Here is a 115,343-nt window from a genome sequence, read left to right on the forward strand (position 1 = left end):
GACAGCTAAGAATATGATATCAAGTAGTTTATTGACAACTTTCCCCTGCTGGCGAGGGTCATCAATTGATTCGAAATATTTAAATAGTTGAATCTCAGGCATGGGGGCTCCTTAAAAAGGAGTATAAGATCATACTTTTAAGTCAAGATAAAGTTCGTGATCTTACCCTGAGACCTGACCCCATTATTTTTTACTCTACTGAATATATGGAGGTAACTTCAACTTTATTATCTTTCAAATGAATATTAGCTTTCCACAATTGAGAATTTATATAAACTTTTATAGAGTATGCATTCTTTTCAAATAAGCCTGTTACTACTGGACTCATTGAAACAGCGCCAGGAATACTGGTGAATTTATTTAATTGACTGTCAAAAAACCAGTCAAACATATTCACCCTTTTTTTAATGGCGTTCTCTTTGTTATTTCTCAACTCTTCCATAAACCTCCAGATAACCCCATAATCTTCTATAGCAACGGTAGGCTCTAAACGGATGGCTCCATCAAAGTTACAACTTTGATTAGTCACAGCGACTTCCAATGTGGCAACATAGGGCTCAACTTTATATCCGCCAACCACGCCATAATGTTTTTTGTAGCAAATGCCATCAGTATTCGAAGGCTCTTCTACAAATATTGTATCACCACATTTAAAATGGAATTTGCCCCTTGCGCCATTTAATTTCTTCATTACCATTAGCTTATGCTGGTTATTTAGAACGCTTTCTCCACAGCTAACATGCAAATTACTAGTACTAACAACACTTGCAATAGCTAGAATCGTCGGACCTATCGCGACCACCATGATTTCTCCTCTGGTTTATAACTATCGGGGTCATATAACTATCGGGGTCAGATCTTGTTTTTTGCCACTAATTACATAAAGACAAAAAGAAAGACCTGACCCTATTCACTTTGTTACTAAAGGGTGACTCTATTTACTTTTCTGTTAGTTTAATCATCAGGCAAGGTAAGTAAATCATCAACTATTCCTAACTTACTAAGCAATGAAATGAATCTTGACTTTTTTTTATCTATCACATATTGCGCATCCATAACTACCGAAAAAACAACGTACTCAATGCCTTTTTCAAAATTCAATCTATCTCTTTTTATTAGCGTAGTGTAAGTTTTGACTTCAAGAGGTTTAAATATTACATCTCCTTCAAGTGGCGAAAACTCTACATTTTTAAACGATAATGGGTTGTCAAACGGGTTACTCGTTGCATACACGTCTTTTGCTCTATAAAACTTAAAAGCATGCTCAGTAAAATGAGTTTCATCGAAATAATTTGAAATTACTTTAATTTCAAATGCCGTATTATTTCTTAAAACAACACTCGTATTGCAATATACCAAATCGCAAATAGTATATACTACGGCTTCAATAGCTTTAGGTGGTTTTTCAATCGCATTTGAAAAGCATACCTGTGAATTAACTATTAAAAATAATAAAGTTAAAAATCTATATTTTGACATTATATTTCCTTGATGCACTATCGAAAAATTTGTGCCTTTCCTATTTTACTTTACGAGCACTTACTTCCCTCTAAAAAACTTTCCGAATATTTTATATATACAATCAGCAGTATAACTAAAAAGTGTAAGGAAGAAATAAAACAATAACGACAATGGTACTATTATTGTCAACAACCCCCAATCATTTGAACTATAAGAGATTTGGCAAATTGTCAATGCAACTATTGAAAACACACATAGTAAAGTAAATGCATTTTCTTTTACATCTTCAAAAAGAAAGCTCAAAGAAAAGAAATTGGATTTAGAACGAAAAATATAAAAAACACAAGTGGTTAACGCTATGGCTATCCCATAGTGGTGATTTAAACTAATCACCAATAAAAATTGAAATATAATAAAAATAAAAATTACTTTTTTAATCATTTTTATTCCTTATTGATTCTAAAACTATTTACAAAACGCGACATAACTAGAGTATGTTTTCTTTGTTCCTTGCATATACATTACCCCATATCCAACTTCGTAAGAAGCTCCGAGTGCATCTATAGAAAATGAATCTAGACGATGCTCAATTGCATACGCAGCTCCGTGTACCTTTGCGCTGTACTTCTTAAACCCTCTCAAAAATGCAGCTCCTATTGTTTCAATTTCCGAAGTAGACCAACCTCGGATACCATCAATATCATAAAAAACTGTGCAATTACTATTTAAAGTCGTATTAAATTAAAGAGTTATGGTTTATTTATAGTTAAATCAGATACAGGAACAATCAGACTAAAAGATGATTAAATGAATGAAATATGAATATACGCTCAAATTAAATGACTACTTAAACGTAACTTTGCCGCCGATCATTTTATACGCGGGTGCGCCTCGGATAATTGCTTCTCGAGCAAAAGGGCGTGAGCAGTTGGGGCATACGCAAGGAATAGTGGTGAAATCTTGACTGATCCGTTCGATAAAACATTTAACCAATGCCCCTTTGCCGCCTTTACGATATTTGAATAGGGGAGCTTTACATTGACTACAAAAAATATCGACCGTTTTAGTAGGGCCTTTTTTATTCGGTTTTGCCATTATTTTGTTACTTTTACTACAAACACGCGAATAGATTAACAGCTTATGGCCAAAGTCCAAAGATTAAGCCCATTAAAGTAAACTGTAAAATATGGTAACCGCTATTGATTAAAAACAGCTTTAGTGGTCGTTGTTCATAAATATAGCTCATCCCTAAGGCACTGCTTACCCAACATAGTCCAACCGCAAAGCCAACGCCTACCGCAACCCCTAAATGTGGATGTGGTCCTAAAAACAGTGATAAGCCAAAAGCGATAAATAAAGATAAAACAAAACCGCCACCAAATACCCATTTTGGATTTGTTGCTTTTAAATCCAGCTCCGTTAATCCACAGCCTTCTAACCAGGCTCGTTGAAACAACCAAGGTGAATACCAAACGCCTCCTAACATAAAAGAAGACATGGCAGCTAATAATACGGCTACAAAATCCAGTTGTGATAAATCCATAATGACTACTTATGCTGATTGCAAAAAATACAATGATATTTTTACTGTAGTTAATGAACGCCATTGCAGCAACTATCTAAACTGCAAAACTATCTATGATGCGTGGCTGGTGCCCAAATATAAATGCACTAAAGTAATCTGAGCTCCATTTAAAGTGACTACAGGCGACTGTATTACTTAGTTGACCGGGTAAAACTTATTGCCTAAAAGGCAACAATAAACTTACTGAGCATTACTAAACCGGAAACCGTGATCCGAAATAACGCTCACTATTGCGCTAGGATTTACTGCTGAACTGGTTTTTTTTGTAGCTTACGCTGTAAAGTTCGCCGATGCATATTAAGTTGCCGAGCAGTTGCTGAAATATTGCCTTGATTGGTATGCAGCACTTGCTGAATATGTTCCCACTCAAGACGCTCTGGCGACATAGTTACAATATCATCTGCAATTAACTCAGTAGTTGGCTCGCATGTGCCTGTTAAGGCTCGTAATAACGTGAGCATATCAACGGGTTTTGTTAAATAATCATTTGCACCTAGGCGCATAGCCTCTACCGCTGTGGCAATACTGGCATAGCCTGTTAATAATACAATATGTGCGTCTGTTAGTAAGGCTCTCAGTGGTGCGATAAGAGCTAAACCGTTATCGTCAGCTAATTTCATATCTAACAGAATATGTGTCGGTGCGAAGTTTTTAGCTATGCCAATAGCCTCGGCTTTATCATGTGCCAGCTGACATGCAAAACCGTGTTTGGTTAAGCGCCGCGCTAACGTATTGGCAAGATTAATATCATCTTCAATAATTAATAGCTTCATACAGGCTCGACTTGTGGCTCATCAATGGTTAATTGTACTTTGGCAACCGCGCCACCTTGTGGGTGATTAAATAATGTTAAAGAGCCTTGTAAACGCTCAAATGTTACATTTGAAAGCATAACTGCTAGCCCCATCCCCGTTTCACTAGGCATTAACTGACCCCCTAACTCTGCCAATTGTGCTGCGCTAAATCCTTTACCAAAATCACGTATAACTAAACTCACTGTTTTAGGGTTATCTGGAGTCTGTTGCCAGTTCAATTCCAGTGTTTGTTGCTGTGCCTGTTGATTGGCAAAAGCAGCATTTTGCAACAAGTTTAATATCGCTGGCAGTAACATAGCATCATTAGTAACCGAGCTAGCAGGCGCTGCATTTAGCCAATTAAGCTGTTGATCGGGATACTGTAATAGCATTGTATCGCTAATTTGTTGAGCTAATGCGTTTAACGATACAGTCGCTGCAACCGTTTGTGTGCGTAGTTCAGATGACAGGGTACGAAACTGTTTTAACTGCTGTGCGCATTGCAACAAGGGCTGCTGCATGTCTTTCACAATCTCATTATCGGGCTGCTCTTCAAGAAGCTCTTCATACAATAATTGTAAATTGGCGATTGGGCTGGCTAATTGATGAGTAATTTGTGCCGCAGCACCATCAAGCGTGACTAACTGCTCTGCTCGTAATTGTTTTTCTCGCACAGTTGCAATTGTGCGCTCTCGCGAATGCAGTGCACGGTTCATAGTGCCGATAACGAATGCTATAACGCTAGCACTGATCACAAAGTTAACCCACATACCCACAAAGTGACTGGTCATTTGCATATGATGCATGCTGTGCTGAGGCATTTTAAATAGCAGCACGCTATAGGCGGTGATCGCTAATACAGCAATATAAGCTAAGCCGCGAGCACTGACACTCACCGCAGCAATCATTATTGGTAACAACAGTAACGACACAAATGCATTGGTCGCACCACCACTCAAAGACAGCAATACCGATAAAAAAAGCACATCGGCCGTAAGCTGCATTAACATCCCAAGTTCTTTCGCTTTACTGACATTACGATAAGCAATCACGCTTAAAATTTGGAATACGGCTTCAAGGGAGATCACTACCAGTAGAGGCAATAAAGGGATTTGGTGCTCAAGTAAAAAATAGACTGCTACAACGGCCAATAGTTGAATTGCAATTGCACCACTGCGTAACATCAGTAAACGGCTAATCGCAGGATCAGTGCGCATTAAAAACGCCATACATAATTACCTAACAAAAAAATACCTAATAAAAAATGCCTAATTAAAGAAGGTTAACCTAATCATCAGCCATAGAGATACTAAACACAGCACACGGCGTTCCTTGATGAAACACCATTTTCCACTGGCCTTCGGTTAATCGCCACAGCGACATCCGTAACGAATAGTTAAACTCAGCGCGCGCAGAGCGCCGATATGCCGCTTGATAACTTAGTTGGGCAATATCATCACTAAGCATTCGGCCTTTAAAATGCTGATTGTAAAACTGCGGCACGACTTCGGTAGGTAACCGCGTTAATACTTGATATTTATTAAATACAGTACCATTAGCGGCAATTTCAATAAAATCATCATCGAGCAAAGCATCCAATGCCTGCTCAGATTGACGGATCTCAGGATCTAATAATTGGCGCTCAGCGTCAATCAAATGATTAAACAATGATGCCTTGATTTTGCTGCCCATACTGTATCCTAAAATTGGTGTTTATATATTTGCCCTGCTTTCATCACAAATTGTACATTTTGCAATGTCGTTATATCATCAAGAGGAGAGTCATTAACGCTGATGATATCTGCTTGTTTACCAACACTCAACTGCCCTAGTCGGTCTTGTTGGCCGAGTAACTTAGCGGCATTAACTGTTGCTGACATAATAGCCTGTTTTTCAGTCATGCCATATTTAACTAACCATAAAAACTCATCAGCATTATTACCATGGCGTGATACGCCAGAATCTGTACCAAAAGCAATATTAACATTGTTTTTTAATGCCAGTTTAAATGAAGCTGCAACATTTGGTACAACGGTGCGTACTTTATCAGCAATAGCTGTTGGCATATTTGGGTTACTGAGAACTTCTTGACTGACCGTTTGGCCTGCCAATAACGTGGGCACTAAATAAGCGTTGTATTGCTTAAATAACTTTACAGTCTCTTTGTCTAGGTAAGAGCCATGTTCAATTGAATCAACACCTGCACGTAATGCCGCTTTGATCCCTGATGTACCATGAGCATGGGCTGTTACGCTGCGCCCTAAGTTATGTGCAGTATCAACAATCGCCATCAACTCTTGATCTGTGAACTGCTGATTGACACCCGCTGCGGTATTACTTAACACCCCACCCGTTGCGGTAATTTTAATTACATCAGCACCTGATTTAATTACTTCACGAACCGCGCGGCGACAATCATCAGCACCATCACACACCCCTAACCCTCCACTTATCACATCACTAATATCTTTACGGTAACCGTGCAGATCAGCATGCCCGCCTGTTGGGGTAATTGTATCTCCTGCAGCAAAAATACGTGGCCCTTGAATATCTCCACGCTCAACGGCACGCTGTAGTGGAAAGATCACTTTATAGCTACTACCTAAATCACGCACGGAGGTAAAACCCGCAGCAAGAGTGCGCTGCAAATATTTAACTGAGCGCAGCGCATAATCAGCCTCATATTCTGTTAGCCAGCGATGTGGATTAGCACTTGCGTCACGCTCAAAAGTAACATGTACGTGCATATCAATTAATCCAGGCATAACAAATTGATTTTTTAAATCAATGATCTTTGCATCGGGCAATGCTAGATCGGTAACACTCATATAGCCTTTTTCGATGCGCGTGATGATAGCGTCTTCTATAACAATAGTGCGTTGCTTTTCTAGTGTTTGTTCAGCACCTGCTAACATTGATCCTGCGTAAATAACCTGAGTTTGTGTTGCAAAACTCGCCGCAGAATATACCGTCGTACCCAATGCAGCCAAGATAGTAATTAATTTTTGTTTCATGTTTACCTCATTTTTCTACTACCATTAGCCTAAATTACGTTTAATTACCACTATTTACGACGTAAGCTAAGTTATAAACTAGTCTTAGAACTGGATTTTTGGTATAAATCAAACATAGATGACACATGTCTGACCACTTAAAGAGAGCACACTATGACCTACGCACACATAACGGGTTGGGGTAAATGTATCCCACCAGCGCGTATTAGCAACGATGAAATTAGCCAATTAGTTGATACCAATGATGAATGGATCACATCCCGCACTGGTATAAAAGCCCGTAGAGTAAGCCACGTTAGTACTGCAGAGCTTGCCACTGTAGCAGCTAAACATGCAATAGCCTGTGCTGGCATTAATGCTAAAGACATCGACTTAGTGTTATTAGCAACATGTACGCCCTCTACTATGGTGGCAAACACAGCTTCGTTAGTACAAAAAAACATTGGTGCAGTTGGCGCTGCCGCTATGGACACCAATGCAGCTTGCTCTGGTTTTTTATATGCAATACAAGCAGCGACTGCACAAATTCAAGCCGGTATGATCAAAAAAGCTGTAGTAATTGCTGCTGAACGTATGACCTGGTATGTAAACTGGGATCGCCGTGACAGTGCGGTGTTATTTGGTGATGGCGCCGGTGCCGTAGTACTTGAAGCAGCAGACACGCCAGCGGGTTTACTCGCGACAAAAACAGGCTGTGATAGCGAAGACCGTGATATCTTGCATATCACTAACTTTGGTAGTGACTTAAATAAATATGTGCCTATTGGGCCATCTGATTTATTATTTGAAGGTCGCGAAATCTTTAAGCGCGCAGTAAAGGGCATGAGTGAAGCCTGTGACGATGTGCTCACACAAGCAAATTTGAGCCTTGATGATATCGATGTACTTGTGCCACACCAAGCAAATTTACGTATCATTCAAGCCATTCAACATCGCTTAAAAGTGCCAGATGAAAAAGTAATGGTTAACATTGGCGAATACGGCAATACATCGGCAGCAACTATTGCAATCGCATTATGCGAAGCTGTTGAGCAAGGATTAATTAAACCACATGCTAATATCATGTCTGCAGCATTTGGTGCCGGATTAACTTGGGCTGCTAGTTACATAAAATGGGGCGAACGCGTCACGCCAATCAGCGTTAGCGATGCAGCACTACCACCGTGTGATAAAACCGGTTTAGAGTTAGTGGCCCCCGCAGTAGCAGCTTGCAAAGGCAGTGATCAATAACATACTCAATATGGCGCAGCTATACTGCGCCATTTACCACAGATAGCTAAAAATGATGCAATTGCTAGGAATTCACCACGCTGCAATTATATGCAGCGATTACACCCGCTCAAAACATTTTTATCATCAGATCTTACAGCTGCCGATAATTGCAGAGCATTTTCGCCAACATCGCCACTCATACAAATTAGATTTAGCCTTGCCTGATGGTAGCCAAATAGAGCTATTTTCATTTGATAATGCACCAAAGCGACCTAGTTACCCAGAAGCACAAGGTTTACGACATTTAGCATTTAAAGTGGCCAATATTGAGCAAAGTAAAGTGTATTTGCAAAGCCAAGGTGTGGCAGTAGAAGAGATTCGAACGGATGAATACACAGGTAAACAATTTACCTTTTTTGCAGATCCTGATGGGTTACCGCTTGAGCTTTATGAGGCATAACCTCACAAAGCTCAATAAATTTATTTAAAACGACTTTGTAAGTAGTTAAATACGGCACGAATACCGAGTGCTTCACCACCGACTGGACGACCAGGTAATGAGCGGATATTCCATGCCATTACATCAAAATGTACCCATGGTGTGGTTGGCTCTACAAATTCTTTTAAATAAAGTGCGGCAGTAATTGCGCCGCCGAATGGGGTACTTGCACAGTTAGCCATATCAGCAACATCACTTTTTAATAAACTTTTATATTGCTCAAAAAGCGGTAATTGCCAAACGGGATCGCTTACTGCAATACCGGCGTCAATAATGCCATTGGCAACATCACGCTCAGTTGAGAAAAACCCTGGTAACTCAGTGCCTAACGCAATACGACAAGCACCGGTTAAGGTTGCAAAATCAATGATCAACTCAGGATTGTCATTTTGTGCTTCCGTGAGTGCATCACATAACACTAAACGCCCCTCTGCGTCGGTGTTATCGATTTCGACCATAATGCCTTTACGTGTTTTAATTACATCGCCAGGGCGAAATGCATTGCGCGATACCGCATTCTCAACAGCGGGTACCAACACGCGTAAACGAATTGGTAAATTTGCCGCCATAATTAACTGCGCTAAACCAATTACATGAGCTGCGCCGCCCATGTCTTTTTTCATATTGCGCATACCTGAGCTTGGTTTAAGATCTAAACCACCAGAGTCAAAACAAACACCTTTACCGACTAAGGTGATCAAAGGAGCGTCTGCAGCGCCCCAGTGTAAATCAAGTAAACGCGGTTTATTTTCACTGGCGCGGCCTACCATGTGGATAGTTGGATAGTTTTGTTCTAATAATTCATCCCCTATCCATTCATTGAATTGACCATTGTAAGTGTGTGCTAAATCAGCCATCACTTGTGATAAGTGCTGTGGCATCATGTCTGCGGCAGGCGTATTAACTAGATCTCTAACTAAGTTAATCGCATTTGCTTGGCGTGTAATACGCGCAAACAATGCTTCATCGGCTATTGCTAATTGTGCTTTTACAGCACCTTTGGCTTTATATTCGCTAAATTCATAACCACCAAGTATAAAACCCAGAGCAATCTGTTCTAATTGTTGTTCACACTCTTGAACTTGGTAAATTCCTGCTGGCAGTTTGCTGGCTAATTCACCCGCGAGCCAAAAGTCATCAACGCTATTAACTAAACAATACACCTGACTTAGCGCTCCACTTTGTGGATTGACCACCAAGGCTAAACCTTGTTTTGCAAAATCACAGCTATTTAGCCAGTTTTGTAAAAAAATTGGCTGCTGTGCTTGCCATGTAGCTAAGTCATTTTTAACAATAAAAGATAAAGGAATACCCGTAGAACTATGACGAATTAATGTACTCATTAAATGACTCGTTTAAAATTATATGATGATCAAGCATATCAATAACTCAGCATAAAAGGTATAGCACAAAGACTATCCTTTAAACTGCATGGCATTATTTTTTTACAGGTGGTTTTACGTCTGACTTTGCCGTTTTTTCAGCGTGGTGGTGTTGCAGCTCTTCATCAGCGATCTGCTGGTCAATATCTTTAAGTGATTTATTGATGTTAAATGAACTTGGCAGTACATCAACCCCAACCCATTGACCCAACTTAACAACCAGTGGAATAGTCACAGGTGCAAAAGGTAAAACAGCAAAAACACCTAAACCCAATCCTTTGAGAATATCAACAAACTGGGCATTCGCTTTTTGCAGATCCTCTTTACTCACATCTCCTTGGGTGTAGCGACGATAAATTGTGAGCATTTCTTTGGTTTCTTGCTTTTCCTGCGCCAGTGCAATTTTAAGTGCTACCATAGCGCGCTTGAAACGCAACTGTTGGCGTTTTGTAGTAATTTTTGCCACTCGAATTGGGGCACGATGAATAACTTTATATAGTCGCATAACGCTATTCTCACATAGCCTTAACACTTCACAAAGCATAATTTAATACAATCACCGATTAACAGATCCAGATTATTTCTCAGCTAGTAAAAAAGCCATGATTAAGTATAATCACTGGCCAATAAACGGCCCATATTATTAAACCTATAAGTAATGAATAAAATACCGCAAAACACAGCCGATATAGCAAACCGAGTTGATGACACAAAACCAACCAGACCGGCTGCTGATCAGTGCTGCGGTGGTGGCAGTTGTTGCCCATGTGTTTGGGATGAATACCGAGAAGCGTTAAAAGCTTGGCGACAACAAAATCCTGAACAAACTGATAACCTATAATTACCATTGAACTTTACTGAACAGTTTCCAGTCTAAAAACTTCTATTTACAAAATTATTATTTTTTTTCTGATTTATTTTACAATAAAAATTACATTAAATGCTTAATTTCTAATCCCCGCCTTAAAAATATCATTATTTTTCATGTAGGTAAGTAAATCTCGAATTTCCTCTATAGAAAACATAAAAAAAACCAAACTATTTAACACCTTGCACAATTATTTAACAAGTTGTATAACTTTAATAGACTATTTGGCTTTTTAAAAATCATATAGTTACGAAATTACAATAATTCTAACTGGGGAAATTAGAATGAAATTTAAAAATAATTTATTAAATCATGCCGTTAAACTTGCATTAACGACAACTACCGCAGGCTTATTTATTTCAGGAACTGCCTTAGCTGCAGATGAGCAAGCTGAAGTCACTAAAGTAAATAAAAATGTAGAAAAAATTGCCGTAGTGGGAACTCGCTCTGCACCGCGTTCTATTGGTGATTCACCAGTACCTATCGATATCATCGGTGGTGAAGAACTTGGTAAATCAGGTAATACGGATATGCTCGAGCTATTAAAAGGCGCAATTCCATCATTAAACGTGCATTCAATGCCTATTAGTGATGCGGCATCTTTAGTTCGCCCTGCGAACTTACGTGGCCTACCTTCTGACAGTACATTGATATTACTCAATGGTAAACGTCGTCATCGTGCCTCTGTTATTGCCTTTTTAGGTGGCGGCATAAATGATGGTGCGCAAGGCGCAGACATTTCAGTTATTCCAAGTATCGCCCTAAAACAAGTTGAAGTACTTAGAGATGGCGCAGCCGCTCAGTACGGCTCAGATGCGATTGCTGGGGTTATCAACTTTGTACTTAAAGATGCCTCAGAAGGCGGCAGTTTCGAAGTACGCCAAGGTCAGTACTATGAAGGCGACGGTGATACAACACAGATTTCCGGTAACATTGGTCTACCATTTACCGACAATGGCTTCGCAAATTTAAGTTTCCAATACAAAACGGCTGACGCTACTAGCCGCTCAGTACAACGTGCCGATGCTACGGCCCTTATCGCAGCTGGTGTTCCTGACATTGCTCCGATCACACAGGTATGGGGCGCACCAGAAGTTGATGACGATATCTCTATTTTTGGTAATGTCGGCCTTGAGCTGACTAAAAACTCCGAATTTTATATGTTTGGTAACTATTCAGAGCGTGATGTACGCGGTGGTTTTTATTATCGTAATCCTCACACTCGCCCTGGGGCCTATTCAAACGATGGTGGTGAAACATTATTAGTTGGCGATTTAACTGGCGATATGAGTGGTAACTGCCCTACTAACATCATGATTGATGACAACGTATTAGATAATCCAGTTTACATCAACCAAGTAGCTAATAATCCAGACTGTTTTGCCTTCAATGAAATTTTACCTGGTGGTTTTACACCTAATTTTGGCGGTAACATCACAGATACCTCGCTTACGATAGGAACTAAAGGCGAGTTCACTGGTGGTATGTTAGAAGGTGCATACTACGATTTAAGTGGTACGGTCGGCTTTAATGAATCTCGTTACTTTATCTACGACACTATTAATGCGTCATTAGGCCCTGATAGTCCGCGTGATTTTAGCCCAGGTAAATACTCACAATTAGAGAAAAACTTTAATTTTGATTTATCAAAAGGCTTTGATTTTGATCTAGCATACGATGTGAACATAGCCGGTGGCCTTGAATGGCACGAGGAAACATTTACAGTTACCTCTGGTGATGTAGCATCATTTACAGCAGGCCCACTAACGGAGCAAGGCTTTGGTATTGGTTCAAATGGTTTCCCAGGCTTTAAACCATCTGACGCTGGTGAATATACTCGTCGTAACTACGCCGCTTATGTCGATATTGAAGCCCCATTTACCGAAGAGTTTTTAATGGGTCTAGCGCTGCGTTATGAAGATTATGATACCTTTGGCTCTACGGTTAATTATAAATTAATGGCTCAATATCACTTAACCGATGATTTAAACGTGCGTGGTTCAATCAGCTCCGGCTTTCGCGCACCGACTGTTGGTCAAGCCAACGTCAGTAACGTACAAACTAATCTAAGCAGTGGTGTACTGGTTGACTCCGCTTTACTACCACCGACCAATCCAATTGCAGTACAGTTAGGCGGTACAGAGCTTGAGCCTGAAGAGTCGCAAAGTTATACCTTTGGCGCGGTATACACCATCGGTGAAGTATTCCTAACTATTGATTATTATAATATTCAAGTTGATGACCGTATTAGTCAATCTGAAAAAATCGAGCTGAGCCAAGCTGATAAAGATACGCTTGAAGCCGCTGGTGTGCCAAACGTGCAAAGCTTAGCGCAAGTAAGCTTCTTTACTAATGACTTTGATACCACAACTCAAGGTATAGACTTTGTAGCAAACTATGCCACAGATTTACTCGGCGGTAGCTCAACATTTAGTTTAGCCTACAACTGGAATGAAACTGAGGTTACCCGTTCAACTGATATTACTGGGCCGTTTAAAGTAAGCCGTTTAGAGAACGACTTACCAAACCACCGTGGTACGCTTAGTTGGTCACAACAATGGGAAAGTTTCTCAATGTTTACTCGTGCAAATTATTTTGGTGAATACCAAGGTGTGCATGTAGATTATGACGAAACAGCAAAAACAGCAGATGCGGCAATTACGCTAGACGCTGAAGTAACTTACTTTTTGAATGATTCGATTAGTTTCTCAGTCGGCGCACAAAACCTGCTCGACCAAGAAGCAGAGAAACTTGATTTTACCGTGGCACCTAATAATAACTGGGGTGGTAAATACTATGAAACTTCGCCATATGGTATTAACGGCGGCTTCTATTATGTCAAAGCAACTTATACGTTTTGATCATAATTAAGCGTTGAAAAGATAGGCGAAATGCTCAAGACATTTCGCCTTTTTCGTGCTATACCCAAATAATAAATCTAGTAACTAAAAAATAAAAAAAGTGATGCATGTTGCTAAAAAAAGCTAACCAACTACTTGCCGAAAACAAACTCCAAGAAGCGGAGTTTCACTATAAAACCTTGCTTGAAAGTGATCCCCAAAATGGCGAGGCACTATTTGGTTTGGGCCGTATTGCCCTGCGCTTAGAGCGCTTTGATGCTGCGGTTTATTTATTACAAAGAAGCTGTGAACGTCTGCCTAATATGTTGGAGCCACTGCACGCGTTAGCGGATGCATTTAATGGCGTTAATTCGCCAAATGATGCATTAACCGTACTGGAGTATGCAAAAAGCATTGCTAGTCATAACCCAGAGCCACACTATTATCTCGCACAACATTATTTAACCCATGGCGAATTAGATAAAGCACACACCACCTTTGCACAAGCACTAAGTATTGGTTTATATCCTGTCACTGCTTATATTTTATTTGAACTGGTACAACTTGGCCGCTTTGATCAACAGCATAACTACATCAGTAACTTGCATCATTTACTCACACAAACCAATAATTTACGTTTAAAAATGGTTTGTTATTACGCCTTGGCAAAAAGTTATGATCAACTCAATGATATAGAACAAGCTGTAAATTATTATAAACTAGCCAATAAATTGCAGCTGCAATTGAGTAGCTTCAACACTGAACAATTAACGCCGTTTTATCAAAGTATTATGCGTTATAATCCAAAAAGTTTATTTGCCACTATCAAGCCTGGATTTACTGGTACTGTTACGCCCGTTTTTATTATTGGCATGCCACGCAGTGGCTCAACATTATTAGAACAAATGTTAGCTTCACATAGTGAATTTGCAAGCCTTGGGGAAGATCGCTGTATTAGCTCGCAAATTGTTGCATTCATAGAGCAACAAACCAAGTTGCCCTACCCTGAATGTATTAGCGCACTAACACCGCAACTGATTGAGCAAGCGCGGGCTCTTTATACCGCACGGTTAAAACAAGCTAAACCTATTCGCGCGTTTATGATCAACAAATTGCCCGCGAATTATCAATCGTTAGGGCTTATCTATTTATTGTTTCCAAATGCTAAGTTTATTAACTTGCAGCGCGATTTTAATGCCACAGCTTGGTCCGTTTATAGTAATTACTTTGCAGAAAATGAACCTTATTTTTGCTCATTACCTGAATTTAAACGTTACTATGATTTATACCAAGGTTTGATGACGCATTGGCAACAAGCAATACCTTCGGCTATCTTAGATGTTCATTATGAGCAACTGATCAGCGAGCCGCGCGATACGTTAAAAAGCGTATTTACATTTTTAGGTACCGCATTTGAAGCACAATGTTTAGACTTTTATAAATCAAAAAAACCAGTTACCACGCTTAGCAAAGCCGCAGTACGAAAACCGCTACATAACCGTGCAATAGAACACTGGAAACGTTTTGAAACGCCACTCAGGGCGTTGCTGAATGACGCTCAAACCACGTCACTAGATCCTTAAATTGATCTGCTTTAGCACTAGCGTGCGTTAACATATTAATATGATCGTAATCATATTGATGGCCGTGTTTTTTCCCGTACATTTGCAGGTGTTGAATACCAGTACCTGACTCGGCAATAAATTTTTCAATATCAATTTGTTGTGCAAGCGCTTTGTCTTTCACCCCCCCTATGTGTAAGGTCGGTGGCAAACTTAAGCCAGCCACAGCTTGCGCGTAATCAAACCCGTCGTCGCTATCTAACCATGGTTTACGTTTAGCCCATTGCATACTTTGATAATGCGACTTTTTAGTTTCATCATCACTGCCCCACTTGAGTCTTTTGGCGGGTAAATAACCATGTTTTTTAGCCAGTATTGGCGCTAAAAAATACCAAATCAAATTTCCTTGAAGGTATTTTTGTGGATGATGATTATAAAGCGAGCGTTTAGTACCAAAGTAAGCACATGCTTTTACATCATTGATATACTGTGGGAAACGCGCAAACACACTATTCATTAATACACCACCCCAGGAATGGGCTACCCAATACGCTGGTGGTCTACCTTCACGCTCGGTAATTTTAGCAATAAAAGCGGGAATATCTTCAATAATAGCTTCGGTTTGGCCATAGTGAGCATGCTTTGAGATAGCCGGTTTGCTGTCACCACGACCTCGTAGATCAGCCACATAACACACATATCCTTGCTCAGCTAAAAAAGGTGCTAAACCCTTATTTGAATGCGTATAAAATATTTTGCCATTTTCAACAGCACCATGCATAAACAACACAGCTGGCCCAGCGGCTTTGCTGTTATCTGCTATGCGGCGCAAATGTAATGTTTGTAGCTCAGTTAGTTTAATAAATACTGATTCTTGTACGATCGCCATTTCAGTTCCTTGTTGTCATTGTTATGAACCGCAACTCATCCTACCAGTAATTTAAACAAGATCACACGTCAATGTGTTTCTCTGGTAAAATAACTTTTTTGTTTGTTAAGCTAATTATTTGTTATGAAATCAACACCATTAAAATCAAAACTACACCCTCGAAATCGCCATAACGAAGGCTATGATTTAGACTACCTAAGTATTCAAGTGCCCACTTTAAAACCATATATCGTGCTTACTCCCAATGGTACTAAAAGTATTGATTTTAGTGATAACAAAGCAGTAAAAACGCTTAATCAAGCACTTTTGCAAGCGTACTATAACGTTGATTTTTGGGATATACCTGAACACAACCTTTGCCCACCGATTCCAGGACGCGTTGATTACATTCACTACTTGGCCGATTTACTAGCAAACGATAATCAAGGCGTTATACCTCAAGGCAGACAAGTTAAAGTGTTGGATATAGGTACTGGTGCGAACATAATTTACCCGTTACTAGCAAGCTATGAATATAACTGGAGCGTCACAGGCTCAGATATAGATCCGAGCGCTGTAAAATTAGCCAAACAAATCGTACAATTTAATAATCGCAAAATTACCGTCAAGCTACAAAAGCAGTCGCAGCATATTTTTCAGGGGGTAATAAATGCAAAAGAGCTTTTTCATATTACATTGTGTAACCCTCCTTTTCATGCCAGTGAACAACAAGCGGCTCAAAGTAGCGAGCGGAAATGGAAAAACTTAGGCAAAGCCCCTAAATCGGCTTTAAATTTTGGCGGGCAACATAATGAGCTTTGGTGTGAAGGTGGCGAAGCGCAATTCATTTGTACCATGATCGATGAAAGTGCCCTATTTGCTGAGCAGTGTATGTGGTTTACCTCTTTAGTTTCAAAAAAAGAAAACTTAGCCACGTTACAAGCACAATTAAAAACACACCCTGTGGCTGAAGTTAAAATCATTGAAATGGCGCAAGGGCAAAAAGTGAGTCGCTTTATTGCGTGGAGTTATTTTGATCAACAAACTCGCCAAGAGATCAGCCAGCAATTTACACAACCGGAGATATCATGATTGATTTTCGTTCTGATACTGTCACTAAGCCCTGCGCTAAAATGCGCGAAATTATGTTCAACGCCCCTTTAGGTGATGATGTATATGGTGATGATCCCAGTATTAATAAATTAGAAAGCGTTGCAGCACAGCGTCATGGCTTTGCCAGTGCATTGTTTTGTAGCTCCGGCACCCAAGCAAACTTATTAGCGTTAATGGCTCATTGCGAACGTGGTGATGAATATATTTGCGGGCAAAATGCACACAATTATAAATTTGAAGGCGGTGGCGCGGCAGTGCTTGGATCAATCCAACCGCAACCTATCGAGAATGAAAATGATGGCAGCCTCTGCTTTGACAAAATACGCGCCGCTATCAAACCCAAAGACTTTCACTTTGCTAATACCCGCTTACTCAGTTTAGAAAACACCATTGGCGGTAAAGTGCTGCCATTAAGTTATTTAGCCCAAGCGCGTGAGTTCACTCACAGCCATCAATTAGCACTGCATTTGGATGGTGCTCGCGTTTATAACGCTGCGGTTGCGCTTAGGGTAGATATTACCGAGATAACTAAACACTTTGACTCCGTGTCTATTTGCTTATCAAAAGGCTTAGGCGCACCAGTCGGCTCATTACTACTTGGCTCTGTTGAACTGATCAATAAAGCAAGGCGTTGGCGTAAAGTACTTGGCGGCGCTATGCGCCAAGCTGGTATGCTGGCAGCCGCTGGCCACTATGCACTTGAGCACAATGTTAGCCGTTTAGCCGACGATCACAGCAATGCGCGTTACTTAGCGCAGCAGCTCAGTGCCATTGAAGGCTTTAACGTTGACTTGTCGCGCGATACAACCAATATGGTCTATGCAAATGTTGCTGATAGTGTTGATATTAATGCCATTGCACAGCAACTAAAAGCACAAGGGATAGTATTCAGCCCAAGCAAAACTTTGCGTTTAGTAACTCATTTACAGATCACTCGAGCCGATATTGATCAATTTATAGCAGCGTTAACTTCGGCGCTGCATGTTTAACGCAGCTTTATAGTGTTTGCGGCACACCGACACATAACGGTCGTTGCCGCCAATTTCCACTTGATTACCATCGGCAATCGCTTTGCCTTGCTCATCCGTACGCAATACATGGTTCGCTTTGCGACCGCAATGACACACCGTTTTAAGTTCAACCAGTTTATCAGCCCACGCTAGTAAGTACTGCGAGCCGCTAAATAACTCGCCTCTAAAGTCATTACGCAAGCCATAGCACAACACCGGAATGCCTAATTCATCCACCACATCGGTCAGTTGCATTACTTGCTGACGTGATAAAAATTGACATTCATCCACCAGCACACAATGACGTTTTTGTTCACTATTAAGCTGTTTGATCAGTTCAAAAACATCTTTGTCAGCATCAAAAATATGTGCATCAGCTTGTAAACCAATTCGAGAAGATACCTTACCAACACCAGCACGATCATCCAATGCAGCCGTTAAAATAACGGGCTCCATGCCGCGTTCGCGATAGTTAAATGCCGATTGTAAAAGCGTGGTAGATTTACCTGCGTTCATTGCAGAATAATAAAAGTACAGCTGAGCCATGAAAATGCCTACCCTGAAAAAAGTGCGCTAATGCTACCTTAATCTTGATTGAACATCACCTTTTTTACCCGTGTTATAGAACTATAACTCAACGGTGCCTGCTACTGACGACCCTAGCTTCGTGATTAGTTTTATCTAAATATTCAACATACAGCTTGGCATTATCTTGTGCAGCGATGGTTTGCCAAATACGTTGACTAAGCGCCTTATGCTGTTGATAAAACTGCTTAGAGAAAAGCAAATAGCCTTGGGCTTTTTCAAGTGGAGGATAAATGGCTTGTACTTGGGCTGTTTTATACCGGAAGTTTGATACTTTCCGATCGCCAACTTGGCACACGTCAAGCGTAGCATCAACGACTCCACGGTCGATCAACTCAACGGCTTTTTCGACTGAGGAAGTATGTTGAACAAAAAAAGGCTCTTGATGTAATACCTTGCCTAAGTCATAACCGTTCGCAATAGCTAATGTAAAAGCCCTGGTCTGAAATACTTCGCGGCTTTGCCATTGCTGGTGAAATTTTTTTCCGCCGATGAGACAACTGCCAAATTCACTCACTGCAAAACGCGGATCCAGTTGCTGAGTTCCATCCATTGGGTATTGGGCAAATTCAGTTCGTTCAGGTCGATAGGTAGCAATAACCGCATTCACTTTATTTGTACGCAGATCATTTAAACAACTTAGCCAAGCTTTACGCTGATAACGAATAGACAGTTGTGAAAGTGTATTATCAAGATTTTGTAGGATTTCTAGCGATGCTTCTGGTTGAGTACCTAACATTTCATTGCTTTGCGCTAAAAACATCGGCGCGACAGTTTTATCTTCATAACAAAAAATTAGTTCAGTTGAGTTAGCAATTGCCGCTGTTGATAGCAAACTACACCCGCTACTGAGTACCAATAACGCCAATAAATTATCCCTAACACGTTTATTTTGTTTCATTTTATCTTGCTCCCTAGACGTTTCATCTAAAGTGTAGACCGAAAAAATGAATTGTTTAGTAACTAAACCAAAAAATTTAGATGATCCCTTCGTGCTCAAGTAACCACTGCTTGCGCTCTAGCCCACCCGCATAGCCGGTCAATTTACCATTGGCACCAATAATACGGTGACACGGCACAATAATACTGATTGGGTTTTTACCATTAGCAGCCCCCACTGCGCGAACTGCCTTGGGATTATTGAGTGCATGAGCAATATCTGAATAACTCTGTGTTTGTCCAAATGGCACCGCGGTGAGCGCTTGCCATACCGCTTGTTGAAAAGCAGTGCCATGGGTGGCTAGAGTGACATCAAAGGTTGTTCGCTTGCCTGCAAAGTAGTCATTAAGCTGCGCAGCACAATTTAAAATATGTGGCTGCTCAACATCTGAAAATGGGGTTTCTGAGCACTCTATAACTGGATAAAAGCCCACATAACTGACCCCGTGTTGGTTACCTTGAATAATAATCTCATCAATTGGGCTGGGTATGCGGGTTTGGATAATAGTCATGTTAGCTGCTGCCATAGTTGAAAGGTTAAATAGGAGCGAAATGGCGCGCACATCTCATCATTAAATGGTTTTGCCCCCGCTTGGGCTTTCTTTACGCCTAAATCTCCCGCTAATAAAATATCGGGCTGACTTTGGCCGCGTAATTTTGCATAGTTTACTGTCCAAGGTCCAATCCCTTTGAGTGGCAGCCATTGATCAAGCTGATGACAATCAGGGTTATCGGCGCAAAACTGTGCTAAATTACGCAGCGCATTCTTTCTCGCTTGAGGCATTTTAAAAAATGCCAGCTCACTGTTTGCCACTACCTCAGGGGTTGGAAAATACACTCGCTCGCCATCTTGTTCGCCCAGTTCATCCACCAGCTGAGTCACTAAGTTATGCGCGGCAGTTACACTTACTTGTTGGCCAAGTACCGCACGAATACCAGCCTCAAATACCGACCAAATACCCGGTAACCGCAATCCTTGGGTTAACACAATTGCCCCTTGAAGTTGAGTTGCTAGGTGTTGTTCGATTTGCGCAGTATCGGCATCTAAATCGAGCACCCTGCGAATTTCACTTAAAATAGGCTGTAAAAAGCGCGGCTGATCAATATCAATGCTGACTAAAAAGTGATGTTTGTGCTCTACAAACTCAGCCGTAAACTGACCTTGGCAATGCTGATTTTTAAAGCTGCGACCATAATATGTCTCGCCAAGCCACTCAAGAGGTGAAATTAACCGCTTAGCTAAAAATTGCTGTAACGCAGTCCAATTATAAGGGGGCCGAAAAGGTAATTTAAGCGTCAACATCGCACGTGTTGTGCTGCGCTCACCACGCATTTTTGACGGGCAAATATGTAACTGCTGTAAAAACGCATCATTAAAGCGACGAATACTATTAAAGCCCGCTGCAAAAGCAACTTGAGATACCGATAAATTAGTTTCTTGCAGCAGTTTTTTAGCAAAATGACATTGATTAAATAACCGATACTGAGTTACTGAGATACCAAAATGTTGCTGAAATAACTGCCTTAAATAGCGGCTACTCACGCCGAGTCGCTCAGCTAACTGTTCACAGCTTTGTTGCGTTGTTAAGTCACTGTCTATCAGCTGTTTGGCTCGCAGCGCTGTGGTTTTTGTTCCTTGCCATGCGCTACTTCCAGGGGCGCTATCTGGACGACAACGAATGCACGGGCGAAATCCAGCCTGGGCAGCATTGTGCGCATATTGAAAGTACTCTACGTTTTGCTCTTTTGCAGTAGGGGCAGGACAAATTGGCCGACAATAAATACCGGTGCTTTTAACACCGATGAAAAAGAGTCCATCAAAACGATGGTCGCGGCTTTGTCTGGCAAGTTGCCAATGGCTAGTATCCATAAGGTGCTCTTAACTATACATCTGCTAATAGAGTACGTGAAAAAACACAGTTTACTAGCCATTTTCGGCACTCAACCTTTATTCGCTGATTGATTTACTGGTAGCAGCTAAATAACGACGCTCAACTTCAGCCCAATTAATAACATTATAAAATGCTGCGATATACTCCGGGCGGCGGTTTTGGTATTTCAGATAATAGGCGTGCTCCCACACATCTAAACCTAAAATCGGCGTGTTGCCGTGCATTAATGGACTATCTTGATTTAAACTACTTTCCACCACAAGCTGGTTATCTTTATTAACACTTAGCCACGCCCAGCCACTGCCGAAGCGACTAACAGCTGCCGCTGTAAATGACTCTTTAAAGTTATCAAAGCCGCCAAGCTGCTCTGTGATCGCATCTAATAAGCTCCCTTTTGGCTGATCCCCACCATTGGGGCTCATTACTGTCCAAAACAATGAATGGTTTGCATGTCCGCCACCATGCTCTTGCACTACTTTTTGCAGCTCAGTTGGCAACGTGTCAATCTTTGCGAGTAACTCATGTACATCAGTATCACTATACTGGGTATTTTCAAGTGCCGCATTGGCTTTATTGATATATGTTTGATGATGCAAAGTATGGTGGATCTCCATAGTTTTAGCATCTAAATGTGGCTCTAACGCATCGTACTCATATGGTAATGGGGGTAATGTAAACGCCATAATTGTTCCTTGTCGGATTAAGATAAGTGATCAATGCACAGTGGCAGTTTGATCTGGGGTGTAACTTAACGTCTGATTGATTTGTTCTATTAATTGCGGGTAATGACTGTGCAATTTGGCAAACTGTACTAACTCTGTGTAGGTTTTGTGATGATGGTGCACAACCACTGTACGCACCGTATCGCATGGATGCTGGAGCAAATGACTTAAACTTATATGCACATCACACAAACACTGACACGCTTGCTCTGCTTGGTTCATGGCTCGATATGTATCCGCTAAATTATGAGCGGCAACAACGAATGCGGGGCAGCAATGTTCAATTGCGCTAATAACTGACTGGCATATTTTTGCTTGGCTAAATTGGCTTAATAAACGAGCTGAGAGGGTGTGTGCTGTCGTGTATTTATCGCGAGCTTCAATTAAAGCACCGCGTTCAAACGCTGTATTTCCAGCAATGATGTTGGCTTGCCAAGGACTTAATACTTGCTCAACCTGAGACAATTTATTGCTGCTGTGAAACTGTGGGTGTGACATAAAAATCACCTGCACAAAATTAAATGATGTGATTAATTTACACAGCCAAACAACTTAATGCAAATGATTTTTATTTATATTACGTATTTTTATTTCTCGACAAAATCAATTAATGCTTGTCCTGTAAGCCGATAAATGATCCACTCATTTTGTGGCTCTGCCCCCATACTATTGTAAAAATCGATCGCAGGTTGATTCCAGTCAAGTACCACCCATTCAAAACGGCCACAATCTTTTGCGATAGCTTGGCGTGCCAAATGTTGCATAATCAGTTTACCCGCACCATTACCTCGGCTATCTGGGCTGACATATAAGTCTTCAAGGTACAAGCCATTCTTGCCAAGCCAAGTCGAATAATTGTAAAAGTACACCGCAAAGCCAATTGGCGTATCGCCTTCAAAACAAATCAAACTATGCGCTGTTGCACCTTCACTAAACAGGGTTTTTAAAATCGCCTGTTCATCGGTTTTAACCGCATCGGGCTCTTTTTCATAAATTGCCAATTCGGTAATAAAATGCAAAATAGTAGCAGCATCCGAAGGCTGCGCATCTCTTAAGGTAATCGTTTTTTGGTCTGTCATAAGCTCTCTTATTTATTACTGCATTGTTTAATACTGATCTAGTTTATCTTTTAATATTTGTAGTTGAATTGGTTTAGCCAAGTAGTCATCCATTCCAGACGCTAAACACAGCTGTTTGTCTTCATCCATTGCATTGGCTGTGAGTGCAATAATTGTGATCTGTTGATGTTTAGCACCCGCCTCACCGGCACGAATTGCGCGAGTAGCGTCAAATCCATCCAGCACCGGCATTTGGCAGTCCATGAGCACTAAATTAAAGTGTTCTGCAGGTACTTTCGCTAAAATATCAAGGGCTTGCTGACCATTCTCCGCTAGCGTTACGGTAAAATTCAGTTTACTTAACATTAGTTTAGATACTTGCTGGTTAATCGGATTGTCTTCAACCAATAAAATATGGCTATTTGCTCTATGCTGATCACTACGCAGTGAGGATATATAACTTGATGTCACTAAAGGTAAATCGGCGCTACCACCATGAGCGATCACCGCCATGGCACTGATCAAATCAGCCGTAGTGATAGGTTTTGGAAAATACGCTTGGAACCCTGCATCGCTAAAACGTTGTACTCCTTCCATGCCAGCAATACTGGTCATCATTACTAATGGCATTGCTTTAAAATCATCATCGGCTTTTAATTTTCGACACAGTGCTAAGCCATCCATTCCTGGCATTTGCATATCCAACACGGCAATATCATACAAATTAAGTTTATCTGCAAGGCGCTTTTTACATAACTGCAAGGCTTGTGCTGCATTACAAGCAAGCTCAACTTTTGCACCCCAATGAGCAAGCTGTTGGCTTATCACAATCCGATTGGTTTCGTTATCATCAACCACCAATATAGTGAGCTTGGTCATATCTATGGTCGGTATACTACGCTCAGTGTCACTTCCCGCCTCTAGCATCACTGTCGCGGTAAACTCACAACCATGCCCTACCTCACTGACTAACGTTACTTCTCCACCCATTAACTCACACAATTGTTTACTAATCGCCAAACCTAATCCAGTGCCGCCATATTCACGCGTAGTCGAGGCATCTACTTGCGAAAATGGGCTGAATAAATCTTCTTGCTTGGTTAGATCAATTCCGATGCCAGAGTCTTTTACACTAATACTGAGCTGATATTGTTGTTCAATAGGAGTTACTGATGCGCGGATCAATACTTCACCTTGCGCAGTAAACTTAACAGCGTTACTCAGTAAATTGGTCAGCACTTGGCGAATACGCCCCGGATCGCCTTTAAATTGCACCGGTGTCACAGCCACTAAATCAATAATGATTTCGATATCTTTATCTTGCGCCGCAAGGGCTTGAGATTCCGCCACCTCTCCGAGTAAATTACAGACATTGAAGTTGATACTTTCTAGCTCGATTTTACCGGCATCAACTTTCGAAAAATCTAAAATATCATTGATCACCGACAATAAAGAATGCGCGCTATTTTTTGCTATCGCGACTTTCGTTCGCACCGGCTTGGTCAACGCTTCAAGTTCGATCAGCTCAAGCATACCCAACACCCCATTCATTGGGGTACGAATTTCATGACTCATGGTTGCTAAAAATTGACTTTTTGCTGTTGCAGCAGCATTGGCTTTGACTAATGCAATTTTCAGCTCTTGGGCGGTTTGCTTACGCCTTTGCGACATTAACACGCTGCCCACTAAGGTCGCTAAAGAGCGTAAATAGGTTTCTTCATTTTGGCTCCAACAGCGATAGCTACCGACACTTTCCGCACAGAGCACTCCTAATATACCCTCACCGGTAGATATAACGGCATCGAGCATCGAATTAATATTTAATGGTGTTGTGTAAGTGTCAATCAATTCGGCGGTTGCAGGATGGCTATTAACATCATTAATTGCCACTAAACCTTGTGCAAATATTGCTTGGTAATAAGCGGGAAATTCACTCGCTTTAAGCACTAAAGGCTGCTCAACAAAACCTTGATCATCGATAAATAAACTCACGCACGTCATTTCATCGCTAGCTTCATCAAACACCCACACTGCTGAGCGTTGCACATCAAGTACATCACACATTGACTGCGTCACTAAATTTTTTACTACATCGAAATTACCTGCCAATAACTCAGGTGAGACGGTTAAACTCGCTAGGTTTTTATTATATTGGTTGGCTTTTTTACTCTCTAATTCGAGATGTTTATAAGTATCAATATTTTGAAATGAACCATACACACGCACGCAACGTTCATTTTTAAATTCAACTTGCCCTATCGACTTAACCCACCTTTCATTGCCTAACGCTGTGACAAGGATTAACTCAATTTCCCAGCTATTACCATTAATAACTGCATCTTCAAACAGTTCGCTAATTTTATCACGATGTTCACCTTGCTTATAAAAATCAAGAGCTTGCCCTATTACTGGCTGGTAGTCGTCAGCGACTTCATGAATTGCTTTGACTTCATCGGACCAATACATTGTCTGTGCTTCTAAATCCACTTCCCAGGCACCAATTTGGCCTTGTTTACTCATTGCTTCAAGTAAACTTTGTTGGCGATAAAGTGTCGATTGAGTATGATAACGCTCGGTTATATCATGAATAAAACCATCTAAATACAATACGTTGCCAGCCTGATCATACACTGCTTGACCTTTTTCATGTACCCAATGAATACAGCCATCAGAAGCGACCAAACGGTATTCTAATGACCATGGCTGACGAGCATCAATATCGACTCTTACTTTCTCAGCCACGCTAGCAACATCATCCGGGTGAATTAATTCAACAAAGCTAAGCTTATGATTATCAACTAAATCCTTTGGTTCATAGCCGGTAATAACTTTTGTTTGTTCACTCAGGTAGAGCATGCTCCATTGGGCATCGTATTTACATCGATACACAATGCCTGGAATATTGCCGACCAGAGACACAAATCGGTCGCGACTCAATTGTAATTGTGCTTCTGTTTCTTTTCGCTCTGTAATATCAAGGTGAGTACCTATCATTCGTTTTGCAGAGCCATCACTATTGCGCTCAACGATACGTCCTGTGGTCAGTACCCACACCCAATGTCCGAGACGATGCAACATACGAACTTCGCAGACATAATAATCGCTCTCACCCGCAAAATGCTGCTCTAAAAGCTGCCCTGAAGTAACAAGATCATCTGGATGAGTATATTTGTTCCATGTATTAAAATCAGTTGGTTGTAGTTCTTCCAATTTATAACCGATAATACTCGCCCAGCGGTTATTAAAGTATGCTTTGCCAGTATCTACATACCAGTCCCAAATCCCTACTGCAGTGCTGTCCAACACTAATTGTAATTGTGTTTTGTGTTGTTCGAGTTCAAATTCTTGTAGTTTTAATGCTGTGATGTCGGTGCGAATAGCGATATAACTTTGGGGCTTGCCCTGTTCATCTAAAAAAGGCGCAACTGTAGTATCGACCCAATAAAAGTCACCATTTTTTGCTCGATTACAGATTTGCGCATGCCATACATTGCCTGCGGTTACGGCTTTATACATGTCCTTAAAAAAATCTTTAGGATGAGTCCCAGAGTTTAAAATACGGTGGTTTTTTCCTAACAATTCACTTTCGCTGTAACCGCTGATCTCACAAAATTTCTTATTAACAAAGGTGATCGTGCCCTTGATATCGGTCACAGCAACAATTGCATGTTCATCAAGTGCACTTTTTTGTTCCGCTAACTGTTTTAAGGCAAGCTGAAGCGCTGTGCTTTGATGCTCTAGCCGTTCTTGCTGTTGTACCTTACTACTGACTAAGTGTTCTAGATCAATCGACAGCTGATGTAATTCACTACTGTCTTCCAGAATAGGAATATTGTTGCGCTCACCTCGGGTTATTTCAGCGCTGGCATTGGCAAGGCTAATGAACGGGCGAGATAAACGTCGTCCAAACCACCACGATAGAATTAAGATCACTAAAAATGCAAAAGCATTAGCAACCACAGCTGCAAACTTATAGTCACTGGCACCTTGCAACATAACGGCTGCAGGCTTTTCAACCAATAGCTGCCAGCCTGTGGCGTTTGCAAAATTCAAGTCCGTTAAAATGGCATAGTGTAATGTGTCATCTATTTTTCGATAAGTAAAAACCTGTTCAGTATTTGCCACATTAGTAAAATAATCAGCTTTTGGTAATACACTCGGGTGCAATTGGGCACCTTTGATTTCACCTGCTTTCACAATAAAGAAAGTTAGTCCCTCATTATTATTATGAATATGTTCTAAATTATCGAGCAAGCCTTGAAAATTTATATTCGCTAATACTATTGCATAAAGTCCGCGTTGCTCGTCTATCATAGGTAACGCCACAAAATGATGTGTTTCAGCCCCCATTGAAGATATAAATACACTTTTTTGCCCTTGCTCAATAGCCGCTAGCATCGCAATTAACTGATCACGATTTAAGGCTGAAAACGCACTGTTATTAACTGGGTTTGGGGTATTTGAGGGGTCGAAGATAATATGAATTTCATTGACAAAATCATATCGATCAACAAACTCATCAATCAGTAGCCGTTTATTTAGCTGGCTATGACTTAGTTGATCATTTAATAGATATAGGTCTTTAATGTGATCTGCAAACCAAATATTCGCAAATTGCTTACCAATACTGCTTAATTCACCAAGTTCAGTTTGGGCGCTTTTTTCAAGGGAGTTGCTTACATGTTGAAGACTAAACCAAGACATTAAAAATAATGGTGCTAGCGCAATGACAATAAAAGTAACAATCAGTTTCGTCCGTATAGATTGGCTTTTATTTTTTAACAGGCCATTCAGCATTGTATTTCCATAATCAACTTTTTATTGTTTTAGAAACTTACTTATATTAATGCACTAAATAGCACAAGACGCAAGTTTATGCGCCTTGTGTAAGGTACTGCAGTAGAGCTAGTTTTTATTCCCATTGACACGGTAAAACTGCTGACTAAATTGAGTGTAGAGTACCGGCAATACAAATAAGGTAAGAAAGGTTGCGGTAAATAATCCGCCAACAATAACCGTTGCTAATGGTTTTTGAATTTCAGCGCCGATCCCTGTTGATATCAACATGGGTATCAAACCAAGCGCTGAGGTTAACGCCGTCATTAGTACGGGTCGCAGCCGAGATAGTGCGCCATTAAATGCTGCGCTTTGTAGACTATCTCCCGCTTTAACACGATTATTAATACTCTCTACCATCACCACGCCGTTAAGCACAGCTACCCCAAACAAGGTAATAAAACCCACAGAGCTTGGCACTGATAAATATTGCCCCGATACGTAAAGTGCAACCACACCACCAATAACTGCTAACGGCACATTGACTAAAATCAGCAATGCTTGGCCTATTGAGCCAAATGCAAAATACAAAAGTAATGCAATCAAAGCCAGCGAAATAGGCACCACGATAGATAAACGTTGCTGCGCCCGTTGTTGGTTTTCAAATTGACCGCCGATATTCACACCATAACCTGCGGGTAAATCAACTTGCTCAGCTATGGCAAGGCGAATATCCGCGACGACTGAGCCCATATCGCGCCCTTGTACATTGGCTTGGATCACTACTCGGCGCTGAACGTCATCACGACGCACTTGTGGCGGACCAGATTCAATATTAACCGTTGCGACATCCCCAACCCTAACCACGGCACCTGTCGGTGATAATAAACGCAGGTCTGCAATGGCTTCTGGGCTGTCACGAAACTCTGCACCAATGCGCACATAAATATCATACCGCTCATTGGCATTAATAATTTGCCCTGCCGCAGTGCCGCCAATGCCATCTTGCACTATCGACATTAAATCCCCCACAGATAAACCATAGCGAGAAAGTGCTAAGCGGTTCGGTTTTATCACTAATTGTGCTTCACCAGCAATTTGTTCCATTGCCACATCTTTAGCGCCAGCAACACCTTTTACAGCTTGCTCAATTTGCTGCCCTTTAGCGACTAACACATCTAAATCAGCACCAAACAGCTTAATCGCTAGTTGCGCTTTCACCCCTGATAGTAGCTCATCCACCCGCGTGGCTATCGGCTGTGAAAAGTTAAACAATAAACCAGGAAACTGCGCTAATTTTTGTTCCATTAACACTTGCAGTTGTGCACGATTAGCAGCTGATTGCCATTCACTCACCGGCTTTAAACCTAAGTAAATTTCAATATTATTAACTGGCTCTGGATCCCCCCCGACTTCTGGGCGACCAATTCGGCTAAGTGCATACTCAACTTCAGGAAAGGCCAATAATATCGCTTCCAACTTAGGAGCGACCATTAATGCTGTATCCAAGCTTGCCGAAGGTGCCAGCGTTACCCGTAAGTTAATAGTGCCTTCTTCAAGCTCTGGCACAAACTCAGTACCTAGTTGCGGCAATAAGATACCAGCAATCACCACTAATATTCCCGCCAGCGAGATCACCGTTTTACGTGCGTTCATTGCCCAGCGTAAACATATTTGATAAGTTTTATCTAACGGCTCAAGTAATACACTGCGCCTAACTGTGACACCTTTAGAAAATAAATACACTGCCATTGCTGGCACGATTACTAGCGCAACAATCACAGCAGAAATAATGGCTAACATGATACTTATAGCCATTGGCTGGAATAATTTAGCTTCTACGCCTTCAAAACTAAACAGCGGCATAAACACGACTAAAATAATTAGTGCAGCAAAAAATACCGGCCTGGCAACTTCTTTAGCCGCCATAGTGATCAATTTAGCCGGTGAGTGATCAGCATGAGTATTGTTAGTTAAGTAACGAAAAATATTTTCCACCATCACCACCGAGCCATCCACCAGCATACCAATTGCCACAGCAATACCACCGAGTGACATCAAATTAGCCGAGAGCCCTAACCACGACATGACACATAAAGCCATACTAATGGAGATTGGTATAGACAATAAAACCAATAATGTGGCGCGTAAATTCATTAAAAATAACGCCAGCACAACCACAATAAATACAAACGCTAATAGCAAGGCATCCACCACAGTATCAACCGCTTTGGTGATCAAATCAGCTTGGTCATATAACGGTTCAAACGTTACTCCCTCTGGTAGTGCTTGATTGATCATCGCAATCCGCGCGCTAATACCATCAATGGTTTGCTTGGTATTTGCACCAATGCGTTTTAATACCACCCCTGTCACCACTTCACCTAATGATTGCACATTACCTTGACCATCTTTTTTACTCATCGTAGCGGCACCTTGGCGAATTTCACTGCCAAGCGTCACCTCTGCCACATCGGCAATGGTGATCACTGTGCCATTGATGGTTTTCAATGGCGTTTGTGCTATTTCTTGCAGCCCTAGTGTGCCGGCATTAAACCAACCTGTTCCACGAATAACTAACTGCTCTTGGCCGCGGTTCATATACCAGCCACCTACATTGGTGTTGTTTTCTTCCAGTGCAGTTACCACTTGTTGTTGTTCGAGCTGATAAGCCAATAACTTATTTGGGTTAAGATTTACTTGGTATTGACGCACATCACCACCGAACGACAGTACTTCGGTAACCCCATCAACAGGTAGAATAAGCAATTTGACAATCCAATCGTTTAAGCTGCGCAGCGCCATACTATCCAAGCCAGACTCAGGTGATGCCGCTAATAAGTATTGGTAAACCTGCCCGAGCCCTGACGTATTCGGGCCCATTTCTGGCAAGCCAATCCCGTCCGGGATCAGTTCTTTCGCTGCTTGCAAACGCTCAAATACCAGTTGGCGGGCAAAATAGATATCCACCCCTTCTTTAAAAACCACGGTAACACCAGAAAGCCCCGTTTTAGAAATCGAACGAACTTGCTCTACATCAGGTAATGCATACATGACCGCTTCAATTGGGTAAGTGATCAGTTGCTCAACTTCAACGGCAGCCAAACCTGGTGCTTCGGTATTAACAGCCACTTGCACATTGGTAACATCTGGAAAAGCGTCAAGGTTGAGTTTTGGGATCACCACAACACTGGTGACAATGAATACACAAAGAGTCAGCAAAACCAGTAGTCGATTAGCAATCGCACTATCTATTATTTTATTAAACATAGTGTTAGCTCCTAATGGTTGTGCGGATCAAAACCGCCTTTAGCTTGTTCTGATGCGACAAAAAATGCTCCTTGAGTAACGACTTTAGTGCCCTCAGCCAATCCTTTAATTTCACGAAGCTGACCAAACCGCCGGCCACGTTCAATTTCAGTTGCTATAAGTTCACCGTCTTCATCTTGCACATATACCGCCCAATCACCATCTGGGTTCCTAAGTAGAGCTTGCTCTGGTACTGCCAACACTTGTTGCTCAGTTGAAAATTCAAAATACACGTCACTAAACATCCCTGGGTGTAATTGATGCTGGCTGTTTTGTACACTTAAACGCACAATCCGTGAACGAGTGATCTGATCTATAGTGTGTGCTTCTTGGATCACCTTGGCTGGGTATGTGAATTGATTCACTTTCACTTGCGCTATTCTCCCTGTATCAATATTAATGGTTTGATTTGCTGACAATTGCGCTTCAACCCACAGTAGACTTTCATCAGCAATCAGCATCAGTTCAATTCCCGCATCGACCCGCTGCCCTTGTGCAAAATTATCACTGAGCACAGCCCCTGACGTACCAGCAAATAATGTGTACTCCCCCAGTTTATCGGCTGGGCTGACCGCACTTTGCGCAATTGCTTTAGCCGATAAACCAAACGCCACAAGTTGACTGTGAGCCACTTCATATTCGGCCTTGGCTGTGAGTAAGCGTTTTTCGCTCACCGTACCTTTGCCCATTTTTTGCACCCGCTGCCACTGTGCTTTAGCTAATCGATAAGTGGTTTGTGCACTGGCGACCTCGGCACTAAATAAAGTCACTAACGGTGCGCCTACTTGAATATGTTGTCCTAAGGTTGCGTGACGTTTCACCACAATTGAATCTACCCGTGGCGACAACACATAACTGCTATAACCATTAGCTTTGATTTCACCAGGGGCATACAACTGCGCTTGATAAGTGCGCTTCACTAATGGGCTGATCTGCACATTTGCTAAACGCATTTGTGTCGGGGTTAAACGTACCCCGCCGGCTTGATCATGTTCAACATTCTCACTCTGTTGTACTGCTGTGGTAGCACTATGATCAAGGGCTGCATCTGGTGTATGAGCGTGCGGTGCTTCTTCACTGTGTTGATGACCTGTTTTTGTATCATCAAACTTTTGTTGTGCAACAGTGGTTGCCTGCCCTAAATTGCTAAAAATAAATAGCAGAGCAGAAAGAATAATTTTTAAGCGCGTCATAGTGCAGCTCCATCAGTTAGGGGATCCGTAAAGGTAGAAATATAATGGCTAAGTTGACCACTTTGCGTTAACCAATTCACACTCGCCAGTTGGCTTTGCTGAACAATTTCAATGCCAGCAAGTAATCCTGAAATACGCTGTTGGCGCATGGTTAGGTACTCAGCGGTACTTATATCACCGTTTTGCCATTGTTGCTCTATCAACGTAAGGCTGCTATCTGCATTTGCTTGGTTAATCGACTGCCAACGCTTAACGCGCTGAGCGTACGCTTGCATCACCTCTTTACTGGCTTGCGCTTGAAACGTCATAGTGCGCTTTAAAGCTTGATATTCGGCTTCTTTTGACATCACCATAAATTCTGCAGCTTGGTATTCATCGCTAAAATTATTCACTATATTCAGCGGCATAGAAAAACTCACAGAGACAAGGTTATCATCACCATTTTTACCTGCTACAAGCCCAATGGTTGGTTTGACGGCTCGCTCTGCTTTGATCACCTTTACTTGCTGACGCTGTTGTTGCCATTGTGATTTCACCAGCAAAAGTTGTGGATGTTGGACCACATTTTCAGTATCTGTAGTGAGTTTAATACCACTGAGTAACTGTTCAGGTGTCAGCTGTCCATCTTCGTGCCACGTTGGCAACAGTGCCTGCACAGCTAATTTAGCATCTGCATAAGCACTGGCTTGTTGGGCGGTTTGATTCAAAATTTCTGATAGTGAGTACAATGCTAATTGTTCATCCAGCAACCCGACTTCTCCGGCCGCTCGACGGCGCTTAACCACGGTAACTAAACGCTCTAATTGCTGCTCTTGCTGTTGCGCTAACTGAAAAGCTGCTTTACTACTGCGCCAATTGATAAGCGCAATCAGGATTTGTTCAACTAATTGTAAATACGTTAATTGCAAACGCTGCTGCTGTGCAACCAGTGTAAGTAGCGCCGCACTGTGTTGTGCCTGTTGTTGATCATTAATATCAAATGTTTGGCTCAGCCCAATACTAAAATTATTAGCATCGCCTTCTTTTTCAATACTCGACTCAAGGTTTGGATTATATAGAGATTGCCCTGCGGCTCGCACAGATGCAGTGGCACTTTGCAGCTGCTGAAAATCAGCCTGTAAATTTGGGTGTTGTTTTAATTGCAACAACAACCAGGTTAAATCGCCGGTATTATGCGTTGGCGCAGCCAATGCGGGTGGTGCAGCTAATACAGTCGCACACAGACAAGCAAACCCAAATGGTTTGTATAAATTCATAACATATACTCTTACTAAATAAATCGGTGACCATGATGTTGGCCAGCTAAAAATTAACTTAGTGAGTGAGTAATTGGAGGGCGTAGATCAGGAATAAGCAGACGCGAATTAAATGCAGGGGCGTTCAAACTAATAATGTCGTAGCTTGGTAAATTGACATACTGCTGCCACGGCTCAGTAAAAAATGCGGGGATATGACATACATGACAATGCGCATCATCGGCGTTATCAGCTAAGGCTTGGCTTAATTGCTGATGTTGCAGTTGATGAATATCATGATCGTTATTGACAGAGCAGTGTTCGTCTAATTGACTTTGTTGATGTAATAATTGCGAAGTTACATTAATAGCAGTGTTATGATCAGCCACGTCAAAACTATCCAGCACAGGCTGAAGTAGTACAAACGCTAAAACTAACAACACTATTTGCTTCAAGCAATATATCCTTTGAACGATTTCCAAGCTAACTTAACACATCTTTTCGTTACTGAGAAGTGCTTAACCGCTCGCGACAGATGCCAACTTTATGCCGCTGGCTAATTCAGCAATGCTCATTTAGTATTGTAGTATCAATATAATAACAACTTAGGCAATACTGAATATGGCTCATCAACATTCTCATAGTCATCACAATGACGACCAAAGTGATCGCCAGCTAGGCTTCGCTGTTTTTATCAATGTGCTACTTACTATTGCCCAAGTTGTTGGCGGTCTCATCTCTGGCAGTCTGTCTTTAATTGCCGATGCACTGCATAATCTCAGTGATGCAGCGGCTATTTTTATCGCATTAATCGCCCGTAGAATTGGTAATAAACCCGCTAACGAGCACTATCATTTTGGTTATAAACGTGCAGAAATTTTAGCCACATTGTTAAACAGCAGCACCTTAATCATTATTGGTGGATTTTTAATACTAGAAGCCATTGACAGCTATTTTAACCCAACCCCAATCGATGGCTGGATTGTAGTGTGGGTGGCAGCATTAGCACTAGTAATTGATGTTGCGACGGCGGTGTTGACCTTTCGTGCGGGGGCAAAAAATAGCATGAATATTCGCGCTGCATTTATTCATAATGTGTCTGATGCTATGGCCTCGATCGTGGTAATTGTGGCTGGTACCTTAATTATTCTCTATCAATGGTATATTGTTGATTTGATTGCCACAGTATTCATTTCGGCATATGTAATTTATCACGGGGTATTACTACTGATTGAAAGTTGCAAAATTCTTATGCAAGCTGCGCCCAATAACTTTAATCGTGAAGCAATCACTAATGCGTTACAAAAGCACTTTACAATTAGCCAAGTACTCAGCATTAAAGCCTGGCAAATTGATGAGAAAACGACCTGTTGTGAACTGGTGATCATAGCTACTCAGCCACTTGATATTGACGCAATTAAAGACTATTTACACCATGAATTTGCTATTGAGCAATGTATTATTGAATATAAACAGCCACAATAACAAACCATGATGCGAGCTCATAATCGCATTTAATCGTATTTTTATTGAAAACAGCTCGCGTTCTCATTTATCATCGCATCTTTATTTTTATAAATATCATAGGATATCTGTGTTGTTAAAGCTGTGGTTACGCCGTACTCATTTAATACTGACATTAGTTAGTGGGCTGTTTTTGATCTGTTTAAGCATCACCGGCGCTATTTTAATTTACGCAAAAGACATTCAGCAAATCATTAATCCGCAATATTGGACAGTAACCCCGCAATCAACACCACTGGCCTATCCGGTGCTTATCAATACGCTGGCTGTTCACTCCAAACAAAATGTCACTTTACTTATGCCAGAGCAGCAGCCCACTGTTGCATGGCAAGCCCAGCTTGCTGATAATAACTATATCAGCGTTAACCCATATACCGGACAAGTACTGCTCAAATATGATTATTACAGTACAGTGTATGGCTTTACCATGGCCGTTCATCGTTGGCTATTATACCAAGATGCAGATGGCAAAAAGCCGCTGCGCAATTGGGTCTCTATCTGTGCGTTAATTTTTATTATCAATATATTCGTTGGCGTATACATGTGGCTTAAACCTAAAAATCGTCTAAAACGTTTAGTAATAAAACCCAAGGCTAAATTACGTATTTTGCTTTACCAACTCCATACAGTGATTGGTATGTATCTGTTTATCCCTCTTATTTTAATTGCCTTTACTGGTATGGCATTTCACTGGAAAGACGAGACCAAAGCAGTGCTTGAGTTTGTAACACAAAATAATGTAGAGGCACGCCCTAAAGCGCCGAAACTCGAGGTGCCAAATATAATCAATGGCGATAACTTTGCAGTGGCTATACAAAACGCATTAGCCGTATTTCCTGAGGCTGAATTATTTCGTATCTATTTGCCTAAAAAAGCCAGCGACCCAGTTGCACTTAGAGTAAGAAATCCTGATGAAAGTCATGCTTATAGTTGGGTATGGGCCGATCAATACACCGGTCAAGTACTGCAATCTTACGATGCCTCAAAAGCCAACCTCACAACTCGCGCGTGGAACTTTAAATATAAATTTCATATTGGCGATTTTGCCGGCTTTCTGGTGCAAATTTTATGGCTATTGGTTGCACTACTGCCTGCTTTTTTTACTATCAGCGGGGGTTACTTTTGGTATAAACGCCATTATAGATAACTCAGCATTATAACGTTTTAATAAATCAGCTCGCACTGGTGATGTTGAACAATAACTTTAAGTTCACACCACCAGTAACACTGTCAGATCAACTCATGCCACCCTTACCTTTCAAATAACTGCCGTTCCTGACTCGATGTAAATGTACTTTTTGCCTTGTGGCAACTCATACTTTAAACAAGTGACGTTGCTTTATTTTTCCTATTTTAGCTCCTAAAATTAATCGTACCAATTACATGGAATTAATCACTTATTAGCGCATCAGGAAAAAAGCTTAAGGACGAGAGCTATGAAAAGTGTTCTATTATTATTTATAATCAACCACCTGTGTTTTTTTATAGCAGCCGAGTTTTTTACTGGCACCTTGAGCAAACTATCAGGTAATAGCTTTCTCTCAGTGATAGGAATCATTTATGCCTTTGTGGGTTTTCCACTCCAGCTACTTATTGAGCTACTACTGCTTATTGGTTTTTGTTATCAACTTTTTAATGTCGGAAAATATCAAGCAAGTGCGCCGCTTTGGTTGGCATTTTTTGCAAGCATAATGCTGATGTTTAACTTTTTTGAATAGCAAAAAAAACAAAATGCAATTGATAATAACTATCAATACCCTTGCCTTTACACTTCTTTACACTTATTATTGCGCCAATAAAAACAGCAATATCTCATAATTACATAGTCGTAAAGGATCTTCATGTTTAAAACCTCTTTCACTTTATTAGCCCTCGCTGTAAGCACTGCCACTTTTGCCGATGAAGCAATCAATAAAAACCAATTAACCGATGCACAAATGGAGCGTGTGGTTGTCTCTGGTAGCCGTGTTTTTGAAAGCATTGATGAGGTTCCCGCATCAATTACTATTATCAATCAACAGCAAATCGAAGAGCATTTAAAAGTAAATCCAGAGCTACAAAGCTTACTTGCGCAAATGGTGCCGGGCCTTGCTCCTGATACAGGTAGTTCGAGTAATACCGGGCAAACGCTGCGTGGTCGTGCACCACTTATAATGATTGACGGCGTGCCGCAATCAACCCCACTGCGTAATGGCTCTTTAGGTATAAAGAGCCTCGACCCAAGTGCCATCGGCCGCATTGAGGTGATCAAAGGTGCCACCTCTATTTACGGTAACGGTGCATCAGGCGGTATTATTAATTACATCACTAAACAAGCAAAAAGTGATGGTAAAACCGAAGGTGAAATAAGTTTATCGAGTCGCTTTAGTGCGGTAAAACTTGAGGAAAGTGCCGGTGCAAGGCTATCAGCAGCCATTAATGGCCGTGCTGACAAATTTAGCTATTTAGTTACTGCCAGCTATGAAGAAAATGGCGTACAACGTGATGCCCAGGGTGACATACTCGGTTTACAATATGGTTTATCCGACGCAGTTACACAAAACTACTTTACTAAATTGGGCTATGATTTTGATGACGAAAAACAGCTACAGTTTAGTTATAACTACTTCAGTTCGCAGCAAAAAACAGACCTAGGCGATGTTGCTGGCGATATCAGCTTAGGCGAAAAAACCTACGCAATCCATGTACCATCTGAATTACAAAAACAAGGTAAACCACAAGGCCCCGAAGGCAACGAAAATATCACCCTAAAGTACATAGACTACGCGCTATTTGATAACACCCAAATGACCTTAGATCTTTATATGCAAGATATAGAAAACGTGTTTTTCTTCTCCCCCAATCTTGCTAATCAAGACGAAAATTATGACGGCGGCCAGTCAATTATCAGATCAGAGAAAAAAGGCGCACGGGCAACATTTAATACCCAAATAGATTTTGATTCTATCGAAGCCTCATTTATTTATGGTATCGATGCATTAACCGATGTGACTTCGCAGCCACTTGTTGATGGCCGTATCTGGGTTCCAGAGATGGATATGCAAAGTGTTGCTGGCTTTTTACAAACCAAATGGGTGATTGCTGATGACCTTATTGTCAAAGCCGGTGTTCGCAAAGAAAGCATTGATTTAACGGTAGACGATTACCGCACACTTAAACTATGTAAAACGCCAACTCAGTGCTCAGTACCTATTAACGTTAAAGGCGACACTATAGATTACGATGCGACAACCTATAATGTTGGTATTAAGTACAACCTTGATGAAAAATTCAGCCCATTTTTAAGCTACTCACAAGGCTCCGATATTTCAGATATTGGCCGTTTGTTGCGTGCTGCCACGGTAAACGATATTGGACAGATCCAAACGCAAGCCTCGATCATCGACAACTATGAAATTGGTTTTAATTCACAATTTGATAATGTACGTATTGAAGTTGCCGCCTATCGTAGTACCTCTGAACTTGGCACAACCAATAAATTTAATGAAGTGACCGGCGTATATGAACCAGTGCGAGCACCACAGGAAATTTGGGGCTACGAAACACTGGTAGATTATACAATTTCTGCAAACCTAAAATTACTGGCAACGTATAGCTATGTTGAAGGTAAAAACACCGAAGCAGATGTTTATTTAGGTTCTAAACAGATCAGCCCACCAAAAGCGACAGCTAACCTAAACTGGCAACCTAGTGATGCTATGTCACTAACATTAAGTTACCTGTATGTCGGCGATAGAAAACGCTTTGCAGCAAATGACGATGGCAAATATGTGGGCGATCAGGGCCCTGTCGAAAATTATAATATTTTTAACTTAACTGGCCAATACCAATTTGCTGATAACTGGCAAGGGTTTGCAGGTATCGAGAACTTATTTAACGAAGATTACTTTCCAGCCCGTGCTCAGTCATATACATTCGGCGGCTACAACATCAAAGGTTTAGGAACAACAGCAACTGTTGGCGTTAAATATAAATTTTAAGCATCATTAAACTCGTTCATTGCGCGGTGCAATGAACGAGCCTTTCTTAATTTCATCTTTAACCTTAAATATAAATAGCAATCTGTTCACAAAGCAACCAACAATGCAAACTTAAACGAGAATCACACGCAATATTAACCATATGATTTAAAAGGAAAATACTTGCAATTTTGTGATTTTACACTAAACTTGTCGCAATTATGAATTTCAAGGTAGGCCGTTATGAAAGGTAATCAAAAAGTTATCGACAGCTTTAACACATTGCTTGCAAATGAACTTGCAGCAATCGATCAATATTTTATCCACTCACGTATGTACGATGATTGGGGTTTAGATAAACTTTATGTACGCCTTAATCATGAAATGGAAGAAGAAAAAGATCACGCTGATTGGTTAATTAAGCGTATTTTATTCCTCGAAGGCGTACCAAACATGACCAAACGCCGTGACCTTATTATTGGTCATGATGTTAAATCAATGATGCAAAATGACTTAACCCTAGAGCTTGAAGTCGTTGAATGTGTTAAAGAAGTAATTGCAGTCTGTGAGCAAGAAAAAGACTATCAGTCACGTGAGATCCTTGAAAAGCTATTATTCGATACCGAAGAAGATCACGTTTACTGGCTTGAACAACAACTTGGTTTGATTGATAAAATTGGTAGCCAAAACTATCACCAATCACAAATGGGCGAATAGGAGCTAAATTATGAAAGGCGATAAAGACGTTCTTGTTGCATTAAATAAAATACTGGCAAATGAATTAGTTGCCATTAATCAATACTTTTTGCATGCCCGTATGTTTAAAGATTTTGGTTTTAGCGTATTAGACAAAGCTGATTACAAAACCTCGATTCAAAAAATGAAAAACGCTGACCGTTTAATTGAGCGTATTTTATTTTTAGAAGGCCTACCTAATCTTCAAGATCTTGGCCGTTTACGCATTGGCGAAAACAGCGAAGAAATGATTGCTTGCAACATGAGTTTTGAACTAGATTCATTGGTTGATCTAAAAGATGCGATCAAACTTGCTGAAAGTAAAAAAGATTATATTAGCCGCGAAGCGCTCGATAACATTTTATCTGAGCAAGAAGAGCAAATTGACTGGCTAGAAACGCAACAACAGTTAATTAAAAGCACCGGTATTGAAAACTACCTGCAGTCGCAAATGTAACGTTTGGTTAATATCAAAAAAAGCAGCTTAGGCTGCTTTTTTAGTTTTTATAATACAAATAAATGTCACTGAGATTAAATAATTACCAGCAATAGCTACGCCACTTGCTCAGTAATATCAGCGATTTGGATAAGTTTACGGTTGAGGATCTTTTTAGTACAGCCGCAGCATTTGCCGCACTGGCTACCGACTTTAAGCTCTTTAGAAAGCTCGCGCATTGTAGTCGCACCTTCGTCGATTGTTTGTTCAATTTTTTTATCTGTCACACCGTGACATAAACAGATATACATGAATACAAACCACTCTCAATTACATTCGAGCTTGTATATTAATCTAAACGTAAACAGTTCGCAATTAATAATCGCATAAAATTGAGAATTATTTTTATTTGCTTAATTTCATATAGTTTTAGATGATCACCGCAATCCGGTTAAAACTTAAGAGGCTGATATGTGCCACTTCATGAAATAACTCATATCTAACTGTTATTTTCTTCTAGCCACTCATTCATGTCATTCAATAACGCAGGAAGCAGCTTTTCCAGAAGTGAAAACTCTTTTTCAATATCTAGTTGCCCCTTGCTTGCTTGTAATTCAATCTCTGCAAACAAACTTCTTAACCTGTCGGCGCTTATCTCACCACATAAACCTTTAAGAGAATGCGCAACTTGACGAACTTGTTCATAATTATGATCATCGACAAATTCTGTTAGTTGGTTAAATTTTTCAGGTGCTGTTTTAATAAACATAGTACAAATTTTAATAAGCAAAGCTTCTTTGTTAAGTAAACGAGAAAGTGCAGCACCATGATCCCATAACACTTCTTTTTCAGCCAAAATTTCAGTGACAGAGTGTTCATTTTTTTCGTAATTAGATAATGTCCACTCTATTACTTTAGCTTGCGCCTCATTTGCTTGAATAGGCTTACTAATATAGTCGTTCATGCCAACCGATAAACACTTTTCTTTTTCGCCCATCATGGCGTTAGCTGTCATAGCAATAATAGGTATATTTATAAACTCATTACCGGCATCTCCTGCACGAATTTTCTCACAAGCTTGGTAACCATTTAAGATAGGCATTTGACAATCCATCAAAATACAACGTATTGGCTTGCCTTCTATGCGGCTAAGCTTTAGTGCTTCAATTGCTTGTTCACCGTTAATTGCTGTTTTTACATAAATAGGTAAAAATTCTAGTGCTCCAACTGCTACTGCGATATTTATCTCATTATCATCAACAATTAATATACTCCCCCCATCAATTTGATCTAAAGTTCGTACTGGTATATTACTGTTTTCGCTTGCTTCTACACTAAGCAACTGCAATTGTTCAACCTTACTCAGAGTTAATCCAATAGCTCTTAGTAAATCACTTTGTGTGAATGGTTTACTAATTGTCGTGACCTTACTTGAAATACCTTTAGTTAATGGCAATCCGGGTTTATGTAACACAACAATTTTAAGGTTTGATTTATGGTGTATGAAATCATCAATTATTTGTTCTAACTCACCACTTTTATTGTCTTCTGCATCTAAGAAAATAATGTCATAGGGTTCAGCAGTTATATCGGCTAAATCTTCAAAATTTGAGAGTTCTACCTCGCCCCCTTCATGACGAATTAACTCTCCTAGTAGCTCTTGTGATTCTTTATTATTATTAATAACTAAGACTTTTTTAGACAAATAATGCTTGTTCTGTGGTGTATTCACACTACTTTCACTATCAATTATTATATCAAAACTGAACGTACTGCCCTTATGTGGGACCGAACTGACTTTTATATCCCCCCCCATCATCAGGCATAACTCTTTGCATATTGATAATCCAAGTCCCGTACCGCCAGACTCAGCGTTTATAGTGCTATCGACTTGATTAAATGCTTTAAACAGGTGTTTCTGGGCACGATATTCAATGCCTTCGCCGGTGTCTTGAACGCTAATAATTAATTTGTGTTTTTGATCCTCAATCTTTTCTGATTCAACTTTGATCTTTATGAAACCACGCTCTGTAAATTTAATCGCATTATTAATTAAATTATTGATTATTTGGGTTAACCTTAATGGGTCTGATACAGCTCGCTGGCAATTTAAACCTCGTGTATCAAGATAAACCTCAAGCTCTTTATCAAAGGCCATTATGGAGCACGATTCAACTAAGCATTCAATCAAATATTTAGGATTAAATGTTCTAAAATTTAATTCAAGTTTACCCGCTTCAATCTTAGACAAATCCAATATATCGTTTATCAACAAGTTTAAATTAGTGGCACTTAACTCCATCAGACTAATCAACCTACGTGATTTTTCTGGTAATTCTTCACGCTTTAAAATATTTAATGTTCCAATCACACCATTAAGTGGGGTTCTTAGTTCATGGCTGATATTAGAAATATATGCGCTTTTAATATCACTATTTATGACAGCCTGCTCTTTCGCTTCAGCAAGGTCTTTCGTTCTGTTTCTAACTTTTGACTCAAGCTCTGAGTTCAAACGTTTTACCTTAACTTCGGCCGCTTTTTCTTTACTAATATCCCTAATAATAAGTGCAAGGCCATTGAGTGCAAACTGCTCAGAAAATACCGGGCTTACAGAAATAGCAAAAAAGTAAGATTGCCCATTTACCTCTACGGACCGTTCATCTTTGATTTGTGATTTCGAGTTTTCCAAATCAGCAATATACTTATCTATCGGCAGCTGTTGGAGTAATATCAATTCATTAGTATGCATACCTATAGATAAAGATTTAGACGTTGATAATAATCGCTCTGCACTAAAGTTAAGGCTGGTTAGTTCACTTTGAAGATTTAATCCAACAATGGCATCAATTGAACCATCGACAATGGCTGATGACTCTCTACGTGCTTCAGCTAGCACCTGGCTTTTGGTTGCATTTCGATAAAAAGTAATAAGCAGTATTTCAGTAAAAAAGATGATTACCAATAAAAACCCATAAGTCAAAAGCCGTTTATCACTAATCATATTATCGATATACAGCTTTGGAACGACAGTACTTAAATCAATATAACTAAACTTTTTCCCTGGTCGCATTTGAACTGTATCGGAAAACATATAGTATTGTTCGCCCACTTTTTGCTTCGAATCCACACGATAAAGTCCTTGATATTGGATCGACTGCTCATATAGCGTATCCCATGTGATGTTCGGTGCTAAATCTCTTGTAAATCGATACTTTTCGATAGGGTGATATAAAAAGTCGCCTTCAGAGCTGCTAATTATAAGCTGAGAATAGTCAAACACTGTGGTTGTTAATTTTTCAATTAAGGTATTTGCGCTAACGTTCATAATTAAGAAAGCAAAACGCTTACCTTCTTCACTGTAAATAGGGATAGAAAACCGTAACATCGGCTTATATGGAAATGTCACTTCTCCAAACTCGCGATTCAACGACATAGGCGATAAATATATTTGCTTAGCTTCAAGCTGCGAACTCGGTAAAAAATACAGCTCCCCACTTTTGGGTTGTAACGAATAATCGGGTACAGCCTCAACTGAAGCACCTCGGCGCTGCACACGAATAAGCTCTTCTCCTGTTGCGGTAACGGCAATAACACGCAATTGCTCAATATTTAAATTATTTTCCATAAAGCCAATAAAGATAGTTTCTAATCGCTCTTTCCACTGTTTATAAGTGGTTCCATCATATGGGTCTATACCATTATTATAATGGGCTCTTGGTAACCCTGAAATCGGCGGTGTAGAGTGTAAAAAACTAATATCTGATTTTGATCGAGATATAAATGAAGTCACCACCTCCCTTAATCGCTGATTTGTTGTTGAAAACTCGCTGTCTATTTGCGTTAACACATCTTTTTTTACATGCGTTTCAAATAGTAAAACCGCCAAAACCAACAACAGACCAAAAAAGAACGTGATCCACCTAAGAAACGTCTTTGAAGATACAACTGACTTATTTGCTTTCATGGAAATATTCATCTTTAGCCCTTTGTTACTAATGCTTAGTTAGGGGATTACACCACTTTAATAGTACCGCTCTTAAACACTCATAACTTATTGGTTTGCCGATAAAATCATCCATACCAGATTCAAAACAACGCTGCTTATCGCTACCTAGTACATTTGCAGTTAAAGCTATTATCGGTGTTGTTAAAAAAGCTGGCATCGTTCTAATTTTAAGTGTTGCTTGAGGCCCATCAAGAACAGGCATTTGCATATCCATAAAAATAATATCAAATGCACACATTTCGCACTGTGCAATCGCCTGCTCACCATCACCGGCTATATTGATACAAGTGATATTAAACTCTTTCAAAAGCGCTTCAATAACAATTTGATTAATCTCATTGTCCTCAACAACTAATACGTTTAAGTTAGACAGATCAATCTCTTGCGGTGCTGGTAATTTAGTATTTTCATGTTGTCGACTCGCTTGTTTATCACCCCTTTGAGTCTTTAATTCAAAATAAAAAAGCGAGCCTTTACCAAGCTCACTTTCTACCTTTAAAGGTGCATCCATAAGCGCTAATAACTTACTGGTAATAGCTAAACCGAGGCCTGTTCCGCCAAATCGGCGTGTAATCGAGGTATCGGCCTGTGAAAAAGCTTCAAAGAGTGTCTCAATATGCTCGTGTGATATACCTATACCAGTGTCCGACACACCAAACGACAATATAAGCTCATTATTCGCCTCTTTCTGAACATTTACATTTAATGCAACACTTCCTCTTTCAGTAAATTTAATGGCATTGCCTAACAAATTTATAAGTACTTGCTTTATGCGTGTTTCATCTCCTGCAAAAATAATATTCTCTTCGTCTGTCGGCGATGAAACAAAAAGCTGCACTTGTTTTGCATTTGCTTGTTCACTAAATAGTAGCTTTAACTCATCTAGCATTTTATGTAAATCGATTGATTGGTTTTCAAGCTCAACTTTTGCGGCTTCAATTTTACTCAAATCGAGAATATCATTGATGATAACTAGCAGGCTGGCGCCTGAAGACTGAATAATCTCTAACATTCTTGCTTGTTTATCTGTCAAAGAGGTATTGCCAAGCTGTCGCGCCATCCCCAAAATTCCATTCATAGGAGTGCGGATCTCATGACTCATATTTGCCAAAAATTCAGATTTGACCTTAGAAGTATGTTCCGCTGCTTTTTTTGCAGAAATAAAGTCTTTACTTAACGCCCTGAAACGATTTGCAGCACCCGCTAACAAACCGATTTCATCTTTGCGTGTTAAATCGTGAATGGGCGCCGATAGGTCACCATTAAGAAAGCTTTGAAAACTTTTGGTCAATAGTTTAATAGCATGTGCTATATGAAAGTGAAAAAATAACGCTAGTCCAATGATATACAAGATAGCGCCTACTCCGAGTAGCTGTAAAACATACTCTGTTTTTGAAATACTAACTGAGCCGGTTTCTTTTATTGTAATTAAACGTGACAGTGACTGCTCTCTAAGTGTATTTGCTAATGCACTAAACTCAATGGCATCACCCGCCATAACAACATTAACTAGACTTAAATAGTTACGATTTGCTTGGACGCTTTTAGTAAAAGCTTGCTGGTAATCTACAGCTAACTGAACTGTTGGGTTTTCGATCCTGTTTTGCTGCTTTTGCAAAGCTAATTTGGAGCTTGAGAGACTTTGCAGCGCCTTAATGACTTGTTGACGCTTAGAATAGTCCTTTTTAGTTAAATAAAGCTGCGCATTGTGGTGTAATGTGTGCCATATATTTATATTTTGCGTAATTAACAACTTATCTTTTAAATCTGCGGTCAGTTGTAGTAAGCCTGTTAAATGGGCAACAGCGCCTAAATAAATACGTGGCAGCTCTGTATCTATCAATGCTGTTTTTATATTATAGCGCTTTTTTAGCACGCTTAGATTATCACCATACCTAAGCACGAGTTCAGACATGGCATCGATATAAATTTTATCGTCAACTTCATTATTTTTTTTATCTATTGCTTTTAAACGCTGGTCAATACTTTGGTAGTTCTGTTCAATCTTAGCAAATACCGCATCACTCCCTGATGCGCCATAGACCGAAATATCACGTTGCATTTCAACAATATCTTTGTTTATTCGTAAAATACCAATGGCATGACTACTAATATCCGTAATATTATTTACCGATGTATCAATTGCTTCTAAGCGTTTATCCATGACGATGTAGCTGATACTGAGTGTAATTACCACCAGTGCTAACGCTAATGTCATTTTCGCTGCAATAGAACGCGATATTAAATGTACCAAACGACGTCCTTAAGCATTAAGTAGTTCATACCATTTATCTAAACTATAATCGTAATTTTGCATTACGGTATTCCACACAGCTATATTTGAAAAACGTTTAATATAACTTCCACCATCGCGAGTCTGGCCAGCTTGTACAGAAATTTTACCATCCGTTCCAATCAGCTCAGTGGTTGCTTCTTTTCCCTCGTACCAATAATCCCACTCAGGCTTAGACATTAACGGCTGGCTACGCTGTGGGTTAGATATATAGTAACCTTGTCGAGCAATAAAGGCTCCAGGATAACCAGATAGCCACCAATTCATATATTCATAAGCCGCATCTTTTACATGCCCCGAGGTATTAGCAGATAAACACATAACACCATGCCAAGCACGATACCCTTCCTTCGGGGATGCATTGACAACAGGGATACCTTGGCCTCTACAGGCACTCACACCCGGTGAAAACATACTTTGGATATTAACGCGCTTTGTCTTCATAAAATCCACTGACTGCGGTACTGATGTCCAGAAACCAGAAAAGTGGCCTTGCCTTTTTTTCGATAATAAAATTGCAAACAATTTATCTAATTCGCCAATGCTCATGTTGCCAATGTCGTTAAATGTCATCAGACCTTGGCCCTGAGCAGCAAGCGCAGCATCAAATATGCCTATTGTTGGTGCATTAACAAGGGCCACTTTTCCTTTATTTTTATCATCCAGCAACCAAGACCAAGACTCAGTTTCATAGGCTTGCCCCTTTTCGATGTAATCTGTGTTATAGCCAAATGAGTCAACATTGTGGACATATGGCATAAAGCTTATTTTTTTTGTAGGTGTACTTGCTAATGAGCCATCATTTTGAACAAATAAAATTTTGTTTGGTGCATCACCTGCCCCTAGTTTGGCCGAGGGGGTTATTTTACCTATTTTAGTAAGGTCATTTATTTCATTCCAGTAGACAAGCCTATCGACGTCTATTGGTTGAATAGCACCGGCTTGCCATAGGATATTTATTGAGTCTGACCACTGTTCATAAAGGTCAAAAGAAGTTGGATCCGCAGCAGCTTTTTGTAAAACAGCTGCACTACCCATAGGTATAAATTGTAAATTTATACCTAGCTCTCGCATTGCTCGCTGCCGAAGCTCTTCTTGCAATGTAACGTGAGTGCCCATGACGCGCAAAGTTGTTACTTTTTTAGCAAATACATAAGGCGCTTTGAATGCGAGTGTTGATACAGCGGCCCCGGCACCAACTGTACGCAGGAAGTGTCTACGATCAGGTGAATAACTCATTATTATTTATCCAATACCAATGTCCCTAAGAGAAAAAGTATAGACTAAACAATAAAAAAAACAGCAAATTAGATCTCATAATTAATTAAAACTACTAAGGAGCCAAATTAAACAACCTGTAATTTATAGCAATTACGGCCATCTCGCTTGGCGCAATATAGTCCTTCGTCAGCCAATGAGATCAACTCATTAAGCTCCATTGTGCCCTGTTTCTCATACGTTACTCCGCCAATACTAACAGTAACGTGCCCAATGGATGATTGACTATGCTCAATATTTGACTCATTAAGTTGTAGAATTATTTGTTTGCATACGTGCGACATCCCTTCAATGTCGGTATAAGGCAGCACAATCAGAAACTCCTCACCTCCAAATCTAATCGCTACGTCATGAGGCCTTTTTAAACTATTGGCAAACACATCGGCAATTTGTTTTAAACAAATATCACCTTGAAGGTGACCATAATGGTCGTTATAAAGTTTAAAATGATCAATATCGGTCATTAACACACTAAACGGCTTTTTTTCACGCTCTGATTGTTTCAGCGCATTACTGACTTCCTTGTCTAGATAGTGCCGATTATAAAGTCCTGTAAGAGAATCTTTATAAGTCAACTTCATCAACACTTCTAAGCGCAGCTTATTCTCTACGTGATTTGTAGTTCGATGTATAAGCGTTGAGGCAATTACTGGTTTATCAATAAAATCTGCTGCACCAGCTTCCCAACAAGCATTCTGAGAATCAGTATCATAAGTTGCAGTAATAAATACAATAGGAACGTGCGCAAACAATATATCCTGTTTTAACGCTCTGCATACATCTAAGCCACTGATGTCTGGCAAATTTACATCAAGTAAAATGAGATCTGGGATATTGGATTTGCAATAATCTAACGCTTGTAAGCCCATAGCTAGTGTTTCGACTTCAAAGTAATCTTCCATGATAGCCTGTAGTGAAAAGCGAATTATTTCATCATCATCAACTATTAATATTTTACATTGCGTTAATGGCTTAAGAGCTAGGTGCATATATTTCCTTTATTTTTGGCTTGAGTAAGCACGTCCATCATCTCTAAAAAGGGCATTGGTTTACCAAGTAAGTATCCCTGACCAATGGCACAGCCTAGAGATTGTAGCTTATCTCTTTGTTGGCTTGTTTCAATACCTTCCGCCACGATCTGTAGGCTTAATGAATTAGCCAAGTCGATAATTGCAGTAACAATATCAAGCGATTGAGAGTCACTAATCATATCACGCACAAAAGACTGATCAATCTTCAGCACATCAAGAGGAAATAGTCTCAAATATGACAGACTAGAATACCCCGTGCCAAAATCATCAAGCGCAAGGCTAACCCCCATATCAGCGATCGCCTGTAATTGCTTTATCGTTTGTTCGAAATTATCAATCAGTGCTGATTCGGTTACCTCCAGCTCTAAATAACGACTTGGTAGCTTAGTTTTTTCTAATATCGATGCAACCGTATCAACCAGCGAAATACCAGTGAATTGTTTAGCTGAAATATTAACAGCGACTTTCTTTGGGTATCCTGCATCAAGCCACTTTTTAGCATCAATACAACTTTGCTCCAAAACTTGTTCACCTAAACGGTAAATTAGTCCTGATTCTTCGGCATATTCAATAAAATTAAGTGGAGATATAAATTCTCCAGTGTCATCTTTTAGCCTCACTAATCCTTCAGCACCAATAACGTCGTGAGTCACTAAGTCATATTTTGGCTGATAAAGCACAACAAGATCATTGTTATCTAGCGCGTTGCGTAAGCAATTACCCACTTTTAAACGCTTAGTCATTTCAACTTGGAGATCATTACTAAAATAATAATAGCTATTAGCGCCTTCTTGTTTTGCTTTATACATTGCTGAATCTGCATGACGAAGCATTTCCTCTACACTTGATGCATCATCAGGATACACACTTATCCCCAAGCTTGCTGAAAGGACATGTTGCTCATCAGCTAATCTGAAAGGTTTAGCGATGACATCTAGCACTTGACTAATAAGCGGTTCAAGACCGAATGTGTCTTTTTCATAGGGAACAACAAGTGCAAATTCATCGCCGCCCACTCTTGCAACAGTAATATCATTACATGCAAATTTATCAAGGCTATGACCTATATGGGCAATTATTTCATCACCAATATGATGTCCTAAAGCATCATTTATGTACTTAAATTTATCTAAGTCAAGAAGCATCAGGCTCACTTTAGTATTATTAAATGAGGCTCTAGCTATTCCTTGAGTTAACCTGTCATGAAGCAATACGCGATTGGGTAATGCAGTTAGTTGGTCGTGATGAGATAAATAAGTCATTTGAACTGACATAGCAAGGACTTCGCTAACATCTTGAAAAACCATTACTGCACCACGCTTATTACCATCCTTATCTAATATTGGAGCCGCACTATCTTCGACTCGGTGCAGCATACCTTGCCGGCTAATTAACTGCGTGTTTATAGCCATAGCAACAGGACGATTTTCCTTCAGAGCAACTGATAAAGGATTCATAGAAGGTATTTTTGTTGAGGCATCTCTAAGTATCATTACTTCTTCAATATGTCGCCCTCTAGCCGCAATTTGTGACCAACCGGTTAGACGTTGCGCTACTGGATTTAGGTAAGTTATACACGCATGCTCATCAGTAGAAATAACACCATCAGCAATAGAGTCTAACGTGATCCGTAAGTGCTCTTTTTCAGCAGCCAAAGCTGCTTTAGTGCGCTGAATGGTTTTTTCTTGAATTCGAATTTTTGTATGGTTTTCAACCCTCATTCGACATAAAGTTAAATTCAAAGGTTTAGATATGAAATCAATCGCTCCCAATGAAAGCGCTTTTTGCTCGATGTCAGGATCATTATGAGAAGTGATGATCAAAACGCGTAAATCACCAAGATGAGGTCTTTTTTGTATTTCTAGTAATATGTCAAATCCACTAACATTGGGCATTTCTAGATCGAGTAAAAGTATATCTGGTATAAACTCTTCAATAAGAGCGATGGCATCCTCACTTTTATTACATGAACAAATAAACCCAACATCGTCCAGAACATGCTCTAGTTGCAAGGTGTTGATCTCTTCATCATCTATAACGAGAATTTTACAAAGCTCTGCCATTTAAACGCTCTCCATAATCTAATTTGCCTATAATTAAAGATAGTCCTAATCTCTATGAAAAGCGATACAGCCCAGTTTTAATATATATTGAATTATCATCCACATAAGTGGAAACAACTCAAATCACTATATAATCCTAAAGAGGGTTGGAATAAAAATAAGCCTGTAGGACAAAGGTTGCTTCTCAAACTTCAACAAATATGAGCTATTCGAATACAACTAGAACTATTTTATAAAGTAAGAGATCTGGCGCTTTTTAACCTCGCTATCGATAGTAAACCAAGAGGGGGGAGGTGAGTAAATGACATCGCACATGGTAAAACAATCCAATCAAGGCCTATTGTTGCTCAGAAAAAGACAGGTATGTGGCACAAGTAAAGTCGACCAAAATGGAAACACATGCTAAAAATATTTAGCCCGTATTTCGCTTTTTAGACAAACTTCACAAAAGTGCCCTAGCGGTCATTCAGGGATTATATTCTATCTGAAAATGTCACTGATTGACGATTTAGTAGCTATCACTTACTTCTTATTGCTTACCAACATTAATAAATTCCGCATAAACTTCTAAGTCAATTTGATCCCCAACAATCGGTATATAACTGTCCATGCCAAAGTCAGAACGTTTGATTTGACCGACCGCGCTAAAACCAATGGTGTATTTTCCTGTAATCCAGTTGTCTGCTCCACCGTGAAATGTGGCTTTAAACGTCACAGGTTTGGTAACACCTCTAAGAGTTAAATCACCTGAGAAATTAAAACTGTTATCAGATATAACTGTAACAGTGTTGCTAGTAAATGATGCCTGAGCAAAGCGCTCACTGTTAAACCAAGTGTCATTTTGTAAGGTTTCTGCTAAGTCAGCATTATTAATATCAATAGAGCTAATATCCACCACTGCGTTTAATGACGCGGCAGTCATGTTATTAGGATCAAAGTTGAGTTGTGCATCAAATTTATTAAAACGCCCTACATAGGTTGATAACCCTAAATGTTGGATTTTAAATATTAATGCAGCATGTTGACTGTCTAGCTGATATTCGCCCGCTTGAAGCGCTATCAACTCAGATTTAACAGTTGGTGCAATCCAACTCACACAACTTGTCAGTAACAGCGCAGCACACATAACTGAGACCGAATGTATAAATGTTCGCATTGTATTCTTTGACGCTGAGTTCATAGTAGTTAAGCCATTAGTGATGTGTTGAGTGTAGGTAAAATAAAACGTCATTTTTCATAAAATCAAAATATATAATGCCTTATATTTTCCATTTTAACCTCTCTTTTATATTCATGATGGAGTGAAGCCGCCTATTTTTCGTCTATTAATCAATCGTTTTTACATAACTTGAGTTACGGGGTTTGAGCGAATGAAATTTAACCCTTTGGTATAATTGATGATTAATTATTAGCGTTTTGAAGCGTCCGTTATCTCAACAAACCTGCAATCGATGCGAAAACCCTCGAATGTTTACTTCTCGATCAAAGCCGAACTACTCAAAATTGCAATGAGCAGTCAGTCAAGCAAGGGCGATGCAATCCCTTTACTCTTAATATTAAACCCGCAACCATTAATTATTATGAAATTGAGCTAATTACTCGAGTATTCTTTACCTAATGTTTTTCTATTGTTATTTGTTTACGACTTTTCGTATCTATCTTCACAAGTCCACCAATAGGAAAGCATATATGGGGTGTTGTATGTCCAAAGTTTAAGTTATAAAGCACGGGAATTGACTCTAACTCTTGTTTAGATTGTATAATCTTTTTAAGTAAGTCTTCAGATACTTCTGACTTTAATTGAAATTTCCCAATGACTATTCCTTTAACTCTGTCGAAATGTTTTTGGTGAATTAATGATTGCAGATCTCTGTCAAAATTTGAAGGGGATGTTAACTCGTCATCTTCAAGAAATAGTACAGAATTTGTTAAGTCAGGCATAAATTCAGTTCCTTGAAGCAGATTTAAAGTACAAAGGTTGCCTCCAAGTATTTTTCCTTCAGCTTTACCATGATTTAAAACTTTTATGCCATTGTCTTTATAAAAGCTTCTTTTTTCCTGATCTAAAAACCATGAATCATCACTCCATTGTTCGGGGTTTATAACTTCATAAGGATCACTTGAGAATAAACACTTTTTAATATAATTTATTGAAAAATCAATACCTTTAAGCATCCCCAAAGTTGAATATGCAGGCCCTGAGTAAGTTATTAGTCCGGTTTTATGAAATAAGGCATTTGATAAAGCTGTAGTATCAGAATACCCACATATAATTTTTGGATTTTTTTTAACAATATTATAGTCAATATACTTTAGTAATTGATTTACATTATCGCCCCCGATAACAGTAAAGATAGCTTTTACCTTTTTATCTAGGAATGCTTCATGTAAATCTTCAATTCTTTCTTTTATAGATGAAGACGAAAAATCATCTATCGACTCACAGTTTTTTGAAAATGACAATTTGAGGCCAAGCTCTTCAAACCTTGTGTTTGCTATTTCTCGCGTCTCTTGGTCAATAATTGATAAACTTCTTGAAGGCGCAATTATCCTAACTTCATCATTCATTTTTAACTTATTGGGTATTATCAATTTACCTCCTACAAGATACTCTAAACAGCATGCACATCAAAATTGAGCGAACTTCACAGCTTTCAATAAATAGTTCCTAACTCAATACTTTCGGCTTGTCGCTCCTAGCCGCAATATGTGGCGCAGAAAAGCTTGGCTAAAATTAGGAACGAAGTGACGCGGGCTAAGCTTTTTGCGTCCCTTTCATTATTGCTTTGTTATGTGTCATCGCCACATTTGTTTGAGTTAGCTTTAATTCTTGGCATTTGAATTTGTAAAAGTATAAAAACAGGAACTAAGGGTGCAAAAGCAAGCCAAGATAGATTAAGCACAACCCAAAAATAGCTAAACCAGCACATAACCGCAATAAGCGAGAATACTTTGAGTAGTTTGGGAAATATAATGATATCGACCATTGCGACCATTATACCACCATAAAACAATGCTCCAACTAACACAAAAGAGGGATGAGGAACTTCAATTATTTCACCCTGAAACCAATAGAAAAATTCATATCCATAACTGAATAATAAAGGTGACATGATTGTAAATGCTACAAAGACACCCCAAGAATCATTTCTGTGGTATTTAGCGTATTTATTATTTTTTTCTTGAAGTGTTTCCATATCTACCATGACACATAACGCCAACTTACGGAGTCATGTTGCAGCTTTTTGTTATGTGATTGAGCGTAATTTATGATGAATTTCATTTAATACTTCACTCCCCATTGTTTTGGTAACGAGCTCATTCAATTCACCACTTAGAAACTCTTGCCATGAAACTATCTTACATCCCGAGCAATGAGCATACCTTCCATATGCCGATATCACCGTATAATTATCCATGATTGAGGTTTCATATAATTCCCCCCCTGGATTATCGACTCTCCAACACTCAATAGCTTTAGGCGGAATATAATTCATAGTTTAAAGTGATTCTTTCACAATTTTCTGCCACTCACTAAATGACTCTGCTTCCCAATTGTTGCCAGGCTTTAAACCTTCTGGGGCGTATTCTTTCGGCTTGCCGCCAAACCAATTAAACCACTTAGAAAGACTACCGTCTAGTATCTGGACTAGTGGTACATCAAATTCTTTGATATAGAATCTGGAGCCTTCAGGAAAATCATTTTTACTTGGCAAGTTCATATTATGGCTCCCGAAGATCTCCAACATAACGAGCCTGTAGAATTACTCGCTTTTATTTTATTTTGATTAATGCTTCAACCATAGCCTAGTTCCTATTTTGATTCAATCGACAACTGACTTTCACATAAAATATAAAGGAGGATTTGCTGTTGCTTTAATTGGCGTTTTGGAAGGTATTACAGGTGCTTAATGGCTTATTTTAAGATGTAAGGGCTTACCTTTATTAATGCATCGTATTTTACGCTGCTAATATTAGCCTTCAAGTTAGTTCTCATTTACTTCTCTTTCTCTGCTCTTTGTGCAAAAAATATTTAATTGAATTATTCACAAAGAGGTTCAGAAACGCTGCGCTTTAGAAGAATATAAGCAAATGCAGTGCTAATAATGTAAATATTATTGCGTAGCGCTCCTTATATGTGTTTGCCGTAAGCTACTTGCTTAACAGCCGCATCGACAGACGAAGTAAACAAATTTGTTTATTGATTTAGAGTTGACCGCCATTATATAAAACGGTCAAAAAGACTACTAGTGCCTATTGATAGTGTTAAGGCTCATATGTGTTAAACGTTTTACCCATACATTTGCAAATATTCAAAGTTCTCACTATCAAAGATTTGTGGAATTAATGAATGGCCTCCAAACATGTTATTTTCGCTGTAGAAAAAATCAACGCTATCAGAGGATAAGAAATTTACTCCATCCAATCGCAGGTTTTTATCGAACTCCATGGCTGTCAGTATTGGTTCATCATCTTCCCGCCAGTCTTCATTGTACGATTGCAGGCTGTTTTCTATTATGTAGCCTCTGGCTTTCTTGTCGTATGCATCCAAAGAAGAAAGAATCCTTTTGGCCAGAGTAATCGTGTCTTCTAACTTCTCTCCATCTGGATCAACATGAATGCGAACTTCATCTCCTTTAAAATTGAAACTACCTTTGTAGGTACCTTCAATTCTTTCATCCATTTCTAGATTATCTAACGCTTTCTCGTACATAACTCTCTCTGACGTTTAACTAGCCTGTAGAATAACTCGTTTTTAATTTATTTTTATTAATGTATCAACCATAGCCGAGTTCCTATTTTGATTCAATGAAACTAAACAAGACAGTCACTCTAATTGAACAAACACAGCCGTTACAATAAAATTACTTTTTAGGTTAAGAATTTATCTTTTACTACAGGGTTACTTTTACTTCATCCATTAAATAAGTCATTAGCATTCTTAAACCTAAATTACATGCATAAAATGACATCAGTTTTTAACTTTTTACTGAGTAATTCAAGCGCTATGCCAGTAGTTTTTTACAATTACTGATATTTGCACGCCGCTTCCGATTTAAGTTTTCACCGTAACGTTATTGTGAAGACAGCCTGCCTACTGCGCCGTGAAATACGCGCGTAAATTACGTGGTGAGTTCTAACCAGTTTTCTGGAGAAATATTGACTCTTTCTAGTAAAGGTAAGTGTGTACTTTTAATATACCCTCGCTTGCTTTACCATATACAACGTCCTGTTAGCTCAACGAATTCAAGCTACGATTTAAGCTCAAACGGTAACCCTTTTGGCATGATTTGACGTGGTATACCTGCAAAGCGAAGTAGTTGTTTTGGTTGCTTACCATCTTTGGCGCATGTTAAACGTTTTTTAACACTAATATGGCCTGACTCTTCAGGTGTTTTTACCATCTTAGCTCTAATCGGATTTAAATAAACATATGCCATGCAGGCTGCTAATGCTGCTTCATCAAGTAGTGCTTGTGACCTAAATCCCCCCTCCCCCTCTGCGGTGCCCGTAGGATTGACCGGTAAAGTGGTCTTCGCCACATAAAAATGCACGCCGTACGCAACGTGAAATACAGTGATAATATTTTGTATCAACCAAACTTACTTGACGCTTTCTTGCGATTTCAATAAGACACCCTGCTCATTTTTTGCACTTAATAAAACTTAGTACTTCGTTTCACAAAATACAAAATTAAACTGGATGTCTTTGTTATTTTTTCCTTGTTATTTTTAAACACGGATAACGGTTTACACTCGCTTTAAACAAAAATAGTCACTTCAGAGCAATCCAAAAAGCCTATTTTATAACAGTATTAATAAGGTGGACTTTAATTATGCGGCTACCCAGCATCGGTCTTCAGGCAGCTGAAGTCGGCATTTTTAAGCTTTTCTTTCTCAATAAATACCATAAGCTTATCCCCATCATGCCAACACCAGCCAAGCCCATCGTGAGATGCCAGAGTGAGCAGCGGAAGCCATTCATCACCAGGGGTCGGGTCATAAGCAAGCGAACAAAATGACGGATAGCCCAGCATGTAGTTCTCGCGATGGCCTATTAGATAAGGCAGTTCATACAAAAGATTAGTATCGAAAGGCCAGTCACTGCGTAACTCTTCATGTTTGGGGATTTCCAGCCCGGTTTCCAAACGGATTAACTTTGCCTCCTGCGGTACAGCTGCTTGCTCAAACATAACTAAATCATTAATATCCGGATAATAGTAAGCGATCACATATCCTTCAGCACCCCAGAAAATTTCACCGTCGTGATCATAAGCATAGAAGAGTGATAGCAAACCGGATTTGGGCAGCGGCTCAGGACAATCGAGGATTTCAGAAAAATTAATCTGGCCTAAAAACCGGTATTCGCCAACGTTATGTTCTGGCCAGACAAAGTCCTTTGCAACCAGAGGATTACCGCCAAACCGACTCCCAGAGTCACTGGCGACACCATCTAAAAACAAAATATCAACGCTGGATTTACTGATCGAATCCAAATAAGCCTTATGAGGGGAAAAATCTTCATCAGTGCTAATAAAGTCTTCCAAAATTTTAGGGTTCAAACAACTCTCCTTTTATAACGCAAACACAACCGGCGTTCATTCCGTGTCTATGTATATGTTCAACGGGTTATTAACTTAACCCACTATCCAAACCCTTGAAGGGCTTTTGTTTATCTAACGAGCCTGTAGAATTATTCGCTTTTATTTTATTTTGATTAATGCTTCAACCATAGCCTAGTTCCTATTTTGATTCAATCGACAACTGACTTTCACATAAAATGCTAAATTTATATTTCAGATGCTCAACCCTCTCACACTTAGAGTAAGAGGATTATCATCTTTAAAAATTAATTGTGATGCCAATAGATGGTAAAGGCATATCAGGGAACTGGTAGTCTTTTTCAAACTCGCTGTAGTCTTGATTGTATTCTAGCTCCTGTACTGCGCGTGAAGCATACGTTTATATTCAATTACAGGGTTCACCCTCAGCCGCACCACAAAACCTGTTGTTGTACCTTTACTCTAAAAAAGAAATGTGGCAAAGTGCGCACTTCTCGGGGGAGTAGCCTGCTTGATGCCTTTTAACTTAAAGCGCAGCAAGTAAACTTATCAACATAATTGCACCTCATGTGCATGGTAAGTTTGTAATGTAGCAAGCATTATCGGCAAGACCTGGGTAAACACTATCCTCATGGCGGGAGATAGGCGTTTACCTTGGTTTAATGTTCCCGCCTTATAGAAGTAAAATGGATACATTTATCACATCAACCGTCACCGTTGCTTTAGCTGAAATAGGCGATAAAACGCAACTTTTATCCCTGTTGTTAGCTGCCCGCTTTGCCAATAAACCTGCACTTATTTTAGGTATTTTAGTCGCTACTATTATCAATCATGGTTTGTCTGCATGGTTGGGCGATTATTTATCGCAAAGCTTTACCTCTTCGTACCTGCCTTGGATTGTGAACGGCTGTTTTATTGTCGTTGGCTTATGGCTACTGATCCCAGATAAAGATGAAGAAGTAAGCAATAAATACGATCAATACGGGGCTTTTTTAGTTGCCTTGGTGCTGTTTTTCATTGCCGAAATTGGCGATAAAACCCAAATAGCAACAGTATTGCTTGGCGCTCAGTATCAATCAGTGTTGTGGGTAACCATAGGAACCACTGTAGGTATGTTACTTGCCAATGTGCCGGTTATTTATGCTGGCAATGCCTTGCTAAAACGTATTCCAATGGCAAAAGTAAGAATGCTTGCTGCAATAGTGTTTGTTGCTTTGGGTTGTTACGGCCTAGTTACTAGCTAACTTTATCTGCACGTTACAGCACCGGCGAATATAGTTTTGCTGGTGCTTGGCGTACACTAAATGTTTGCGTTGTGAGAAGTAGCGAACAACATACTAATAAAACACTAACTGCACCCATGATACCAAACCATTGCAATAATGAAGGCTGCTTACGCTTTACTCTCAGCCAATTCATATACAATCCAGCCATACATATACAGGTCATAAAAAAACCAAATACAGCCCAAATTAACTTCGTACCTAGCCCTGCAAAGTTGCCAAAATGCAAAGGATCGGCGGTATCTTTAATGCGCGCGACAATAGGTAAATCTGCGGCTTTTTGAATTGCCAGTACATCTGCTGAAGCTGGATCTAAATACACTTTATTAGCTCGTAAACGTACTAAAATGTCATCATTATCGCCCAGTACCAAAACCGGTTTATTTGCTTTGCTTGGGTATTGTATAGCGCGAATATGTAAACTTGGAAACGCTGATTGCGCCGCGTTTACCATGGCACTTATCGCTGGCGGATGCGCGACATCAGTTTGTAGATCCGTAACCTCTGCGGGGGGGGTTATATAATGGTCAATTTTGGCTGTTTGTAAGGTGTGTTCAACTAAGTACCACACGCCAGTAATAGCCATGACCACAATAAACCAGTAACTCCAAAGCCCCAGTAATTTATGCCAATCAGCCCAGCTGCTACGATTGGTTGTTTTTAATTGCCGTGGCTTTTTTAAAAAATGTCGCCACCACTGGCGATAAACAATCGGACTAGTAACCACTAAAATAACCAAGAGAATGGCTAAACTCGTGACGATCAACTTACCTGTCCAACCCATCGATAGATTCATGTGCCAGTTACGTAAAAAGCGCGATACTCGCCCCCACTGACCTTCGCCAAGCCATTGCCCCGTCGCACCATCAACATACACAAACAAAAACTGTTGCTGCCACTTAAGCGACACTTCGGTTGCTAAGTAAGGTTGCTGATGGCGCAATATGCTAATGATTTGGCTGCCAGGATAACGCTGGGCAAGTGTATTCTCAATTGCAGCAAAGTCAGTATTAGGGGAATGCGAGAGAGCACGAAATTTACTATCACTAAGATATTCAATTTCGTGGCTCAAGGTTGCCAACGTGCCAGATAAACACGTTATCAATAACAAGCTGCCAACCAAGAGCCCTGCCCAAGCATGTAAGTTAAACCACTGCTTTGCTTTCATAGTACGAAATTGTCAGTTTAGAATGTGTACTTAGCCGACAAATAGACGCGGCGTGGTTCCCCCGGGAAATGCCCAGCACGAGTTATAAAGCCACTTGATGCATACTCTTTATCAAACACGTTTTTAACTGAGAGCTGCCAAACCCATTGTTGATATTCAGTCTTCCAAGCCATGTTATAAACGGTATACGGCTGTACTTTATCACCGTCTAAACTGACTTGTTCATCAACATAATCAAGACCTGCCGCGATTGATGAGTGCAACTGCGGTAACTCATAACGCGTCCACAACCCTGCGGTATTTTGTGGCGCATTGGCAAATTTATCGCTGCCTTTTGCTTGCGCGGAAAATTTTTCACTTTGCTCAACAATACGCGTGTCGTTGTATGCGTAACTTGCTGTGATCACTAAACGTTCGGTGACATCGCCAACAATCTCAAGTTCAAAGCCTCGGCTGTCAACTTCGCCTAACGCTTCCATTTGATCAACGCCGGTGTCTGATAACTCAGTGCTGGCTTGTAAAATATTGTTACGGATAATGCGGTACGTTGCCATATTCACAGCCAACGAGTCATCAAGTAACTTAGTACGTAAACCAAGTTCACGAATATTGCTGTGCTCTGGTTTAAATGGCCCGCCTACATCTTGATTTTGATTACTGGCCGATTGTGGCATAAAGCCTGTGCCATACAGCGCATAAGGGAAAAAGGTATCGTTTAAGTTATAACTTGTGCCAATACGATACGTCACATCGCTGTCTGAAAACTCGGTGTTATTAAGCACATCGGTGTCTTCAAAACGATCGTACCGTAAGCCAACCGTAACATTCCATTTATCGGTAACATCAACTTGGTCTTGTGCATACAGGCCAATACGTGTTGACTCAGTACTTGCTAAACGCGGTGTTACGTTTGCTAAATCATAATCATCTTTTGAAGTCAGTCCATACACAGGATTTAATATTGAGATCCCTGGCACTGGGCCGCCTTTGCTGGCTTGTACAGCTGTTCTATATGCAGATTCAAACTCATGCTTATACCAATCTACACCCACCAGCATCACATGTTGCATAGCGGCAAGCTCAGTGTCAGCAATTAAATTGGCAGTAAAACTAAGCCCGGTATTTTCGCGTTGTTGATCACGAAATTCGCGCTCGCTCCAATCCAGTACTCCATCGCCATCTGTGTCACTTAGTCCACGCGGCTCATGATAGTTTTGATTGGCATCGTTACTAAAATAACGCGCAGTGATATCACTGCGAAATACCTCATTAAATTGGTGCTGAAAACTTGCTTGAAACACGTCAGCAATAACGGTTTGATAATCCGTTGCTTCATTATGATTCCAGCTTATGTCGGCAATAAAGTTACCGTTTTTATCCACTGGCACGCCACGTAATCTAGCGCCGCCTAAATCTTGATCAACATGGGTATATTGCAATACCAGATTAGTGTCGTTATTAAAATCAAAACGATAGCCTAAATCAATAATAGTATTATCTTCGCTGGTATTTTCACGAAATGGTTTATCTGAATCTTTATAAACACCAACACGGTAGGCTTGGGTCTGTGCGTCATTGGCACTGCCCGTTGATTCGACTGCGGCACTAAAAAAATCATCATTACCCAGTTCAACTGCAACGGTTGTTTTACTATCATAGCTGGGCTTTTTGGTCATATAATTAATGATCCCGCCAGGGTTACCACTGCCGTACACAGCGCCACTAGGGCCTTTTAAAACAGCCACTTGCTCAATATTAAACAACTGTGGTACCGCAAAACCACTAAATGGGTCACCTTTTACACCATCGTATAAAATTTCATCTTGGCGAAAACCACGAAACGTAACACCTGAGTAACTAAAGCCATTAACACCCGCAATATTGCTGTACAGATCAGTTACTTGACGTGCAGCCTGATCGCTGATTAACGCTTGCGGAATAACCTGGATTGACTGTGGAATTTTCTCTAGCGGCGTATCGGTACGAGTACCAAACGTTGATTCTGTTGGGCGATACAGTGAAAACGCTCGTCCAACGACTGAAATGGTTTCTATGTCGTTTTTTACAACAGTAGACTCATCAGTTGCAGATCCTGCTGCTGTTGTTTGCGCAGCAACGACAACAGGCGTCATGGTAATAGAACTTAGGGCTAATGCTATTAAAGAAGGTTTCATTGATATTTATACAGCAATCAAAATAATTTACGGCATGATAATAAAAACCACTATCATTTACAATGCTGAAGTGAAATTATTCTCTTCTTGTTGCCAAGCTTATTTAACAATCTTTAAAATCTCTTTAAATACAGGTGTGGCTGCCACTTCGGTCCATTGAAAAATCACACTTTCAGCGCAGCTGATCACAGCACCTGCTTGTCTTAGCTGAGCTATAGCTAAATCGCGGTGCAGATCATTACGCGAACTAACCGCATCCATGACTAAAAACATCTGATAACCTTGCGCCAGTAAATCTAAACAAGTTTGTAATACGCATACATGCGCTTCCATACCAACTACAATAATTTGCGGGCGTTTATAGCTAGCAATAAGCTCTAAAAAACCGTCCTCTTTACACGCGCTAAAGTGGGTTTTATCAAAGAACTCAGCTTGCCCAATCTGAGCTTTTAATTGCTGATCAGTTTCGCCAAGCCCTTGTTTATATTGTTCAGTGACTAAAATAGGAATATGCAACAATTGTGCAGCTTTTACTAATTGCACTGTGACCTGTTTTACTTGTTCATAACGAGGCATCGCAGGACTTAATTTGTCTTGAATATCGACAACTAACAGCAGACTTTGCATGGTGTGAGCATTAAATGAATGAGGCAATGTGAACATCCGTGATCTAAACATAACTAACAGCATAAGTGATTTGTTATACAAATGTATATCTTATATAGCTAATTCTTTAATTCAACTGTAAATTGTTATGCTATATTTACTAACGGCTAACAACCACTTTATCTCAGGGGAGCAGTACCTTAAGTGCGATTGAGAAACTTTTTTTTCATCTTATTTAGTATTTTATGCACTTGGTTTAGTGTTAATTCCAGTGCTCAAAGCTATGCTCAGCAATTGCAACGCTTATCCACGGATGAAGGGTTATCACAAGGCCACGTAACTAGCACACTGCAAGATAAACTGGGATTTATTTGGATCGGTACATTACAGGGTTTAAACCGGTTTGATGGCTATGAGGTAAAAATATTCTCTGGTGAATACTCACTGGATCAACTCTCAATTATTGTATTGTTCGAAACACACAACGGCGATATTTTTGTATCAACTGAGTATTCTGGTGCGTTTCTTATAGATCCTGTGACACTCAAAGTTAGTAAAATTTATTCAGGTAAGTTAAACGCTGAAGATAAACACTTTTCTCCTATTTTTGCCATCGCCGAACATCAGCAGCTGTTTTATTACGCCATTAATCAACATGTGTATGCCTTTGATCCACAAAAAAATACCTATACCCATGAGTTTTCAATCAGTAAAGATGATAATTCTGTCCGCGCAATTACTGTTCATAATGACTTTTTGTATATTGCCACCACTGATGGGTTGTACTCTAAATCATTAATTGATGAACATATTACTAAAATACCTTTAGTTGCCAAAGACAAGCTCAATCCAGATAATAACAATATCAAATTTTTATCCATCGACTCGCAGCTTGGTTTACTGGTTGGCACAGTCGAAGGATTTTATTCTATTGCTTTTAATAACAATGAGTTATTAGACTTCAATAACGTAAAAACGCTACTCGCGGAACATAATATTTGGGATTATGTTAATACCCCTTATGGTGAATTTATAGTCACTGAGGATGGCCTTTATCAATACCATCGCCATACTGATCACAATGAGTTTCTTTTACGTTTTGATCAAAGTAAATTTCACATGACCGACAACACTATTTTAGATGTGATGGTTGATAAAACAGGGCTTATGTGGCTTGCCTCGCGCTCGCAAGGCGTTTTTACTTGGTCCACTTTAGCAAGGCGTTTTGGCAATATTCAAATCACCAGTAATGATAAATTGCACAGCAATGTGATCCTTGCTGTTTACCAAGACGATAACGCCGTGTGGCTGGGCACCGATAATGGCCTAGCCAAAATGCGCCTAGATGAGACTACCGAAAAAACTTACTTAGCCAGCGATGACAGCAAAGCGTTTTATGGCCAATTTGCTGTGTATGGTATTGCCTCGGCGCACTTAAATGAGCCAGACCGTTATTTGTGGTTACTGCTCTATGATGGTCTTGCTTTATTTGATAAAAAAACCGAACAAAAAATAGCTCTACCAATGCAAGGCAATACACAAGCCATTCTCGACAGCGGCCCAGGCTATGGATATCATCAAATCACGACTGATACCTTTGCATTTTTTAGCGAGAATGATTATTTCCTGTATGATGGAAACAGTGGTCAGACTAACGTAATTAAAGGTCTCAAAGAGCAGTTAGATCCCGTCAATGTGCACGCTTTTTTAAAACCATTGCCCCATAAACCCGATGACTACTTGATCAGCGTATCTGGCGCGTTATATCGTTATAATGAGTCCAGCCAAAAACTCACCTTGATCTACGAAGTCGAAAATTATAACCCAATAAATTATGTCACTATCGATGATTGGGTGATCGATTATAACAATACCCTTTGGCTTGCCTCTTCCCAAGAAGGACTAATTGGTCTTGACGCCAACAGTTACGAAGTAAAACACCGTATAAACCTCAGTAATGGCATTAAAACGAAAACAATTGTCGCCTTGCAAATCGACCAATTTGGCTTTTTATGGATCAGCAGTAAAAATGGCCTCTATCGACTCGACTTAAGTTCAATGCAATTAAATGCATATACTGTTAAAGATGGCTTAACTGTGAATGAATTTAATATTGACTCACATACTCAGCTAAACGATGGCCGCTTAGCTTTTGGCAGTACCCGTGGCGTGCTAACACTTGCCCCGCAAGACTTTTTATCTGTCCCTAATGATCGTGACAGCACAGTGACTGAAATCACCGATATATCGTTACTCTCCCGTACACTTAATTATCATCCATTGCAATACGCCAACCAGCCTTTACAACTAACTGATGAAGATGTGGGCTTAGAAGTTAGTTTTTCTAACTTTGATTTTCAAAATGTAGATAGAACACGCTATAAGGTGTCATTAACCGGCCCCAATAAATTAAGTTATGACAAGCTAAACAATAATAAAGTTTTTTTTACTAAGCTTCCTGCTGGTGATTATCAACTAACAATCGCAGCATATAACTTAAATGACTCAGGCCTGGGTGATGAAAAAACACTTAACTTTACTGTTGCCTATGCTCCGTGGCGCTCGCCACTTGCAATAAGCCTTTATTTATTACTTACGTTTTTAGTGCTATTTGTTATTTTTTGGCAATACCGCTCCCGTCAGCGCATTATTAAGCATACTCATGATGAAATACTGCAATCACAACAACAAACAGAGCTTGCTTTAAACAGTAGTAAAAGCGGTGTATGGGAAGTTGATATTGCCGCACATTGGATAAAGCAGCAGCGCTTAAAACATGAGCTAGGCTATAAAACTTTGCCACAAAAGTTCAATTTTGACGATTTTTGCGCATTAATACACCCAGATGATAAACGTAAAGTTCTTCATGATTGGCATTTATTCATCACTCAAAAAAATGCTCAACAATGGCAGGTCACGTATCGGCTTCAACATGCTAATGGAAACTGGCTTTGGTATCACGATATCGGTAAAGTGATTGAAACGAACGAGCAAGGCTATCCTACAAGATTAGCTGGAATCTATACCAATATAACCGAACAACGTGCTACAGCACAGCAAGCTGCGGTATTAGGCGAAGCCTTTAGCCAAATAAACGATTGGCTACTTATTTTAGACAGTCAACTGACTCCGTTTTCTGTTAATAATAGCTTTGCAGAAGCCTTTTCTATTCAAACAATCCCAGCAAAGCTTGAACTAAAACGGTTTTTAGCAGCACTGGGGAAAAAACAATATGTCGATTTCATCAATATTCTAAAATCATTACAACCGAAACAAAATTGGCGTGGTGACGCTTATATAAAAACTAAGATAAATCCGTCGCACCCTATTCATATTAGTATTACCGCAGTGGCAAAAGACAGTAATGTAGTGAGTTATTATGTGGTGGTTATTTCTGATTTAACCGAGCAAAAACGCGCTGAAAATGAACTACGCTATCTGGCAAACTATGATCCATTAACTAAGCTACCAAATCGGTCACTAATGTATCAAAAGATATCGCATGCGATAAAAGATGCCGATACACATGCCAGTCTAGTTGCTTTACTGTTTATAGATTTAGATAAATTCAAACCGGTGAATGACTCATTTGGTCATGCGGTTGGCGATCAGCTGTTATGTGATATTACCTATCGAATGAATAGTATGCTTGATAAAAATGCCATTGTTGGGCGTCAAAGCGGTGACGAGTTTTTATTATTAATTAAAAACTTAGACTCGCCACAAAGTTTGAGTAACTTAGTGCGTAGCCTCACTGAAGAACTTGCAAAACGGGTGGTGATCAACGATTTTGCAATTAATATCTCGGCCAGCGTCGGTGTGGCACTCTACCCATTTGATGCCGACACCACCGATGAGCTTATTCGTAATGCCGACATCGCAATGATGCATGCTAAGCAATCGGGCCGCAACGGCTTTAAGTTTTTCACTGAACAAATGAATAACCAAATCACCCAAAAACTACTGCTCGAAAATGCCTTAAAAGATGCCTACAAAGACGATTTATTTTTTAATAATTACCAGCCAATTGTTAATAATAAAAGCAAAAAAATCAAAGGTGTAGAGCTATTAATGCGCTGGCAACACCAAGCAGAATTGATATCACCGGCAGTGTTTATTCCTATTGCAGAAGAAACTGGTTTAATCGATGTACTCACCGAGCAGGCGCTGACCCGTGCACTTGAAGATCTCGCACCATTATTTAAAGCTAACCCACGGTTTTACTTATCGTTAAATCTATCACCTGTGCATATTTTAAAATCTAATTTAACCGAACGCTTATTACTTATTTTAAATCAGCATCATATAAAACCTGTTCAGTTACGTTTAGAGATCACCGAAAACACCTTGCTTGATGACAAAAACAAAGCAGCTAAGCAGCTGCAAGCGCTCAGAAACGCAGGTTTTAAATTATTACTGGATGATTTTGGTACCGGGTATTCGTCTTTAACGTATTTAAGTCAATTTCCAATTGATGTGATTAAAATTGATCAAAGCTTTGTGCGTAATATCGGCCAAGATAGTAATAATGAATCAATCATCAAAACAATCCACACCTTAGCTGAAAACCTAGATCTATATTGTATTGCAGAAGGCGTAGAAACAATTGAGCAAATACGCTTTTTAAACAGTATCGGCTGTGATGACCTTCAAGGCTATTACTTTGCAAAACCAACAACTGCAGAGATTCTCATTAGCGATGCGTATATCCAAGCACTGCTAGAGAAATTGCAAACTACCTAGCTCAATGTATCAGCCCACTTTTTAAGGCATTGAAAAAGTTGGCCGCGATCCACGGGTTTGGCTATAAAATCGTCCATACCCACTTCTAAACAACGTTTTTGGTCGTCTTCAAAAGCATTTGCGGTAATGGCAATAATAATCACAGGACCAAATTGAGCACTGTTGTTACGGATTTCAGCTGTGCACTGATAACCATCCATAATAGGCATTTGGCAATCCATTAAAATAATATCGGCCATATTGTGTTGTAAACACGCCAGTGCTTTTTCACCATCGTTAGCAACTTCTAAGGTGCAATGGGTGTCACTGAGCATTTTTGCAATAACGATTTGATTGATTTGATTATCTTCTACCAGTAATACTTTCAACCCAGTTAAGTCAGGAATGCTTTGCTGTATGTCTACTTCATGAGTAAGTTGCACTACTTCAATAGGAATTGTGATAGTAAAGCAACTGCCTTTACCAATCTCGCTGTGTAATACCAGCTTGCCTCCCATTAACTGAACTATTCGCTTACAAATAGTTAAGCCTAATCCTGTGCCACCATATTGCCGCGTGGTTGAAATATCAGCTTGAGTAAACTCACGAAACAACGATGATTGCTGTTGCCCAGAAATACCAATGCCAGTGTCAGTTACAGCCACAGATAAATGATTATCAGCATAATCAATGTTCATCGTTATACTACCAGTTTTCGTAAATTTCCCTGCATTACTCAACAAGTTATTGACAATTTGGCTTAACCTTAGTGAATCTAACTGCACCACATCGGGTACTGACGGGGCAATATTTAATATAAATTCAACGCCTGGCTGTACGCCAGTATTTGTAAACACCTGTGCTAATTGAGTAAGCAGTTTTCGTACATTAACTATATGAATGTCTAGTTTGACCGCCCCCGCCTCAATTTTCGAAAAGTCTAAAATATCGTTTAAAATCAATAATAGATTTTTAGCGCTTTGCTGGATCATTTGCAATTGTTCGCGGTATTCCAACTTCACGTCATCAGCATTAAGTAAAATATCAGTCAGCCCCATAATACCGTTAAGCGGGGTGCGAATTTCATGACTCATATTCGCTAAAAATTGTGATTTAGCTTTGCTGGCCTGATTTGCAGTTGCCACAGCTTTAACTAATTCATCTGTTTTTTCATTTACTTGATACTCTAGCTCTACATTAAACTGTTTTAAATGCAGATTAAGTGCTGCATTTTCAGTGTTTACTTGTTCTAGATCTTTAAAGTTGCTGGTCAATTTAAATGCTAAAGTAGCAAATTGCTGCTGTAAGCTCAGCACCTCCAGCCACGCATTATTTTGAGTCTGTAAATCACTGATTTCAGTTTTAGGATCAAAGGCATCGATTTGTTCAGTAAGCTCATCTATTGGCCTCACTAACCATCGACTCAACTGGGTGATAAAGATACTGATCAAAATAATCACCACAAGAGTTAGTAATAGTGATTGCCCCCACGCACTTGCCGCCACAAGATTAGCGTATTTCCGTTTTAATAAGCTTGCTACATACCAACCTTGTTGCTGTGATAAATATATTTTTACGTAATATTGTTCGCCATCAATGTCGATGGTCATAATGGCTTGTTGATCACCTTGTAACTGGGTAAATTTATCTTCAGTGAGCTGAGTCAATACCGAATAATGATTAGGTAAGGTGCTAAACACCACGTGTTTTTTGGCATCAAGAATTATCAGTTCACCATCATTATCAAATATGGTTGGCCTAAATTGCAAAAAGGAGCCCAACACTAACGAACCTTCAACCACTCCCTGAAAACGCCCGTTAATATTCACTGGTGCAGAAACACCCACAATGGGTTCATTACCAAATCCTCGGCCCCTAAAAACATTAGAAATATACCCTGTTGGCGAGTCTTTACCGATCGTAAAGTAATCGCGATCGGCAACCGATAAATTGCTGCCTTTTAAGCTTTCTTGCAAACTAAGTGGATTAAATACCTGTGCTATTGCGTTTTCATCCGTAACCATTGATGTAAGAAAGTTAGGGTATAGTGCCATTAACTGACTCAATGCTAACTGTTTATCGACCCCCTGCTCGATGGCTTTTGCAGTTAATACGATGCCACGGCGATAGCCATTTAAATACAGGTCAATTTTTTCAGCAATGTCTTCGGATTTTTCAGCAAGCTGCGCCTTCACTTCATATTCGATACGCGCATAATGATTGTTGGTAAGTACAATGGTGGTTAATAACACCACTAAAATAATGAGGATGCTTACAATGTAATTAAGAATTTTATACAGCGAATTTGGTCGTTTTTGCCACACTTGCTGAATAAAGAAGAAACTGAGTAAATCAATAACGCATAAAACAATGGCTGCATTTAAAAAATACTTAACCAAGGCGGTAATGACCGCCAGTAATGGCAACTCAATGATAAAATAGCCAATGAGTCCCAGCAGCGGAATACCAATTAACAACCAATAAATTATACCGCGAATAAACAGCAGCCGTGCAGTTTTAAAGCTAAAGTGATACAGCCAAAGCACTTCGCCAACAAACACAATTGATGGCCAACAATGCCCCCAACGATAAAAAATAAAAGCCGCACTGATAGTACAAGCAACTAACGCGTAGCGTAAGCCAAATAGCAACAAACAAATTAAAACAAACAGCTGACCAAATAAAAATTCAGAGCTGTCGAGAAACCAAAATGGCAGTAAATTAACAAAACCGGCCAACACGCCTAAAAGTATAGAACAGCTGAATGCAAAATATCGATGCTGAAAAAACGGCAATGGATTGTTCCGTATAAAATAGGCTATATCTAAAAGTAAAATAAAAAACGCATTTTGCCAAGTTAACTAGTTGTATTTAATGCTGACAACCATGACTTTCGATTTGTAATACGCTGTTGCCAACATTAAATTGCCTTGCTAGCAATTGCTCAACTTTAAGTCGGCATGCTTCATCATGTTTTTCTATAGTGCAATGTTGTTTAAGTACCACATGCGCCCCTACAACTAACTCCTTGTCACGGCGCATAACCGTAACATTGTGCACATTTTCTACATGCTCAACTTGTCCTATGGCACTTTCAATATCGGCCACATCGGGTAGTTTTGCTTTATTTAAACGCAGACCTTTAACGCATCCAACAATCACTTTTACACCTGTAAACAAAACAAATAACGCAATCAGCATGCTCGATAAAATATCAATAATGCTCCAACCAGTTAGATAAATAAGTATACCGGCGATAAACGTAGAGACAGTTGAAATCAAATCAAAAAATGAATGTAAAAATACCGCATAAACATTAAAGCTAGCCTTTCTACCTTTATATAATACCCATGCTGCAGCACCGTGAAATAAAAATCCAGTGGCGGCAATAACCGACATTAAATAGCTATTGACGACGGGGCCTTGCCCTTCATGGTGATGTACAAAGCGCTCGCCGCCTTCGTATAAAATCACCAGGCTGATCGCCAAATATAAACAACCGTTGATCAAACCACCGGTCAACTCTGCTTTTTGATAACCATCGTTGTAGTTTTTAGCTAAATGAATCGCTAAGCTCGATGCGATCAAAGCAATAAATAAAGAACTATTATGAACAAATAAATGCCCAGCATCGGCTAATACGGCAAGAGAGTTTGCATAATAGGCACCAATAACTTGAATAACCATAAATGAGCTAGTGATTGCTAATGCAATTAATAATCTACGTCGTGATGCTTGGTGAGTTGTAATGTCGGTCATGAAAAGCGGTTTTACCTGTGCTTAAGTGTGCTAAGAGTCATCATTCTAAAAAACGTTTAAAAGAGTAATGATATACAGTATCAATTGTAGTACTTCCATAAGCCAAACGCACTAAAAACTTAATATCGAGTTAATTTATATATAAAACGGCTAATTAAAATACCATTTTCTTAAAATTGAATGTAAGCTTAATATGTTAATAAGAAGTTGGAAATCCAGTGAGACAGTATTCTGTAGACGAAATTTGGCAATCTTTACAAGCGTTGCCACTTGCAATTGTGCTGTTTGATCAACAAACAGATACGCTGCACGCCAACGCATCAAGTCAGCAGTTACTTAAATTAATGCCAGCAATAAGTCCAGTGGAAAAAGCATTTCAACACTTATCAATTAAACACACAGAAAACCACACGATTGTTGATTATCAGACCTTTTTAACTCCCCAAAATAACACCGAACACATCTATAACATTGCCACAAAACACACACTCCTGCGTGTTACAGTCACCTATAGTTTAATTGGCCCACAGTTAATAATGCTGGCGCTTGAACCGCACACATCGTTTACTGTACACGCTGATTTTGACGAAGTAATAGCAAAAATATCAACACAACTTATTGATATACAAATAGACAACCTCGATCAACAGATCGAAAGCGCTTTAAAAACCATAGGTACATTTTGTGATGCTGATCGTAGCTATTTATTCCAATTTAGTGAAAACGGCAAAGCCATGAGCAATACTCATGAATGGGTTAATACGCAGGTCAAGCCTTTTAAAGAAAAGCTGCAAGATATTCAACAAGATTTATTACCGTATTTTTTTAGTACCATGAACGAAAAGCACGTTTTTAAGGTATCTGATGTAGACTTGTTACCCCCAGCCGCTGCTGCTGAAAAAGCTGAATTTGAATCAGAGGGGATCAAGTCTGTTTTATGTATTGGGCTGCGCTCTGAAAACGCCTTATTTGGTTTTATTGGCTGTGATTGTGTAACACATATACGCCACTGGACCGACACCGACCTTATGCGGATCAAACTGGTAGGTGAAATTATTGCCAATGCACTGAAAAACGTTCTGTATAAACAACGCTTAGAGCAAGCTCAACAGCAATTACTTTTAGCCAACCAAGAACTGCAATCACAAGCAAATCTCGACAGCCTGACAAATATCGCCAATCGCCGCTGTTTTGATCAAACCTTACTCAGTGAAATTCAACGCGCAACACGCTCACATCAACCATTGAGTTTAATCATTTGTGATATCGATTATTTTAAACTTTATAACGACAATCATGGCCACCAGCAAGGCGATGAGGCACTCAAACAAGTTGCCCAAACCTTGCATCGCTTATGTAAGCGACAAGGTGATTTAGCAGCTCGCTACGGCGGAGAAGAATTTGCAATTGTGTTACCCAGCATTGATAAACCCCACTGCTTAAAATTTGCCAGATTACTGCAACAGCAAATAAGCCAACTAAATATCCTGCACCCAAATTCAAACGTAGCCGACCACCTCACCCTCAGCATCGGATGTTACAGCTGTAAACCAGATAAATACACCACCGCCGATATGATGATCCTCGCCGCCGACAGCGCACTTTACGTGGCAAAAAAAACAGGCCGCAATCAAATTCAAGTCTTTGATGAAGAGCATTAGAGCCATGTATTCGTAGCAGCGAGTTTACCTCGCGACAAATCAAAGTATTACATGTTGCTTAACCCCTCCCTTTATAAATTCAACAATACTCCAAATGTCCTGTACTGTAGGCCGTGCTTTAGCGCGAAATGTCACCCGCAACGCAAAATGATCACTTCAGCAAGTGAAATCTTAGCCAGTTAAATTCACCAATTCAGCCCGTGAGTACGGGGAACACGGGCTCTGGCAAGTTAGCGTTAAACTCGTTTACGGTTCAGCCCCGTGGGTACGGGGAACACCAAGGGCTAGAGCTTGGGCAACAAGCGCAGGGCGGTTCAGCCCCGTGGGTACGGGGAACACAAAGAAGCGGGCGGCACAAGTAAGCACGATGACGGTTCAGCCCCGTGAGTACGGGGAACACGTTCGGTTCCATGTTAAATCGAGCGAATCCTTCGGTTCAGCCCCGTGAGTACGGGGAACACAATACTGTGCTGTGTTTAACATAATTTAATACCGGTTCAGCCCCGTGAGTACGGGGAACACGTTAATCGCATATTAAACGAAAAGCAACTAAGGCGGTTCAGCCCCGTGAGTACGGGGAACACTAAGTCAGCAACTAAATCAGAGTATGATTTAACGGTTCAGCCCCGTGAGTACGGGGAACACATAGGCGGTGATAGGATCAAGCCCCTCAACGTCGGTTCAGCCCCGTGAGTACGGGGAACACATATTTCAAGATGCTCAAACCGATTCAGCTAGCGGTTCAGCCCCGTGAGTACGGGGAACACAAGTCATTAACAACCGCTGATTTTTCTTTATTCGGTTCAGCCCCGTGAGTACGGGGAACACTTCTCACCACCGCTTGTGATGTCGGTTTCCATCGGTTCAGCCCCGTGAGTACGGGGAACACATTTGTTTGATGTTTTTACTCGTACATGCTCACGGTTCAGCCCCGTGAGTACGGGGAACACCGTTACCTAAAGAAATTACCAAAACAAAACCCCGGTTCAGCCCCGTGAGTACGGGGAACACGCCTCCTGTTATCTCATTACCACCTATGATAACGGTTCAGCCCCGTGAGTACGGGGAACACTCTATAATCATGATTATGTACATAAGTGGGTACGGTTCAGCCCCGTGAGTACGGGGAACACCAATTTCTATTAACGTTTCATATGCTCACTCACGGTTCAGCCCCGTGAGTACGGGGAACACGATATTAGTATTCCTAAAGCAAATGCTATTTACGGTTCAGCCCCGTGAGTACGGGGAACACCAATTTGCCTTGGAGGGATATGAATTTGCCTGCGGTTCAGCCCCGTGAGTACGGGGAACACAACAGCGATAGATTAGCAAAATAGATAATAATCGGTTCAGCCCCGTGAGTACGGGGAACACTTTTGGCCTAATCATTACTTTCGGTTTTTTGTCGGTTCAGCCCCGTGAGTACGGGGAACACTTATAAGAACAACACCTACATTAACAATTTTACGGTTCAGCCCCGTGAGTACGGGGAACACCAGCACATAACAACGGTACTTTAGAAGGATTACGGTTCAGCCCCGTGAGTACGGGGAACACTTAATAAACCGCGCGCAGTCTGATTTAAACGACGGTTCAGCCCCGTGAGTACGGGGAACACCATAGTACGATTTTTCCTAGTGCGCCTGTTAACGGTTCAGCCCCGTGAGTACGGGGAACACTTTTGCCCGGCTTTACCTTTGCGGTTTTCACGCGGTTCAGCCCCGTGAGTACGGGGAACACTGATTTTGATTACAATCCAAAAGAAGATCTAACGGTTCAGCCCCGTGAGTACGGGGAACACGAGCAATATCAATGCGAGATAAGTAGCTAATACGGTTCAGCCCCGTGAGTACGGGGAACACCGTATTTGGTCTACTAGAGCCAAGTGGTAAAACGGTTCAGCCCCGTGAGTACGGGGAACACTCTAATAGTATATGCTTGTTTTTTATAAATAAAAACAGCTAGTTCAAATCTACCAAATTTTTAAAGAGCGTAACAGTTATTTTTAGCTTAATGTTTCGTTGTTTACTGGTGTAAACTTGACCAGCCTTAATCCTTCTAAATCTATAGGCATCCGTGCATTTTTACCATAAGTAATAAAATCAAAACCCGATTCAGTATTTGTAGCCCACGCCATAACCACATTTCCTTGTTCTGCCAACTCAGAGACTTGAAACCAAATCATTTCTCTAATCTTTCGACCTACATCACCAACGTATACACCTGCGCGAATTTCTAGTAACCATACAGCTAATCGCCCTCTTAATCTGGGTGGTACAGCTTCAGTTACAACAACACACATACTCATAATCCACTCCTAATTAGTGCGATGCCCGTCATCGCCAATAGATTCAGGCTCTGGTAGTGCTGGCGGTTGGGCATCTTCATATGGTTTAGGTGGCGTGATCTCACCAGCGCTTAATACCTCTTCGATTAAAGGAATTAACCGCTGTAAGGTTCTATCTTTTCTAAATGCTTCTCTGCACGCTATTCGTACCTCTCGATCTGGCTGTTTTGGTCTTTTACTTGCTACTTTAAAGGCTGCGGGTACAACCGTATCAAATTTAATAATATCAGCAATATCATATACAAATGACAGCGGTTTACCGGAATGTAAAAAGCCAATTGCAGGGGCATAACCTGCGGCTAAAATAGCAGCCTCAGTTACACCATATAAACATGATGTGGCGGCACTAATACATTGGTTGATAATATCACCAGCTTGCCAATCTTTTGCATCGTAACGGCGTCCTTTCCATTCGACATTATATTGTTTAGCTAGTAATGCGTAAGTTTTACGAACACGCGCCCCTTCGATTCCTCGGAGTTGATCAACACTACGTCGCTCTGGCGCGACTTCACCAAAACGCAATTCAAACATTTTTCGCACTACTTTTAGACGTAAAGTTTCATCAAGCGCTAGCTTTGCTTGATATAGTAATTTATCTGATCTTGCACCTCCAGGCTGCCCTACGGAATAGAGCCTGACCCCAGCTTGACCGACCCAGATCAGCAATGTGCCTGTCGTGGCTGCAAGCTTTACCGCAGCATGGCTTATACGTGTGCCGGGTTCGAGTAAAATACACACCACTGAGCCAACGGGTATATGCATTCGCTCACCATTGACTTCGTCAATCACAACAAATGCACCATCACGAACATCAATGCGCCCCATCGCTACAAAAATCATCGAATTACGATCTTTAATTGGTATGGGTTTAAGCTGGAGAAAAGCCATTGTTAACTATCTGCTTTATATAAAATGAACTCACCTTTTACTAATGCTTTAAATAAAGGCAAGTCGTGTTGGTACTTACGTTGTACTGATTTAAAAATCGATTTAGCTTCTTTGTTTAACGCTTCAATAGCCTCTTTTCTTAACTGTGTAGCTTCTTTTCGATTAACATCTAATAAGATCTGCTGAACAATTTGCTGCGCATTCGATGTAAATTTTTGTATTGCCTGGTTTTTAATACCTCCAACAAAGTTTTTATCGTAACCCACACCGAATATTTTATTGAACGCTAATGAGAGTTTTTCCTTTTGAGTTAAACCTGCATTGATAACTAACGATATTCTTGAATTGTTTTTAGATAATGATGATGGCATTGAATATAAATCATAGACTCGCCCAGCGATCGAGCCTTGATCGGCAATATTTCCACCTACAAGGAGACTTAAACACAAATCTACACCCAATTTATTTTGAAATTGGTTGATAATGAATGCTGGTTTAACTGATGTTTTATCTGTTTCTTTACCGATAACATATGATGTTAATTCTTGCCATGACTGCCAATATTGATCTCGTGCGCAAACGGCATATATACCATCTTCTTTTACATTTCTTGGTGTATAAGGGTGTAACCACCAGCCAGCACCATTATCACGACCTTTTTTGGTGGAGCCATACGATCCACTATACTTAACGCGCTGAAAAGTAGTTACACTCTGATCTGCTGTGTTGCCACATATATCACAAGTACATGGAGTATCAATTACTGGAAAATCAATATGATAAGCAAGTGCAAATAAACCACGTTCTAAACCAATTTTGGGTGCAGAATAAATGTCTGATATCGGCGGAATATCCCACATAAAACGACTTTCGGCATCATCATCTGGTTGGGCTTGCTCATTAAAGTAATCAATACAAACAGTATTTAATAAAATTGTCGACTTTAAATTTTCACCAGAAATAAGAGTGCTTATAGAACCACCACCACGAATACCTGTAGCACCTGTTGGCCCAAAACACTCACCTTTAATATTCATGTGTAAATTATAATTTAAAACATGTGTACAGTCGGTGCAGCAAATACTCACTTCGCTAGACTCTGAAAATAACCCTAGGGCATTTGCTGAACCGCCACATTCAATGCCAGAGACTAATTTGGTAATAGGCCCATCGGCTATTTTTGCTTTACTAGGAAAAGCTGAACGCATAAAACGCTCACCTTCAAACCACTGGCTATCGACTTTTTCAAGTAGTGCATCATATTGTCCAGGGCTTAATCCATTTGCTAAATAATCATTCAAATCTGATATTGTTGGCTTTAACACTACTGTTGAAAGTGATGACAACATTTGCAACATAGCCAACTGTGTTTCATCAAAAAAATACTGTAACTGATAGTCTTTATTTGAGGTCAAAATATCTTTTAATGACACTTTGCCATCAGTCGTTGAAATAAAGGGATCTTTAAGTAAGTTCACTAGCCAACTCCTGTTCAGGTTTAATCATTTCACCACTGACATACACCATTCGCATCGCGTACTTTCTAGATGCAAGTGTTAACTTATCCCTTACTTGTATTCGAGCTACTTGGTTTTCACCTTCAATATCACTAAAAATTTGACCTTTATTCGCCAATTTTTTTAATGCGATTGCTGGGTTACTTTCATCCATTACACGATCAAATAACGGTCTAGTTAATGGGCAACATTTCCGTCCCTGAAATAAGGTGAATTTAGGCGCTTTAACGGCCGCTTCTAATTTACTAATTAGTTCACATTCAGCACTAATAGCAAAGGTGTGCTCGCTGTCACACCAATATTCACGGTATGTGGGTTTTGTGCCTTTTTGAATTTTACCGTCAGGGCTACGGAAATTTTGCACTGTATGATAATCCATCATTTTTTCACCTGCTTGATTTACTTGCACCGCTGTCGTAATTTGTTCTGACAGCTCATAAAGTGCTTGTTGCTCTTTACGGGTAATACCTAGTGCCGCAGCCAATAACCCCACAATGGCTGAACGGGTAGGAAAATGATTTGCTCGCCTATGGACATCAAAGGTTTGCAAGCCATAAGCTGATAAACCTTCAGTTTTTAGAATTAACGTTTTCATAAACAACTCCCATGTTGTGAAACTAATTAAAACGTTAACTCACTAATTTTACTGACTAAGGTTATTTTTTCACTCAATGCTGTTTGAGTTAAATCGAATGCTTTGGCTTGTGATTGTAATTCGTAGCCATCAACTAACATTTCGTAATGAGATACTAAGGCTTTTATTGATTCTTCCATGACTTCACCGGTATTTTTGATCGGCTTCCTAAATGCATTTGCTAATGACAGAGGTTGATTTGAACTTGTACATAAAACGAAATCAGCTTTATTGTGTGCTGCAAATGTTTTCTGTTTAGCTGATGGTGAGACTTGAGCAAAGCAATTTACTATTGTATTTACAATGTGTTTAGTTTCGCTGACCGTTTTTTTGGTATTTTTTGCTAAAAGCTCCACATCTATTGAAGCATAACGATAAAACACGCCAGAGCTAAATTCATGGGTGCCAATATGACCAGAGCCTTGTTCAGCCAAATCATCACACGCTGTAAACCAATCAACTTCAATATCTGCGCTATGAGTTGTTAAGCTATGTGCTACGCTCATTGCTGCTTCAACATTACGTTCAGGGCAACTTGCGTCCATTCTTCCCGATAGTGCAACATCTATAGTGGGTATTTGAACGATTTTCTTTAAATCTTTTAATTCAGTTCCTGCTTGAACCATATTAATAGCTTCTCTGATCGCTCCAATAGAGTAAGGTTGTACCGCATCAAAAAAACGGAGTTTTTCTTTTGTTTCTTTGTTCGTTTCAGTTTTTACTTTTGAGCCCATATTTTCTAAAACGTCTTCAATTAATTTAGCTTCAAATTCAGGCAATTCTTTAATACACAAAGCGAATAAATCATCAAACTTGTTCGTTCTAATTGATAGTTCTTCAACATTTTCTTTGTATAGATCACTTTGGCGAATTGCTCTTTTTAAACACTGACTTGATATGCGACTTCTGATTGTTCCACCGAATACGGCAGTTTTTTGTAAGCCCGAATCATCACGGTTCATCATTGATGATGGATGAGAAATTAACGCATGGATATTAATAAAAGTTGTCATTTGAATGTCCTTTTTAAAATTTTTTAAATACTTAAATTTGAATAAGATTAATCTTGTTCTGCTAAAATAAATTCTTTTAAAAGTTGGCGGCGGGAGTTTTCACCCCAAAATTGTGCTAACTTCCCTAAGCTTTCTAATTGCACTTGTTTACAACGCACTAATTGACGTTTTAAATACTCAATTGCATTGTCACCGCTGCGGGTTATTTGAATAATTTGTGACTCTTTTACGCCTGCTTTTAAAAGAGCAAGAGCTACAGATTGCGCTTCACTTTCTTGAGAAACATCAATTGATGTCATCAAAAATAAAATACGTTGTGTTTGCGTAGTATCTTTAGCACCAGAAAACCTCAAAACTCTAAAGTAAGCAGGGCAATTTGCTAGCTTGCTTAGATTGCATCTTTTCAGCTCCGCTTGGTCACCTTTGCTTAAACTACTGTAAGCGTTATAAATACGTTGATACATAAATTCCCCTAAGTTAACTTGCTTTCGCTAAAGATAATAAACCGGCACCAGCATGTTTTTGTCGGCCAATACCCATAACCAGCGCCTGATAAATTTGATCAGCATTAGTAATTTGTAAAACCCCTTCAAAACAAACAAAGCGATTATTAAAGCTCTTTTTGTTTTTCACTAAAAAACTATCAAGTGCTGTAACGGTGACATTTGCCCCAGAGAGTTTTCGATGCAGCCAAGCGATTTGTTCGTTCTCATTTTTTATTTCAATCACTTTCTTACCTTGGCTAATACATTTAGTAGGATAAGCAACTAATTTAAATTTATAGAACTCTTCATTTTCCACCGTTGGATTAAATGGTTTACTTTGTAAAACGTTAGATTCTTCGCTACTGACCGGCTCTGTGGCCGATTGCAGCAACACCGTCACTTCACCCGTTGCCATTGTATTTTCTACTCGAAATAAATGATCTCGCCGACGTTCAGGGGTATTGGGAAACAAACTCCAAATAGCCTGATGCTGTTCATAACTGTCGGTCGCTTTTAGTGCAACTATGGATATGTACATACCTTCTCCCTAGAATATTTAATCTTATTATTCATTCTTTAGAGGCAAAAATACCCCTAATTCACTGTAATTAATGTCATGATTAACAATCGCTTTTACACAATATAAATCAGGATCCTGTTTGCCTTTTGCATGTTTTTTTGCAATTGCTACAGTACTTAACTCTCTGTCTTGTTGCTCTTGATAATCACCGCCATGCCATAATTCACCTTGTTCGTTAAGCAATACAACGGTTGCGGTCATTTCACCTTCACGGGTTAATAAAGCGCAGCGTGGGTCAACATCATTTAATGGTTTTGAATCGAGAACGCTATACATTTTGGCGGTATAAGCAGAACCATCTTGTTCTTGTTGATAACTTTCAAATAAGGAGAGTAACTCTTCTGGTTCTTCCGTATATGCTTGTTCATTGTGAACATACTCGATAGCGTCACGGTAACAATCTGGAAAAGTAAGCTTAGAGTTTTTATTCAGGTATTGATTTGTACGATATAAAACGCGGATATTACGGTAAACAAAACCACTACCTTGATAATGCGTTTTCCAACTAGATATTGGTTGATCTGGGAGTAAGGTAATAAAAGTAGGTTGTTTTATACGTGTACTGCGAGGGCTTAACTCTGTATTTATACGGTCGTGACGCCATAGTCTGCCCATACGCTGCATTAAAAATTCAATGGGGGCTATTTGACTCACCAAAAGATCAAAATCTAAATCAAGGGATTGTTCTACCACTTGCGTCGCAACTAAAATACGGCCTTGACGGCCAGCATGTTTACCATAAATATCTAAAATTTGCTTTTCTATTCTGGCTCTATCTGAAAAGGTATAACGGGCATGTAATAAATCTATTTCTAATGGTTCATCTTCGGTATTAATTTGAGATTTTAACTGTTGATATAAATTTTGTGCATCATGCACGGTATTACAAATAACACCGATAACTGCACCATTTTTTGCGTGTTCAATTAAGCTTTGTTGTTGTTCTGCAGTTGGCAATAAGTCATTGGACAGCCAATTTTCTAAATAAACTTTTTTTCGTGCTATGGGTTGTTTCAAATCAATTTCTTGGGTTTTTCCATCCATACCAACATGAGTGACCAGTGGATACTCAATACTGCTGACTTTACCTGAGTACGGCTTAACCAATTTAGTTTTTAATGACAAAGGCAAAGTTGCAGAAAGTAATATGACACTAGAATACGCTTGATGTTGCCCTTGTAACACACGTTCTATTAAAGCGTACATATAAGCATCGAAACTATGGATTTCATCTAAAATAAGGACCGACTTTCTAGTACCAAATGAACGGATAAACTGGTGCTTAATACCCAACACCCCCATTAATATTTGATCAACGGTTGCAACTGACAAAGAACCTAAAAAAGCTCTTTTGCTTGATTGATGTAAAAATCCATTTTCATCTGGTATTAAGTATTTAGATTTACTATGCGCCAATGTAAGTGTGCTATCTGGAAATAACTTACTAGCAGCTTCACCTATGCGTTCAAATAAACCATTAGCGGTTGCTTGAGTGGGTAAACCAAAAACAATTCCATCTGCTAAATTTTTCTCTATCAACATAGATGCATAAGCTAATGCAAATTCTGTTTTTCCTGAGCCAGTATCAGATTCAGCAATAGTTAAACCTGTTTCTAATGGCATATCATTCAATAGGGTTTGTATACCGCGAGGTTGGTATGATGAGAATAAATATTCAAAACCTGCACCATTTAACTTATTTAATACACCCGCTTCAATTAACGCTTGTTTAGCTCGTGGTAAAGTGCACTGATAATATTCATTTAAATCCTCAACTTTAGTTTTAAAACTAGTGATTGAAGAACCAATCCAATCGGCAACACTGCATAAACCAGCTAACATTGGAATATCGCCGATATCTGGAATTTCTGTTAAACCTGTCCAAGCCAAACAAAATTCAATCCATTCTTTTCGTGCAACTTTATCTAACTCAACTAATTCTTCATCAGCGTCAGGTTCAGCTAAATTACGGTCAATCGATGTATCACAATAACCATGATGACCGGCTACAGCTTTCATTGCCTCGTTATGGCCGTAAGACTTCATAAAGTGAAGATAACCATGCGAGCCATGTGCGTATTTTTCAGGCTCAACCTCAAACTCTTCGCCTTGTAACTGAACTCTTATTTCTTCTACATAGTTTTGAAATCGAGCATCAAATTTTCCCAAATCATGCAGTAGAACATAAAACAATATTATTGCTTTAGCATCTGATTCCAGGCAGTTAATTTGTATAGCAATTTGCTTTAGCAAAGTGCGAGATTCAGTTAACCAAATGTCAGCAACCGCTGCCACATCCAAACAATGATAAGGTAATAAATGATAATCAGCGCCACTTTGTAACGGATCTTTTTTCGCTTTTCCCCAATATTTAAAATAACTTGGTATCGACATCACTCTATTCCTTAACGGGTTTTATCAAACCCTACGCTTACTAGGTTAATTCAACAACACTGTACATTTATCACCTGTCGCTTAGTTGTACATATTCTTTTATTCGTTATTTTATAGTCAGTTGATTTAAATCAACGAGGTAAATAAGGCTGTAACTGGGCTAAGCATTCAGGACTTAATATGATTTGTTGCGCTTCAGGATTAACGTGATAACTAACAACACCTAATTGTTTTAAAAGGTAAAGTAATAAAGCTGCTCGTATTTTTAGAGTGCGCTGATATCGGCCATTGGGCTGCAATTGCATTTGGTGATCGAGCGCAATAATACGCGCTTTGTTTTGGGCTAAACGCGGATCAGGTTCTATTATTACGTTGAGGTGAGTTTGCCATAATGTGTCGTGTTTTTGGTCAAATTGGGCGGCGCCTTCAAATTCATATTCGCCACTAAAACGGGTTAATACAAAATCTCGAAAGTCTTGGTTTTTTTCACAGTAGGCTCGAACATGCCAACGAGTACCATCAAACACTAAATTATGTGGGCTGATAATTCTTGATTCGAATTCTGGGCTAGCAATGGATGCATAACCAACATCAACACGTAACTTTTGTTTCAGCGCTTGTAAAACGCCTCTTACTTTATCTGGTTGTATGGGTGCAAGTGGTGAGTTTAGCCATGTAAGATACTTACTTTGATCTTGCATACTCGCTTGTGTGGTTTTTAAGTAATTGGTTAGATCCAGCTGCTTAAACTTGGGTATAAAATTATCGCTTGCTTGATACCCTTTTAGCGAGTTGTTGTAAATTAAACTGTGTGGGTTGAGCGCTAAATAATCTTGAATTAGCTGGGATGCATTAGAGCGGCTTATACCAAAATGTTGCTGTAAATGATTGGTTGTCAGGCGTCCTTCCCATTGAATAATGAGCTCTATAAAATGAAACCGTTGTTGGATATTGTAGTTAAGTGGCTGGCTATTTTGATCGGTTGTTTCAACCATGCGTTCCCTGCACTATTATTTTTTATTGTTATTCCAAGTTATCAGAAAAACCATTGATTACAAGCTGAATTCCTTTTCTGCTTGAATGACTTGTTTTAGATCAAAGGTTAAACATACTTTCGAACGCAGCCTCTAATGACATGGGCATATGGCGTTTATCTAAAATCCGATCGTTTAGTTCTTCTTTGAGTACTTTTACTGTTGTGCAATAGCTTAAGCGTTCAGTAATTTCATCGCATTCATTATTTAAAGCTGCTATATGATCTGCAAAATTTTCTTTGATCTGTGCTTTACTACGGCCGTTAAATTTACGCCATACGAGTGTATGTTCATCGTTGCCTTCTTTTTGCCTGCGATGAAGCGCATTTAGCTCGGCTATTTTATTTTGCAGTAATGGTACTAGGTTTGCTTTGGTTTCTTCATCAAAGTCCACATCATCGTCAAAATGCGTAATATAAAGCTGTAATAAGGTAAAGCCATCTTTTGCTTTACGTGCTTCGCTTAGTTGTTGCATTAGCGCGTGCTTTTGGGCTTTTTTAGTTGGGTCTGGCTCTTTATCGGGGTGTAATTTTGACGCTAAGCGTTTGTACATTTTGTTAAGCTGTGAGCTTTTAAATAGCTTTTCTAATTTTGCATCGGTTCTTTGTTGTTTAATTTCATCACGATCAAACCGCTCAAATTGGTCAAAAAAATCATCCCAATCTTCATCATCATCGCTTTGCGCATCGCCGGCATTAAAGGGATCATCTGTGCTTTCTGAGTCAGGCTCTTGGGTATCACCAAAACCTTGTTCGTCTAGGTGTTTATAGAGCAGTTGAGGATCAAGCGTAATTTCCTTTAATTGTTCATCTGTTAACTCTAAACCAGGAAAATCTTGCTGCAGCATGGTTCTGAAAACATTAAGCTCTGACGATGGGATGTCGTTTACCGCTTCTTGATTGTGCTTACCTAAATGAAATTTAAAAGTGTGTGATATTGTTTCCATATCTAAGTGACCAGTAAACGGATGGCTTGCTAAGTAATCTAAATCTGCATTTATCCAATCCACAAGCTCATTTCGCTGCTCATCGGTTAAGCTTTTGCGTGGAATAAATTGGCTCAAATGACAAATCTGCTGTGCAATCATTTGTGCTTGATGCTGTTCGTGCGGTTCTACTTGCTCTTTAAACTGAATAAATAAACCTTGCTTTTTAGTATCAAAATTAGCGTTACGTTTAGTGTGCTTTTCTATGCGTTGCCACAGACGCTCTAACTCTGAGCTTGGTTTTGCTGTGGTTTGTTGTTTTACATTTTGTAAAAAAGTAGTGTTTGTCTTCATAGCAACTCATTTATGCAAATATATATGTGGGAATACTAACATTTTATCATTGCACTGAAAAAGACCTCTTGGCTGATTATGAACGCAGCTGGGCAGGCGTTTCTGCTATTCCTTGTATATCGGCTTGTAAAATAAATACGGCGCCGCTGTAGGGGTATTGTTTTAGTATCTCAGGTTCTAGGCCAGTACGGGCGGAGGTAACGGCGATGGTTGTTAGGTCATCGCCAAAAAAAGTGAGGCTGGTGATCCTAGGTGCGGGAAGTCGATAAAAATGCACGATAGAGCCATTTTCACAAAAACGATAAAGGCCGTGGCCATTCCAAGACGCGACCCACAAGTGATTGTCGTTATCGACTGTCATGCCATCGGGAAAGCCCATTGTCTCGTCAAATTTTACAAATACTCGCTTATTGCTAAGCTCACCTTGCTCATTTAAATCAAATTGATAAATAGTGCGGGTGGATGATTCTGTTGAATATAAAATACGGCCGTTTTTACTTATTGCAGGGCCATTACTGATCACATAATTGCTATCAACAATGGTTGGCGTTTGTTGCTGACCAAAGCGATACAACGCCCCAGTATTGTGTTGTTCATGTTTATCCATCGTACCAAAAAACACATGCCCGTTGCGGTCGGTTTTGGCATCATTTAAACGATTATTTACTGCAAGAGTAGCCAGTGGATACAGCTCACTAGGTTGGAATGTGTTGTTATCAAGGTAATAAATGCCGCGCTCAAAACCTGCGATTAAACGCTGTTCGGTGGTTTCCATTATCCAACAAATAGCCTGCTCCATCGGGTAACGGCACACTGTTTGTTGCTGGCAATCAAAACGGTAAAGTAGTTTGTCTAAAATATCGACCCAAAATAAACACTTTAGCGATGCGCTGTAATATGGCCCTTCGCCAAGTAAACATTGGCAAGGAATGATCATTTTAATCGAGTTAATCGCCATTATTTACCTTAAAACAGCATGTGAGTTTATTGCGCTATTTTAACGTTGCAAGAAAATCAGTGCCAGCCCTGAAAAAGTCGCCACAACAATAATTAAAATACGCGTGGCTTGTTCATTAATTGTATTATTTAACAAGTATGAAAGCCCCCAACCAATTAAAATAGCGGGTAAGCATTCAATAAATAGCAGTAAGTCATTAGAGTCAGCGGTGCCCGTAAGCAGCAGCGCAGTGATCCCAAATAAATTAATAAACACGAAGAAAATACTTAAGTTAGCTTTAATTTTATCTTTATTTTGCGCTTGATAGAGTAGCCCCATCGGTGCGCCGCCTGCGGATGTGGTGGTACCAATAAAACCAGATGCTAGTGATGCCAGTACATTAGAGATAAAGGTAAGCTTAGGCGACCAACCTGTAAGTGATAACGCAACTGCAATTAGTAAACAACAACCGAGTAAAATACGATACTGATGGGGATCAACATGCAACATTACCGCTGCAGCAATTAACACTCCGACGGCGCCACCAAAAATTGAATAGCCGGTTTGCTTTAGATCTATTGCGCCACGGTGCTTTATGGCAAGAATTGAGGTGAGTAATAAAGCATTTAAAATCATTGGCCCTGGCACTAACTCTGGCATAAGCCAGTATAAAATAGGTGCGCACAATAAGCCAAGACCAAACCCAATCACGCATTGCAAGCATGCGCCTATTATTAATATAAAATAAACTAATACGATATCGGGCAACGCGTTTCTACCTTATTTAACTAGGTTTGACTAATTTACAGACAAGAATATCCTAATATTATAATATCATTGTCGTTAGGTAAATTTTTTATTGAATTTTAAGTCCAACCAGCATCAACAACAAGTGATTGTGCGGTCATCATTTTACTGTCGTCTGCGGCTAAAAATAATGCGGCATTGACAATATCATCGGCCTGTAATGTTTCATTTATACATTGATTATGTCTAACATCTTCAATCATATCTGGAGTTAACCAATGCGTTATTTGTCGCTCGGTCATCACCCAGCCAGGTACTAAGGTGTTAATACGAATATTATCTTTACCATAAGTCGCAGCTAATGAACGGGTTAGTCCTTCGATCCCGGCTTTTGCCGTGGTGTAAGCAGGCATGCCAGTTTGCTTAATACGCCAACTCACTGAACCCATATTAATAATACTACCACCACCAATTCGCTGCATTTGCGGGGCAACAGCTTGCGCCGAAAAAAAACAAGGCCGTAAATTAACGGCTAACTTATCATCCCAGTATTCAACACTCATGGTATCGGCAACGTGGCGAGTATCGTCAGCCGCATTATTGATCAATACGCTGATCTCACCTTGTGTTTTGCCCGTTGTTTCAATAGCGGCTTTTAATTGTTCAATGTCACGAAGATCACAGTAAATATACTGCGGATCAAAGCGATACTGGCCAGCTAACTGGCTACACAATTGCTCACCTTGCTGTTTGGCAATATCAATAAAAGTTACTTTTGCATGCTGCTGACAAAAGCGCTTTACCATGACTTCACCGATCCCCGTTGCACCGCCGGTAATAAAAACACTTTTACCAGCGAGACTTGGATAACTTGTTGTGTGTGATGTTGAGACTGGCATGATTTCCTTAAGTATTAAGATAATTCATTAACAAAACATGGTTATTTCGATTCGTTTTGTGACTCTTTTTCAGCTATTTCTTTTTCAATAAATGACATAGCTTCGTCAATCATATACGTCATCATGTTTTTAGCGCGCTCAGGCTCACCATTTAAAATTGCTTGATACACTTTAAAGTGTTCATCCGCAATGGCTTTTTTATTACCTTTCGCGGGTGTTGTATGCTGAATACTAACGTTAAGAGCAGTACAAATAAAATCACGCAATTGAAAGAAAAAACGATTACCGCTGGCAAACAAAATTGCTGTATGAAAAGCTAAATCACTTTCATGGATTTCGCCATCGGAGGCATCAGCCGCCGCTTGCATTTTTTCAACTGCAATCGCAATCTCTGCAATTGCGCCTTTATCAGCACGTCTTGCTGCAAGTGCCGCTGCTTGTGGTTCAATAGCTAAGCGTACTTGTAAAAATTCTTTTAACACATACAAGGTCGGGCTACTATCAAGCAACCATTTTAATACGCTGGTGTCGTATAAATTCCATGTGTTTGCTGGTTCAACCCGAATGCCTTGGCGCGGGCGCGATGAAATAAGCCCTTTTGCAGCAAGCATTTTTACTGCTTCACGAATAGCAGTACGACTAATGCCATACTCTTCACATAATTTTGCTTCAGTAGGTAAACCCGTTTCAGCAGTGTAATGACCATTAATAATGGCTTTACCTAACTCATTGGTTACCTGTTGCGACAAATTTAAATTTTCAATGCGTGCCATAAACAGTTCCTTTAAAAATACTTATTCTATGATACTACTATAACCTTACCGCGTCATCAGGCAAATCTTTGACAATGCTACTGTAAATACTTTTTTCCGCTGTTTGAACTGTGTAATTGCTGAAAACATAAAAATTTAAAGCATTACTAATTTTTAACAAATCTCTTTCATTCGCCTCATTTGTATTATAATATTTTTATAAACACAAATAATCCGGATTGATCTCCGGGCTTAGATGGAATTAAAGATGATCGAATTAAGTACACTCGACTGGCTAGTGTTAGCGGGATTTTTTGTCTTGTTATTAGCCGTTGTCGTCGTCTCGATGAGACAAAAAGAAGAAGATACTACAGATTATTTTTTAGCTGGGCGTAATGCGAGTTGGTTAGTTATTGGTGCGTCAATTTTTGCCTCGAATATTGGCTCAGAACACCTCGTTGGTTTATCTGGTGCAGGTGCACAATCGGGAATGGCATTAGCCCACTGGGAAATGCAATCGTGGATTATTTTATTACTTGGTTGGGTGTTTGTGCCTTTTTACTGGAGCAGTAAAGTATATACCATGCCGGAGTTTTTAGAGCGCCGCTATAATTCAAAATCACGCACTTTTTTATCGGTTATTTCCTTGATCAGTTATGTACTGACTAAAGTTGCGGTGACTGTTTATGCTGGCGGCATCGCGTTTAAAACTATTTTAGGAATTGAAAGCATTTGGGGCATTGATTTCTTCTGGATCTCAGCCATTGCTTTAGTAGTGATCACCGGTATCTATACTGTACTTGGGGGTATGAAAGCCATCATGTGGACCTCTGTTTTACAAACGCCAGTACTTATTATTGGCTCTGTGGTGATCTTAGTTGTCGGTTTGGATAAAGTCGGCGGGTGGTCTGAAGTTGAACGCATAAACGATATGAACATGCATTTAATTCGCAGTGCCTCAGATACCGAGTTTCCGTGGCCGGGGATCGTATTTGGTTCATTTATCATTGGTTTTTGGTACTGGTGTACAGACCAATATATTGTACAACGGGTACTGTCGGCGAAAGGCATTAAAGAAGCTCGTCGCGGTACTATGTTTGCAGGTTACTTAAAGCTATTACCTATTTTTATCTTTTTAGTACCGGGCATGATTGCCTATGCACTAAAAGTTAAAGGCATTATTAGTTATGACAGTGCGGACCAAGCGTTTCCTACATTGGTTGCCGAATTACTCCCATCCGGCGTCAAAGGCATCGTAATTGGTGGCCTCGTTGCAGCATTAATGAGCTCGTTAGCGTCGTTATTTAACTCATCAGCGACGTTATTTACTATCGATTTCTATAAAAAATTCAAACCCGAATCGAGCGAAAAGCATCTGTTAAAAGTTGGCCGCTTGGCAACCGTTGCAATTGTTATTTTAGGCTTATTGTGGATCCCCATTATGAGCTTAATTGCTGATGTACTTTATGAGTACTTACAAAGCGTTCAATCGTTAATAGCCCCTGGTATTGCCGCCGTGTTCTTGCTAGGTATATGCAGTAAACGTTTTACTCCTGATGCTGGTTTTATCGGTTTAGTGTCTGGGTTTGTGTTAGGTATGATCAGATTAGTACTATTGCCTTTCAAAGATGCTATCAGCGGTACACCGCTTGCGTGGATCACCGACATGAATTGGCTTTACTACTGTATTTTACTGTTTGTAGTGGTGGTAGTGATAATGATTGTGGTGAGTTTTTTCACTAAACCCGCCAGTGAAGAGCAGCTTAAAGGCTTAACCTTCTCAAGTATCGGCAAAGATACTTTAAAAGAAGTGGCTGCCGGATTAGATAAGTGGGATTACATTCATACTGCGGGGATCATCGGTATCACTACGTTTATTTACTACCGCTTCTGGTAAAACTTAATTAGTTGTTCCCACGTTTATAGGGAGTGTTATCACTCCCTTTTTTGCACACAGATAAAGACACTCATTAATCAGGCTACCTAGCTTCCTCTCGTGTTGTTAGCCTCAGTGCCAATTAATGAACAATCATAAAGTGGTGATGATGAACACTCTGCTTAAAATTGCATCTATAAGTTCTCTAGTATTACTCAGTAGCTGCTCCTCAATAATTCCCCAAAAAAGTGTAGAAGCACGCTTTGTTCCTGAGCGTATGGACGACTTTGCGTTTGAAAATGATAAGGTTGCCTTTCGCGTTTATGGGCCTGCTTTAACAGACTCTGCTGAAAACAACGGTACTGACTGCTGGCTTAAACGGGTTGATTACCCAATTATTAATAAATGGTATAAAGGAGAACGAGAAGGTATCTCTTATCATGAAGATCATGGTGAAGGTTACGACCCTTATCATGTTGGTAATTCATTAGGCTGTGGCTCAATGGCCCTATGGGATGAAAATGCCGATAAAAGCGACAGACTGATACAGCCCAATGTGTATACTGATTATTCAATAATAGAAAAAACCGCTGATAAAGTCGTTTTTGAGCTCACTTACCAGTATAACGATAAAGACATCACCGAGAAAAAACGCTACACACTTGAAAAAGGTAGCCAATTTTATAAAGTACACAGCCAATTTACGCACAATGGTCAACCCATTCAACTTAAAGTTGCTGTGGGTGTCACTACCCATGATAGTAAAGCACAAGCACATGTAAACTCTGAAGGTGATGCAATAACAACGTGGGAAACCATTGACGGTAGCCAAGTGGGTACATCTGTACTATTACCTAAATTTACCCACACTCACTATATTTTACAACAAAGTGATAAGAAAGATCGTTCGCATGCACTGCTTGTTGCGCAAACGAATAAAGCGGGTGAAATTACCTATTATGCTGGTTTTGCTTGGTCAAAAGCGGGTGATATAACAACCTTCAAACAATGGCAAGATTATGCGAGTAACTATTTAGCCAAAGATAAAAACAAACAAGTAACCGCAGAATCTGTAAAGTCATTAACGAAAAAAGTAGCAGACTGGCAAATTGCACATTTTGACGAAGAAGGTAAATACCGCGCGCTGCCACGCAAACCACCACAGTGGATGAATCGCGAGCAATATCATGATTTAGAGTGGCATCATGGTGCCCTTTACGCGGGTATGAACGAATGGCGTAAAATTGCTGATGATGATAAATATACAAACTTTTTAATGGAAATTGGTCAGCGAAATGACTGGAAACTTCACCAGCGCCCTTATCACGCCGATGATCAAACGGTAGGTCAATTTTATCTGTCTTTATACGAAGACTTCCATCAACCAGAAATGCTTGAACCAACACGTAAGCAATTTGATTGGATTTTGGCTCACCCAAAAACCGGCACACTTGATTGGCTTGCCGAAAATACTCATGCCCATGATCGTTGGGGCTGGTGTGATGCATTATTTATGGCACCGCCTGTATGGGCACGTTTAGCTAAAATTACCGGTGAAGAAAAATACTTAGACTTTATGGATCAAGAGTACCACGCCACGTATGACCTATTGTGGAGTGAGAAAGATCAGCTATTTTGGCGTGATTCTAGTTTCTTTGATAAACACGAAAAAAATGGCGAAGACGTTTTTTGGGCTCGTGGCAATGGCTGGGTATTTGGTGGATTAGCTTTGATGATACCTGACTTACCAGTTACTTGGGAAAAGCGCGATTTTTACATTAATTTGTATAAAAAAATGGCGGCACGTTTAATTGAAATCCAACGTGAAGATGGCACATGGTCAATGGGATTATTAGGTGGAACCGAAGGTTACCCAATAAAAGAAACCAGCGGTACGTCGTTTTATGCATATGGTATTGCATGGGGTATCAACCAAGGTTACTTAGATAAAGTCACTTACCGTCCAGCGTTAATGAAAGCATGGCAAGCGCTGCAAAATTCAGTCACCGCTGAAGGCATGCTCGCCTTCGTACAGCCTGTAGGCGCAGCTCCTGGAGATTCATTTCCAGATTACACTGAAGTGTATGGTGTTGGAGCATTTTTAGCAGCCGGTAGTGAAGTGTATAAACTACTTGAAGATGAAAAACCAAAAAAACACGTCGCTCACAATACAATTCAAACGTTAATGCATAATGCAGGGTGGTGTTGGTTTCAAGATCCCCGCGCCATTATCCAAAACGGTAAACTAATTATCGGTAGCGTTGCTGGCAATGGTGTGGGTGACGCTGCGGTAGGTGTCTACGACCTTGATAAAAAGCAACTACTCGGTCGTACCACATTAAAAACTGAATTTGACCATGATGATCATAACTCACCGGTTTTTTATGCGCGTCCTGATGGCAGTGTATTAACCGTTTACGCACGTCATAATAGTGAAAAAGCACATTACTACCGTATTTCAAATTCTGACAATTTTTTAAATTGGGGCGAAGAGAAAACGATACAAAGTCCTGCCAACGTAACCTACATGAACTTATATGACTTATCCGATGAAGGAACACTTTATAACCTTTATCGCGGTATTGATTGGAATCCAACGTATGTTACATCAAAAGACGATGGTGCTACCTGGAGCGATGAACATGTTCATCTCATTCAAAATGAAGTCCCAGGCGTACAAAGACCGTATGCACGCTATGCAGGGAATGGCAAAGACACCATAGGTTTGTCATTTACTGACGCTCATCCGCGTGATTTTGGTAACAGCATTTATTATTCTGAGTTTCGAGATGGTAATTTCTATAACGTGGATGGCACATTGATTAAAAACCTGAAAAAGGAAGGTCCGCTAAAACCCTCCGAAGCAGAGAAATTATTTCAAGGTGGCGGCGGAACCTTCCGCGGTGTTGATTTAAGTGTTGAAAAAAGCGCTTGGACCAGCTCAGTAGCATTTGATGATAAAGGCTATCCACACGTTGCTTATACTTATTATTTAAATAATCAAGATCAGCGCTATCGTATTGCATCTTGGGATGGCAAAAAATGGCATGACCGTGAAGTTGCGTTTGCAGGAAGCCGTTTATATGACCGTGAAGCCAGCTATACAGGCTTAATCACTGTGGATCCTAGCGACCCTTCTCACGTGGTTATTTCAAGTAATGTAAATCCTACGACAGGTGAGTCTTTATCAATGCCGCATCAAATATTTAGCGCACACATTGGGCTTGATGATGATACTAAAAGTATTCAGTGGCAGCAGTTAACACATGATAAGCACAATGAAAATTTACGCCCTATGATAGTCAACTCTGATCAACATAAAGTGATTATGTGGTTACAAGGGCAATATAATAGTTGGACAGACTATTATTTAGATGCTGTAGGGATTATTGTTGAGTAATCAGCCCTAATTCATTAAAAAGGAGCCACAGGCTCCTTTTTTATTATCAGCTCTATAATTAGTCCGGAAACTCTGGCGAAAGAATAGGAAATCCTTGGTCATCCCACTTTATTACGCGTGCACGCGCATGGCGATTTGGATCTGTTAAGGGTGTACCCTGTAACTCTTTATAATCACGGCTATGGTAAATTAGTAAGTCTGTAACACCGTCCTCTGCTTTTACAAAACTATTGTGACCTGGACCAAAGCGCCCTACTTTTTCGTTACTTGCAAAAATTGGCTGTGGCTTTTTATGCCAGCTTGCGGGGTCGAGTAAATCTGCATCGGCATCGGCCCATAACAAGCCCATTGCATATCGATCATCGGTGGCACTGGCAGAATACGTAAGTAGCACTTTTCCCTCACGGATCATCACTGCAGCTCCTTCATTCACCTTATAGCCTTGTATTTCCCAATCAAGTGTTGGCTCTGAAATATTAACTATTGGCTCTTTTATCGCTGTTGGTGAGTCCATTTGTGCAATCCACAATGCAGAGTTGTACGTTGCGGGTTGGTTTTGTTGTGCCCAAACTAAATAGCGTTTGCCGTTGTGGCTAAATGTTGTGGCATCCAACGAAAAACTATCAAGGTGGGTTTTTAATTGCCCCATTTCTTGCCATTGGGCCTTCATCGGATTTTTGTTGTCATTTTTAAGCACAAACATACGAATACTAAACGGCTTTTCTACATCACCCGCTGCAAAATGAATATACCAACTGCCATCAACTTTATGTAGCTCTGGTGCCCAAATATTGGTACTCATTGGGCCTTTTTCATTTTTATGCCAAATCACTTTTGGCTCTGCTAGTTTCAAGTCATTAAGTCTACAAGCTTGACGTAATTCAATTTCGTCAAACTTAGGGGATGTACCAATAAAGGTATAACAACCGGTTTTTTCATCGCGGACCAACCAAGGATCTGCGCGTTGCAAAACAATCGGGTTATCAATTGGCATTAATGTTGGGCTATTATTTGCCTCTGCAACACTGTAAAAGCATGACATACTAAGTACGCTTATAATTGCAGTGGCAATCAGATTCTTGGCCATGGTATTTCCTATTTTTATAGTTTAATTTCCACTGTTAATATTGTATTACATATATTATAGTAGCTGATAAGTTTAATGATTAAAATAAAAAGGTAGGCAACTATGAAACACGCAAAAAAGTTCGCTCATACATGTAAACTGCTCGGTGCAAGCACATTACTTTGTTTAGCAAGTAATACCATGGCTAAACAAGTTGAAGTACACGACCCTGTAATGACCAAAGAAGGCGATACCTATTACGTCTTTAGCACGGGTATGGGCATCACGTATTACGAATCCAAAGACATGAAAAATTGGCAGCTTACCGGGCGCGTATTTAAAGACGAGCCGAGCTGGGCAAAACGAGTTGCCAGTGACTTTGGTGGCCACCTTTGGGCGCCGGATGTATACCAAAAAGATGGCAAGTTTTACCTTTATTATTCTGTGTCTGCGTTTGGTAAAAACACCTCGGCGATCGGTGTAACGGTTAACGAAACTCTAGATCCTAAATCACCAGATTATAAATGGATAGATCACGGTATAGTTATACAGTCTGTGCCTGAGCGTGATAACTGGAATGCCATAGATCCAGCGATTGTTGAAGATGACAATGGTACACCATGGATGAGCTTTGGTTCGTTTTGGGGCGGTCTTAAATTAGTGAAACTTGACGATGATATGGTACGTTTGGCACAACCACAAGAATGGCATAGCATTTCAGCACGCCCTAACACTGAACACGGACCTGTAGAAGCACCATATATCTTTAAAAAGAATGGCTATTACTACCTATTTGTGTCGTTTGATAAATGCTGCCAAGGTTTAGACAGCACTTACAATGTCCGTGTAGGGCGCAGTAAAAACGTAGAAGGCCCATACCTTGATAAAGAAGGCCGTGACTTAAATAATGGCGGTGGTTCGCTGGTGATCGAAGGTAATAAAGACTGGGTAGCGCTTGGTCATAATGCTGCTTATACCTTTGACGGTAAAGATTACTTAGTACTTCATGCTTACGAAACGGCTGATAACGGTTTACAAAAATTACGTATTCTACCGATGACTTGGGACGATAACTGGCCAGTAGTTGATAGCAAAGATCTAAACAAGCGCACCACTAAGCTGATTGAGAAGTAACACTTAAGAACAGCCACTAAAAACCTGCATTTTTTGCAGGTTTTTTGTTTTGATATATCGCATTCTTAACACAAGAATTACTGCTCTAGCACCAATATTACTCTTTAAAATCAATGAGTTTAATATCCATAAAAATAAGCTGCTCACTGCTTGTCGCTAAAGATTCATTCAGTGCCACACTGTAAATATCGTAGGCTAGATGCGGTAAAATCAAAAGTTCATAACGGCTGCCTTTAGGCATCAGCATGAGTGCTTCTTGCAAACCTTCAATTGCTTCTGCTATCTCATACTCAGCCACTTGCTCGATTTGCCGCGTATCATAAAGCACATGCCCTGTTGCAGTCATCACGCGTTGCTGCACCTTAACAGTAGCATCCCATGAAGGTGGTTCGCCACTTCCCAGTTCAATAATTCGATACATTAAACCCGAGCCGGTTACATGCACACCAGGCTGTGTTATGTATTGCTCTGCGAGCGGGTAGCGCCGAACACTCACTTTAGAATGCACATCGTCATAATGCTGTAAACTCATACTCGTCCTACTAGTTATTATTGATTAAACGAATACCGTAAATACCACCAGCAACCGATCCTTTTATTGCACTAAAGCGCAGTGTTAATGAGCTAGCTTTTTTCATTTCATCAGTTAATGGATAATCAATACTGTAAAATTCTGCACCGGTTTGCTTAGCAGGTAAGCTAACTTTTGCCAGCACCTTACCATTAATTGTGATAGTAAACTTACGTCCAACATCTGCAGTAAAGTAACGGATACGCAGTGCAACTGCCTGCTGCTCTGAGTTAGTTAGCTTATATTCAAACCAACCTGTTGCATCACGCCAATGATGGCCGTTATTAACACCTGCACGGGTATTTTCACCTTTAAAGTCATGCTCAACTTCAGGCTGTTGCTCGCCCGGTGTAATTTGGTCAACGGTCAATAATCGTAATTGCTCTTTTGCTTGTTCAGCCGCTTTTGAATCTTTAACAAATTGAGTAAATTCGGCTTCACTTTGCTGCGGCCAGTAAACTTGATAGCGACTATCATGAAGCCTAAAAAACGGAATTAACTGAGTTGTTTGTGTGCTCCCTATCCCCTGCTGAGCAATGGCGACATTTTTATCTGTGGTAAATGCAAGTTCTGCGCTAGGGGCTCGCTTTAAATCAGCAATAAACTGCTCGGGTTCACTGAGCATGATAGGCAGTGCTTCGGGTGGACAGGTAGGCCCTGCTGCAATATGACCCATGCGACTGTTATCAGCAACAAAGTTTAAATGCTCATTTTTAAACGCTTGTACTTTGGTTGCCATTACCACAGGACCATACAATACCGCATAGTAATCTTGGTCATCAGGCAACTGCTCTGTGTACAGTTTTGGCGCTAAAGAAAAAGTTAATTTATCGCCATCATGCCAGTCATGTTTTATTGCGTAATACCCCTGCTCTGCAGTGGCATTTATTGCTTTGCCATTAAGCTTAAACTGCAATTCATCAGTAACCCAACTTGGTTTACGAATATGCAGCTGCGCTGATGAGTTATGTTTTTATCTAATGTGTTAATCACTAAGGTTATATTATTAGCATCCGGAAAATGGCTTTGTTGAGTTACTTTTAAGTCCTGTTGCTGCCAATCAAGCGTACTTGGAATAAATAGATTTACCCATAAGTTATCGTCATTTTTACTGTAGATCAGCTCACCGTATTTACTATGATTTTCGATACCCGAACCGACACAACACCACATTGAATCTTGTACCGATGAATACATACGATAGTGCCCAGGACGCATTGGCGTAAAGTACACAAGCCCACCGTGCTCAGGATGTTGTGACGATAAAATATGGTTATAGGTTGCGCGCTCGTAGTATTCTAAATAGCGAGTGTCCGCGGTTTTCAGAAACAGCAGCTTGCTGAGTTTCATCATGTTGTACGTGTTACAGGTTTCAGGGCCTTCAACGTCTTCAACCATCGCGGTAAAATCTTTTTTGTCGTGAAAATGCTCACGCACACTGTTACCACCAATGGCCACTGAGCGCTCTTTAGTCACTGTTTGCCAAAAATAATCTGCGCCTTGTTGCCACGCTTTATCATCAGTGGCCTCAGCGACCTTCAACATACCAATAATTTTTGGAATTTGGGTATTAGCATGTAAGCCAGTTAGCTTATCTTGTTTTTTTAACAGCGGATCGACAATGCTATTTTGAGTAAACTGTTGCGCTAATTTGAGATAACGCTTATCGCCACTGATCGTCGCCATATCGGCAAATACCGCATTTAAACCGCCATATTCTGAATACAGCATCTGTTGAATCTGCTGCTCGCTTAACTTAGAGGTTAAGTTTAAAAACCATTCGCCTAAATCAAACAGCATGGTTTTTGCTTGTTCACTGCCTGCAATCAAGTAAGCATCACGCAAGCCATGGAAAATTTTGTCTATGTTATAAAGCGGCACCCAACGATCATTTAAACTAAATAAATCGGCTTTAATATTGCCATCATGGATTTGTTGCCACATCGCTTGACCATTTGGTATGCCTCCTAAATAACCGTCATTAACCTGTTGTGCGCGTTGTAGCTCATTTAACATGTAATCTAAACGGCGCTTTAGTTCTTCATCGCCAGTTGCAGCCCACGCAAGGCTTAACGCCGATAAATAATGACCGCAAATGTGACCATCAAGCCCCGAGTCTTCCCAATTACCATAAGATGACTCTTTGGGCTCGATACCAGCTTCACGTAAGTAAGGGGCTAATAATTGATCTGGGTGCAATGCCAATAAATAACGAACGTTAGTTTGCTGGGCATGTAAAAATGGGCTTGCACTTAAGCTAACTTGCTCAAGTGCAAAAAGTTGTTGTGGTGTGCGCTGTGTATGATGCGTATTAACAGTTTTATCATCTGCATTAGGGTGTTCGCTGCAAGCCGATAACAACATTACCGCAAGAGAAAAACTAATAACGTGTGGTAATTTTTTTACTGCTAAAACAAACATACACAGAGTCCTTTTGTTATTTTTATTGTTCGCCAGGCTTACCAAAAACAGGCATACCGTTATCATCCCAATTTAGTGATTTTGTGAAGGTATGACGATCTGGGTTCCACAGTGGATCACCTTCAATTTCAGTATATTGACGACAGTGATAAACCAGCACGTCGTTACCATTTTCATCTTGCGTAAAACTGTTATGCCCGGGGCCAAACATCGACTTAGGCTCGTTACTACGAAATACCGGCTCTTGCACTTTAGTCCAGCTATTTATATCTAATAAATCACTATCTAGGTCCGCATATAGCAAGCCCATAGCATAGTTTTCATCGGTGGCACTGGCTGAATACGTTAAGAATATTTTACCGTTACGTTTAAGTACGTTAGGGCCTTCATTCACCCAAAAACCAATTATTTCCCAATCAAGTTCAGGGATGGTTAAACGGGTGATTTCGCCAGTGATCTCTGTTGGTGATGACATTTTTGCCAAGTACAGATTTGAGTTACCTTTTACACCCGGTTCTTTTTGTGCCCAGCAATAATAAAGCTCATCATTATGATAAAAAGTCGTGGCATCTAAACAAAAAGTATCCCATGGGGTTTCAATTTGACCGCAAAACTGCCACTCGCCCTCAATCGGATCCGCATCTTTACAGCTAATTGCATACATACGATGCTGAAATAAATCGTGCTTAATTTCACTACTCGGTGCTGCGGCAAAATAAACATACCAAGCGCCATCATTAAAATGGATCTCAGGAGCCCAAATAAGCTCAGAATATGGACCTGTTTGTGGCTTCATCCAGACCATTTTTGGCGTTGCAGTTGCAAGCCCTTCTAGGGTTTTTGCACGGCGCAGTTCAATGCCATCATAGGCAGGCACTGACGCGGTAAAGTAATAATAACCATCTGTGTGCTTATGAATATATGGATCAGCACGTTGTGGGATCAAAGGTTTAGGTAAAGTTGACATAAATGCTCCTAAAATTATTCTGGTAACCGCTGGTTTTTAACCATATCGGTATAATAGTTATCGGTAATTTTGTATTTAAATAGCACAAAGCCCAAAATGGCATGAAACACACCAGGAATAATGGTCAGCATTAATGCTAATCCAGTCATGGTAAATTGACTTTGTTCAATATTTGGCTGGTAATCAAAAAAAGCTAACAGTAAACCACCGGCAAGACCCGCTAAACCACCACCGGCTTTTTGGCAAAATGAAATCCCGCCAAATGACAAACCTGATGCCCTAACACCGTCTTTAATTTCGCCATAGTCAACCGCTTCTGCAATCGCGGACCAAAACACCGGTGCATGCAAATCAACCACGAAAGATAAAATGATATACAACACAAAGGCCAACCAGATGTCACCAGGTTGCACTGCAAAAAACATTATCAGCGAAATAAACAACACTGCGATTTGTGACCATCTAAATAGTTTTAACTTACAATAACGTTGGGTGATCCACGTACTTGCCACCATAGATACTATTGATGCTGCGATACCTGCACTGGTAAAAGTACCCGCCAGATCAGGAGCACCTAAATAGTACTTAGCGTAGTACATAGCCACACTGCCACGAATTGCATAACCTAAAGTACCAAGCACACATGCGGCGCATAGCAGCAACCATTGATCGTTTTTAATCAGCACTTTAAATTGGGTCAGTATGCTTTCGGTTTGTGGTTCATGAGTAATACGTTCACGAGTAGTAAAAAAGCAAAACAGAAACAATGCTACACCACAGGTAGACACTAAAATCATTGCCAGTTTATAACCATGAGCGATATCGCCACCGCCCCACATTGATGCCAGTAAAGGTACAGAAAATACAATAATAACATTGGCTATTTTGGCAAAAAACATCCGATAACCATTCGCTGATAAACGTTCTTTAGGATCTGCGGTTAATACGCCAATGTACGAAATATAAGGAATTGCTACACCGGTAAACATCAAGGTGGCAAATAAATAAGTAAGGTAAGCCCACACCAACTTCATATTGTAATCAAAATCTGGAGTGGTAAATAGCAGGACGATTGAAATACCATATGGCACAGATAAAAATAAGAACCAATGGCGGAACTGCCCCCAGCGAGTTTTTACTTTATCGGTAATCACGCCCATTAATGGGTCAGTAAACGCATCAACAAAACGTGCAACTAAAAATAAAATACCCATATCAACAGGGTCGAGGCCATAAATGTCGGTGTAGAAAAACGACATAAAATAAAATAATGCAGCAACCATAACGTTTACTGCCATATCACCGGCACCAAAACCGACTTTTTCTACCACTGATAACTTTTGATTTTCCATACAACTACCTGATTTTTAAAATATGTAGTACCTTAATACGCCATATTTAAAATAATAAAGGTCACCTATTCTTTGTTTTATCACACTGGTGACCATTGTATTGCTTATTATTGTAAATTTAATGATAACTTCATTGATAGTATTATCATACTAATAGGATCGCAACTCTTTTCGACGAATCATAATTTTGGAAGCTCAACTATCTCAGAGCGAATAAATACAAGTTAAATCAATTCAATGGGTTGATAAGTAAAAACCCCGACCAAAGTCGAGGTTTTGTACTTTAAAGATTATATAAACTTAGAAAGAATAACGGGCACCAATTGCAAAAGTGCGTGAATATATACCGTTACCAAAGTTATAGATGTTTTCGTTGCCTTCACCATAATAACTTTGATACACATCGTCGAGTATATTTGTAGCATCAAAAGTCACCACAAAATCATCTGTTACATCATAGCTAAATTGGAAATCTAAACTTTGTTCTGAACGGTTCCAAAATTGCAATGGATTAGCAAAAATAGCCGCTTCGTTACCGGTATAGAACTCTGAACGCCATACATACGATAAGCGCATATCGAACGAATCTCGCTCATAAATACCCACCACACTATATGATTGATCAGATACACCAGCCATACTTGAATCTACATAACCGCTAATGGTTCCATCGTTGTTATACTCAGGTAGCTTTTGAGATGAATCTAGTGCGGTAAAACTTGCTTGCAGACCAAGCCCATTTAGCATTTCAGGCAAGTTATCCGGGAAATATACTAAACCAAGTTCCAAACCAGATAATTCGCCTTCACTTGCATTAACAGGGGCACTAAGCGCGTAAGGAATAATGTCACCATTCTTATCAGGTCGCATCACAACTTTTCGCCCTGGGACTATTCGGCTATCTATTTCTCGTAAAAAATAAGTTGCGTAAAGTGAACTTGAATCGGCAAAATACCACTCTAAAGAGATATCATAATTTGTCGACTCTTCAGGTTGTAATTGCGGGTTCCCTCCTGTGCCCGTCCCATTCTTAGTTCCCTCTGTAAGAGGATCCGTAAAATACTGCAAGGCATTTAAATCTGCAAAATTAGGCATACGTAAGGTATTAGTGTAAGCAAAACGACCTATCACATCATCGGTTATATTCCAGTTTAGAACTAAGCTTGGCAGTAATTTACTGACGTCTGCGCTCGCAGAGCTGGAATCAAAAATATTAGTATTTGTTCCAGTTTCTGCTGTGAAGTCCATATCCTGCTCATATTTGACATAACGCACCCCAAATTCCCCACTTATATTTTCAGTTATGAAAAAATTAGTGGTTGTATATAATGCATACGAGTTTTCTTCAATATCTAAGCTTTTATAAACATTTTCGGCTTCTAGACCATACACGTTGCGTACTGCACCAGCGTTATCAAGCATGTAACCACCATCAGCGGTAACGAAGTTACTGAATGTATCTGCCCTGCCATCGAAGTAATCATCCACATGGAATACAATACCGGATCCATCACCAGTAGCGCCTGCTGCGGCCAATTGTTGAATTAAACTTTCAACACTAGTATTACCAATCCCACCTTCATTTGTTCGAGTGAACTCTTCAGCTGTGCGTTTTTCGTAGCGACCGCCAAATTTCACTTTATCAATGAATCGACCACCAAAAAGATATTCAGCGTCAAAAGTAAATGTCGTAGAATCCCCGCGATTACCACCGCCGTTATCATACACCGTACCCGCATTCCAATTTTGTATTGCAGCCATATCAGCTTCATTTACTGCGGTGTTAGGATCATCCCAAAATGCAATCCCAGGAACTCCGTCATTATCATTAAAATCAACATTTAACCCTTTGGCTACACGGTCAAAGCGCATTGCAAAAAAATCAGTTTCAAATTCACTTTCTTGATAAACAACTTCAGTGTTAATTGTTAAATATTCACTAGCTTGCCACTGTGCACCTAGTGCATATAAGTAACTATCTGTTTTACCATATGAGAAATCACCACTTTGGAAACCACCTGCATTAATCGCTTGTTTTTCTTTAACTACATTAGTGCCATCGAAAATAGTTGGTGTTTCAATATTGCCATTGCCGTTTTCAAACGTGTTTGAAAACCACATCGCATTTTGTGACTCGTTTTCATACCCGGTGTAAAAACCTTCGGCGGTTATTTCTAAAGTATCAACCGGTGCCCACTGCAACGAGATAGAAGCTGCTGGACGTTTACGTAAACCAGTAAATGACGTACCAAAGATAGCATCACGTGCTATTAAATACTCTGTCGGCTCACCTTCAACGTTTAGTTTAGACCCTGGAGTATTAGGTAAACCGTTCTCTTGACCAATCTGCCAAACCTTGTTTCCTTGCGAGTCATATTCAGGAATACGTGAATAAGGAGAGTACATTGCTTGCGGATTATTAGTAAAAAATGGAAACGCTGCACCTGCAGTTATCGTATCATCACGATAATTGGTTTCAGAGTACGACACATTAAACAGTGCACCAAACTCACCAGCGCCGTCAATTTCCCAACGATTACTTAGCAGTGCACTAATATTTGGGTCAACTTTATCTGGTTGATCGGAGTAAATACCACGTGCAGCTAAAACAACTTTTTGGCCATCAAAGTTAAACGGGCGATTTGTTTTAATGTCGATTGAACCCGCAATACCTCGCTCGACTTGATCTGCTGATCGCGTTTTATAAACTGTTACGCCAGATAGTAAGCTCGCCGGAATATCTTGCAGTGCAACATCGCGCCCTGCACCGGTAAAAATATCTCGACCATTGACCGTAGTATGAACATCCGTTAGACCACGAATAGACACAGTACTCACTTCACCAGCACCACGGCCTGTGGTTTGTACACCAGTAACCCTTTGTAGTGCTTCAACTACATTGTTATCTGGGAACTTGCCAATATCTTCTGCAATAATAGAGTCGACAATTTGTGTACTAAAGCGTTTTTCAGCCAGTGCCTTATTTAAGCTACCACGAATACCAGAAACCTGAATAATTTCAATGTCGTCTTTCTCAGCATTTACCGATGCATTATCTTCTTGCTGCGCATATGCAAACTGACATGAAACAGCCATGATTATTGCACTAGCTATGTGTGTTTTTTTGAACATGAGTGGTGTTCTCCATTTGTTTTCCCCAGAAGGCTATTACCCTCTGCTTCCCCTTATTTACAAACTTGTTGTCAGAGCCTGTATTAAGGTTGCCTTTTATTATGTTAATTATTTGCTGCCTGACATTGATAATATTGTATGATTAATTAACAGTCAACTGATAAAAATAAATAAATGTTAAATAAAAATCAAAAAAACAAATCTTGGTAACAAGGCCATAAAAAACAATTGGTTGCTGAAATATAATCTTACGGGAAAGATAGAAGTATCAAAAAGTGAAATATAACTCATCCTAAATCAAATAATTATTATACTACAAATTAACAACTCACTTGAAAGGGTATGCCAATGCTCCATAGCTATAACATATATTAAGATCGGTAATTCCAAGTACGGGGAAACAAAAAAGACGAAACAATTAGCTTTACAAGCAATGGGAATAATTTTCTGTATAATATGAATAAGCATAAAAAACCCCGAGGTTATCGGGGCTTTTTATACTCTAATTTACATTAGAATGAATACCGTGCACCTAAAGCAAATGTACGAGAAAAAATACTACTTCCCGCATTAAATAGATTTTCGTTACCTTCTCCATAATAAGTTTGATACTTATCATCTAACAAGTTAGTAGCATCAAATGTAACCGTTAACTCTTCGCTTACATCATAACTAACCTGAAAATCTAAACTTTGCTCTGGCCGATTCCATATTTGTAATGGATTCGCAAAAGTAGCATCCGTTGTTCCGCTATAAAACGCTGAGCGCCATAAGTATGACAAACGCATATCAAATGACTCTCGCTCGTAAATACCAACGACACTAACTGATTCATCAGAAACGCCTGTCATACTTGTTTCAGTATAACCAGTAATATTACCTAGCGAATCAAAGTCAGGAGTGTCCTGCGAAGAGTCTAAGTTAGTGTAACTTGCCTGCATACCTAAGCCATCAAGAACGGCTGGCAGATTTTCTGGGAAATAGACTAATCCTAACTCGAGACCAGATAATTCACCATCTGACGCATTACCAGGAAAGCTAACAACGTATGGACGAGTTTCACCATCATCGCCTTCGCGTACAACATTTCTACGTGATGAAATGACTAACCCATCAATTTCACGCTTAAAGTAAGACGCGTATAAAGAACTTGTATCAGCAAAATACCACTCTAGCGATAGGTCATAATTTTTTGACTCAGTAGCTTGTAAATTAGGATTACCAGTACTACCGGTACCATATTCTTGCGCTTTAGTAATTGGATCTTCGTAACGTGCCACAGAGCTTAAATCAGCGTAATTAGGCATTCTTAGTGTTTCTGTATACGCAACACGCCCGACAATATCTTCTGTAATATTCCAGTTTAGAGATAAACTTGGTAGCAATTTATTGATACTTTCTGATTCAACGGTTTGGTCATACTGAGCAGGATTCTTAGATAATAGTGATTGAAACTTCATATCTTGATTATATTTCACATAACGAGCACCAACCTCACCGCTAATATTTTCAAAGAGATAAAAATTCATTGTGCTATATAAAGCATAAGAATCTTCTTCAATATCAAACGTTTTATACTTATCTTCTTTGTTAAACCCATAGACAGAGCGAACAGCATCTACATTATCAAGTAAGTAACCACCATCTGCTGCGATAAAGTTATTGAAAACGTTAGCTCGGCCATCAAAGTAATCATCAACCTGATAGATAAGCCCAGATCCGTCATCGCTTACACCTGCTTCAACTAACTGGCTCATGAAATTAGTTAGCGATGTTGGTTGATATTTATTCTGAGTACGGGTGAATGCTTCTGCAGTACGTTTTTCGTAGCGCCCACCAAAAGAAACTTTATCAATATATGTGCCACCAAATAAATATTCTGCGTCAAACGTAAACGCAATTGAGTCACCACTGTTGCCATCACCATTGTCATATAGATCAGCAGCATTCCAGTTTGCAACAGCGCTCATATCAGCTTCATTTACAGGTGTATTAGGATCGTCTTCGTATACGACTGCGGGTACACCCCCACCATTATTATAATCAACGTTTAGAGTAGGAAAAGTTGCGCGATTAAAGCGCATTGCTAAAAAGTCGCTTTCATAATCACTTTTTTGATATACCAGTTCACTATTAATGGTCAGATAATCTGATGCTTGCCACTTCGCACCCAATGCGTATAAATACGTGTCTGTTTTTTGAGAAGTAGCATCACCACTTACAAAACCATCTGCGCCGAGGGTTTGTCTTTGCTTTATGACATTTGTGTCATCGTAAGTAACCGGTGTTTCAATGCCGACGTTATCATTGTAACTAAACGCATGCCATAATGAATTTTGTGACTCATTACGATAGCCAGTATAAAAACCTTCAGCCGTTAACTCTAATGTATCATTAGGTGCCCATTGAAATGAGGCTGTTATTGCTGGGCGCTTACGTTCACCGCTAAAAGAGTTACCAAAAACAGCGTCACGGCCAAGTAAATACTCTGCTGACTGGCCATTTATATCAAGCGCTGAACCTGGTGTTGTTGGTAGGCCATTTTCTAAGCTCTGCCAAACAGAGGTTTCGTTACCCGGTGCTCCTAACGTTCTAGGAATTGGAGAATAAGGTCTAAAACCAGTAGCTGGTTGGTTTGTGAAATAGGGTAATGCAGCCCCTGCAGCTAATGTATCATCGCGGTAGTGCGTTTTAGAATAGGAAACATTGACCAGTGCACCAAACTCACCCGCACCATCCAAATCCCAACGATTACTTAATAACATACTTAAATTAGGGTCAACTTTGTCAGGTTGGTCTGAATAAATACCGCGTGCTGCTAGTACTACTTTTTTACCATCAAAGTTAAATGGACGCTGAGTTTTAATATCAATCGAGCCAGCTATACCACGCTCAACTTGCTTTGCCGATCGCGTTTTATATACGGTAACACCAGAGAGTAAGCTAGCAGGAATATCTTGCAGCGACACATCACGACCTGAGCCGGTAAAAACATCACGGCCATTTACAGTAGTATGAACATCGCTTAGACCACGAATTGATACACTGCTGACTTCACCGCCCCCACGGCCGGTAGTTTGTACACCTGAAACTCGCTGTAGTGCTTCAACGACATTATTGTCAGGAAATTTACCAATGTCTTCGGCAACAATCGCATCAACAATTTGTACGCTAGCGCGTTTTTCATCTAACGCTTTGTTTAAGCTACCGCGAATGCCTGATACTTGAATAACTTCGATATCATCAGTGCTATCTGGCGGTGTATTTGTTACTTCATCCTGTGCATAAGACAGTTGGCATGAAAATGCCAAAACTATTGCACTGGCTATGTGTGTTTTTTTAAACATTAGCGGTGTTCTCCAAATTATAGTTATATCGGAACTCTGAACTATCCAATTAAGTTACCGAAGAGTGACCACTGCATTGCCCATTGTATGTTGTCAAAACAGTATACGAGATATCTACATTTACTATGTATATAGATTTACACTCGGACTTTAATCATATTGTATGACTATTTAAGGGTCAACTCAAAAAACAACAAATTCAAATAACCTGTAAAGAGTAGTTAACACCCACTCCATTGAAATAGTTGATTTATTAGCTTGTTTCATCTAGCCACCTAACAATTAAAAAAGTAAGGCTATGAAATTCAAAAGCTTAAAGTCGACAATGCGAATAACAATCACATTAATACTGTGTAAAAATATAAATGCATTGCAACTATATATTTACCTCGGTTATGCTGATGTCATCACAATAAAAATACAATAATACAATTAATGGTGTTTTTTATTGTACTTTTACTAATTTTTAGTACTCACAGCTGCCATGAATTAACTAAAACTACACATAAGCGCAGACACTTTGGCTTACACCATCTATAAGGATACATATGAAAAATAAATTAACAGCCCTTGCGTTACCATTACTCTTATCGAGCGGTATGGTTGCAGCACAAAACCCATTATTTACCGACGTGTTCACCGCAGATCCTGCGGCATTAGTTCATAAGGACACAGTTTATCTTTATACCGGTCATGATGTTGCCCCAAATAATGATATTTTCTTTGAGATGCATGACTGGCTTGCTTTTTCATCAACCGATATGGTGAATTGGAAAAAGCATGGCCCAATAATGAAAGCCACTGACTTTAAATGGGCTAAGGGCGATGCATGGGCAGCGCATATGATTGAACGTGATGGCACCTTTTATTTCTTCACCACTGTTCGCCATGATGAAACTAAACCTGGTTTTGCAATTGGTGTCGCAACGTCGAAATCTCCTACCGGACCATTTAAAGACGCTATAGGTCATGCATTGGTTACTAATGATATGACCACCCAAACACCGAATGATTGGGATGATATCGATCCGGCCATCTACGTAGAAGAAAATGGTGATGCTTATCTATTTTTTGGTAACCTTGTACCTAAATACGTGAAGCTCAGCGATGACTTACTAAGTTTAGACGGTGAAATAAAAACCATCGATTTACCAAACTTTACCGAAGCGCTATGGGTACATAAGAAAGATGAATACTATTACGTGTCTTATGCCTGTGAATTCCCAGAAAAAATCTGCTACGCAATGAGTAAAAGTATCCATGGCCCTTGGCAGTATAAGAGGATTCTGAATGAGATTGCTGGTAACAGCGAGACTAATCATCAGTCAATTATCGAGTTTAAAGGTAAAAGTTACTTTATTTACCATACAGGTGCAGTACCACCAAAAGATGGCAAGCCAAGTGGCGGACGTTTTCGTCGCTCAGTTGCGATTGAACCACTTATCTACAATGATGATGGTACCTTACAGCGTATCATCATGACCACTGAAGGGTTGAGTAAAGACAAATAACTCAGTCAACGAATGGGCTCTCACTGCAGAGCCCCTATCACTGTGGTTTAAAAAATTGTTCGCTGGTGAATAAATCTACTTACAAAGACGATTTTCAACGCTAACTGCGTTGAGTTAACTTGCAATAGGTAAGTGCCTGACGCGTAAACTCACCTAGTGAACCCTGATAACTTTCTAGGTAGACACTTTATTAACCTTTATAATTTTAAATCAAAGCATTCGTAAATACCTTTACCTGAGATCTGGTTAACCCCCTCTATTTTCGCGTAATACTTACATTACTTGCTGTAAATAAGCGAAAAATCGTCGCAAATCATTGCTTGATGATAATTGAAACACAGCTGTAAGCATTGTAAATAAAGCACTTTTTATTTACATAACAATTACTTTTGCAAAAGTATTTGCACATTTGAAATAGTACTATAAAATTACAATACTACGTAGTTGCTATTTTACGTTAGGTGCACAGCAATTTTATTGACAACATTAAATAACAAAAATCCCAGTTATAAGAGGACATTAAAAAATGAAACTAACCAGATTAGCGATGGTGATCAGCTGCGCTTTAGCTGTTACAGGATGCGGTTCAGACAGCAATTCAGCGCCCGAAGGCGTATTAGCGGCACAACCTACTGCAACCGCAAAGCCAACTGTAAGTAGCAGTGTACAATTTAACAACAATGGCAATGTAACAGTGACTAATGTTGCCGTGCATGATCCGTCGGTTTTAAAAGTCGATGATACTTATTATATTTTTGGCTCACATTTAGCTGCCGCTAAATCGACCGATTTAATGAACTGGGAAATGATTTCAAGTTTATCAGCAAACAGTGCTGTAAATGAAAGCCCGTTGTTTGATTTTAATTACACAACCGAAATTGCAGAGGGTATTGAATGGACTGATGGCTTTACCGGTAACTGGGCTGCTGATGTAATTAAAGCACCCAACGGCAAGTTTTGGTTTTACTACAATCATTGCGCTCAAGATAATCCAGATACACCTAACACTGTTGATGAAGTATGCTTTAATCGCTCTTATTTAGGTCTTGCAGAAGCAGACTCTATTGAAGGTCCATACAAAAATAAAGGCATTTTTTTACGCAGCGGCTACCGTACTGATGATGAATTTGCTAAGTATCCATTAGATAATGGGCAAACAACATGGGCTGGCGCTGTAGATCCCAATGCCATTGACCCCGCCGCTTTTTATGATAAAGATGGCAATTTATGGATGGTGTACGGTTCATACTCTGGCGGGATATTTGTACTTGCTATAGATGAAACAACAGGCATGCCTGAAGCAGGACAAGGCTATGGAACTAAACTAGTCGGTGGTGACTTCCGTGCTATGGAAGGTGCATTTACTATGTATAGCCCTGAAAGTGATTACTACTATCTTTTTTACTCAGTTGCAGGATTTGCTGCTAATGATGGTTATAATGTACGTGTTGCACGTTCAAAGAACCCACAAGGTCCTTATTTAGATAATGCGGGCAACGATATTGCCTCTGCAGGCGGCCTTGAAATAGGTGAAAAACTATTAGGTGGTTTTGAATATACCCAAGAGCTCGGAGAAACAGCACCAGCTTGGGGTTATCAATCACCGGGTCATAACTCAGCGTATTATGATCAGGCATCGGGCAAACATTTATTTGTCACTCACACTCGCTTCCCATTAAGCTCTACTGAATTTCCAGAAAGTGCTGAAGCACACCAAGTACGAACCCATGAAATGTTCATTAACCAACTTGGTTGGCCTGTACTTTCACCACAACGCTATGTTCCACTCAATGGTGAGAATGTACTATCGATGGACGAAATCCAAGGTTATTACAAATTCATAAACCATGGTACAACCGTTAATACCAGTGCTATTCGTTCAACTCACATTGCACTTAATGCTGATAACTCAGTAACAGGCAGCGATCCTGGTACTTGGTATCCTAGCGATGATTCTAATACCAATATTAAACTAGTATTAGAATCTGGCACTTACTTTGCCGTCGCTAAATGGCAATGGGATGATGCCAATAAAGCACTTGTACCAACGCTGTCGGGAGTATCAAGTGAAGGAGCAACGGTTTGGGCAACTAAAGTTGACGATATTACGGCAACAAGCGATATCCTTGCCACTGTTGCTCAAGCGTTGGATATTAAAACTGAGTTAAGTATTGCAGATGAAGGTTACTCATTACCAACTCTTGGTAAAGATGGCGCACAAATCAGCTGGCAAAGTAGTGATGAATATTACATAGGTAGCGACGGTGCAGTATTTATTCCAACCCCAGACCGTGGTAATAAATCAGTGACGCTCACAGCCAATATTGAGCTAAACGGCCAAACCACGAGTAAAACATTTACAGTTAATTTAACCGCACGTCCTGAGTTTAAAAATGCGATAGCACATTATTCATTTGAAAATGCGCTCACAGATAGCTTAGGAAATTTACCAAGTGCCACAACTACTGATAATAATTTGTTAAACACCGGCGCAGGTAATCAAGCGTATGCTGCTGGGCAAACAGGCCAAGCATTTAGTTTTGATGGTGCAACAGGTGTCAGATTACCTGATAGCTTTATTCAATCAAGTGCATACACTGTTTCTTATTGGTTGAAACCAACGGTTTTAACTGATTTTTCACCATCATTCTTCGCCACTACGACTGTTGATAGATGGATGAGCTTGATCCCTGGTAACACTCATTTTACAACCACACCAATGCTATGGAGCAAATATTTAGATGATGCGGGTGTTGAACAGTGGAACCAAATCATTTCTGCAACCCCGGCAACGCTTACTTGGTCGCATGTTGCAATCACTTATGCCAACGGCGAAGCTAAACTTTACCGTGATGGGGTTTTAGCAGGATCAATGCCACGCGCTGATTTTTTTAGTAATGCAACGGGTAACTTTGCACTTGGCGTAAACTATGGCTGGGATTTACCATTCCAAGGCGAGATTGATGAATTAATAGTATATGACTATGCCCTTGGTAACTTAGACATCAATGCAGCTGCTATCAATAACTTAACTGATCCAACAAAATTCGCTGGTTTTGTAAAAGATGCATTAGATTTAGGTGATGTATCAGCAGTGCGTGATAACCTCACTCTACCGCGTGTTGGTCCATTTGTATCCGGTATCAGTTGGACATCAAATAATGAAGAATACCTAAAACCTGTTAATGGCACAGCTATCGTTAATCAACCAAGTGCGTTGGCAGGCGATCAAATCGTCACCTTAACTGCAACGATTAACTATAAAGGCTTCACTGACACTAAAACCTTCGATGTTACCGTTAAATCACTTGCCCCTGCGCAATATAGCTTTGAAGGTGATTTAGCTGAGCTTGAAGGCGTTTACGGTAAAGGTAACGCAACCGGTAACCGGATAGATAACCAAGGCGGTGCTGTCACTTTCACTGACGGTATTATCGGTCAAGCTGTACATCTAGATGGTAATGTTGGAGTGAGATTACCTGATAACTTAATTACAACGAATGACTATTCAATTTCACTGTGGTTAAAACCAGATGTATTTACCAGTTACACGACTGCATTTTTTGCCGGTGCAAATTCGTCAACGTGGTTAAGCCTTGTCCCATCAATGGATGGTACTGATAAAACTCGACTTTGGGCAACTACGGGCGCATTTTTCGATAACGGTGAGCTTGATACTCGTATACCTAAAGACAAATGGACTCACTTAGCCATGACTGTCGATGGTAGCAATGGTGATACACTAAAAATGTACGTAAATGGTGAATTAAAACTTGAAGCTGCAGGTTTTCCACGTGTATTCACTGTTGCAGGCGAGACCAATGAATTTGCGTTAGGCGTAAACTATTGGGATACGCCTTATGCTGGTGCAATTGATGAGTTAAAAGTATTCAGCGGTGCAATTGATGCTGATGCAATTAAAGCACTCTTTGATGCAGCAACTGCACAAGAATAAACTATTTTGGGCGAGCTGCCTTGCCCAATAGTTTGTTGTCGTGAAAAGCCAGACGAGAGTCTGGCTTTTTTATTTATCAATTATTTCAAAAAATCACTTATCTTCTACCGTACCATTTGTACTATAATAACAACTTAGTAAGGGCTATGTACCGTATTCTTATGTTCTTATACCCTGTTTTTACTTTGCCAAAATGACAGCATTTAAAGTTATTGCTAACGGCGGCTGAATGGACACCTTATTTCCTTTAGAGCATATGCTGTCTGAGATTAATTCATATGGTTACTTAGTGATAGCACTGGGCAAAAGGCAAAACAGCCTTGATGACAAATTCTTAAATAAGGCCAGAAATAGCATGCTCCCTCACGTCATTGATTGGATTAGAGCACAATTTGCGAATCTGCTCAGTGAATTTTACCAAAGCGCAAATCTGAAAAAAATCGCTATTGCAGGTCAATTCTGGGATGGCGCGCAACTTTTTGCTACAGCAAACTATAAGCTTGATTGGCAATTAAAAGATAAGCAAAGCAATTTTAAAGGAATGATTATGAACGTATCAAAACTTAAACGGCTTTTATGGGCCACATTTTTTGCTACAGCAGCAGCCAGCGCAAACGCAGAACCATTAACCCAAGTCAGCGTGGCACAGGGCAAACTTGAAGGCACGGCCCAGCAAAACTTAGCCGTATTTAAAGGCGTGCCCTTTGCTAAACCACCGGTTGGAGAGTTGCGCTGGAAAGCCCCTCAACCTGCCGAAAAATGGCAAGGTGTGCTTAAAGCACAAGCGTATGCCCCTGCCCCAATTCAAGCAGACGATCCCGTATCTGGGAGCAGTGAAGATAGTTTATATCTGAATATTTGGACGCCCGCGCAATCAAATAATGAAAAGCTCCCGGTGCTCGTTTGGATCTACGGTGGTGGCTTTAGCTTTGGCAGTTCATCAGATCCTATTTTTGATGGTAGCGAACTTGCCAATAAAGGCGTGATAGTAGTGTCTATTGCTTATCGCGTTGGTCAATTAGGTTTTTTAGCCCATCCTGAACTTAATAAGGAAAGCCCAGTTGGCGTATCAGGTAATTATGGGTTGCTCGACCAACTAGCCGCCTTAAAGTGGCTTAAACAAAACATTAGTGAGTTTGGTGGTGATGCAAATAATCTTACCATTGCGGGTGAATCTGCGGGCGGCATTTCGGTTAGCATGCTTGCCGCCTCACCGTTAGCTAAAGGGTTATTTAACAAAGTTATCTCGCAAAGTGGTGGTTCATTTGGTCCTACTCGCATTAAGAACTACCCCGGTGAAAACATGTCAACCTTACAACAGGCTCAAACAGAAGGTTTCGACTATGTAAAACAGTTTGGCACAAGCTCCATTGCACAACTGCGAAAAATGAGCGCAAAAACTTTTATACCAAAAGGCTGGTCACTTCCCGGTGGTTGGCCCATTGTTGACGGCTATGTGATAAAAGACGACCAATATAAGCTCTATCAGCAAGGCAAGTTTAATGATGTACCTGCTTTAATTGGTTATAACTCGGATGAAGGCGTCAGCTTTGTGTGGGACCCTGATGTTAATAATTTTGTTGATGGAGTAAAGACTCGCTTCGGTCAATTTGCGCCAAGTTTACTTGAGGCTTACCCTGCTGCAAAAAACAGCATCCCTCGCAGCGCCCGTAATCTGGTGCGTGATGCTGCCTTTGGTTGGCATACTTGGAGCTGGGCTAAGTTACAAACTGAACATGGAAGAGCCCCTGTTTATTTATATTACTTTGATCACCATCCTGAGCGTAAACTTGGCGGCAAAGATGAAGATCATGGCTCTGGCCACGGTCATGAAATAGCCTATATGTTTAAAAACCTTAATAAAGCAGATCCGAATGTAACTAAAAATGATTTAAAAATGTCAGATATAATGGCAAACTACT

Annotated in this window: 84 protein-coding genes, 1 pseudogene and 1 CRISPR repeat array (1 of these 86 running past the window's edge); of the genes and pseudogenes, 22 read left to right on the plus strand and 63 right to left on the minus strand. The window is 40.0% G+C overall.

Going from position 1 to position 115,343, the window contains the following annotated elements:
• Positions 1-190: 190 nt before the first annotated feature.
• The 8 genes from FW757_RS11230 to FW757_RS11265 all read right to left on the minus strand — a co-directional run bounded on the left by FW757_RS11230 (position 191) and on the right by FW757_RS11265 (position 6,854).
• Positions 191-805, minus strand: coding sequence for a hypothetical protein (locus FW757_RS11230; RefSeq protein ID WP_182717833.1), 615 nt, complete (start codon positions 803-805; stop codon positions 191-193).
• A gap of 149 nt (positions 806-954) precedes the next feature.
• Positions 955-1,479, minus strand: a complete 525-nt coding sequence (locus FW757_RS11235) for a hypothetical protein (protein WP_182717832.1) — start codon at positions 1,477-1,479, stop codon at positions 955-957.
• An 825-nt stretch (positions 1,480-2,304) separates the two neighbouring features.
• The gene (locus FW757_RS11240) at positions 2,305-2,556 is read right to left on the minus strand and encodes a hypothetical protein (RefSeq protein ID WP_149980101.1); all 252 of its coding nucleotides are present in this window, start codon (positions 2,554-2,556) and stop codon (positions 2,305-2,307) included.
• Positions 2,557-2,599: 43 nt separating this feature from the next.
• Entirely contained in the window at positions 2,600-3,004 is a 405-nt protein-coding gene (locus tag FW757_RS11245) for a DUF1761 domain-containing protein (RefSeq protein WP_145236169.1), read from the minus strand.
• 284 nt (positions 3,005-3,288) lie between these two features.
• Positions 3,289-3,819: a response regulator transcription factor gene (locus FW757_RS11250; RefSeq protein WP_182730847.1), complete on the minus strand. Its 531-nt coding sequence runs from the start codon at positions 3,817-3,819 to the stop codon at positions 3,289-3,291.
• Positions 3,816-5,057 carry an ATP-binding protein gene (locus tag FW757_RS11255; protein WP_145236312.1) on the minus strand — a complete coding sequence of 414 codons (1,242 nt, stop codon included), beginning with the start codon at positions 5,055-5,057 and terminating at the stop codon, positions 3,816-3,818. Before FW757_RS11255 ends, FW757_RS11250 begins: the two co-directional genes overlap by 4 nt.
• Positions 5,058-5,127: 70 nt before the next feature.
• Positions 5,128-5,532 carry a nuclear transport factor 2 family protein gene (locus tag FW757_RS11260; protein ID WP_182739593.1) on the minus strand — a complete coding sequence of 135 codons (405 nt, stop codon included), beginning with the start codon at positions 5,530-5,532 and terminating at the stop codon, positions 5,128-5,130.
• A gap of 8 nt (positions 5,533-5,540) precedes the next feature.
• Positions 5,541-6,854: an amidohydrolase family protein gene (locus FW757_RS11265; protein WP_446441221.1), complete on the minus strand. Its 1,314-nt coding sequence runs from the start codon at positions 6,852-6,854 to the stop codon at positions 5,541-5,543.
• 153 nt (positions 6,855-7,007) lie between these two features.
• Between FW757_RS11265 and FW757_RS11270 the strand changes: the two genes are divergently transcribed.
• A complete protein-coding gene (locus FW757_RS11270; protein ID WP_182717829.1) occupies positions 7,008-8,084 on the plus strand; it encodes a ketoacyl-ACP synthase III in 1,077 nt (358 codons plus the stop codon).
• A 55-nt stretch (positions 8,085-8,139) separates the two neighbouring features.
• Entirely contained in the window at positions 8,140-8,526 is a 387-nt protein-coding gene (gene gloA2, locus FW757_RS11275) for an SMU1112c/YaeR family gloxylase I-like metalloprotein (RefSeq protein WP_145236314.1), read from the plus strand.
• 20 nt (positions 8,527-8,546) lie between these two features.
• On the opposite strand, the gene FW757_RS11280 is transcribed toward gloA2, so the two are convergent.
• Positions 8,547-9,908, minus strand: a complete 1,362-nt coding sequence (locus FW757_RS11280; RefSeq protein WP_149980098.1) for a leucyl aminopeptidase family protein — start codon at positions 9,906-9,908, stop codon at positions 8,547-8,549.
• A 94-nt stretch (positions 9,909-10,002) separates the two neighbouring features.
• Complete coding sequence (locus FW757_RS11285) at positions 10,003-10,452, minus strand: hypothetical protein (protein WP_182739591.1); 450 nt, start codon at positions 10,450-10,452, stop codon at positions 10,003-10,005.
• A 153-nt stretch (positions 10,453-10,605) separates the two neighbouring features.
• Between FW757_RS11285 and FW757_RS11290 the strand changes: the two genes are divergently transcribed.
• The 3 genes from FW757_RS11290 (at position 10,606) to FW757_RS11300 (ending at position 15,238) form a co-directional block, all read left to right on the plus strand.
• On the plus strand, positions 10,606-10,788 hold the full coding sequence (locus tag FW757_RS11290) for an oxidoreductase-like domain-containing protein (protein WP_149980096.1): 183 nt from the start codon (positions 10,606-10,608) through the stop codon (positions 10,786-10,788).
• A 311-nt stretch (positions 10,789-11,099) separates the two neighbouring features.
• The gene (locus FW757_RS11295) at positions 11,100-13,676 is read left to right on the plus strand and encodes a TonB-dependent receptor plug domain-containing protein (protein ID WP_182767600.1); all 2,577 of its coding nucleotides are present in this window, start codon (positions 11,100-11,102) and stop codon (positions 13,674-13,676) included.
• A gap of 107 nt (positions 13,677-13,783) precedes the next feature.
• A complete protein-coding gene (locus FW757_RS11300) occupies positions 13,784-15,238 on the plus strand; it encodes a tetratricopeptide repeat-containing sulfotransferase family protein (protein WP_182717826.1) in 1,455 nt (484 codons plus the stop codon).
• Here FW757_RS11300 and FW757_RS11305 read toward each other — a convergent pair.
• On the minus strand, positions 15,192-16,106 hold the full coding sequence (locus FW757_RS11305) for an alpha/beta fold hydrolase (protein WP_145236199.1): 915 nt from the start codon (positions 16,104-16,106) through the stop codon (positions 15,192-15,194). The two genes, FW757_RS11300 and FW757_RS11305, sit on opposite strands and share 47 nt — an antisense overlap.
• A gap of 123 nt (positions 16,107-16,229) precedes the next feature.
• Between FW757_RS11305 and rlmF the strand changes: the two genes are divergently transcribed.
• Together rlmF and ltaE are read left to right on the plus strand one after the other, a co-directional pair.
• A complete protein-coding gene (rlmF, locus tag FW757_RS11310) occupies positions 16,230-17,177 on the plus strand; it encodes a 23S rRNA (adenine(1618)-N(6))-methyltransferase RlmF (RefSeq protein ID WP_446441222.1) in 948 nt (315 codons plus the stop codon).
• On the plus strand, positions 17,174-18,187 hold the full coding sequence (gene ltaE / locus FW757_RS11315) for a low-specificity L-threonine aldolase (protein WP_182717824.1): 1,014 nt from the start codon (positions 17,174-17,176) through the stop codon (positions 18,185-18,187). The genes rlmF and ltaE overlap by 4 nt, the downstream gene beginning before the upstream one ends.
• On the opposite strand, the gene FW757_RS11320 is transcribed toward ltaE, so the two are convergent.
• The 12 genes from FW757_RS11320 to FW757_RS11375 all read right to left on the minus strand — a co-directional run bounded on the left by FW757_RS11320 (position 18,164) and on the right by FW757_RS11375 (position 34,372).
• Positions 18,164-18,754, minus strand: a complete 591-nt coding sequence (locus tag FW757_RS11320) for a thymidine kinase (RefSeq protein WP_145236208.1) — start codon at positions 18,752-18,754, stop codon at positions 18,164-18,166. The two genes, ltaE and FW757_RS11320, sit on opposite strands and share 24 nt — an antisense overlap.
• An 88-nt stretch (positions 18,755-18,842) precedes the next feature.
• Positions 18,843-19,694: an amino acid ABC transporter substrate-binding protein gene (locus FW757_RS11325; RefSeq protein ID WP_246175464.1), complete on the minus strand. Its 852-nt coding sequence runs from the start codon at positions 19,692-19,694 to the stop codon at positions 18,843-18,845.
• 76 nt (positions 19,695-19,770) lie between these two features.
• Positions 19,771-20,244 (minus strand): methylated-DNA--[protein]-cysteine S-methyltransferase, encoded by a 474-nt coding sequence (locus tag FW757_RS11330; RefSeq protein ID WP_149980090.1) that lies wholly within the window; start codon positions 20,242-20,244, stop codon positions 19,771-19,773.
• Complete coding sequence (locus FW757_RS11335) at positions 20,241-21,602, minus strand: DNA-3-methyladenine glycosylase 2 family protein (RefSeq protein ID WP_149980089.1); 1,362 nt, start codon at positions 21,600-21,602, stop codon at positions 20,241-20,243. Before FW757_RS11335 ends, FW757_RS11330 begins: the two co-directional genes overlap by 4 nt.
• A gap of 78 nt (positions 21,603-21,680) precedes the next feature.
• Positions 21,681-22,307: a superoxide dismutase gene (locus FW757_RS11340; RefSeq protein WP_149980088.1), complete on the minus strand. Its 627-nt coding sequence runs from the start codon at positions 22,305-22,307 to the stop codon at positions 21,681-21,683.
• 30 nt (positions 22,308-22,337) lie between these two features.
• Positions 22,338-22,844: a hypothetical protein gene (locus FW757_RS11345; protein ID WP_182717821.1), complete on the minus strand. Its 507-nt coding sequence runs from the start codon at positions 22,842-22,844 to the stop codon at positions 22,338-22,340.
• A gap of 89 nt (positions 22,845-22,933) precedes the next feature.
• Positions 22,934-23,425: a GNAT family N-acetyltransferase gene (locus FW757_RS11350; RefSeq protein ID WP_182762259.1), complete on the minus strand. Its 492-nt coding sequence runs from the start codon at positions 23,423-23,425 to the stop codon at positions 22,934-22,936.
• A 27-nt stretch (positions 23,426-23,452) separates the two neighbouring features.
• On the minus strand, positions 23,453-28,201 hold the full coding sequence (locus FW757_RS11355) for a PAS domain-containing protein (RefSeq protein WP_446441223.1): 4,749 nt from the start codon (positions 28,199-28,201) through the stop codon (positions 23,453-23,455).
• 108 nt (positions 28,202-28,309) lie between these two features.
• On the minus strand, positions 28,310-31,450 hold the full coding sequence (locus FW757_RS11360) for an efflux RND transporter permease subunit (RefSeq protein WP_446441224.1): 3,141 nt from the start codon (positions 31,448-31,450) through the stop codon (positions 28,310-28,312).
• Between the two features lie 11 nt (positions 31,451-31,461).
• Positions 31,462-32,682, minus strand: a complete 1,221-nt coding sequence (locus FW757_RS11365; protein ID WP_446441225.1) for an efflux RND transporter periplasmic adaptor subunit — start codon at positions 32,680-32,682, stop codon at positions 31,462-31,464.
• A complete protein-coding gene (locus FW757_RS11370) occupies positions 32,679-33,938 on the minus strand; it encodes a TolC family protein (protein ID WP_446441226.1) in 1,260 nt (419 codons plus the stop codon). The genes FW757_RS11365 and FW757_RS11370 overlap by 4 nt, the downstream gene beginning before the upstream one ends.
• A 53-nt stretch (positions 33,939-33,991) precedes the next feature.
• Positions 33,992-34,372 (minus strand): hypothetical protein, encoded by a 381-nt coding sequence (locus FW757_RS11375; protein ID WP_446441227.1) that lies wholly within the window; start codon positions 34,370-34,372, stop codon positions 33,992-33,994.
• 166 nt (positions 34,373-34,538) lie between these two features.
• Between FW757_RS11375 and FW757_RS11380 the strand changes: the two genes are divergently transcribed.
• The 6 genes from FW757_RS11380 to bfr (FW757_RS11405) all read left to right on the plus strand — a co-directional run bounded on the left by FW757_RS11380 (position 34,539) and on the right by bfr (FW757_RS11405) (position 40,592).
• Complete coding sequence (locus FW757_RS11380) at positions 34,539-35,402, plus strand: cation diffusion facilitator family transporter (RefSeq protein WP_182762249.1); 864 nt, start codon at positions 34,539-34,541, stop codon at positions 35,400-35,402.
• Between the two features lie 112 nt (positions 35,403-35,514).
• Positions 35,515-36,588 carry a PepSY-associated TM helix domain-containing protein gene (locus tag FW757_RS11385; RefSeq protein ID WP_446441247.1) on the plus strand — a complete coding sequence of 358 codons (1,074 nt, stop codon included), beginning with the start codon at positions 35,515-35,517 and terminating at the stop codon, positions 36,586-36,588.
• 289 nt (positions 36,589-36,877) lie between these two features.
• Entirely contained in the window at positions 36,878-37,159 is a 282-nt protein-coding gene (locus FW757_RS11390) for a hypothetical protein (RefSeq protein WP_149980079.1), read from the plus strand.
• A gap of 123 nt (positions 37,160-37,282) precedes the next feature.
• Positions 37,283-39,421, plus strand: a complete 2,139-nt coding sequence (locus FW757_RS11395; protein ID WP_446441228.1) for a TonB-dependent receptor — start codon at positions 37,283-37,285, stop codon at positions 39,419-39,421.
• Between the two features lie 222 nt (positions 39,422-39,643).
• Entirely contained in the window at positions 39,644-40,117 is a 474-nt protein-coding gene (bfr, locus tag FW757_RS11400) for a bacterioferritin (RefSeq protein ID WP_149980077.1), read from the plus strand.
• Positions 40,118-40,127: 10 nt separating this feature from the next.
• Entirely contained in the window at positions 40,128-40,592 is a 465-nt protein-coding gene (bfr, locus tag FW757_RS11405; RefSeq protein WP_182739583.1) for a bacterioferritin, read from the plus strand.
• 95 nt (positions 40,593-40,687) lie between these two features.
• Here the strand turns inward: bfr (FW757_RS11405) and FW757_RS11410 are convergent, their stop codons facing one another.
• The 13 genes and pseudogenes from FW757_RS11410 to FW757_RS11470 form a co-directional block, all read right to left on the minus strand.
• Positions 40,688-40,882, minus strand: coding sequence for a (2Fe-2S)-binding protein (locus FW757_RS11410; RefSeq protein ID WP_145236256.1), 195 nt, complete (start codon positions 40,880-40,882; stop codon positions 40,688-40,690).
• 188 nt (positions 40,883-41,070) lie between these two features.
• On the minus strand, positions 41,071-44,547 hold the full coding sequence (locus FW757_RS11415; protein ID WP_446441229.1) for an ATP-binding protein: 3,477 nt from the start codon (positions 44,545-44,547) through the stop codon (positions 41,071-41,073).
• A 16-nt stretch (positions 44,548-44,563) separates the two neighbouring features.
• Positions 44,564-46,831, minus strand: coding sequence for an ATP-binding protein (locus FW757_RS11420; RefSeq protein WP_182830687.1), 2,268 nt, complete (start codon positions 46,829-46,831; stop codon positions 44,564-44,566).
• 9 nt (positions 46,832-46,840) lie between these two features.
• Entirely contained in the window at positions 46,841-48,109 is a 1,269-nt protein-coding gene (locus FW757_RS11425; protein WP_182717811.1) for an ABC transporter substrate-binding protein, read from the minus strand.
• A gap of 107 nt (positions 48,110-48,216) precedes the next feature.
• Positions 48,217-49,137: a GGDEF domain-containing response regulator gene (locus FW757_RS11430; RefSeq protein WP_182717810.1), complete on the minus strand. Its 921-nt coding sequence runs from the start codon at positions 49,135-49,137 to the stop codon at positions 48,217-48,219.
• On the minus strand, positions 49,128-51,242 hold the full coding sequence (locus FW757_RS11435) for an EAL domain-containing response regulator (RefSeq protein ID WP_182717809.1): 2,115 nt from the start codon (positions 51,240-51,242) through the stop codon (positions 49,128-49,130). The genes FW757_RS11430 and FW757_RS11435 overlap by 10 nt, the downstream gene beginning before the upstream one ends.
• Positions 51,243-51,771: 529 nt before the next feature.
• A complete protein-coding gene (locus FW757_RS11440) occupies positions 51,772-52,398 on the minus strand; it encodes a YceI family protein (RefSeq protein ID WP_259400107.1) in 627 nt (208 codons plus the stop codon).
• Between the two features lie 458 nt (positions 52,399-52,856).
• A complete protein-coding gene (locus FW757_RS11445; RefSeq protein WP_182717807.1) occupies positions 52,857-53,810 on the minus strand; it encodes a S66 family peptidase in 954 nt (317 codons plus the stop codon).
• A gap of 221 nt (positions 53,811-54,031) precedes the next feature.
• Positions 54,032-54,439, minus strand: a complete 408-nt coding sequence (locus tag FW757_RS11450) for a hypothetical protein (RefSeq protein WP_182830684.1) — start codon at positions 54,437-54,439, stop codon at positions 54,032-54,034.
• Between the two features lie 303 nt (positions 54,440-54,742).
• Positions 54,743-54,991, minus strand: a complete 249-nt coding sequence (locus tag FW757_RS11455) for a hypothetical protein (protein WP_446441230.1) — start codon at positions 54,989-54,991, stop codon at positions 54,743-54,745.
• Positions 54,992-55,533: 542 nt separating this feature from the next.
• Positions 55,534-55,956 (minus strand): DUF2262 domain-containing protein, encoded by a 423-nt coding sequence (locus FW757_RS11460; RefSeq protein WP_182739575.1) that lies wholly within the window; start codon positions 55,954-55,956, stop codon positions 55,534-55,536.
• A gap of 292 nt (positions 55,957-56,248) precedes the next feature.
• Positions 56,249-56,873, minus strand: a pseudogene (locus FW757_RS11465) (hypothetical protein).
• Positions 56,874-57,084: 211 nt separating this feature from the next.
• Positions 57,085-57,804, minus strand: coding sequence for a YwqG family protein (locus tag FW757_RS11470; protein ID WP_182739574.1), 720 nt, complete (start codon positions 57,802-57,804; stop codon positions 57,085-57,087).
• Positions 57,805-58,490: 686 nt separating this feature from the next.
• Here FW757_RS11470 and FW757_RS11475 point away from each other — a divergent pair.
• Complete coding sequence (locus FW757_RS11475) at positions 58,491-59,048, plus strand: TMEM165/GDT1 family protein (RefSeq protein ID WP_145236272.1); 558 nt, start codon at positions 58,491-58,493, stop codon at positions 59,046-59,048.
• A gap of 13 nt (positions 59,049-59,061) precedes the next feature.
• Here FW757_RS11475 and FW757_RS11480 read toward each other — a convergent pair whose 3' ends face one another.
• The 3 genes from FW757_RS11480 to FW757_RS11490 form a co-directional block, all read right to left on the minus strand.
• Complete coding sequence (locus tag FW757_RS11480) at positions 59,062-60,255, minus strand: PepSY-associated TM helix domain-containing protein (protein ID WP_182830683.1); 1,194 nt, start codon at positions 60,253-60,255, stop codon at positions 59,062-59,064.
• Between the two features lie 17 nt (positions 60,256-60,272).
• Positions 60,273-62,429, minus strand: a complete 2,157-nt coding sequence (locus tag FW757_RS11485; RefSeq protein ID WP_404699620.1) for a TonB-dependent siderophore receptor — start codon at positions 62,427-62,429, stop codon at positions 60,273-60,275.
• Positions 62,430-62,528: 99 nt separating this feature from the next.
• The gene (locus FW757_RS11490) at positions 62,529-63,092 is read right to left on the minus strand and encodes an isochorismatase family protein (RefSeq protein WP_182830698.1); all 564 of its coding nucleotides are present in this window, start codon (positions 63,090-63,092) and stop codon (positions 62,529-62,531) included.
• Between the two features lie 237 nt (positions 63,093-63,329).
• Between FW757_RS11490 and FW757_RS11495 the strand changes: the two genes are divergently transcribed.
• Positions 63,330-67,778 (plus strand): EAL domain-containing protein, encoded by a 4,449-nt coding sequence (locus FW757_RS11495; RefSeq protein ID WP_259399252.1) that lies wholly within the window; start codon positions 63,330-63,332, stop codon positions 67,776-67,778.
• On the opposite strand, the gene FW757_RS11500 is transcribed toward FW757_RS11495, so the two are convergent.
• Positions 67,775-70,498 (minus strand): ATP-binding protein, encoded by a 2,724-nt coding sequence (locus FW757_RS11500; RefSeq protein WP_310736254.1) that lies wholly within the window; start codon positions 70,496-70,498, stop codon positions 67,775-67,777. The genes FW757_RS11495 and FW757_RS11500 overlap by 4 nt on opposite strands.
• A 130-nt stretch (positions 70,499-70,628) precedes the next feature.
• A complete protein-coding gene (locus tag FW757_RS11505) occupies positions 70,629-71,516 on the minus strand; it encodes a cation diffusion facilitator family transporter (RefSeq protein WP_182717799.1) in 888 nt (295 codons plus the stop codon).
• Positions 71,517-71,734: 218 nt separating this feature from the next.
• Between FW757_RS11505 and FW757_RS11510 the strand changes: the two genes are divergently transcribed.
• On the plus strand, positions 71,735-73,177 hold the full coding sequence (locus FW757_RS11510; protein ID WP_182831445.1) for a sensor domain-containing diguanylate cyclase: 1,443 nt from the start codon (positions 71,735-71,737) through the stop codon (positions 73,175-73,177).
• A 249-nt stretch (positions 73,178-73,426) separates the two neighbouring features.
• A CRISPR array of direct repeats spans positions 73,427-75,103; the repeat unit is 29 nt; unit sequence CGGTTCAGCCCCGTGAGTACGGGGAACAC.
• A gap of 82 nt (positions 75,104-75,185) precedes the next feature.
• Here FW757_RS11510 and cas2e read toward each other — a convergent pair.
• The 14 genes from cas2e to FW757_RS11580 all read right to left on the minus strand — a co-directional run bounded on the left by cas2e (position 75,186) and on the right by FW757_RS11580 (position 88,710).
• On the minus strand, positions 75,186-75,488 hold the full coding sequence (cas2e, locus tag FW757_RS11515) for a type I-E CRISPR-associated endoribonuclease Cas2e (protein ID WP_145234109.1): 303 nt from the start codon (positions 75,486-75,488) through the stop codon (positions 75,186-75,188).
• Between the two features lie 9 nt (positions 75,489-75,497).
• On the minus strand, positions 75,498-76,418 hold the full coding sequence (gene cas1e, locus FW757_RS11520) for a type I-E CRISPR-associated endonuclease Cas1e (RefSeq protein WP_145234111.1): 921 nt from the start codon (positions 76,416-76,418) through the stop codon (positions 75,498-75,500).
• 2 nt (positions 76,419-76,420) lie between these two features.
• Positions 76,421-77,896, minus strand: a complete 1,476-nt coding sequence (locus FW757_RS11525; protein ID WP_446441231.1) for a type I-E CRISPR-associated protein Cse1/CasA — start codon at positions 77,894-77,896, stop codon at positions 76,421-76,423.
• Positions 77,883-78,530, minus strand: a complete 648-nt coding sequence (gene cas5e / locus FW757_RS11530; protein ID WP_145234116.1) for a type I-E CRISPR-associated protein Cas5/CasD — start codon at positions 78,528-78,530, stop codon at positions 77,883-77,885. Before cas5e ends, FW757_RS11525 begins: the two co-directional genes overlap by 14 nt.
• A 26-nt stretch (positions 78,531-78,556) precedes the next feature.
• Positions 78,557-79,582 (minus strand): type I-E CRISPR-associated protein Cas7/Cse4/CasC, encoded by a 1,026-nt coding sequence (gene cas7e / locus FW757_RS11535; protein WP_145234118.1) that lies wholly within the window; start codon positions 79,580-79,582, stop codon positions 78,557-78,559.
• A gap of 47 nt (positions 79,583-79,629) precedes the next feature.
• Positions 79,630-80,046 carry a type I-E CRISPR-associated protein Cse2/CasB gene (locus FW757_RS11540; RefSeq protein WP_145234120.1) on the minus strand — a complete coding sequence of 139 codons (417 nt, stop codon included), beginning with the start codon at positions 80,044-80,046 and terminating at the stop codon, positions 79,630-79,632.
• Positions 80,047-80,059: 13 nt separating this feature from the next.
• On the minus strand, positions 80,060-80,605 hold the full coding sequence (gene cas6e / locus FW757_RS11545) for a type I-E CRISPR-associated protein Cas6/Cse3/CasE (RefSeq protein ID WP_145234122.1): 546 nt from the start codon (positions 80,603-80,605) through the stop codon (positions 80,060-80,062).
• Positions 80,606-80,632: 27 nt separating this feature from the next.
• On the minus strand, positions 80,633-83,041 hold the full coding sequence (gene cas3, locus FW757_RS11550) for a CRISPR-associated helicase/endonuclease Cas3 (protein WP_446441232.1): 2,409 nt from the start codon (positions 83,039-83,041) through the stop codon (positions 80,633-80,635).
• A 131-nt stretch (positions 83,042-83,172) separates the two neighbouring features.
• On the minus strand, positions 83,173-84,036 hold the full coding sequence (locus tag FW757_RS11555; RefSeq protein WP_182794545.1) for a WYL domain-containing protein: 864 nt from the start codon (positions 84,034-84,036) through the stop codon (positions 83,173-83,175).
• Between the two features lie 100 nt (positions 84,037-84,136).
• Positions 84,137-85,354: a J domain-containing protein gene (locus FW757_RS11560; RefSeq protein ID WP_182761401.1), complete on the minus strand. Its 1,218-nt coding sequence runs from the start codon at positions 85,352-85,354 to the stop codon at positions 84,137-84,139.
• A 76-nt stretch (positions 85,355-85,430) separates the two neighbouring features.
• The gene (locus FW757_RS11565; protein ID WP_446441233.1) at positions 85,431-86,312 is read right to left on the minus strand and encodes an SMP-30/gluconolactonase/LRE family protein; all 882 of its coding nucleotides are present in this window, start codon (positions 86,310-86,312) and stop codon (positions 85,431-85,433) included.
• Positions 86,313-86,351: 39 nt separating this feature from the next.
• Entirely contained in the window at positions 86,352-87,059 is a 708-nt protein-coding gene (locus FW757_RS11570) for a sulfite exporter TauE/SafE family protein (protein ID WP_149980062.1), read from the minus strand.
• A gap of 98 nt (positions 87,060-87,157) precedes the next feature.
• Positions 87,158-87,937: an SDR family NAD(P)-dependent oxidoreductase gene (locus tag FW757_RS11575; protein ID WP_149980061.1), complete on the minus strand. Its 780-nt coding sequence runs from the start codon at positions 87,935-87,937 to the stop codon at positions 87,158-87,160.
• A 41-nt stretch (positions 87,938-87,978) separates the two neighbouring features.
• Complete coding sequence (locus FW757_RS11580; RefSeq protein ID WP_145234132.1) at positions 87,979-88,710, minus strand: FadR/GntR family transcriptional regulator; 732 nt, start codon at positions 88,708-88,710, stop codon at positions 87,979-87,981.
• A gap of 247 nt (positions 88,711-88,957) precedes the next feature.
• Here FW757_RS11580 and FW757_RS11585 point away from each other — a divergent pair, with 247 nt between their 5' ends.
• Both FW757_RS11585 and FW757_RS11590 read left to right on the plus strand, forming a co-directional pair.
• Positions 88,958-90,586: a sodium:solute symporter gene (locus tag FW757_RS11585; RefSeq protein WP_446441234.1), complete on the plus strand. Its 1,629-nt coding sequence runs from the start codon at positions 88,958-88,960 to the stop codon at positions 90,584-90,586.
• A gap of 124 nt (positions 90,587-90,710) precedes the next feature.
• Entirely contained in the window at positions 90,711-93,965 is a 3,255-nt protein-coding gene (locus FW757_RS11590) for a glycoside hydrolase family 88 protein (RefSeq protein ID WP_446441235.1), read from the plus strand.
• A gap of 58 nt (positions 93,966-94,023) precedes the next feature.
• On the opposite strand, the gene FW757_RS11595 is transcribed toward FW757_RS11590, so the two are convergent.
• Complete coding sequence (locus FW757_RS11595; RefSeq protein WP_446441236.1) at positions 94,024-95,052, minus strand: glycoside hydrolase family 43 protein; 1,029 nt, start codon at positions 95,050-95,052, stop codon at positions 94,024-94,026.
• 102 nt (positions 95,053-95,154) lie between these two features.
• On the opposite strand from FW757_RS11595, the gene FW757_RS11600 reads away from it, so the two are divergent.
• Positions 95,155-96,165, plus strand: coding sequence for an arabinan endo-1,5-alpha-L-arabinosidase (locus FW757_RS11600; protein WP_149980056.1), 1,011 nt, complete (start codon positions 95,155-95,157; stop codon positions 96,163-96,165).
• Between the two features lie 97 nt (positions 96,166-96,262).
• Here FW757_RS11600 and FW757_RS11605 read toward each other — a convergent pair whose 3' ends face one another.
• From FW757_RS11605 to FW757_RS11635, 7 genes are all read right to left on the minus strand, one after another.
• Entirely contained in the window at positions 96,263-96,697 is a 435-nt protein-coding gene (locus FW757_RS11605) for an FKBP-type peptidyl-prolyl cis-trans isomerase (RefSeq protein ID WP_145234141.1), read from the minus strand.
• A gap of 10 nt (positions 96,698-96,707) precedes the next feature.
• Complete coding sequence (locus FW757_RS11610; RefSeq protein WP_446441237.1) at positions 96,708-97,652, minus strand: DUF6805 domain-containing protein; 945 nt, start codon at positions 97,650-97,652, stop codon at positions 96,708-96,710.
• The gene (locus FW757_RS11615) at positions 97,622-99,157 is read right to left on the minus strand and encodes a beta-L-arabinofuranosidase domain-containing protein (RefSeq protein WP_446441238.1); all 1,536 of its coding nucleotides are present in this window, start codon (positions 99,155-99,157) and stop codon (positions 97,622-97,624) included. Before FW757_RS11615 ends, FW757_RS11610 begins: the two co-directional genes overlap by 31 nt.
• A gap of 22 nt (positions 99,158-99,179) precedes the next feature.
• Positions 99,180-100,124: a glycoside hydrolase family 43 protein gene (locus FW757_RS11620; protein WP_182717790.1), complete on the minus strand. Its 945-nt coding sequence runs from the start codon at positions 100,122-100,124 to the stop codon at positions 99,180-99,182.
• Between the two features lie 14 nt (positions 100,125-100,138).
• Positions 100,139-101,476 carry an MFS transporter gene (locus FW757_RS11625; protein ID WP_149980054.1) on the minus strand — a complete coding sequence of 446 codons (1,338 nt, stop codon included), beginning with the start codon at positions 101,474-101,476 and terminating at the stop codon, positions 100,139-100,141.
• A 300-nt stretch (positions 101,477-101,776) separates the two neighbouring features.
• Complete coding sequence (locus FW757_RS11630) at positions 101,777-104,608, minus strand: TonB-dependent receptor (RefSeq protein WP_182717789.1); 2,832 nt, start codon at positions 104,606-104,608, stop codon at positions 101,777-101,779.
• Between the two features lie 512 nt (positions 104,609-105,120).
• The gene (locus FW757_RS11635) at positions 105,121-107,955 is read right to left on the minus strand and encodes a TonB-dependent receptor (protein WP_182761409.1); all 2,835 of its coding nucleotides are present in this window, start codon (positions 107,953-107,955) and stop codon (positions 105,121-105,123) included.
• 548 nt (positions 107,956-108,503) lie between these two features.
• Here FW757_RS11635 and FW757_RS11640 point away from each other — a divergent pair.
• From FW757_RS11640 to FW757_RS11650, 3 genes are all read left to right on the plus strand, one after another.
• Positions 108,504-109,466: a glycoside hydrolase family 43 protein gene (locus FW757_RS11640; RefSeq protein WP_182761410.1), complete on the plus strand. Its 963-nt coding sequence runs from the start codon at positions 108,504-108,506 to the stop codon at positions 109,464-109,466.
• A gap of 526 nt (positions 109,467-109,992) precedes the next feature.
• Positions 109,993-113,421: a LamG-like jellyroll fold domain-containing protein gene (locus FW757_RS11645; protein ID WP_182761411.1), complete on the plus strand. Its 3,429-nt coding sequence runs from the start codon at positions 109,993-109,995 to the stop codon at positions 113,419-113,421.
• A gap of 229 nt (positions 113,422-113,650) precedes the next feature.
• Positions 113,651-115,343 carry the 5' portion of a carboxylesterase/lipase family protein gene (locus FW757_RS11650; RefSeq protein WP_446441239.1) on the plus strand. 209 nt of this gene lie beyond the right edge of the window, so only the first 1,693 of its 1,902 coding nucleotides appear in the window; its start codon is at positions 113,651-113,653; its stop codon lies beyond the right edge, outside the window.

The organism is Pseudoalteromonas sp. 1181_04 (assembly GCF_052850545.1).

Excerpts from the sequence above, each read along its gene's own strand:
- FW757_RS11370 (WP_446441226.1), bottom strand. The coding sequence starts at position 33,938 with ATGAATTTATACAAACCATTTGGGTTTGCTTGTCTGTGTGCGACTGTA.
- FW757_RS11460 (WP_182739575.1), bottom strand. The coding sequence starts at position 55,956 with ATGTACGAGAAAGCGTTAGATAATCTAGAAATGGATGAAAGAATTGAA.
- FW757_RS11645 (WP_182761411.1), top strand. The coding sequence starts at position 109,993 with ATGAAACTAACCAGATTAGCGATGGTGATCAGCTGCGCTTTAGCTGTT.
- gloA2 (WP_145236314.1), top strand. The coding sequence starts at position 8,140 with ATGCAATTGCTAGGAATTCACCACGCTGCAATTATATGCAGCGATTAC.
- FW757_RS11575 (WP_149980061.1), bottom strand. The coding sequence starts at position 87,937 with ATGCCAGTCTCAACATCACACACAACAAGTTATCCAAGTCTCGCTGGT.
- FW757_RS11255 (WP_145236312.1), bottom strand. The coding sequence starts at position 5,057 with ATGCGCACTGATCCTGCGATTAGCCGTTTACTGATGTTACGCAGTGGT.
- FW757_RS11320 (WP_145236208.1), bottom strand. The coding sequence starts at position 18,754 with ATGGCTCAGCTGTACTTTTATTATTCTGCAATGAACGCAGGTAAATCT.
- FW757_RS11445 (WP_182717807.1), bottom strand. The coding sequence starts at position 53,810 with ATGAATGATGAAGTTAGGATAATTGCGCCTTCAAGAAGTTTATCAATT.
- FW757_RS11330 (WP_149980090.1), bottom strand. The coding sequence starts at position 20,244 with ATGACTATTATCCAAACCCGCATACCCAGCCCAATTGATGAGATTATT.
- bfr (WP_149980077.1), top strand. The coding sequence starts at position 39,644 with ATGAAAGGTAATCAAAAAGTTATCGACAGCTTTAACACATTGCTTGCA.
- FW757_RS11340 (WP_149980088.1), bottom strand. The coding sequence starts at position 22,307 with ATGGCGTTTACATTACCCCCATTACCATATGAGTACGATGCGTTAGAG.
- FW757_RS11540 (WP_145234120.1), bottom strand. The coding sequence starts at position 80,046 with ATGTATCAACGTATTTATAACGCTTACAGTAGTTTAAGCAAAGGTGAC.
- FW757_RS11350 (WP_182762259.1), bottom strand. The coding sequence starts at position 23,425 with ATGACAGACCAAAAAACGATTACCTTAAGAGATGCGCAGCCTTCGGAT.
- FW757_RS11230 (WP_182717833.1), bottom strand. The coding sequence starts at position 805 with ATGGTGGTCGCGATAGGTCCGACGATTCTAGCTATTGCAAGTGTTGTT.
- FW757_RS11625 (WP_149980054.1), bottom strand. The coding sequence starts at position 101,476 with ATGGAAAATCAAAAGTTATCAGTGGTAGAAAAAGTCGGTTTTGGTGCC.
- FW757_RS11450 (WP_182830684.1), bottom strand. The coding sequence starts at position 54,439 with ATGGAAACACTTCAAGAAAAAAATAATAAATACGCTAAATACCACAGA.
- FW757_RS11595 (WP_446441236.1), bottom strand. The coding sequence starts at position 95,052 with ATGGCCAAGAATCTGATTGCCACTGCAATTATAAGCGTACTTAGTATG.
- FW757_RS11605 (WP_145234141.1), bottom strand. The coding sequence starts at position 96,697 with ATGAGTTTACAGCATTATGACGATGTGCATTCTAAAGTGAGTGTTCGG.
- rlmF (WP_446441222.1), top strand. The coding sequence starts at position 16,230 with ATGAAATCAACACCATTAAAATCAAAACTACACCCTCGAAATCGCCAT.
- FW757_RS11555 (WP_182794545.1), bottom strand. The coding sequence starts at position 84,036 with ATGGTTGAAACAACCGATCAAAATAGCCAGCCACTTAACTACAATATC.
- cas7e (WP_145234118.1), bottom strand. The coding sequence starts at position 79,582 with ATGACAACTTTTATTAATATCCATGCGTTAATTTCTCATCCATCATCA.
- FW757_RS11505 (WP_182717799.1), bottom strand. The coding sequence starts at position 71,516 with ATGACCGACATTACAACTCACCAAGCATCACGACGTAGATTATTAATT.
- bfr (WP_182739583.1), top strand. The coding sequence starts at position 40,128 with ATGAAAGGCGATAAAGACGTTCTTGTTGCATTAAATAAAATACTGGCA.
- FW757_RS11440 (WP_259400107.1), bottom strand. The coding sequence starts at position 52,398 with ATGCGAACATTTATACATTCGGTCTCAGTTATGTGTGCTGCGCTGTTA.
- FW757_RS11590 (WP_446441235.1), top strand. The coding sequence starts at position 90,711 with ATGAACAATCATAAAGTGGTGATGATGAACACTCTGCTTAAAATTGCA.
- FW757_RS11365 (WP_446441225.1), bottom strand. The coding sequence starts at position 32,682 with ATGACGCGCTTAAAAATTATTCTTTCTGCTCTGCTATTTATTTTTAGC.
- cas2e (WP_145234109.1), bottom strand. The coding sequence starts at position 75,488 with ATGAGTATGTGTGTTGTTGTAACTGAAGCTGTACCACCCAGATTAAGA.
- cas6e (WP_145234122.1), bottom strand. The coding sequence starts at position 80,605 with ATGTACATATCCATAGTTGCACTAAAAGCGACCGACAGTTATGAACAG.
- FW757_RS11415 (WP_446441229.1), bottom strand. The coding sequence starts at position 44,547 with ATGAATATTTCCATGAAAGCAAATAAGTCAGTTGTATCTTCAAAGACG.
- FW757_RS11305 (WP_145236199.1), bottom strand. The coding sequence starts at position 16,106 with ATGGCGATCGTACAAGAATCAGTATTTATTAAACTAACTGAGCTACAA.
- FW757_RS11640 (WP_182761410.1), top strand. The coding sequence starts at position 108,504 with ATGAAAAATAAATTAACAGCCCTTGCGTTACCATTACTCTTATCGAGC.
- FW757_RS11245 (WP_145236169.1), bottom strand. The coding sequence starts at position 3,004 with ATGGATTTATCACAACTGGATTTTGTAGCCGTATTATTAGCTGCCATG.
- FW757_RS11270 (WP_182717829.1), top strand. The coding sequence starts at position 7,008 with ATGACCTACGCACACATAACGGGTTGGGGTAAATGTATCCCACCAGCG.
- FW757_RS11435 (WP_182717809.1), bottom strand. The coding sequence starts at position 51,242 with ATGGCAGAGCTTTGTAAAATTCTCGTTATAGATGATGAAGAGATCAAC.
- cas3 (WP_446441232.1), bottom strand. The coding sequence starts at position 83,041 with ATGTCGATACCAAGTTATTTTAAATATTGGGGAAAAGCGAAAAAAGAT.
- FW757_RS11615 (WP_446441238.1), bottom strand. The coding sequence starts at position 99,157 with ATGTTTGTTTTAGCAGTAAAAAAATTACCACACGTTATTAGTTTTTCT.
- ltaE (WP_182717824.1), top strand. The coding sequence starts at position 17,174 with ATGATTGATTTTCGTTCTGATACTGTCACTAAGCCCTGCGCTAAAATG.
- FW757_RS11565 (WP_446441233.1), bottom strand. The coding sequence starts at position 86,312 with ATGGCGATTAACTCGATTAAAATGATCATTCCTTGCCAATGTTTACTT.
- FW757_RS11490 (WP_182830698.1), bottom strand. The coding sequence starts at position 63,092 with ATGTTCACATTGCCTCATTCATTTAATGCTCACACCATGCAAAGTCTG.
- FW757_RS11430 (WP_182717810.1), bottom strand. The coding sequence starts at position 49,137 with ATGCACCTAGCTCTTAAGCCATTAACGCAATGTAAAATATTAATAGTT.
- FW757_RS11335 (WP_149980089.1), bottom strand. The coding sequence starts at position 21,602 with ATGGATACTAGCCATTGGCAACTTGCCAGACAAAGCCGCGACCATCGT.
- FW757_RS11480 (WP_182830683.1), bottom strand. The coding sequence starts at position 60,255 with ATGAAAGCAAAGCAGTGGTTTAACTTACATGCTTGGGCAGGGCTCTTG.
- FW757_RS11295 (WP_182767600.1), top strand. The coding sequence starts at position 11,100 with ATGAAATTTAAAAATAATTTATTAAATCATGCCGTTAAACTTGCATTA.
- FW757_RS11620 (WP_182717790.1), bottom strand. The coding sequence starts at position 100,124 with ATGTCAACTTTACCTAAACCTTTGATCCCACAACGTGCTGATCCATAT.
- FW757_RS11425 (WP_182717811.1), bottom strand. The coding sequence starts at position 48,109 with ATGAGTTATTCACCTGATCGTAGACACTTCCTGCGTACAGTTGGTGCC.
- FW757_RS11285 (WP_182739591.1), bottom strand. The coding sequence starts at position 10,452 with ATGCGACTATATAAAGTTATTCATCGTGCCCCAATTCGAGTGGCAAAA.
- FW757_RS11475 (WP_145236272.1), top strand. The coding sequence starts at position 58,491 with ATGGATACATTTATCACATCAACCGTCACCGTTGCTTTAGCTGAAATA.
- FW757_RS11410 (WP_145236256.1), bottom strand. The coding sequence starts at position 40,882 with ATGTATATCTGTTTATGTCACGGTGTGACAGATAAAAAAATTGAACAA.
- FW757_RS11240 (WP_149980101.1), bottom strand. The coding sequence starts at position 2,556 with ATGGCAAAACCGAATAAAAAAGGCCCTACTAAAACGGTCGATATTTTT.
- FW757_RS11390 (WP_149980079.1), top strand. The coding sequence starts at position 36,878 with ATGAAAAGTGTTCTATTATTATTTATAATCAACCACCTGTGTTTTTTT.
- FW757_RS11580 (WP_145234132.1), bottom strand. The coding sequence starts at position 88,710 with ATGGCACGCATTGAAAATTTAAATTTGTCGCAACAGGTAACCAATGAG.
- FW757_RS11235 (WP_182717832.1), bottom strand. The coding sequence starts at position 1,479 with ATGTCAAAATATAGATTTTTAACTTTATTATTTTTAATAGTTAATTCA.
- FW757_RS11455 (WP_446441230.1), bottom strand. The coding sequence starts at position 54,991 with ATGTTGGAGATCTTCGGGAGCCATAATATGAACTTGCCAAGTAAAAAT.
- FW757_RS11395 (WP_446441228.1), top strand. The coding sequence starts at position 37,283 with ATGTTTAAAACCTCTTTCACTTTATTAGCCCTCGCTGTAAGCACTGCC.
- FW757_RS11360 (WP_446441224.1), bottom strand. The coding sequence starts at position 31,450 with ATGTTTAATAAAATAATAGATAGTGCGATTGCTAATCGACTACTGGTT.
- FW757_RS11585 (WP_446441234.1), top strand. The coding sequence starts at position 88,958 with ATGATCGAATTAAGTACACTCGACTGGCTAGTGTTAGCGGGATTTTTT.
- FW757_RS11300 (WP_182717826.1), top strand. The coding sequence starts at position 13,784 with ATGTTGCTAAAAAAAGCTAACCAACTACTTGCCGAAAACAAACTCCAA.
- FW757_RS11485 (WP_404699620.1), bottom strand. The coding sequence starts at position 62,429 with ATGAAACCTTCTTTAATAGCATTAGCCCTAAGTTCTATTACCATGACG.
- FW757_RS11345 (WP_182717821.1), bottom strand. The coding sequence starts at position 22,844 with ATGTCACACCCACAGTTTCACAGCAGCAATAAATTGTCTCAGGTTGAG.
- FW757_RS11260 (WP_182739593.1), bottom strand. The coding sequence starts at position 5,532 with ATGGGCAGCAAAATCAAGGCATCATTGTTTAATCATTTGATTGACGCT.
- FW757_RS11635 (WP_182761409.1), bottom strand. The coding sequence starts at position 107,955 with ATGTTTAAAAAAACACACATAGCCAGTGCAATAGTTTTGGCATTTTCA.
- FW757_RS11280 (WP_149980098.1), bottom strand. The coding sequence starts at position 9,908 with ATGAGTACATTAATTCGTCATAGTTCTACGGGTATTCCTTTATCTTTT.
- FW757_RS11355 (WP_446441223.1), bottom strand. The coding sequence starts at position 28,201 with ATGCTGAATGGCCTGTTAAAAAATAAAAGCCAATCTATACGGACGAAA.
- cas1e (WP_145234111.1), bottom strand. The coding sequence starts at position 76,418 with ATGGCTTTTCTCCAGCTTAAACCCATACCAATTAAAGATCGTAATTCG.
- FW757_RS11560 (WP_182761401.1), bottom strand. The coding sequence starts at position 85,354 with ATGAAGACAAACACTACTTTTTTACAAAATGTAAAACAACAAACCACA.
- FW757_RS11380 (WP_182762249.1), top strand. The coding sequence starts at position 34,539 with ATGGCTCATCAACATTCTCATAGTCATCACAATGACGACCAAAGTGAT.
- FW757_RS11250 (WP_182730847.1), bottom strand. The coding sequence starts at position 3,819 with ATGAAGCTATTAATTATTGAAGATGATATTAATCTTGCCAATACGTTA.
- cas5e (WP_145234116.1), bottom strand. The coding sequence starts at position 78,530 with ATGAAAACGTTAATTCTAAAAACTGAAGGTTTATCAGCTTATGGCTTG.
- FW757_RS11600 (WP_149980056.1), top strand. The coding sequence starts at position 95,155 with ATGAAACACGCAAAAAAGTTCGCTCATACATGTAAACTGCTCGGTGCA.
- FW757_RS11325 (WP_246175464.1), bottom strand. The coding sequence starts at position 19,694 with ATGAAACAAAATAAACGTGTTAGGGATAATTTATTGGCGTTATTGGTA.
- FW757_RS11630 (WP_182717789.1), bottom strand. The coding sequence starts at position 104,608 with ATGTTCAAAAAAACACACATAGCTAGTGCAATAATCATGGCTGTTTCA.
- FW757_RS11290 (WP_149980096.1), top strand. The coding sequence starts at position 10,606 with ATGAATAAAATACCGCAAAACACAGCCGATATAGCAAACCGAGTTGAT.
- FW757_RS11265 (WP_446441221.1), bottom strand. The coding sequence starts at position 6,854 with ATGAAACAAAAATTAATTACTATCTTGGCTGCATTGGGTACGACGGTA.